Source organism: Priestia megaterium (genome assembly GCF_009497655.1).
GTDB lineage: Bacteria > Bacillota > Bacilli > Bacillales > Bacillaceae_H > Priestia > Priestia zanthoxyli.
This window is the reverse complement of sequence record NZ_CP023317.1, coordinates 817,847-933,189: the sequence shown is the minus strand read 5'-3', so window position 1 is coordinate 933,189 and position 115,343 is coordinate 817,847. Positions and strand designations below refer to the sequence as shown.

The following is a 115,343-nucleotide window of genomic DNA, read 5'->3' as shown; positions in this document are numbered from 1 at the left end:
CCTTCACTTCTTGGAGAGACTATCCTCCCTTTGTGAAATCGTTTCTAGAGCTTCACTCCTTTCACTAACGAACTTTCTTGAGCAGTTTGTTAACGAGCTGAAATTCAATAAACGATTCTGCATGAGGTTTTGTTATCTTATCTTACTATATTTATACAAAAAAGCCTCCTTACGCATGTAAGGAGGTGGAAAAAGGTAATTCTAAGGTCATCATGTTATGCCTACTTTCTATAAAACCACATTTTGATAGCGTTTTCAATGTTTTTTTATTACTTTACTAATTTTCTTTTCGTTTAATGAGACTCCGTACATATAACGAAGCCTCACCAAATTTCTACTCTTCTTTATCTGATGGAATCATAATTTCTCCTTCATGCTCTTGTTTTTTCAAAAGCAGCTGGAGAATCGTTTTAGATAGTTTACTAGGCTGATAGGGCTTAATCAGAAACTCACACACTCCAAGCTCTAATCCTTTGCTTCTTTCGTCTAAAGCAGATGAGATTAAGATAGGAATTTTTTCTGTCTCTGTATTTTCTTTGAGATGCCTTAAAACATCCCAGCCGTCTAACTTATTTTCTCCTAGCATGATATCTAGAACAACCACTTCAGGCTTTTGCTGATGAATAGAGTTTAATGCGTCTTCTCCGTTATTAAAATACCGAACGTGAAAGCCGCTTTCTTTTAATTCTACCTGTAAAAGCGTCGCTAAACTTTTATCATCTTCTACAATCACTACGCTTTTACGGTTATCATTCGCACTTATCATCATTTCTTCATCGTACTGAACTTCATGTAGAAGCGGGAGAACAACCGTGAATGTTGTTCCTTTTTTCCATTCTGATTGTACAGTAATGTCTCCACCATGAGCTTTTACAATTTCTTTTACAATTGCTAACCCTAGACCCGTTCCGCCAATTTTGCGCATATCGGAGTTATCTACTCTGTAGAATTTGGTAAACAAATGTCCTAGCGCTTCACTTGGTATACCAATTCCTTCATCTTGAATATCAATATAAACAGCGTGTTCCTTTTGATACACTTTAACTGTAACGTTCCCTCCATCGGGCGAATATTTTACTGCATTGCTAATTACGTTATTAAACAATTGCAGAAGCTTATCTTTATCTCCCATTACTGTAAAATGCTCTTGATCGGAAATCATATCAAATTCATGCTTACTTGTTTGTATGTTCTGGACCTCAATCACCTGCTTAATAAGCGGCAGAATGTCTTGATACTTTTTATCGTAGGTTTGTTTCCCCGCTTCCATTCTTTGGACATCCAAAAAATCGTTGATTAAAGAAGTTAACCGCTGTGCTTCCTGATAAATAGTAGTTAAATACTTCTTCTGTCTTTCTTCTTTTAATGTTTTGTTTAGCATAAGCTCAGTGAACCCTAATACACTTGCTAAAGGTGTGCGCAGCTCGTGACTCACAGTGCTTACAAATTCCGACTTCATCTGATCAACTTCAAATTCTTTCGTAATATCACGATGAACGAACAATACGCCAAACATCTGACGGTTTCGATATACGTATTCGCTATAAACTTTTATAACTTTTCGCTTACCTTCCGTGTGCAGATAATAAACAAAAGACTTTTCTACTTGCTCTCCCTTACAAATGGCTTTAACGTATTGTCTTAGCTCCTCTATATTTTCGACTTTTTGAGAGAGAGCATCTAGCCATTGATCGCGAGAAAGCTGAAGAAGCCCGCTTTGATGCTCATATTGAAACAATTCGCTAGTCTTCGTATTCACTTGTAGAATCGTACCGCTTGTATCTACAAGCTGCATTCCTTCTTGAATCGAATTTAAAATATCTTGAGATAGCAGTCTGTCATGCTCAGACTCTTCGTAAATATAAATTTTTTCAAGAGCAATCGTAATTTGTTTGGCCAATATTTCAAATGTCTGTAATTCATGTTCTGTGTATTCATCCGCGTAGCGGCTGTAAAACATATAGGCTAGCATATCTCCCTGTGAAGACAGCACCGGTACGATAACATCATACAAATAAAACGTTTGCCGATGATATAGGCGCTCATGTTCTATACACTCTCTTTTTACTACCATACATTTTTTCGTCTTTTGCACATGATCAATGTAATTATTATGAAGGTTTTTCATCATCTGTTGAACACTTGATGAAGATAGACCAAATGAAGCATGTGTCTTTTCATCGGTTAGCATAATAAAACCGTGATCAGCTTTCATTACTCGGCTCATGTTTGTGACAGCACTCGTGAGAACTTCTTGCTTTTGAAGAGAATTTGTTAGTCCATGCACAAATAAATTGCGCAATTCTAACTCGCCTTCTCGTTCCTTTGTCAATTCCAATGCGTGCTGAAGTTCATCTTGCTGACTGTGCAACTCATCTTGCTGTGCAATCAGCTCTTCATTTTGAGCCGTTAACTCCTGTTCGTTATTTTGCAAAGTCGATACCATTTTGTAAAAGGCCTGAGATAGCATACCGATTTCATCTCTTCTATGTTCATCAAATGTCATAGGCATTTCTTTTCCCGCAGCAATTTCGCTTGCCGTATATGCTAGCTGACTCAGCGGCTTTACAAACTTATTTAGCAATACCCGTGTAAGCAATAATAAAATGACCACTGTAAACGCTAAAAATAAAATAAAGAACGTTTGACTTTTCTGCATGTCACTCGACGTGTCATCGTACTGTGTATTTAAGTCTTTAGTTAATTCATTTTGGTAGTCATCAAGTTCTTTTTGCATTTGTTCTATTGATTTAGAAGCAGCCTTCCGCTCAGGACTAGAGCGGACTCCTTCAATGCCTTTTTTGTCGTAAATATCTTTAAAATAAGGAAGCGTTTGATTAAAATACGTGTTTAGCATCACCGTCGCTTCATTTACAAACGTACGTTCACGTCTATCTGCCGCTAGACCTGAAAGTCGATCAAGATTTTCTTCGATACTTTTTTGCTGACTTGCAGCCTCGTTATACATATCCTCTGAATCAAATGCAATAAACCCACGAGCCTGCAAAAAAGCTCTGTTCATTGATTTATCAATTGTAGATAGCAGCTGTGCCTTTTCCCGTACTTGTGCCCTGTACTGGGCATAATCAGCTGTAATTTCTTTTTGCCGTACAACAAGTACAGTTGAACCCGCCGCAAAAGCAAGTAAAAGGATACTTGCTAAGAAGATGAACTGGGTTGAGATACTTTTTCGTTTTAGTTTATTGTTCATCTAAAATTTCCTCAACACGTTCGGCTAGCAATAGGGGACTAAACGGTTTAGACATAAAATACGCAGCCCCTGCTTCTAACACCCGGCTTTGATCAGCAGATTGATTCTTAGCTGAAAGCATCAATACTTTTGTATGGCGCTTATCTTTCATTTCTTTCAGCTGCTGAATGACTTCAAGCCCGGTGAACACGGGCATCATATAATCCAAAATAATTAAGTCAAAATCACGTTCTTTAATAAATTCCAACGCTTCTTCGCCGTTTTCTGCTTCCGTCACTTCATGTCCTTCATCTTCAAGCGTATCTACCACTAACATACGAAGCACTTCTTCATCTTCCGCTAATAAAATTTTTGCCATTGTTATTCCTCCGCTTGTAGTCGTCCATACGTTTTTTGCAATATGAAGTAGGACGGCTTTATTCGTTCGTGAAAAGTTGGATACTCCCAATTTTTCCACTTGTATAAGTAAAAATCTTTTAATAAAAGTTCTCCTTTTTTCTGAGTCGGAAACGTATCTTCCACGTCATTGCTCTTCTTATTAACAGCTACGACTCCCACTTGAATTCCTTTCATTTTCTCGCTGGATTCTAATCCTTTTTTGGACCAAATATCTCCCATTATTTCTTTTTGACTCGGGTCTTTTACATTTAAAAGCGCCCAAGGAATGCGAAGTTCAGCAATTCCATTTGATTCATTCACTTTAAAATCTGCCAGCGAATCAAATGAAGAAGAGTTAGGATCGCTGTTTCCTTCTTGGAGCTTCCCAGTTTCATAGGCGTCAAAAGGAATGGTTCTCTTGTTTTTCCCCTCTCCAATCGCTAACTCTTTGTTAAGGGCGAGCCTGATTGGATTAAACATGCCGTTATCTTTTGTATCGGTTCCTTTTACAGATGGAATCATTTGAAGCTGATGGGCATACGAAAAATAATACGTATCGTAATAGCTGTCTATCCACAAGTGACTGTCTTCTTTCCCGTTTAATTCTGTTACAAAATCAATTCCTTTTGTTTTTAAAGAAGGAATTTGAGGAATCTTTGACTGTCCCTGATTGTTAATTGTGTTAAACAAGAAATAAAGCTTTTGATCTTCCAGCTCTTTTGCACTCACGTGTAGATATAGATAACCTTCATCACTTGTAATGTTCAATGCTTTTAACTTCTTAGACGGCTTATATACCGACTTGCTGTTCAGCTTTTCCCAATCATCTGATTTGCCGTCTACTTTGACTTTCAGCTTTGTTCCTGGATCAAAACTCAACAGGCCAAAATGCTGTTCTCCCGTTTGCAAATTCGTCCAAAATGGCCTGCGGTTCGGATTGTCGTACTCCATCGTATTCCACGTTCGCTTAAACCATTCATCTTGCCATGTAAAGACCATACCGCCAGCCATTTTTTCTTCAACAATATCTTCGTACAAGCGTGACAGAATCTTTCCTTGTTCTTGTTCCGTATGAAAGCCTTGATCCCATCCGTATACGTTTCTATGGGTGAGTCCTCGCGAAGCCGGAATGCCAAATTCAGCAACAAGCACGGGCATATGATGAACTTCTTTCATATTTTGCAAATAACCTGCGTAGTTATTTTTCTCTCCTCGATGATCGCGATAAGCGAGATAACGAGGTTCATAGTTTAAGAAATCAGGATAGTAAGGATAAATATGATAAGAAGCAAATAATCCCGGCTCAAATTTTTTAGTTGTGTGAATTAAATTAGGATTAACAGACACTTTATCTTCGTCTTCAGAAGGCTCATATGGATGAGTCAATAAATCCGTCGTCACCCAGTTCGTAAAGCTCATAGGCCGCTGCCAATCATATTTATCCTGCTCATAGGAAATTGTTTTTTCCATAAGCTGCGCAAGCCAAATTTCAAAGGGATTGCCTTTTTCCGTATAGATGTACTTCCCTTTAAAATCTTTCATTCCTTTATGTTTTTCATTTGTCGAAAGGGCTACCGTGGGATCCCATTCAACTCCTATAATCCAGCCTAAAACATAAGGAGACACGTCTGCTGTATACGTTCCGCTTGCATGTCCCGTCCGTTTTGGCAGTGTTGCATTTCCATGAATAACGTTTACAATCCTTTTCATTTCAGCTTCAAATTCTTTTGTATTTTCCTTTGCAAAAGCATCTTGTGAATCATAGAAAACTTCTTCATTCACCCATACTCCATGAAAAAGATAAATGGGTTCTTTGGCTTTTTGGTTATACTCAGCAAGCGCTTCATAAAAGCCGGGAGGGTGAATAGTGTATACGCGGATTGAGTTTGCATTCATCTTGCCAATTTCTTTAAACCAGCGTAAATATTCTTCTTTCGAAATAGCGGTCTCACCAGGGAAATGGCCTGGCTTACTAATGCCCATATTTACTCCTTTAATCAGCAAATCTTTCCACTTGCCGTTTTGATAAACTTGCAAATAATCTTTTCCTACTTTCCCTGCTACTTTACGGTCAGCATCTTCATAGATTTCCATATTTTCATTAAAAGTAACAGAAGCAGGCTGCGATGCATTTTGCTGTTGATCTATAATCTTATTCATAAGAGGCAGATAAACAGTCCAGTAAAAAGAAGACTCATCTTCTTTTCCGATTTTCTCTGTCCATTTCTTCCACACCGGGTAAAAAGAGGTTTGATAAATGGAAGGTACTTCTCCTTGATCTGCAAAATCTCCTGCAAAGTAATAAGTATCATATCGCTCTTTATTATGATGAACGACTGCTGGTATGGACAAAGGAATACCATTTTCCTTTAGCTTGTTTTTTCCTTCAGAATCCAAGTGAAAGACAAACTGAGCCTGCACATCACTTTTTTGCTGGGGTGTAATTACGTCAAACCAATATTGATAAGCAGATTCATCCTGTAAATTCAATGTTTTTTTTCCTTGTTTTGTATATTGAAACCATACTGGATTTTCTTTTAATTCTTTTTCCGTTATAATAACGAGCTTATTGGATTCATTAACAAACAGTAAGCCTTTGCCCGTAAGGTTCCACTCTTTGTTGTACTGCTTTTTGTAAGCACTTTTCACCCAAGCAGGAACTTCTTCACTGCCGAATTCATCAAAATAGCGACCAATCCAGCCGGACCACGTAACATTGTACAATTCATACAGTTCTTTGCGAACGTCTAGAGAAGTAGGACTTCCAAATGTATTAAACTCTCCAATCAGCGTTTTTGTACGTCCATTCAGTGCTTTCTTAACGTAGCTCACATCTTCAGAAGTCATGCCGCCATACACCAGCTGAGAACGATCTCCTCTTTTAGCTTTTACGCCTAAATCTTCTTTGTATACGCCATACGTGTCCGTGATATAAATCATATCTGCAGAGTTTGTTTTTGGCAGAGATTTAATGCTGTATGTTTTATCTCCATTCGGATAAAACCCTGCATAATCTTTTGAGATTTCATAAGGCTTCCCGTCTTTGCGTACTTTCGCTTGATTCAGCATCCACATTAAGCCCTGATGCTCTCGAAATGTTTGATCTGGCACTGTTTTATCAATGACAAGCATATTCAAATCAGTTGGTTTCTTTAGCTGCCAAATAAGAAATGGCGAAGCCGTTACTGCCATAACCAAAATAATGCCGCCGATTAATAACCATTTTTTCATTGTGAAACTCCTTTTCGCTGCATGTCTCCCCAGCCCTTTTTATTGCGAATAACGTCCAACAATCCATGACAGCGCCATATAACAGTTAGAGGGCGATACCAAAAGGATTCAGTCAGGGAAAAGACAAACAGCTTAGCGATATCAGATACTTTTGGATATTTGCGAAGGCTCCACTCTTCTAGCAAAACAGCCGCCATCGAATAAAGAGAACCATATACAACCATTAAGAGAAAAAGCAAATACGCAAATTCCACATAAATCCCGCCTACAACTAGAGAAATAACAATAAACAAATAGCCTAACATTTCCATGACCGGCCCGATTAGTTCAATAAACACAAAATAAGGCATAGAAATCATTCCGATACTTCCGTATTTCGGATTAAACAGCATCTCTTTATGCTTCCAAAGACTATCAAATAAACCGCGGTGCCAGCGGTTTCGCTGTCTTCGCAAATATTTGATTTCATCAGGTGCCTCTGTCCAGCATACAGGATCTGGAATATAAACAATTTGATTGTTGGCTTTTTTCTGTTTAATCAGTCGGTGGAGGCGAACAACAAGCTCCATGTCTTCGCCGACTGTATGAGAATAACCCCCAGCTTCAATCACCCAGCGTTTAGAAAATACGCCAAATGCTCCTGACACAATAAGTAATAAATTATGGCGACTGAGACCAATGCGCCCCATAAGAAAGGCACGTAAATATTCAATAATCTGCATCACAACAAGCGGCTGCGTATCAAGTCCAATCGATACGACCGCACCGTTTTCGATTTTACATCCGTTTGCAATTCGAATACTTCCTCCTGAAGCAATTACTTCTCCGTCTGAATCAATAATTGGCTTCATAACTTTTAAAAAAGCGTCTCTTTCCAACACTGAATCACCATCGATCGAACAAAAATAAGGATAGTTGGATAAATTAATTCCTGCATTTAATGCATCTGACTTTCCTCCATTTTGTTTATCGACTACATATAAATAATCGTATAATTTAGAACGATATACAGCTTTTACTTCTTTCGTCTCCACTTGCTTTCTCACAACTCGATTCATTTTCACAAGAGAAAACTCTTCGATGAGCTTTTCTAACGTATCATCTGAAGATCCGTCATTTACTACAATTACTTCATATTCCGGATATTCAATTCCAAGCAGCGAACGCACGCTTCCAATAATCCCGACAGATTCGTTATAAGCGGGAACTAATATAGATAACGGCGTTGTATAGCTAACCGCAAGCAAATCTTCATAAGGTTCTTCATCATTTAATTGATATTGCTTTCGCAGTTGAAAAGCAGAAATGATAAACATCATAAAATAAAAACAAAGCACAAAAATCATATAAGCAAATACAGCCCATCCGCAAACGGACAAAAAAAGATGCCAAACACTATTCCACAACCGTAATTCCTCCCTTTTCAAGCCATTCTGCTGCCATATCTTTCGAAAACTTGTCATCAGTCGTTTCATATACATGAACTAAGTATTCTGTACCCGTTGGGATTTTCATCATTGACTGAGCAGCATTCGAGCGCACAAGAAAATGAGAATCTTTCAGCGACTGCTCGAGAAGTGACAATCCCTTCTCATCTCTCGTTTTGCCTACTAGTTTGGTAGCCATCATTCTCTCTTGCCACATATCTGATTGAAGATGTTTCGTGAGCTCCTCTACTTTTAATGGAAAAGATAAAGCGTTAAGTGATTTCAACGAACGAATTCGCAGTTCTTCTGATGAACTTTTCATGTGCATTTTTAAGAAATCGATATACTCTAACTTATGATTGATACCGACCATATCGATAAGTGGTAGCTGAATTTCTTCTTGCAGGTCTTCAAATTTATTAATAAATTGCTGAAACTGCTCACTGTTCATAGTTCCAAACAAAGAGCGGTACATAAATTCAGACAGCGGTTTAGAGGCATTCGTCATGTATATAACAAACTCAGGACGGTTTAGCTTAACTAAAATCTTTAAAATTTGATTTTTTTCAGCCGCTGTACTATTTTTTTTCTCATACATTTCTACTAATTGGTCTGTTAGCGTAGTAAGACCAAAATCTTCAATAGCATAAAGGGCATTCATTCTGACACTCCACCTAGAATGATGCAGCTCTTTTTTATATTTGGGTGTAAAAACCTTCTCCGCATAGAGCGTGATGTTATTTCGAATGTCATCACCTTGCACAGCTGCAGAAAAACCGCTCAATAGTTCCTCTACACCCGCCAGCTCTATTTTATTTTTAGGCTCTATCCGATGTTCTTCATCTTTTCTGTATAAATAAATAAAAAGAGATTCTTTTATACTATCTTTATAGGATTCTACTTTTGCCCGGAAAGCGTTTAAACGCGCTTTTTGAATAAGTAAATAACTTAGAAAACAAACCAACAGCAATAGCAATCCGCCAAATAAGATATATACCACTTGAATTGACATCCCCATTTATTTCACCTTCTTCATTAAATGACGTACGCGCGCTTCAAGCTCCATTAACTTAAATGGCTTTGTCATGTAATCGTCTGCCCCAAGTTCTAATGCTCTTTGAATATCTTGTTCGCTGTTTCGTGATGTAAGCATAATAACCGTGTACTGATCGTGACGTTTCTGCTGCCTTAATTTTTGCAGCACTTCTAAGCCATCCATCTTAGGCATCATTCCATCTAAAATAACAAAGTAGTGATCGCTAGAGTGAATCCATTGGGACTCAAAAAACTCGATGCCGTCTTTAAACACTTCTATTTTCACTTCATAACGATCTCCTACATCAATCTTACTTAAAAGCTCTTTCAGCATCGTTCGAATGATAGAATCATCATCAATAATAGCCATACGAAGCGTTCGCTTTTTAACCAGCTTGCTTTGAGAAGAAGCTACAATTTTTTGACGTCCTGATTCCTTCGCTATATATAATGCTTCATCAGCTTGATGAAGCGCTTTTTCTAACGGCCATTCATTGTTATGAACTTCTACAACTCCGCCGGAAAAGCTGCAATAAAACGAATTGCTTTGATGTGTGAACACTTTTTTCACAAAGGAATCCAACAGTCTATTTAATACTGTTTCTGCCTCTTTTATATTGGTTTTTGGCAGTAAAAGAATAAATTCTTCGCCTCCATATCTAAAAATGTGATCTGTTGGACGAATTTCATGCTTCATATACTCTACAAATGCTTGCAGTACGCGGTCTCCCATAAGATGTCCATACTGATCATTTATTCTTTTAAAGAAATCTAAATCTAAAATCGCTAAACAAAAAGGATCTTTTAAGCGGTCGTAGCTCGACAGCTGCTGACTATAGATTTCTTTTAAATACGTTCGGTTATAGGCTCCTGTTAATTCATCAAACATTAAATAGGAGTTAAACATTTGCTTTCGTTCAATATGGTGACCAATTCGAAGTAGACTTTCTTCCAGATCGAAAGGTTTAACAAGGAAGTCATCAGCCCCTAATTTAAAAGCCTTCAAACGCGTCTCTCTTTGATTATCAACGCTCATCATGACAATCGGGACGAACAGTTGCTTTGTTTTATCACGTAAAAATGAAAGAATGTCAAAGCCTGTACAGTCTTTCATATGTACATCAACAACAAAACAATCCGGCTTTAATTCGTAAAAAGCCGTAATAGCTTTTTCTTTAGATGCAGTTGCTAATACGTACCATCCCTGCTTTTCAAACTGTTCTTTTAAATACATCAGCATTGAAAGATCGTCGTCCACAAGTAAAATGCTAGCTGTTTGTTCACTGATTTCTATCGGTTTATTTATATCTTCTGCGGATTGAATTTCATCTTGATAACAAATTTTAATAATATCTAATAAAAAAGTATTCAACTCCGCGTAATCCCAGATTTTTTTCTGTTTTTTTTCAACAGCTTCCATTAACGCGCGGGAACGATCTCCTAAATAATGCAGTCCAATAGTCGCAGACGTTCCAGAAATTGAATGCAAAAAGCGGTACACCTCTTCATGAGGTATTTCTTTATTTTGATCAGTCCACTCTTGCAGCTGCTTACGCACATTAGCTAATAATGCAATTTGATATTTATCCATCTTATACACCCTTTGTTCGATATAGTTAACACTTACCCCATATTACTCCATCCATTTTTCTATAATATTTTGTAAGTAAATGAAATATTTTCTTACTTTTATTTTAAGTATGTTTTTTTCAAATGAAAAGCAATTCCTTTTTAACCATACTTTTCCTCCAATGATTTTACTTTAAAATGATTCTTTTTTCACTCATTATTTTTCTTTCCAGATAAGTAAAATGTCCTGTTATCTTCTTTACAAATAGACCTGCAACCTTATTGACAAAATTAATGAGTCTTTGTTACCCTTATACACGTTGTGAAAAATTTAAAAGTGAATGTTAAGGAAAGCAGCCGTTTTGATGAACGATCAATCAAATCAGGTTCTTTCCTTTTTATATTTTTACTAAGGCAGATACTTTGCTAAATAAAGTTTCGCTTTATACACCGTGTTCTCTTTGTCATAGGCGCGTTTAGACCGAAAACAGACGGAAAGGAGTATAAAATGTTTACTCAGCTTACAGAAAAAAACCAGAATGCAGAAGAACTAAAAGAAACACTTGATGATTTAGAGTTTCAGCTATTTCGCATGCAGGATAATTTAAAAGAAATTGCTAAAAAGTACGAAGTTATCGGTGTCGATCAGCCTGAAGATAATCAGTTAGTTATTGTATCGGCACAAAATGACGGAAACGCATGTAAAATTATGCTAAATGAATGCACAAAAGCCTATAGAGGGGCTTGGGATTTTGCCATCGATGGCGTATATGAAGATAATCACACGATTTTTATTGGTGATATTAAAGGTCCCGCTAATAAGGGATATGGCTCTGTATGTATGAATTATTTAAAAGAAGTAGCGGTTGATCAAAATGTTCATGTCATTAAAGGAGATATCGCTGAGCGCGACTGGGATCATCTCGAAAGATTAATTCATTTTTATGAAAAACATAACTTTGAAGTAAATATTGATTATACGAATAAGTGCGGAGAAATTGAATGGACTCCAGCTTATCAATAAAAAACGAACAGACAGCGTCTGTTCGTTTTTTTTATTTGATATATGCTAAGCTTTTTTTAATACTGCTAAGAGGATTTTCTATGCACTGATCTTGTTCAACGATCCACCATTTTACGCCTGCTTTATTGCCTTCTTTCATGACAGCCTTTACATTTACCCCTCCGGTACCAAGAGGAGCAAAGAATTGCTCGCCGTCTGTTGTCATATCTTTTAAATGGATAAAAGGCGTACGATTTCGATAGTGCTTCATCCACTCAACTGGATCTTCGCCTGCTTTAGTGAGCCAATAAATGTCCAGCTCTACATTTACCCCAGTTTCTTCTAGAATCGTTTGGAGAGCTGACTTTCCGGTTGACAATTTTTTCAGCTCAAAATCATGATGATGATAGCTAAACGACATGCCTTCTTTTTTACAATACGTATCAATATCATTTAAAGAATCAATAAGTTCGTAATACCCTTTTTCCGTTTGACGTTCAGGCATTAAATAAGGACAAACAATATGTGAATTTCCGACTTGCTGCTCAAAGTGAATCACTTGCTCTAAATTAGATTCTAATTGTTCAAGTGGAATATGACTAGAAGCTGGCTTCAGCTGCAAATCCATTAACCACGCTCTTACTTCTTGCGCTGTATATCCTTCATACCCTGCAAATTCTACCCCTTGGTATCCTAAAGCAGCTACTTTTTGAAGCGTCCCTTTAAAATCTTTTTTCGTTTCTTCACGCAGCGTATAAAGCTGTACTCCTACAGGTATTTCTCCCATCTTCTCTCCCCCTGTTCATTAAGAAAGTGATTGAACTATGGCTAAATCAACCCAATCTAAAGACGAACAAATTGAACTAGTATGAATTACTTGTTACACAGCTGTTGATTTCCGTGCAAGACTTTGCTTTCCGCGGGCGGCCGGTGAGCCTCCTCGTCGCTTACGCTCCTGCGGGGTCTCACCTGTTCCGCTTTTCCCGCAGGAGTCTTCGTCTTGCCCTCCAATCAACACCTAGAAGCAATTAACTACAATTAAATCTACGTTCATCCTAGAAAGGAAAAAATCCGAACGAATTTGATTCTCGATCAACAATCAGATTCTTTCGGATCCTCCTTTAACTAACATACTTTTTTCTCAACATCTGCTGCTTTTTATTTTACTGCACTTCCAAGCATTCCTGAAATAAAATGACGCTGAAGTGCTAGGAAGAAGACAATGATTGGAATGGTGGCAATCGTTACCCCCATCATTACTTGACCGTAATCAATAATCGATAATCCAATTAAGCTTGAAAGAGCAACTGGCAATGTAGCCATTTCGTTTGATGTAGTCGCAACTAAAGGCCACATAAAGTTATTCCACTGTGTCATAAATAAGAAAATAGCTGCTGCAGCCATCGCAGGCTTCATAGAAGGAAGCACAATGGTTAAAAAGATTCTCATCTCTCCAGCACCGTCCAAACGTGCTGCTTCAATCAGTTCCGTTGGAAAAGCTAAAAAGTTCTGACGTAATAAAAAGATAGCGAACGGAAAGCACAGCTGCGGAACAATAAGAGCAAAATACGTATCAAGCAAATTAAAATTCGACATCAGCTGAAAAAGCGGAATGAGCGTTGCTTGATACGGAATCATCATGGACAATAAAAGCGTTGTAAAAATTGCGTTTCGTCCTTTAAATTCAAATTTAGATAGCGCATATGCAGCTGTAGAACAAACCATTAAAGCTACAATCACATACACTACTGAAACAAATACTGAGTTAAAAAAGACCCGCCCTAAATCAATTGAAGCATTTAAATTTTGTAGATTTGTCATAAATTGATCGCCAGGCTTCAGCGTTGGAGGGTTTGTAAACATTTTTCCCGATTCATTCGTAGCGCCGATAATCATCCAGTAAAACGGAAAAATAGAGATAATCGTGAACAGCCCAAGCATGCTGTATAATCCTATTTTGCGCATGATGTTACTTTTCTTTTTAACCTTAGGCACGGTAGCTACTGCGGTTGCTTCTACTCTCTCTAATACACTCATGATTTATCACCCGTAAATTTAAATTGGAAGAACGTTAAAATACCGACTAATAATACAACAACGTACGCAATGGCTGAAGCATATCCAAAATCAAAATATTTAAAGCCATTTTGATAAATATATAAGCCTAGCGTCATCGTGGAATCAGCAGGGCCGCCTTTTGTTAAGTTAAAAGGTTCGTCAAACAATTGAAGCGTGCCAATTGTTGATAAAATAGTAGCAAACAAGATAACGGGTTTTAATTGTGGAACCGTTACGTGGAAAAACTTTTGAATACGATTTGCCCCGTCTAAATCAGCTGCTTCGTAAACTTCATGAGATAAACTTTGAAGAGCTGCTAGAAAAATAACCATATTATAACCTGTCCATCTCCAAGTCATCGCAACGATGATTGAGACTTTAGCCCAGAAAGGATCTCCCAGCCACTGAATGGCATTGATACCGAAAAACCCTAAAATAGTATTCATAATTCCTTCATCTTGAAGAATGATTGAAAACAAAATAGAATAGGCAACTAGCGACGTTACTGCGGGCAAGAAAAATGAAACTCGGAAAAAACCTTTTAGTCTTAAAAGCTGACTGTTTAACGCGTTAGCTAGTAAAAGCGCTAATAAAATCATGACGGGTACTTGAACGATTAAAATAATCCCCGTATTTCCAAGCGCTTTCCAGAAAATATCATCTCCGAGCAAACGTGTATAGTTTGATAAACCGGTAAATACATACTTTCCGCCTTCCATACTCTGAAAGCTTAGAATAAACGATGAAAAAATAGGATAGATGGTAAACAGCGCGAACAGCAAAAGTGCTGGAGCAATAAATAAGTAAGGCAATGATTTATTTGTCTTCATGATGACCTCCTAGTACCGCAAGAAGAAGAGATAGAAGGCAATTTTCTAGAAATCACCTTCTATGCTTCTTGATTATTTTTGAATTCGGTTTTCTAAGCGTTTTTGAGCTGCTTCAAGCGAGTCTGTAACGCCCTTACCATTTGTTACCTCTGACACAGCTTTGACTGCTTCACTGTTTGCAACTGAGTAATTGCCTGTAAAATTAACCGGCTTAATATCTTTCATTTCATCTGCGAATGTTTTCCAAATCGTCTGATTGTTAAAGTACTCATCTTGTGCAGTGAATAATTTTGAAGAATATACGGTATTTAATGATGGGAATAATCCGCCCTTCATCGCTTCTTCTTGAACTTTATCTGTTGTTGAGAAATATTCCATAAATTTGTACGCTTCATCTGCTTTTTGGCTATTTGCTGAAATCACATAGTTGCTTCCGCCTAAGTTAGAAGCACGGTTGCCTCCTTCTTCAAACGAAGGTAATAAAAATACTCCCCATTTTCCTTTTAAATCTGGAGCCTGCTGCGTAATAGAACCAGATAGCCAAGCACCAGATGGTGAACTTGCTACTTTACCTTCTGCTAAAGCACTGATTGAAGCATCCCAGCCCACTGTATTTTTAACAATGCCTGCTTCTTTTAACTTCTTATTTAACTCCATCGCTTTTTTCGCTTCTTTAGAAGTTAAATTGAGCTTACCTTTGTTATTAAAATAGAATGTACCTTGCTGCGTTAGTGCCATTCGGAATAAGCCATCGTCATTATTAAAATCTAAACCTAGTAAATCAACGCCAACTTTTTCTTTAATTTTTTTACCAGCCGCAATATAATCATCCCATGTTTTGATGCTGTTTGGATCTACGCCTGCTTTTTCAAAGTAATCTGTGCGGTAGAAAACGCCTGTCGGACCTGCATCAAACGGGAAGCCGTACATGTCCCCATCCTTTGATAAAAGAGCTTTCTTAAACTCTGGAAATTTATCTTCTTGCTTATCGAACCCTTTTTTAGATAGGTTTAAAAATGCTTTTGGAAATGCATCCAAATATCCTTGGAAACGATCGTCTTCTACTAATACAATATCAGGAAGACCTTTTCCGCCAGCCTGCAATCCTGTTGTTAGTTTTGAATAAACGTCTTCACGTCCCATATCCACTACTTTTAATTTAAATCCTGGATTCTCTTTTTGATATTCTGCTGCTGCTTTCTTTAATACCGGTACGTTAATATTCCAAGCCCATGCAACAACTTCTTTTCCACCGCTACCACTTGTTTCATTAGCGGACTTTCCTCCGCATCCTGCAAGTACTAGGGTTAAAATGAGTGCAAAACTGATTAAACTAAACCAACGTTTCAATGAATACCCCTCCTATGATCTCGTCTCCTAGTGTGGCAAGTTTTTTTGCAAACGCTCACGTCTCTTTCTAGATAGAATTATTGAAAAATAATTCTGTATATTGAAAGCGTATACAATTTACTTAATCTAAATTATATGAATGAATACCCTTTTCCTCAATGGTAAATATAAAAGGCAAAAACCTTACATTTTTGCCTTTTTGTAAATTGATTTTGTTATTATGGTTTCTATTAACTTTTTCGTTCATAAAAAAAAGCGAATGTACTGTTATTGTTGAAACAGAACACAATCGCTTATTTTAAAAAATCCAATGTATACTATTTTTTTGCTACATAAGTAACACTTTCTTGCTTATTTGGGACGTTCTAAGGAAAATAATTGCCCCAATTTACTATAGTTAGAACCCGCAAGCCGGCTGACTGGCTTCACACGTTCTGCAGAAACGCGATCGTTTTCTATTACTTTTTCACTAATATGAAACATCACAACTTCACCGATAAACAAATCTGAGCTGTATGCCTCATCCGTTCCTAATGGAACAATTTGGTGAAGTTTACATTCCATTCGAATGCTGGCTTCTTGAATTCCGGGAACCTGCACTTTTTTGCTCGGTGCTAGTGTTAACCCTGTTTCCTCGACTTCACTCACGGAAGAAGGGTAAGAAGATGCCGCTTGATTCACCTGTTCCACTAAGTTTTCGTCTACAAGATGAACTACAAATTCTTTAGATGCACTAATATTTTTGGCCGTATCTTTCGTCATTTGACCTTCACTTCTCGAAACCGAAACGGCAATCAGCGGAGGCTCTGCCGCAACTACATTAAAAAAACTAAACGGCGCGGCATTCACTACACCGTCATCATTTTGACTTGTAATAAACGCAATTGGCCGGGGAATGACGACACCTGTTAGCAAATGATAATTATCTTTTGCATTTTGTACTGCTGGATCAACTACCTTCATTTTACCCACTCCTTTTCTTCCATTTACTTTATTGTATGGTAACGAAAAGAGCATAGATTAGCTAGCAACTTGCTCACCAAACATGCAAAGAAGAGGCTGAGACATAGCTGCATCCATCTCATCTGAAAACCAACTAAAGAGAAGATCCGAACGATAAATCGTTCGGATCTTCTCTTTAGTTTAGCACCGTTACTTTCACTGTACGACGTCCGAATGCTTTTGCAGCTGACTCAGAAGGTACTAATACGTCAATTCGATATCCTTTAATCGCACCGCCCGTATCACCTGCTGTTGCCACTCCGTATCCTTCTACATATACTTTTGAACCTAATGGAATAACGGATGGATCTACCGCAATAATTTTATGAGTGCCTGAACTTACATTTTGTCCAGTGGCTGTTACGCCGCTGCAGCCTGCACAATTAGCTGTATAAGCTGTTGCTTCTACATACATTTCTTTTCCAGAATGCTTTTGTGTGCTTTCTTCTTTTTTCGTTTCTTTTGCTTCTGAAGAAACGGCTGCTTTCTTCTCTGTAGCCGCAGCTGTTTTTACTTCTTGTTTCGGCTCTGTTTTTACTTCTTTTTTAGCTGTTGCTAATTCAGCTTGACGCTTTGCTTCTGCATCAGCCTCAGCCTTTTCAGCCGCCTGCTGTTTTGCCACTTGCTCAGCTTGCTTTTGAGCTGCTTCTTTTTCTTTTGCAATCTTATCTTGAATGCCTGTTAGTTCAGACTGAAGATTTGCTTTTTCTGAAGAAGCTGCATCAATTTCATTTACGACCGTACTGTATTTTTCTTGCATAGTTGTTAACGTTGCTGTTTGTTTCGCAACGTTTTTATCTAATTCAGCTTGTTTAGCCGCTAGGCTACTTTTTGCTGCTTCTAATACTTTTTCTTGCTTATCAATTTCTTTTTTATCTTTTTCAATTTGATCTAAGTCATTTTGATGCTGCTTTAAAATATCATTATCTGCTGACAATAAAGTTGTGACCGCACCCATACGTGCAACAAAATCTCCAAAGTTATCAGCATTCATTAATGTATCAATAACAACGCTTGTTTTATCGTCCTGCTGTAAAGCAACTAATCGATTTTCAATAATATCTTTACGACTTAACACTTTTTCCTGAAGCAAAACGATCTCTTTTTTCTTTTTCTCAATCATTTTGTTCGCTTCTGAAATCTGCTTTTCAGTCGATGCTAACTCTTTTTTATTGCTAGAGATTACTGTATGTAATGAATTTAATTGTGACTGTATGTTTTGAACATCTGAATTGATAGACTGTTTCTCTTTCTCTTTTTGTTGAACAGCCTTTTCTGTTTCTTTAATTTTATTTTCAGTAGTCTGGAGCGCTTCTTCATTCGATTGGGCGTGAGTCTCTGTAATGCCGGTCATGAAGAAAATTCCTGTGACTGCTGCAAGAGTCATACGCTTAAAAATTTTCATAAAGTAATAGTCCCCTTTCCTCATAGACATAGTTATACCATAAAAAACTAGCTGTTTATGTTACAATACAGTTAAAAGTTTCCCATAATCTGTATAACCAAGAATCTCTTTCTGGGAATTTACCACCAAAATCCCTTGATAGAGAGGTTTACTGTTTATTAAAAAAGATATATTTTTGTCACAAAGGGGGCAAAATTACTCTTTAAAAATCAAAATAAACGCTTATTATTACAGCTATATTACAAATTTTTCACAGAAAATTATGTGTTTTACCGTCTTTTTTCTGTGTTTTTTACTTTTTATTACATAAATTCCACCTACATAATTCCTACACTATTTATAAAGTTGTGACTTTTTCACTTCTTTTTTACACTATATATATATAAAAAGACGCCCATAAATCAAATGAGCGTCTTTTTTCTTCACACGTATAGAACCATTATTTTTCAGAGGTTACTAGTTTTAAAGGCACTGGAATTTGCTTATCTACTTTTTTGCCTTGAAGAACATTTTTAGCAGACTTTACGGCAAGTTTACCAATTAAAACAGGCTGCTGGGCTACAGTTGCGCCTAGTTTCCCTTCTTTTACTGCTTTAATTGCATCGTCGTTTCCATCAAACCCTACTACTAATACATCTTTTCCTGAGCTGTTAATCGCTTGAATAGCTCCTAATGCCATTTCATCATTGTGAGCAAATACGGCTTTGATACCAGGGTTTCCTTGAAGAACATTCTCCATAACGTTTAAGCCTTTTGTACGGTCAAAATCAGCTGACTGTTTAGCCGTAATATCTAGCTTTTGATCTGCAACGTTGTGGAACCCTTTTCCTCGTTCACGAGTTGCTGAAGCTCCGGGCACGCCTTCAAGTTCTGCTACCTGAGCTTTTTTACCTACTTTTTTTACAATGTAATCAGCAGCCATTTGACCACCTTTTACATTATCTGAAGCTACCAGTGTTTCCACTTTTCCTTTTTCTGCTGAACGATCTAGCGTAATAACTGGGATGCCTACATTATTAGCCGATTGTACAGCTGTTGAAATAGCGGCTGAATCCGTTGGGTTAATAAGCAGAATGTTAACACCTTGCTGCATTAAATCTTCTACATCGTTAATTTGTTTTGCTGAATCATTTTGAGCATCTACTACAACTACTTCCATGCCCAGTTTTTTTGCTTCTTTTTGTACTCCTTCTTTTAGGGAAACAAAGAACGGATTGTTTAATGTAGACACGGATAAACCAATTTTAATATCTTTTAAATTTTTACTTTCAGATGGTTTCGCCCACTCAGGAGGCTGAAGTGAACAAGCCCCTAACAGTAATAATGAAAATGATAATAGCACGAGCCAAATTTTCTTCATGTTTTTCCCTCCTAAGCTGACTTTTTGCGATCAATTAATACCGCAATTAAAATAACAATTCCTTTTACGACCATTTGGTAAAACGACGAAACGCCGAGTAAGTTCAAACCGTTGTTTAATGTTCCGATAATCAGCGCACCAATTAACGTTCCAACAATGCGTCCACGTCCTCCGGAAAGGCTTGTGCCACCCAGTACTACTGCGGCGATAGCATCTAACTCGTAAGACGTACCTGCCGTTGGCTGAGCAGAATTCAGGCGAGAAGTCAAAATCGCTCCTGATAGCGCTGCCAATAATCCTGCTAGTGAGTAAATCATAACCTTAACTTTCGGAACTTTGATTCCTGAAATAAATGCTGCTTTTTCATTTCCACCGATTGCATATGTTCTACGGCCAAACGGTGTTTTATGCAAAATCACCCATAGGACAGCAAACGCTAGTACCATCGTAATCGCTGGAACAGGAATACCTAGGAAATAGCCTCGGCCAAATAACTGGAAGTAATAGTTTTCGCCTAAGCCCGTAATCGGATTTCCATCTGTATAAACAAGCGTTAATCCTCTAAAAATTGTCATCGTCGCTAGCGTCGCAATAAACGGCGCCATTTTTCCTTTTGTAATAAGTAAGCCGTTAACCATACCCATTACAGCTCCTAACACACATCCTATTAAAATAGCTAAAATAGGATCTACACCTGACACAATCATACCTGCCATTAACGCACTTGATAGAGCAAGTATAGAGCCCACGGATAAATCAATTCCCCCTGTTAAAATAACAAATGTCATACCGAATGCAATTAAAGCATTAATAGCCACTTGACGCAGCAAGTTTAAAATATTTAAAGGTTCTAAAAAGCTTGGATTTAAAATCGATACAATGACAATAAGAATAAATAAACCTAGTAACGGACCTAGCTTTTGCATCACGTTATCAACGCGATTTTCTTTTATCGCTGTTTTTGCTTTCATTTTACTGACCTCCTGTTGCAAATGTCATAATTTTTTCTTGAGTTGCTTCTTCACTTGTCAGTTCACCTGTTATCTTTCCTTCATGCACAACCAAAATGCGATCACTCATGCCGAGTACTTCCGGAAGCTCTGAAGACACCATGATAATAGCCACGCCTCTGTCTGTCAGTTCATTCATAAGCTGATAAATTTCACGCTTCGCCCCCACGTCAACTCCTCGAGTTGGTTCATCTAAAATTAGCACTTTTGGTCCAATGCCAATCCACTTGGCAATAACTACTTTTTGCTGATTTCCTCCCGATAAATTAGCCGCACTCGTCTCAGACGACTCGGTTTTGATCGTTAAACGTTTAATAAGCAAATCTACAAATTGCTGCTCGCTTTTTTGTTCAATAAAGCCTTTTGGCGAAAAGCTGAATAGACTTGGAAGTGCAATATTTTCTCGAATAGAAAAATCCAGAACGAGCCCTTCTGTTTTACGATCTTCTGTAATGAACCCGAGACCTAATTTAATGGCTTGGTCTGGCTTTGTGATACTGACCCGTTTGCCATTTAAGATAATTTCGCCTTTTTCTAACGGATCAAGCCCGAAGATAGCGCGCATAATCTCGGTTCTTCCAGCTCCCATTAGCCCCGCAACGCCGACAATTTCTCCTGATCGCACTGAAAAATGAACGTCTTGAAACACACCTTTTCTCTCCAAGCCTTTTGCTTCAAAAACAACGTCTCCCTTAGGAGATGTCCTAGCAGGAAATCGATCCGTTAGCTCTCTTCCTACCATTTTGCGAACAACATCATCGAAGCTGGTTTCTGGAATCGGCTTTTTGTCTACCGTCTGTCCGTCACGCATGACCGTAATGGAATCACAAATAGCGAAAATCTCTTCCATACGATGTGAAATATAGACAATCGATACACCTTGTTTTCGCAACGCATTAATTACGTCAAATAACTTTTGAATTTCTCTTTCAGTAAGCGCTGCGGTCGGCTCATCCATGATAATCACTTTTGCATTCGTCATCAGCGCTTTGGCTATCTCAATCATTTGCTGCTGTCCGACAGAACAAAGTCCTGCTTCTTGATCAAGAGGAATGGTGACAGCTAATTTTTCAAACTGCTTCTTTGCTAACGCTTTCATTTCTTTTGTTTTTAAAAAACCTAAAGGTGTTTTTAATTCTTTGCCGATAAATAAGTTTTCAAGCACCGTCATTTCAGGCCAAACGTTCAGCTCTTGATGAATAAAGGTAATTCCGTTTTGTTCTGCTTCTTTTGGGTTTTGAAAATACGTCTCTTTGCCATCAATCAGAATCTGTCCTTCATCTTTTTTATGAAGGCCGGTTAAAATATTCATCAGCGTAGATTTCCCCGCTCCATTTTCCCCCATTAGTGCGTGAACTTCACCTTCATGTAATTCAAAATCCACGCCTCTTAGTACACGGTTTGCTCCAAAGGCTTTATGAATCCCTCTCATTGCAATATGCATGCTGTTCACCTCTTTTAAAAAATAACTCCCGCTTGTAAAATACAGTTTGCATAAGGAGTTGCTTCTCCTGTACGAATCACAACTTTCGCTTTGCTTGTCAACATTTTCAATTGTTCATGCGATACTTCTTCTACTAAGATGTTTTGCTTTTCTATCAACTCGTAAGCCTTTTGATTTCTTTCTTTCATTTCAGAAGCAATCACTATTTTTTCTGTAGCCATATCTTCTAACACAGCTACTACTACATCTTCAAAGCTAGGCACTCCTAGCTTTAAAGATAAATCAATTTTAGGCACGTCACTCGGAACAGGTAACCCTGCATCTGCAATGACAATAGTGTCTGTATGACCTAGATCTGTTAGTATTTTCGTAATATGACTGTTAATCATTCCGTGACGTTTCATTTACAGACTCTCCTCCACTTCTTTTCGAGTCGGCATACCGCCTTGCGCACCAAATTTAGTGACGGATAGCGAAGCTGCGCGATTAGCAAACTGAATTCCTTTTTCAAAACCCATTCCTTCGGCAAGTGCCACAGCAAGCGCTGCGTTAAACGTATCTCCTGCTCCTGTTGTATCAATCGTTTCTACTTGATAAGAAGGAACCAATACTTCTTTCTCGCCGTTAAAATAGCGTACACCTTGTTTTCCTTCTGTAATAAACAATTTATTTGGATACTGTTTTAATACTTCTTCTTTTTCTTTTCCTTCAAATAAAAGCGCTGCTTCATGTTCATTTGGAGTGATGTAAGAAACTTGTTCAATCACTTCTGCTTTTAATGGTCTTGCAGGCGCTGGATTTAATAAAAGCGGTACTTTAAGTTCCTGACAAAGCTGAGCAACATATTCAACCGTTTCTTCTGGAATTTCTTGCTGAATAAGTACGATATCAGCTTCTTTAATTTTTTCTTTGGCTTTTTCTACGTAGTCTGGAGTAATATAATCGTTTGCTCCTTTAACAACTACAATGCTGTTGTCTCCTTCAGCGAGTATAATGTGAGCTGTTCCGCTATCTGAATCTGTAACCGGTTTCACATTTTCCACAGATACACCGTTTGATTTGAAATTCTCCAGGATTGCTTTTCCGTAATGATCTTCACCCACACATCCAATCATACTCACATCCGCTCCAAGCCGGGCTGCTGCAACAGCTTGGTTCGCTCCTTTTCCTCCCGGAACGGTTTTAAATGATTCTCCTAACACTGTTTCTCCAGCTCCAGGACGAATATTTGATGTTACTACTAAATCCATTGATGAACTTCCAATCACAGTTACTTTAGCCATGTTCCTCAACCTTTCGTGTCGTATTTCGTTCAATAAACGTAACGGGTAGTTGTACTTGCTTTTGAATTAAAGGTTCTTTCTTAATGCATTTCATTAACAGACCTGCTGCTTGCTTGCCCATTTCGTAAGCAGGCTGACGAATTGTAGACAGGGCTGGAAACGAAAAGCGGCTTTGCGGAATATCATCAAAACCAATCACTTGAAGATCATCAGGCACGCTTTTCTCTAATCGAAACGCCTCATGTAAAACAGCTGTGGCTACAATGTCATTACTTGCGATAATCCCGTCTGTTTCAGGGTACTTTTGAAAGATTTCCTTTGCCCATTTCTGCGCATCGTCAAATGCTAGAGAATTTGTATTTAATACGTAAAAGTCTGCATCAGACTGACTCAAGACAGAAAGAGAGCCTTGAAAACGTTCCTGAGCAGGCTTTACATTTACTGGACCTTTGATAAGAGTAATTCTTTTACTTCCTCTTTTGATTATTTCTTCTGCAGCGATTTTCCCGCCTTCAAAACCATCAGCATAAACGGATGGATACTGATCAGAACTTCTATCTAAAAACACGACGGGAAATGTAAGACCTTCATATAGTTTCTGAGCTAAACTTGTTGTTGCCGTAATCATTCCTACTACATGATTTTGCGTAAACGTTTGGAGATATGTCAATTCTTTCTCTAACTGCTCATCACTATTGCCAAGAATTAAACGAAATCCATGGCTATGTACTTCATCTTCTATTCCTCGTGCGAGCTGAGGGAAAAAAGGGTTTGTGATGTCTGGAAGCAATAGACCAATCAAACGTGATTCACGTGTATAAAGCGAACGGGCTACTTCGTTAGGGCTGTAGTTTAATTTTTGAATTGTATTCATTACTCGCACACGCGTGTCTTCTTTTACATACCCTGTACTGTTTAAAACACGCGAAACGGTCGCAACGGACACACCTGCTTCTTTTGCTACATCACGAATTGTTACCACTTTATTTCCCTCCCTCCATATATGTAACCGTTTACACAAATGATATCATGGAAAAGTGAAGTTGACAATCTTTTTATCAAAAAAAAATCACTCCATTAAGAAGTGATGTTTCTTTCATTAGATATTAGCGTCTAGTTTCTTAAATAATTTCAAAAATTGCTCTTGATCTTTCGGCTCATAGCAAGAAAAGAAATGAGCAATCATCTTTTGCACAATTTCATTTGCTTCTTCAATCACTTGTTCACCTTTAGCAGTTAACTCAATGTTTACCTTACGGCGATCCTCTTTAGAGTGATAGCGTGAAACTAACTCTAAGTCTATTAAACGAGTAATAACAGGAGTGATCGCACTAGGCTTTACACGCATCTCCTCTGCCAGCTTGGTTACTCCAATATGACTGCATTTACCGATAATTAATAAGATATGATATTGAAAAGGCGTAATCCCTTGTGAAAGTAACCTTTCTTTTATCTCTGTCATTACCTTTTTGTTAAGGGATATCGAAATTCTCTGGACCTCTTCAATAAATGTGAGCTGTTCCATGTTTTGACGTCCCCTTTCTTATAATCAGGGAGTCGATTCTAACATGTCAGCCCCCTGCTGCACTCCAAGCGAAACCTAACCTGGGGAGAGCGGCTAGTTTCGCGGAATGCTTATGACCTATTTTCTATCTGTTTTATTCCGTACTATTATAATAGAAGAAACTCATTCATTATCGTTTTTCTTAAACGATCTTAAAGCTTTACGAAAAGCGTCATCATTCATAACGTCACGTTCTTCTTTTGTAAAAACCGTGTCGTCTTTTTCGCCTTCTCTAAACTTTTGCAGCACTTGACGATACATATCATCGTTCATGACATCTTTTTCTCTCTTATGTCTAGATGTTCTTGTTTCCGTCTTCGCCTGCGGCTCTTTTGGCTCTTCTTTTGGTGTTTCTTTTGATGCTGCAGGTTTTTCTTCTGCTACTTTTTTCTCTTCTACTTTTGGCTCTTTAGGAGCATTTGAAGCAGCCGCTTCTTTTTTAGGTGGAACTGTACGCTGGCGCTTAGAAGATGATGCTTTAGCATTCATTGTAATAATTAGGACAACCAGAATCACAGCTACAACGATCAGTAAAATACCTAACATACTGTCACCTACTGTCCTTGTGTCATTCGTTTAGTCACTTGAACAACACGTTCTCCTAACGCTTTACCTAGCGCTTGGTCGTTCTCTGTTAATAATTCGTCACCTTCGATTGGACAAGTAATTCCCACACCGTAATAAGTACCGTACAGCGCATTTTCTGGAATGTTACCTGGTAAGCCAGCGATCACCATTCCTTGGTGAAGCATTGGTGTAATTAAATTTAAAAGCGTTGCTTCTAAGCCACCGTGCGTTGTAGCTGTTGTACAGAACACCGCACCTACTTTATCAATTAATTTACCTTCTGCCCATAAATAACCTAATTTATCAATCCACGTTTTTAACCCTGAACTGATTGTTCCAAAATGCCCTGGGCAGCCCCAAATAATAGCATCCATTTCAGGCAGTTCACGTACATCTGCTTCTTCGACATGCTTTACATATACAGTTGCTTCTCCAGACAGCTCAGCGCCAGAAGCAATCGCTTTTGCTAATGCCTCTGTATGTCCGCCTTCACTATCATATACGATACAAATTTTCATCCTTTATCCCTCCGTTGCTTATGAGTTCATATCTTTTGGTGCCGGTAACATACGAATATCGTCTGTTGTTTCTTTTTCTGTCTCTTCTACTTCTACCACTGGATCTTTACGAACATCACGTAGGAAGAAACTTAAAATCAATCCAATAATGGCAATGATAACTGTCCAGTAAAACGCGTCGTTAATTCCTTGTACAGTTGCTTGCGCTTGAACTTTTCCAGCTAATGTTGTTAAAGCTTGTTTTTGCGCTTCTGTTTGAGAAAGGTGAAGCGTTTGAGCAATCTTTTGCACAAATACCTGGAAGTTATTCATAAAGAATGGATCAGATGTAGTCATTGAACTGCTCATTTCATTCACATGATATGTTGTGCGATTTGTAAAGATTGTAGTCATTAAACTGATACCGATTGAACCACTCACCTGACGAAGCGTGTTCGACATAGATGTACCGTGGCTGCTTAATTTTGCCGGCAGCTGATTTAAACCAGCTGTCATAATTGGCATCATTAATAATGACATACCGAATGCACGAATCATATAAATAATAACAATATGACTAAACGGTGTTTCAAGCGTTAATTTTGTAAATTCAAATGTTGTCACAACCGTAATCAACATCCCGACAATCCCTAGTGGACGCGGTCCTAATTTATCAAACAGCGTACCAGAAATCGGTGACATGACTAACATAACAAGTGCACCAGGCAAGATTAATAAGCCTGAGTCAAACGCTGAATAGCCACGGATGTTTTGCAAATAAATCGGTAATAAGAACATACCAGCATACATGCTGATTGTAATGGCAATACTGATGATATTAGATAATGAGAAAATATTGTATTTAAATACTCTCACATCAAGTAATGGACTTTTAAGTCGAAGCTGCTGTACAACAAAGATGATTAATAAGACAATACCGCCGATCATCGTTGATAACACAACTGAATCCGTCCAGCCATCGTTTCCAGCTTCACTGAAGCCGTATAGAAGTAAAGCCATACCTGCAAGAGATGTAAACACAGAAATTAGGTCTACTTTTACATTTTGAGGCGGTTTAATATCTTTTAATTTAAAAGCTGCAATAATAAGTACGAGTGCACCTAGTGGCACCATTCCCGTAAATAAAATGTGCCAGTCATAGTTTTGAATAACCCATCCTGAAAGCGTCGGTCCAATTGCCGGAGCGAACATCATGGCTAAACCAAAGATACCCATTCCTTTTCCGCGCATATGAGGAGGGAAAATAAATACGATAATGGTCATAACTAGAGGTGCTAGCACTCCGCCCCCGACTGCTTGAACCAGACGTCCAATTAGCATAATTGAGAAAGTCGGCGCGATTCCGCAGACAAGCGCTCCAATTGTAAAGCAGGCCATCGCAAATAAGAATAAGCGACGAACGCCAAAACGTTCAATTAAATAGGCTGATAATGGAATAAGTGCACCATTTACAAGCATATATCCTGTAAGCAACCACTGTGCGGTATTAGCCGTAACGCCAAACTCTGTAATCAGATGCGGAATCGCAACATTTAGCAGCGTTTGGTTTAAAATTGCTAAGAACAATCCAAGCATAAGTACGACTAGTAGCGGGATATGCTTTTTAACTGAGCTTTCCTCTGGTTGTATCGTGTTTGCTGACATCAGTTCCTTCCTCCTTTCTTCTCTTCTTAATCATGTACGTTCTTAGTTTTTAGAGATTTTAACTTCTGCGTTCATACCTGGTAGTACGTTTTCAGAGTAGTTAGAAATAGAGATTTTAACAGGAACTGTTTGTGATACTTTCGTATAGTTGCCGTCTGAATTAGAGCTTGGCATTAATGAGAAAATTGAGTTTGTTGCATAACCGATTTCTTCTACTTTTCCATCGATTGTTGTTTTAGTATCTCCGTCAACTGTTACATCAACGTCATCGCCAGCTTCAATATCTTTTAATTTGTCTTCTTTAATGTTTGCAATGATGAATAAGTTATTCATATCTACTTCGCTAGCAATTTGTTGACCAGCTTGAACCATTTGATTTTCTTTTACCTGTGTTTTGATGATTTTACCATCCTCTGGTACTGTAACTGTTTTTTCTCCATCTTCTGATTGGATTTTAGCTACCTCATCGTCTTTTGAAACATCCTTACCTTCTTCAATATTCCAGCTTGCTACTTTACCTGCCGCTGGCGCTACTACTGTATAAAGATCGCCCGACACTTTTGCATTGTCTGTGGATACATAATTAGATTTTTGAATATAATAGTATCCCCCACCAATAATTAAAGCTAATACTACAATAATTCCGATAAAGTTCATTAAAATTAAACGCCCTCTTGACATTTATTTTACCTCCTTAATATTTCATTCAGTTAAGTATTACGCTAGATAACTTTATCACAAAGATATTTAGTTGTAAATAACTTTGATTTTAATTTATTTTTAAAACTAAACATTTATGTTTCATAAAGTTTTCCCGACTGAATACTTTACTACATCTTTAACTGAAATACAACTTAAAAGTTTTGGTTTCTTTACAAGTACTTTACTTTACTTTAAAGTTAGATATATAAGCATAGGGTTATACATAAAAACAGCTCCTTTTTTTGGAACAAACTCCCTATATACATAAACCACAATAGGTAACTAGCAGCAATTGTTTAACACCTATAATGATAAAGAAAAGGTGATTATGATGGATCAGCAGTTAATAGATAAACTAGAAAAACTTGACCAAGTTAAAACCTCATTATTTGAACTCAAGCGAAAGCTCTTGGAAGATAAAATCAGTGAGCAGCCCTATAATTTGACCATTACAAAATTTTTAATTCTAAAATTCATTGGAATCAGCTCTAAACGTATGGTAGCCGAAATTTCTTCAAATCTAAAGCTAACCTCCGGGGCTACTACCATTTTATTAAATCAATTAGAAGATGATGCACTCATTAAGCGCGTACGTGACCAAAAAGACCGCCGAATTGTATGGATATCCTTAACAGAGGCTGGCGAAACATTAGTGAACTATGTAATTGAGCAGCGAAATTTATTTTGGCAAGACATGCTTTTTGCTCTAACTCCTGAAGAACAGGATGAGTACCTCCGCATGCTTGAAAAAATGGAAAAACGAATTAGACAAACTGTAGATCGTTAATGCTAAAAAACGTGTGTTCATTTATTTTATGGACACACGCTTTTTATATCTTTTTACAAAAAAGAAGCTTACCCTTTCTTTTCTATTATATACATGCACTTATAACCATTCATTGTATAACGTAACAATTCCCTAACAATTTTCACACACAAATATCATCTCTAATCTTCTCTTAATCATTACTTCCGCTCTTCTCTGCTTCAATAATCTGCTATAATAACTATACTCATTAATAAAGGAAAAGCTGAGGTGAGCATCTACTGTGCTATTCGAAGACCGTGTTCACAAATTTGAATACAAATTAAATGATACCGATGATCAAATCGTCGAATATATAAGAGAACATACACAAGATATTGTTCACATGTCTATTCAATACCTAGCATCTCAATTATTTACCGTACCAAATACCATTACTCGTTTTTGTAAAAAACTTGATTATGATGGATATTCACATTTTAAAAACAACTTAAAAAGCGAGCTTAGTTCGCCTATTATAAAGGAAGACTCCCTCGCTTATAATATTCAAAAAACATTGAATATTATAGATGTTGAAAGATTACATACCGTAACTAGGCTTCTTCATCATGCAAAGCGTATTCTTTTTTTTGGCGTAGGAGATACCGTCCCTTTTTGTGAAATGATGGTCAAAAATTTAAAAATTACAGGGAAGCAAAGTGAGTTCCATATGCATAGACATGATATGATTCATGAACTTGAATATCTCCAAAAAGATGATGTCCTTTTTCTTATCAGCTTGACTGGTGAAACCTCTCAGGTATTAGAAATAGCTTGTCTAGGTCATGAAAAACAAATACCTATTGTATCTATGACCAACTTTACACGCAATCCTTTACAGCAAATAGCAGAGTATAATTTATATTGCTACGCACCTCAAAAAGTAATACACGGCTACAATGCAACAGATCGTACCCCGCTGATGATTGTGTTACGAAAACTTTCTGAATGTTTTTGGAATCATGAGTAATGTGTATTTATACACAAAAAAAACCTTTTTATATTTCCGAATGTGTAAAAATAAGAAGAAAATCTCTTCTTATTTTTTTTGTGCTACGATAGAACTATCAAAGGAAATCATTCAAACAAAGGGGGTTCAAACATGTTATTGCAAAACCTTACATCACCAGCGTTAATTGATACAAAACAACCGTTTGAATCTAAAGATGAAATTATTCGCTACTTAATTAAACAATTGAGTAAAGCTGGTAAACTTCATTCTGAAGATGAGTTTTATAAAGCAGTTATCGCTCGTGAAGAGCTTTCTCCGACAGGATTTGAAGGAGGATTAGCCATTCCCCACGGTAAATCAACAGCTGTAAAAGAAGCTGCCTTTGCTGTTGCAACGTTAAGAAAACCGATTCACACATGGGAAAGTATAGATCCCGCCAACCAAGTTGAACTTATTATCCTATTAGCTATACCAGAAAATGAATCCGGTTCCACACATTTAACTTTGCTATCAGAACTAGTCACTCGTTTATCAAATGAAGACTATAAAAAGAGTTTATTACAAGCCACAACAAATGAGGATTTATTTCAACGTTTAGATGCTGAACAAACTACTGAAGCTATAGCAGCTGTACCCAAACTTAATAAAACAGTACTTGCAGTTACGGCTTGCCCAGCTGGTATTGCTCATACATATATGGCAGCGGAAGCTCTTGTAAAGGCTGGTAAAGAACTCGGTATTGATGTTTTCGTTGAGAAACAAGGAGCTAATGGAATTGAAGACCGCCACACACACTCTCTTTTACAAAAAGCAGATGCAGTAATTTTCGCAACAGATGTGGCTGTAAAAAATGAAGAGCGCTACCGACATTTGCCTAAAGTCAAAACCTCGGTGGCATCACCATTAAGGCAAGCAAAAAAATTATTAAACGATGCTTTACAAAAATCTGAAAGCGCCACCAAAAAGGAATATGTGAGCACTGCTTCAGACGAAGAAGATAAACAATCCATAAAAAAAGAAATTAAAGATTCCATTCTAACAGGGATTTCATACATCATTCCAATTATCGTAGCAGGTGGAATGACATTGGCAGCAGCTGTTCTCATTTCTCAAGCATTTAATCTTCAAGAGGTGTACAATGCTGAAGGTTCTTGGCTCTGGATGCTTCGTCAACTTGGAGGTACTCTTTTAGGCACATTAATGGTTCCAATTTTGGCCGCTTACATGGCTTATTCCATTGCTGATAAACCCGCTCTTGGACCGGGATTTGCTGCTGGTGTAGCTGCCAACTTAATCGGAAGCGGTTTCCTAGGTGGAATGCTAGGTGGGATTTTAGCTGGTTATTTCTTGAAGTTATTGAAAAATAAAATTAAACCTAAAGGCACCTTTGCAGGATTCATTAGCTTTTGGCTTTACCCTGTTGTCGGTACCTTAGTTGTTGGTTCTATTATGCTGTTTGTCATCGGCAAACCTCTTGCTTTCCTTAACGAGGGACTTATTAGTTGGCTGCAAGGAATGTCTGGCACTAACGCTATTATCTTAGGCGCTTTAATTGGCGCTATGGTGTCATTTGATTTAGGAGGGCCTATCAATAAAGCTGCATATACATTTTGTATCGGAGCGATGGCAAGCGGAAACTTTGTACCCTACGCTACATTTGCATCTGTCAAAATGGTTTCAGCATTCTCCATTACAGGAGCTACTATTATTGGAAAGAAACATTTTTCAAAACAAGAGCAAGAGGTGGGAAAACAAACGTGGCTGCTTGGGTTAGCCGGTATTACAGAAGGGGCCATTCCTTTTATGATGAACGATCCCCTTCGTGTTATTCCTTCACTCATTGCTGGTTCTGCTGTAACAGGAGCCATTGTTTCTTATTTTCAAATAGGATTAAATGTTCCTGGTGCAGGCATTTTCTCATTAGCACTTTTAAAAGGGCAGCCTGTGCTACTAGGTGTGGGAATTTGGTTAGGTGCAGCCGTTGTAGGAGCAGCTATTTCAACGATTTTGCTCCTTGTAACACGCAAAACAAAGCTAAAAAAGCAAAAAAAAATCAGCCCTGAAGCAAATTTAGCATCAGAAAGTAACAGCAAAGCTATTTAATAGAAGCAGTGCCGGCAGCTTTCCACCCGTCGGCACTATCAAACTACATATAATTGGAGGAATATACTCATGAAGAATGTTCACATTGTACCTCATATGCACTGGGATCGAGAATGGTACTTTTCAACAGAAGAATCACGCATCCTTCTTGTTAATAATATGGAAGAAATTTTGCATATGCTTGAAACCAACCCTGACTACCCTTATTACGTATTAGATGGACAAACCTCTATTTTAGAAGATTACTTCGCGGTGAAGCCAGAAAACAAAGAACGAGTAAAAGCTCTTGTTACAAAGGGAAAGCTTATTATCGGTCCTTGGTATACCCAGACCGATGAAATGGTGGTTGGTGGTGAATCAATCGTCCGCAACCTTTTATATGGGTTGAAAGATTGCGAAGAATTCGGAAGCTCAATGAAAATTGGCTATTTGCCTGATTCATTTGGACAATCCGCACAAATGCCGCAAATTTTAAATGGATTTGATATCCATTACTCTATTTTTTGGAGAGGAACTTCAGAACGTCATGGTACAGACAAAACAGAGTTTTACTGGCGAACAGAGGACGGTTCTAAGGTGCTTGTTCAACTTTTCCCATTAGGTTATGCAATCGGTAAATATTTACCTGAAGATGAAAGTGAATTGCAAAAACGAATCGATAAATATTTTGCTGTGCTTGATCGTGGCGCTACAACTAAAAATATTATTTTGCCAAATGGACATGATCAAATGCCAATTCAGCAAAATATATTTACAATCATGGATAAGCTAAAAACCCTTTATCCTGAACGCGAGTTTTTCTTGAGCAAATACGAAAATGTATTTGAAGAGCTAGAAAAAAATGAAGATCTCCCACTTTTACAAGGTGAATTTTTAGATGGGAAATACATGCGCGTCCATCGCAGTATTTACTCAACGCGTACCGACATTAAAGCCGCCAATACACGAATTGAAAATAAAATTACAAACGTACTAGAACCTTTAGCTTCAATGGCTTATAAATTAGGTTTTGAGTATCACCATGGACTTATTGAACTAATATGGAAAGAAATTATGAAAAATCATGCCCATGATAGCATCGGCTGCTGCTGTTCTGATAAAGTGCATCGTGAAATTATGAATCGTTTCTTTTTAGCCGAGGAAAAAACAGATCAGCTGATTGAATTTTACAAAAGAAAAATTGTAGACTCTGTTCAGGCAGACAATGATTTTGATCGCTTGGCAGCATTTAACTTCCTTCCTTATAAGCGTGAAGAAGTTTTAACAACTACTATTATTACCAAATTAAAAACCTTCACATTAACTGACAAAGATGACAATCAAGTTCCTTTTGATGTATTAAATAGTGAAGTTATGGATCCAGGCCTTATCGATCGTCAAATTGTACACTATGGTAACTATGATCCGTTTATCAAATATACCGTTCAATTTAAAGACACTCTTCCATCTATGGGCTATAAAACATATTTTGTTGTTCCAAGTGAACAAGATTCTATACAAAATCAATGTCAACAAGTAAAAGAAATAGAAACAGAATTTTACCATATTACTGCCAACAAAAACGGAACAATCAATTTATTCGATAAGCAGCTAAATCAGCTGTTCAATAACGTACTGCTTCTAGAAAATGGCGGAGACGATGGTGACGAGTATGACTTCTCTCCTCTTGAAAATGAACAATTACTGTATAGCAACAACGTAAATGCAACTGTTTTAATGACAGAAAATAAATACGAAGCCACCGTTGAGATTCATTATACATTCGACGTTCCTAAAAATTTAGAAGCACGAAAATATAGAAATATCAATAGCTCAATTGATATCAGTATGAAGCTAATAATTCCTATGCATAAACAAATTATTTCAATAGAAATGGAAATAAACAATCAAGCTGAAGACCATCGATTAAGAGCATTGATTCCAACAGAAATTGCTTCATCATTCTCTGTATCTGATAACCAATTTGGCACGATCAAACGAGATGTGTACGACAGTGCGATGGACCTTTGGCAACAAGAAGGCTGGGATGAACGCCCTGATTCAATTTATCCAATGCTAAGTTTTGTAAGCCTTGCTGATCATAATAAGGGTGTAAGTGTTCTGACTAATAGTATTCGTGAATACGAAATTATAGGCGAAAACTATGAAACTATCGCTCTTACGTTATTCCGCAGCGTAGGCACATTAGGTAAAGAAGAATTAATTAGAAGACCAGGTCGACCATCTGGAATCAAACTTCCAACGCCTGATTCCCAAATGATTGGTAAGCTGCGTCTTGAATTTGCACTTGTCACTCATTCTAACTCTGCTAATATTGCTCGAATTGCTAAACATTACACAACACCTGTTCATTTTTATAATAAAATACCGTTCAACGCCATGAAGCTAAATAAAGAAAATATTTCTACTCCAATGAGCTTTAGTCTTTTGACAGAAGAAAACAGCGATATGGTTATTAGTACCTTAAAAAAAGCTGAGAAAGATTCCGCACTTATTTTACGATTCTACAATGCAGCAAGTAAAGAAAAAATAGCCCTGTTTAAACTTAAAGCAGAGGAAGTATACGAAATCAATTTAAATGAAAAGCCTATTCAAACTTTACAAGTAAACGACTCTTCAATTTCTTTACCTGTCAAGAGCAATCAAGTCAAATCAATTCTTTTTGCATAATTGTTAGTTCCTTAGATGAGTATGCCGGCACTCATGTTACTTACTTATAGAGGTGAATAATAATGATAGAACCACTTTTTTTCACTCCCGTATTTCAGGATCGCGTTTGGGGCGGTCAAAAACTAAGAACAGATTTCCACTATAATATTGAATCGAATTCAGTTGGTGAATGCTGGGCAATTTCTGCACATCCTAATGGTCAGTCAGTGGTGTCAAATGGCGTCCATAAGGGAAAAGCTCTAGGGGAACTTTGGAAAGCAAATCGTGAATTATTCGGAGATATAGAAGGAGAAAAATTCCCTCTTCTTGTTAAAATTTTGGATGCGAATCATGATTTATCTGTTCAAGTACATCCCAATGATGCCTATGCTTCCAACCATGCAAACGGAGAGTTGGGGAAAACAGAGTGCTGGTATATTATCGACTGCGATGAGAAAGCAGAACTAGTCTTCGGGCATCACGCTCAATCAAAAGAAGAGCTAGTTTCCATGATTGATCAAGGAAACTGGAACCAATTTCTTCAGCGCATTCCTATAAAAAAAGGTGATTTTTTCTATGTACCAAGCGGAACTGTTCACGCTTTATGTAAGGGAACCTTAGTACTAGAAACACAGCAAAACTCGGATACAACGTATCGCTTGTATGACTACAATAGAATCAGCAATGATGGAAAGAAACGTGAACTTCATTTAAAGCAATCAAAAGATGTCATTACAATTCCGCATCAAAACTATCAAGTAGAGGCAGAAATCACAGAAGGTAAAAATTATATGGTTACGACCTTCGTGAGAAGCCCTTATTTTACAGTCGAAAAATGGGAAATTTCAGGACACGCTTCCTTTGAACACATCTATCCGTTTCTATTATGCAGTGTAATTGAAGGAAATGGCTTGCTTAAATTTAACAACCAATCTTTTCATCTGCAAAAAGGTGACCATTTTTTATTACCTGCTGCTAACGATATATTTCAATTAGAAGGAGGGCTTGATCTTATGGTCTCTTACCTTTAAAACCCAAGGCGTTTCACGCCTTGGGTTTTAAAAATTCAGGATTATTTTTCAAAAATCCCCTCCAAGCCTGTGCTGTAGCTTTCTCAATTTCTTCTTTAGAAGCATGAAGCCTTTTAGCGCTGTCTCCATAGCCAATTTCGATTTTGCCTTTTTTCAGTTCTTCAAATATTGAATCAGCAAAGTCATCAAGCGGTGCTCCAAATGTATGAAGTCCCGGTCCTCCTAAATCCGTGTTCACGGCTGGAGGAAGAATTTCTATCACTTCGGTATTTGTTTCTTCTACTTGATGTCTTAAACTAATCGTAAACGACCTTAACGCCGCTTTTGTTGCGCTGTAAACTGGCACCCATGCTCCAGGTGTTAAAGACAGCCCCGACGTTACGTTAATAACCGCAGCACGTTCTTGTTGAACGAAATGAGGAATCAATAGCGAAGTTAAATGAATAGGAGCACTTACATTACTCATTAGTTCTTTTTCGTAATACTGCCACTCTTCGTGCATGTGTAAAAGATTTACGCGCTGCTGAATGCCTGCATTATTCACAATAACATTTAATTTTGGGAACCTTTCAGTCGCCCACTTTACCAGCTCTACTCTGCTTTCTTCTATTGATACGTCGCACACTTTTGTATGTAACGAAGGGAATCTTTCTTTTGCTTCTTGCAGCTTTGATTCCCTTCTTCCACAAATAATAACTTCATTTCCTTCCTTTAAAAAACGTTCTGCAAGCGCCAATCCAATTCCAGACGCTCCGCCCGTAATTAAAATAGTGTTTCCTGACATTTTCATTACTTTTCCTCCTCGTTCAACCATCACATTTCCTAATTAATAAACAAAGCGCTACTGCATGAATGACAATAGCGCTTTGTTTATTATTTATCTTACAAGACGTTTTAGTCTTAATTTAACATTAAAAGTCAAAGTTATCTGGATCTGGACCTACGCGATGATTTTGATTTAATGCGTTAATTTTTTCAACTTCTTCTGCATTTAATTCAAAATCAAATACGTCTGCATTTTGGATAATACGATGTTCTTTTGTTGACTTAGGAATCGTTACTACTTCGTTTTGCAAGTCCCAACGTAAGATAACTTGAGCAGTTGATTTTCCGTGCTTTTCAGCAATTTGAGTTAACACTTCGTTATCAAGCAGCTCACCTTGTGCAAGCGGTGACCATGCTTCCACTTGGATTCCTTGTTTTTTGCAGTATTCACGCACTTCTGTTTGTGTTAAAAGTGGATGAAATTCGATTTGGTTTACCATCGGCTTAACTTCTGCATCTGCAATTAAGTCTTCTAGATGATGCACTTGGAAATTCGATACGCCGATTGCACGAATCTTCCCGTCTTTATAAAGCTTTTCAAGTGCTTTCCACGTATCTTTATACTTACCTTCAACCGGCCAGTGAATTAAGTATAAATCTAAATATTCAAGACCTAGCTTGTTTAAGCTTGTTTCAAACGCTTGAAGAGTTGTGTCATATCCTTGATCTGCATTCCACACTTTTGATGTAACAAATAGTTCTTCGCGAGAAACACCTGATTCTTTGATCGCTTGTCCCACGCCTTCTTCATTTTCATAAATTTTAGCCGTATCAATGCTTTTGTATCCAGCTTTGATTGCATATTTAACTGAATCTACAACTTCTTGACCATCTTCTACTTTATAAACACCTAAACCTAACCAAGGCATTTTCACGCCGTTTGCTAAGGTCGTCGTTGACTGTAAGTTTTCCATGTTGCTGTTCATCCCCTTTTTTACTGTTGAATTATTCGTAAAGAGTAATTGCTTGTGAAATTTGTTCTGCGCACTGTTTAACAAGTGCAGCATGTTCTTCGTCTTTCTCTTCTGAAATACGAACGGATGGACCTGATAAAGCAATAGCTGCCATTATTTTTCCTTTTCTGAAAATAGGGGCTGCAATACAGCGAACGCCAGGCTCCCGTTCTTCATCATCGACAGCATATCCTCTTTCCTTACTTAAAGCTAAGTCAGCTTCCAGCTCGTCCAGCTCGGTGATCGTTCGATCTGTATAAGCTTCAAGCGAAAGTTCGTGAAGAATAGATTTTTGCACGCTGTCCTCTTGATAAGCAAGAATACACTTTCCAATAGCATTTGCATGAAGCGGCTTTTTATTTCCTACTTCGGAATGCGTACGAGTGCTATATTGCCCGTTCACCACCTGAGTTGTAACCATCTGTTTATGATGGAGAATTCCCGCGTAAATGGTCTCATTGGTCTCTTCACTCAGCTTCTGCATAGCAGGAACTGAGAGCCAATTCATTTCATAGTTCGTATGCATCGTATTTTGTACGAGTGCCAGCACCAGTTGTGGTGAAACCGTATAGCGGTTAGACGGGTTTCTTACAATAAATCCGTTTTGTTCAAGCGTGCTCACAAGACGATACATCGTACTCTTATTAAAACCGAGCGCTTCCATCATTTCCGGAATAGTCATATTCGGACGGTTTAAAAGCAAAGAGAAGATATCTAATCCTTTTTTTAAAGTTCCAACCTCGGACATGCCCTTCTTCCTCCTTTTATCCGAACAACAATTTTATTATAAAACAAAGCTCTTTATCGTATCAAATAAGGAAACTAAATCAACTTATTTTCCCTATATGAGAGAATACATAACGTAATTGTTCTTCTTAATCTATTCCACTGTTTTTTCTATTTAAACATAAAAAAAGCCGTAACAATAGAATTTTTTTACAGTTTTTTAAAATTAACTTTGCTTTTCATTCGTTAACTTCTTCAAATCGCTTCAGCTGCTCCAGCTGATTTTCCTTTTTCATAATTTCTTTCTGACGCTCGCCTAGTAAATCGAAATGAGGATAGCCGGATCGATTATCAATATACTTAGCGGGAATACCATACTTTTCTCCCCACTTAATCAGCTTATTTAAGTCACTGCAACCTACTTTTGTTACGGTAGTTGCGTGTGGAAAACGCTCATCGAGCCAGTAATGAGTTAAAAATGCGATCTCTCCTCGCTTAACAGCTGCTTTCCATGCGTTTAGTTCCGGGCGTTTGATTCCAAATGCCATTATTTCACCTTTTCTCTTTTATATAAGTAGTCACATTGTTTGTTAACTATAAAGAAAAAATATCATTCATATAGAAATCTTTCATAATATCTTGTCTATTTATAACCATCTCTAAATAATAGCGTACTTTCTTCACCTGTTTCCTATCTAACATTATTGTGTGCTTATGATTTTATCATCATCTTCTTTTATTTTTCAAAAGATCAAACAAAAAAATAACGTTTAGATAATAAAGAAAAGCCTTATATGTAAAAGAAACTAAGGGTTAATTTCAACATTTCTATTGTGAACGATTTCTCCTTTATATTGAATGTTGTTCGTTTTTTATTATGGCAGTATGCATTTAGTTTGAAGCTTTAGTATATTAAAAAACTTCCAAAGTTACCATTCTCACAAAAAGACAGAATTTACTTTTTATTCCGAAAATAATATAATTCAAGTGATATGGAGCTTTTTGCTTCATCTATTTATTATCAAAGGGGGAATTCCGCTTGGCGATGAATGAAAATTCTTTAAAGAAGGTAAACAATGCTTCTTCCTCTCCTGATTACACAGAAATTGTACAGTCTGCTTCATTTCAAAAACTTTTGAAACAAAAACGCAATTTTATTTTACCGCTCTCTCTGTTTTTTCTTGCTTTTTATTTTACCTTGCCCATCTTAACGGCTTACACAACCGTCTTAAACAAACCAGCTTTTGCTTCTATGACTTGGGCGTGGGTATTTGCTTTTGCACAGTTTGTTATGACTTGGGCCCTATGCATTTTATACACAAAAAGAGCCTCGAAATTTGATGAACTTGTTGACACGATAAAAAAAGAAGCTGCAAATTGAATAGGGGGTTAAATGAATGAACGTACTAGCTTTCTCACTTTTTTTAGCTATTGTAGGTCTTACGCTAATCATTACGTATGCGGCATCCAAGCGAACAAAAACGACCAGTGACTTTTATACAGCAGATGGAAGTTTAACCGGCTGGCAAAACGGCATGGCGATTGCCGGAGATTATATGTCTGCTGCGTCATTTTTAGGCATAGCTGGAATGGTAGCGCTTTCTGGATTTGACGGTTTTTTTTACAGCATCGGCTTTTTAGTTGCCTATCTCGTCGTGTTATACATTGTAGCTGAACCACTTCGCAACTTAGGAAAGTACACGATGGCAGATATGATAGCAGCTCGTTTTAACGAAAAGAAAGTGCGGGGAGTTGCCGCATTAAACACGATCACCATTTCCATTTTTTATATGATTGCTCAGCTTGTTGGAGCAGGAGCATTAATTCATTTATTACTTGGTCTAGATTACGTGTATTCTGTCTTGATTGTCGGCGTGTTGATGACGGTTTACGTTGTATTTGGAGGCATGACGGCGACCAGCTGGGTGCAGATTGTCAAAGCCTTGCTTCTCATGATTGGTACGTTCATTATTTCCATTATTGTATTTTCAAAATTTGATTTTAGCTTTGCTAAAATGTTTTCTGAGATGAAAACCGCAACTCCTCTTGGCGACGGATTTTTAAATCCAGGAAATAAATTCAAAAATCCGCTGGACATGATTTCGTTGAATTTAGCTCTTGTTCTTGGTACAGCAGGCCTTCCTCATATCCTTATTCGTTTCTTTACAGTAAAAGATGCCATCACCGCACGAAAGTCTGTTATTTATGCAACGTGGATCATTGGCGTTTTTTACATTATGACAATCTTTTTAGGGTTCGGTGCTGCTGCATTCGTAGGGTACGATGATATTATCAAAGCAAATGCAGCAGGAAACATGGCAGCTCCCCTGCTCGCTCAAGTTCTTGGCGGAGACTTTCTCTTTGCGTTTGTCTCAGCTGTAGCTTTTGCTACGATTTTAGCTGTTGTAGCTGGGCTGGTGCTCTCAGCAGCTTCAGCATTCGCTCACGACTTTTATAGTCATATTCTCCGTAAAGGGGCTGCAACTGAAAAAGAACAGGTAGTGGCTGCACGATGGGCTTCTATTGGGGTATCCATTCTATCTATTATTCTTGCATTATTTGCTCAAAACATGAACGTAGCATTTTTAGTTGCACTTGCATTTGCCGTAGCAGCGAGTGCTAACTTGCCAATTATTCTTCTTACTATTTTTTGGAAACGTTTTAATACAGCAGGAGCAGTCACTGGCATGCTGGTTGGACTATTCAGCTCACTGTTTTTAGTTGCCATTAGTCCAAACGTGTGGGCACCTGAGCCTGGAGCTGCTATCTTTGTAGGTGAGCCGCTCATCACATTAACAAACCCTGGTATTATCTCCATTCCTCTAGGCTTCTTAGCTGCTTTTATAGGAACACTTCTTTCGTCTAAAAAAGCAGACGAAAAGAAATTTGATGAGATTTTAGTAAAAGCAAATACAGGTATGGGAATCGAAGAGCCTGTCAAACATTAATGCCAAAAAGCCTTGAAGCAGGTTGCTTCAAGGCTTTTTACTAGAATAAATCTTCTTGTAAGCCAATAGCGGCAATTTGTTCATTTCTAAACTTTACAGCTAACATATGCTCTTCTTCCCACGTACATTCAAAAAACAAACCAACTTCTCTTGTATCATGGGGTGCTTCAGGAACAAAGATTTGAATACACTCAACTAAAAAACCGATGTCTTTTCGCTTTTTTACATTCGGAACTAATAAGTCTACCACGTCTTTTTCAACTTGAGTTCTGTATTCATCTCGCACCTGTTGATAATAATCAAAAAGAGCTTTTTCCGTCCTCTTTAACAATAATTCGCTTTGAAGCCAAAATGCTTGAAAAGCCTCTTCTTGCCGTTTTTGAAATGGCTTCTCTTTATCTCCATCAATTGTCAGCAACACATGTTGTTGTTGTCCAAAGAAAGTGACCTGTTTTTCTCCAACCCAGGCCGAGTCATATAACAAAGATCCAAAAAGTGGATGATGTACTCGTAATGTTTGATTCATTGCATACCTGACCCTCTCAAAAAGTGGATTTCTGCTTGCATTGGCGTATAATAAATGGTGCTTGAAACAAACTTCTAAACTTATTCTATGTTACCATATTTTTTACAGAAAGGAGTGCCACAATGTGTGAATACAATTAAATCTTTATACCCTTACTTAAAACCTTACAAATGGCTCGCGCTGTTTGCCCCGCTATTGATGGTCATTGAAGTGTTAGCTGACCTTCTTCAGCCTACTATTATGCAGCATATCATTGATTATGGCATTGCAAACAACAATCAAACATATGTTATCACCCGAAGTATCCTTATGCTTATGTTAGCAATCATTGGCTTAGCTGCTGGTATCGTCTGCGCCATCCTTAGCACAAAAGCAGCAGTAAATTTTTCTACCGATATTCGAAAATCGCTTTTTGAAAAGATTGAAAACCTCTCAAACAGCAACAGAGATAAACTAGGGACTGGTCACTTAATCACTGTCATGACAAATGATGTAACGAGTGTTCAAAACGCATTGAATATGACGCTAAAAGTATTAGTTAGAGGACCTTTACTTTTTGCAGGAAGTATTGTGATCGTGTTATTAACCGCTCGTTCTTTGTTTCCTATTATCGTCGTGGTCGTCCCTATTTTATTTTTATGCATTTGGTTTGTGATCACGAAAGCCGGAAAACTTTTCAAAAAAGTTCAGCGAAGCGTTGATCGTGTAAACACAAAAGTCCAAGAAAATTTATCAGGGATGCGCGTAGTAAAAGCGTATGTAAGAGAATCATATGAAATCAATCAGTTTAAAGAAGCAAACAGCTCCTTGACGCAAGCTAATATGAGTGCTGTTCAGCTTATTTCGCTTTTAATGCCCGTTATTTTATTTGTAGTAAATATCGGCATGGTAGCTACTCTATGGCTGGGTGGACTTCAAGTTGAAGCAGGAAAAATTGAAGCAGGTGTGATTTTAGCTTTTATTAATTACTTAACGATTATTTTAAACGGACTTATGTCAAGCAGCATGGTGCTGATGCAAATTACACGTGCATTCCCTTCAGCTGAACGAATCGATTCTGTTTTAAAAACAAAAATAGACATTCCTCCAGCAAACTCTGCTGCTCAAATCAACAGACTTAAAGGTGATCTATCGTTTCAAAACGTTACATACAGCTACAGTAAAAATGGCGAAAACGTATTAAAAGATATTTCATTTACTGCTAAACACGGGGAAACTATTGGCATTATCGGCTCTACTGGAAGCGGAAAATCGACGCTTGCAAAACTTATTTCGCGCTTATATGATCCTGATGGCGGCGGAATTTTTGTAGATGGAAAAAATCTGACAAACTATGACGTAAAAGAGCTTCGCTCATCCATTGGGTTTATTCCTCAAAAAGCTACACTGTTTACCGGAACGATTGATATGAATATTCGAATGGGAAACAATCATGCTTCTTCCTCAGAAATTGAAGATGCTGCAGCTTTCGCATGCGCAACGGAGTTTATTGAAAAACTCCCAGAAAAATATGAGTATCCTTTAACGCGAGGAGCAACCAACTTATCAGGAGGGCAAAAGCAGCGTCTTTCAATCGCGCGTGCATTTGTTAGAAAGCCTGCTATATTGGTCATTGATGATGCAACTTCCGCGTTGGATGCTGTCTCAGAAGCGCAGGTACTAACACATTTAAAAGAAGAGTTTTCCGATGCGACCGTCATTATTATTGCGTCTAAAATTTCGTCTCTTCTTCACGCTGATCATATTATCGTCATGGATGAAGGCAAAATTGCTGAACAAGGGACTCATGAAGAATTGCTTCGTCACCACTCTCTTTATTACGACATTTATCTAGCACAAGGCGGAAAAGAGGTGTTGCCTAGTGAATAATCAAGGTAAAAATCAAATGAGCTCTATTCGCGGCCCTAGAGGCATGATGAAGGGTCCTGTAGTGAAGCCAAAGAATGCGAAAAAAACACTATATAGAATCTGGTCATATATGGGGAAACGAAAGCCTCCGCTTGTGGCTGCGATCATCTTAGTTATTGTGACTTCCCTGCTTAATTTATTAGGCCCTTATTTAATTGGGGTTATTATTGACGAGCATATTATTCCCAAAGATATCAGCGGAACGATACGAATGTCACTCACTCTTGCAGGAATTTACATTACGACATCTTTGTTAACATGGCTGCAAACCTATTTAATGGTAAACGTTTCGTTTACGACCATCGGAATGCTCCGCCAAGATTTATTTGCAAAGCTTCAAACTCTCTCTCTTCGCTTTTTTGATAAGCGAGCTCACGGAGAGTTAATGAGCCGGGTTACGAATGATATTGATAACCTGAATAACGCTCTGAGTCAAAGCGTTATTCAGGCTCTGTCCTCTATTTTATCTCTAGTCGGTATTACCATTGCGATGTTCTCGCTCAACTGGATTCTTGCCATTATCACACTGATTGTTATTCCATTAATGGTTATAATCGTTCGACAAATATTAAAACGAAGCAGTGAAAATTTTGTCAAACGCCAAAAAGACTTAGGTGAGCTAAACGGCTTTGTAGAAGAAGCAATCTCTGGAGGAGAAGTTGTTACGCTTTTTAGTAAGGAAAAAGATTTTTTAACTGTTTTTAATGAACGAAATGAACAGCTGAGAAGTTCAGCAACAAAAGCAGAAACATTTTCAGGCTTTTTAGGTCCTGTCACAAACTTTATTAACAACTTAGGCTTAGCACTAGTGATTGGAGCAGGAGCATTTATGGCTGTTCAAGGTAGCGTTACAGTTGGGATGATCGCTTCATTTGTTAACTACTCACGTCAGTTCTCTCGCCCAATCAGTCAAATGGCAAACTTAGTAAACACTATTCTTTCGGCTATTGCCGGCGCAGAGCGCGTGTTTGCGATTATGGATGAGCAGCCGGACGTCACAAACAAGCCAAACGCTCTTTCTGTTACAAAATTTGCAGGAGACGTTGCTTTTGAGAACGTATCATTTGGCTATACTGACGAAAAAATGATTTTAAAAAATGTTACACTTACAGCAAAAAAAGGTGAAATGGTTGCTTTGGTCGGTCCTACAGGTTCTGGTAAAACAACAATCATTAACTTGCTCACACGATTTTATGACATCGCAAACGGAGACATTAAAATTGACGGCCGTTCCATCAGTGACTATAACATCCATGATTTACGAAATCGAATTGGCATTGTTCTTCAGGATACCTATTTATTTTCCGGTACGATTGCGGATAACATTCGATTCGGCCGGTTAGATGCCAGCGATGAAGAAGTGAAAAGCGCAGCAAAAATGGCAAATGCTCATTCTTTTATCAAGCACCTGCCGCAGCAATACGATACCGTGATTTCAGCCGGTGGAGGAAATTTAAGTGAAGGTCAAAAGCAGCTCTTATCGATTGCCCGAGCCATGCTCTCTGACTGTGATATTTTAATTTTAGACGAAGCTACTTCCAATATTGATACAAAAACAGAAATTGATATTCAAAAAGGAATGAGTAATCTATTAAAAGGAAAAACAAGCTTTGTAATTGCCCACCGTCTCAAAACGATTGAAAATGCAAATCAAATTCTTGTCTTAAAAGACGGACAGATTATTGAAAAAGGAAATCATCACGAGCTATTAGAGAAACAAGGTTTTTACCACAAGCTCTATACGCAGCAGTTTACGATTTAAAAGAGGCTGGAACATAACTTAACCCAATCCAATCTAAAGACGAGAAAACGAACTATTGATCAATAGTTCGTTTTTTACTTCAACTAAAATACTTTTGTCTCAAGCTCTTTTTCGCTCTATCATTTATCTATCACAGCTACAATTTTCCCTTTTACTCGACGAGTCGCCAGTTCATCTAAAGCTGCCGGCACTTCGTCTAGTGAAATGACTTTTTCCACAAGAGCATTCAGCTTATTTTCTTGTAAAAGCAAAAGCATTTTATTTCCCATCTCCGCAAGTTTTTGCTGTTCTTTTACGTTATTAGACTGATGTACGCTTCCTAATGCAACTTGATGAAACGATAGTGGATGCGCAAACGAAATCGCATCATTTACATTAGGAGGTCCTGCGATAAATGCAATTTGACCATTAAAAGCAAGAGCCTTTACCGACTCGTCTGCATTGTCACGCCCAACTGTATCCAAGACTAAATCTACACCGAGTCCATCGGTAAGCTCCAGCACTTTTTTCACAAAATCTTCTTTACGGTAGTCGATTGCATAGTCAGCACCTAAACTTTTTACAAACTCATGATTGGCAGAAGATGCGGTTGTAAGCACTGTAAGACCTGCATTTTTAGCAAGCTGAATGGCAAACCCTCCAACCCCTCCAGCACCTGCGTGAATTAAAATCGTTTGTCCTTTTGAAGCGTTCATTTTGTGAAACAATGCTTGATATGCTGTATACCCCGCACATGGAATAGCTGCAGCGTCTTCAAATGAAACTCCTTGTGGAATAAGGGAAACCGTATGAGCTGTTGTCACTCCGTACTGTGCAAACCCGCCTTTTTTTGATAAATCGCTATGATATACAACGCGGTCTCCGATTTTGACAGTTGTGACTTCTTCTCCCACTTCCTCGACAACGCCAGCTGAATCAAGTCCTAATACGTGAGGGTATGTCCAACTGGGATTACCGCCGTTTCCTGTTTTATAATCTACAGGGTTCAAGGCAGTAGCTTTAATTTTAACTAAAATTTCACCTTTAGCTGGATGCGGCTTTTGGATATTTCCGACTTTCATCTCACTTACTTTCCCTTTGCCTTCTAGCAGTAAAGCTTTCATCAAGATCTCCCCTTCTACATTTCTTCCTTCAATTAAAAGTTCTTTTTCAGTATAATAAATACATGTTGTTTACAAAAGACGGCACTTTCATGTAACCAGGTACCTTCCCGGTAACCTAGGTCTATGGATATTAAATTATTATATCCATATTTCATATCTGTTTATGAATGGAGGATTAGCGGTGAAAGCACCCCACTATAATGTACCTGTTGAAGCAACACTTGAAGTAATCGGCGGGAAATGGAAAGTCGTTATTTTATGCCTCTTAAAAGAAGGCGAAAAACGTTTTAGCGAACTTCAGCGAGCTATGCCTGCTATTACTAAAAAAATGCTGTCTCAACAGCTAAAAGAATTAGAAAAAGACGGTGTAGTTAATAGAAAAGTATACAATGAAGTTCCTCCTAAAGTAGAGTACTCACTCAGTGAAGAAGGCGAAACCTTACGAGAAATTTTAAATATGATGTGCGCATGGGGAGATAGAAGAATGGGAAACACCCCAAATTGCAGCTAAGTTCTCCTAGCAGCTTTGTTAAAATAACCGAATAGCTGCTGGGAAGAGCTATTCGGTTGTTTTATCTATTTCCCTACTCTTTCTTATGAGTCGCCCTTGTGTAAGAACATCTGACAACACTATAGAATTCTTTCGCATTTTCATATATGATGATGTCGAACGATGCAGCCAGAATTGTCGAAATAAAACTCAAGAATGATAGGTGATTCAATGATGCAATTAGGTTTAGATTTATCTCAAAAACAACTATTAAAATTGGCCATGACACCTGAATTACGTCAGTCTATCAACATTTTAAATTATTCTACGGCCGATTTAGTTCATTATCTTCATGAGCAAGTCAATGAAAATCCTGTAATTAAACTGTCTGCTGGCGATTCTCAGCAAAAAAATTCATTTAACACTCGAGAACAGCGTTCATATTCAAAAGGTCACACCGATGACGAGTATAATCCGTTTAATTATATATCCGATCAAACTGTGACATTAGAGAGCCATTTATTAGAGCAGCTTTCTATGCTAAATCATTTACACTCACACCAAAAACACATCGTTCAATTTCTAATTGGAAACTTAAATAAAAACGGCTTTTTAGCAATTGAACCAAAATTGGCAGCCGAACTGCTTAACGTTTCAATTGACGAAGTCAACGATATGATTCACGTTTTACAAAGCTTTGATCCAATCGGAGTGGGCGCTCAAAACTTTGTCGATTCACTGCTTATTCAAATTAAGGCCAAAAAGTCAAAGCCTCCTCTTTTATACGAGGTGGTGAAACACGATATTGAAGATATTGCTAACAAAAAATATCGGAACATTTCAAAAAAATACTCTATTTCGATGCGCGAAGTACAAGAAATTGTTGACTGCTTGCGGACATTGAATCCTCGTCCAGCAGGAGATTTCCACGTCCCGCTTACGAAGTACATTTCGCCTGATGTAACGGTACAAAAAATTGACGGCCGCTATCATGTTATTCTTCATAGCGAGCTGCTTCCGCCCATCGAAATTAACAGCACCTACCAAAAACTGGTTCATCACTCTGCATGCGTAACAACCGATCGATACGTACAGGAAAAAATCCATGAAGCTACTTGGCTAATCAATAGTATTGAGCAGCGTAATGCGACGATTTACAACGTGTCTAAAGCCATTGTGGAACATCAGCAAGCTTTTTTTGAAATGGGTATTTCGGGGCTAAAGCCGCTTACCTTAAAAGATATTGCTCAAAAAGTAGACTGTCATGAATCAACGGTAAGCCGTGCGACTAACGGAAAGTATATTCAAACGCCGCGCGGACTGTTTGAACTAAAATACTTTTTCACTAATTCTTTAGAGAGAACCGATGGAGAACAAAGCAATTCTACCGCCTTTATAAAAGAGAAAATTAAAACATTAATTGCCGAAGAAAATAAATTAAAGCCTCTTTCAGATCAAAAGCTCATGTCTCTTCTTTCCAGCGAAGGAATTCAAATTTCAAGAAGAACAGTAGCTAAATACCGTGAAGAAGCAGGAATTGAAAGTTCTTCTAAGCGGCGACGATTTTAATATTACTTATCCTAAACCACAGCTTTATCACTACTAAAAAGAACCCGTTGAATAAAAATCAACGGGTTCTTTTTATCGGTTTCCAATAAATAAAAGCCATATGATATTGATACGTATATTCATATGTGTCATTTATTTTCTTTACATGCTGTAAAATAATCTTCTCAGTTTCTAACTTGTCAATATCTTTAGAAAGTACCTTGGTCGAGTTCTTCTTGATGAGATCTTCGTACGTCTCATAGGTTATCGTTTTGGTTATAGGAACCAGCTTACAATCTGCGTAAATACCCAGTTCATATAAAATATTTAGTAAGTCAATATATTCCTTACGACGCCATTTAATCTCGTACCCAAGTTTTCTATGTAACTCTACGTAATGAGGCTTTTCTGGACCCGTTGACATGCCAATAACCGCCAAACGATTAGCCGAATCATTCATATTTAAGAGACCATCGACAATGTTATGCATACGGTAAAAACAGTTTATTCCTACTACCACGTCATAGTTATCTGTTAGACGCTCATACTCCCATTTACCTCCTATAAACTTTAGATTAGAGCGGGCATTTGATTGTTTTTGTAAGTAGCCGATGATGCTTGGCGAACAATCCATACACGTAAGTTCTTTTACATAATCCGCAATTGAAAACGTATAATTTCCCCACCCAGGGCCAATTTCCATGACAGAGTCACTTGGATTCAAAAAAGCAAGAAGTTCTTGCTGAAGCTGTTTCACTACAGGATCATTTTCTGAATCAAAAGACATTTTTTCTAGATATTGCTGCCAAAATTCATCTTCAGCTTTGTCATTTATCATCCGTTCCGATATTGAACCGTCCCATTCTTTCAGCCCTTCCTGCCACTTTTTCACACGATCACTTTCATACACCGCAAATTTTGTAAGCTGCATGCATTCACATTCCCCTCTTTTATACGTAAACCTATACTAACATAAAGAAAAAGAGAGTTCCTTTTTAAACTGGAACTCTCTTTTTCTATTAGTTAAATTAGGCTGCTGCCTCTTCCTCTGTGTGATGCTTCTCTTTTCTGGCATTGATATAAAACATTATCAATGAAAGAGTGATGAAGATTGCTGCAAAAATTCCAAGTACGCCAGCCTGATGCCATACATAGCCGAAATCATCACCAATTGAAATAATTTCACGGAAACCGCGAATTGCATAGGTCATAGGCAAGTATGGATTGATTGCCTGGAAGAATTCCGGCACAAGTGCTTTAGGGAATGTACCTGCACTGCCGCCAATTTGAAGCAGCAGAATAATAAAGGCTAAATACTGCCCTACTTTTCCTAACCCTGTTGTTAAGAACAAGATCAGTGTAAAGAACGTTACACCTGTAATCATGGTAAAGATATAGAAGTGCCAAATGCTTGTTACGTTTAAATGCAAGCCCCAAAGAAGAGCTGTAACAGCAATCGCTGCTTGCAGCATACCTACAATAGTGATGACACTAAACTTACTTAAGAACCACGAAATACCTGATGTCGGTCGAATTGATGGCTCTTTCATTGGGTACACCGCTGAAAACATTAATGTTCCCGCAAACAAGCCAATACATAAGATGTATGGAGCTAATCCGACACCGTACTTATCTACGTTGTTTTGTTTATCTGATTTTAAATCCGTTGGATTTGAAAACATGCTGTATGTTTTATCATCTGCTTTAACATCTTTTGCATCTTTTGCACCGTCCGCTAAAGATGAATGAAGCTCGCTTGTTCCATCTGATAATTTAGATGAACCGTCATATAGTTTGGATGAACCATTTGTTAACTCTTTAGAACCATTTGCTAATTTGGTTGCCCCGTTTTCTAGCTGCGTTAAACCATTTGCTAGCGCTGCACTTCCTTGTTCAGACTTCTTAAGCCCATCCACAAGTTGCTGCTGCCCGTCAGCAAGCTTTCCAGCCCCTGTATGAGCGTCAGCTATACCGCTGTTTAGCTCTGCAAATTTACTGTTGAACTGCTTTTCTCCGTCTGCTAGTTTAACAGCACCGTTATATACTTTCGTTTGTCCATCGTACAGCTGACTTTGTCCGTCAGCAATTTTATTAATTGCGCTTTGGATATCTTCTCCGCCTTTAGAAAGCTTTTGCAGCGCCGCAGATAACTCTTGCACTTTATCTACTTTTGCTTTTAGCTGCTCTGCTTTTTGCTGCTGTTCATCCATAAACTGCTGAGACGTCAGCTTTTTAATTCCTGCAATCAGCGTTTGTTTTTGCTCATCGGGAATGGATTCGTTGCTGTTAATGCTGTCAATGAGAGCTTGCTGCTGCTGTTCAAACTCCGCTTTTTTTGAATCTACCTGCTGTTTAATCTGCGTAATTTCCTGTTCCGCTTGATTAATTTGCTGCGTAACGCTGCTCACTTCAGCATCCACTTGGTTTAAGCCGCTCGTGAACTGCGGAAGCTTTCCTTGAAGTGTCTGTGTTCCATCATTAAGTTGTTTGGTTGCACTTTGTAGCTTTGACAACCCATCTCGAACACCAACAGCTCCAGTTTCTAATTGACTAGAAGCACTATATAATTGACTGCTTCCATTCTCTAGCTTCCCTAAACCGCTGTTTAGACTGCCTAAGTTTTCATTAATTGTGTCCGCACCGTTTAGTAGCTTAGCTGCACCAGCATTTAAATCTGTTGCTCCTTTTCGTGCATCCGTTAACCCGCTTGCTAATTTAGCTGTACCGTCTTCAAACGTAACCGTGCTGTCTGCTAGTTTCTTCATGTTATCTCGCAGCGTTTTCGAGCCATCTTCTAGCTCTCCTGCACCGTCACTTGCTTTTTGAAGACCGTCCGCTACTTGCTTAAAGCTGTCAAATACCGTTTCAGCATACTGCTTTGTGACTGCTTCTTTAATCTGATCATTGATTTTAGCTACTGCATTTGAGCTAATTTGAGCGCCTGAATAGTTCTTTCCGGCATTTGTATGGTAGATAAATTTCATTTTTTTAGGATTCTCATCCATTAATGTTGTTGCATTTTTGGAGAAATTCTTTGGAATTTCCAAAACTAAGTAGTAGTCCTCATTTTTTAAGCCTTCTAACGCTTTTTCTTTGTTCGTAAATTTCCAGTCAAATTTATCGTTTTTCTTTAAATCATCAACAAAATCACGACCAACATTCAATTTCTTTCCATCTAATGTAGCACCTTTATCTTCATTTACCACTGCAACTGGAATTTGATCTGTTTTTCCATATGGATCCCAGTAAGCAGATAAAAAGATGACATTATAAAGTAATGGAACAAATAACAATCCGCAAATCACAACAATAGTCATTGGTTTGGAAAAGATTTTTTTCCATTCTCCTTTAATCATATTCATGTTTTTTAGCCTCCAATAATCCTTACTTCCGCCTGACTGTTTGACCGAAAAACATTTTCGGTCATGAAGTTCTGATTAATGTTACCATATTCACAAGAATAAGGTCAATCGTTATTCTGTAATTAAAAGCTGATTTTAGCAGAAAGTTTAAAATCAGCTTTTTAAGATAACGTTCACACTAAATATCAGGCTTAAATCATGAGTTTCATTCGCATCGTTCTTAATAAATGCCCGTCAAATTCATCATCAAATTCATCCACAAGCTGGAAACCTTTTGATTGATAAAATGCACGGCCTATTCCGTTTTCCCTTTCTACGTTAATGTAAACGATTTTTAATTCCTTCGAGCGCTTCATTCCTTTTTCTAACAATTGCGAACCGATTCCTTTTCCTTGATAAGCAGGCAGTATATAGATAGATCCTAGTTCTATTTCCCCTCTGTTTTGTAGTCGGAAAAAGTTAGCGTATCCTACGATTTTCTCATCAATCGTTGCTACATAAATGAACGAATTACGCAAGCGCCACAGCAGCCTTTTATTGGAGTATGCTTCTGAAAGAAACCGATTCTGAACGCTTCTAGGAATAATTCCTTCATATGTATCATACCAACTCATCTTTGCGACGTATTGAACAGACGTAATATCTTCTTTTCTCATTTTGCGAATGATTACCTCCACTCACATCCCTCCTGACAATTTACTGCTAAAATCGTACATAATTTCACCTGAAAAATATAGTTATAAATATATATTTTTAATTGTAACGCTCTAGAAGCATTGATTGATTTTAGAACCTTATGTATAATCGAGATAGATACAAATTGAAAATGATTATCATTAACAGGAGTGCTGAATGATGAATTTAACTACCGTGAGTATTGGCGACAAAGTAAAAGTTAAAAACATTGAATTTTTAGATAGATCATTAGAACGCCGCCTTCTTTCTTTTGGAGTAAAAAAAGGCTGCGAACTATGCATGAAGCAAAAAACCATCTTAGGAGGACCTTGTATTATTGAATGTCAAGGTCAAATGATTAGCATCCGAAAACGCGATGCGGCCAAAATTGAGGTTGAGACAGCATGAGTACAATTGCACTTTTAGGAAATCCAAACACAGGAAAAACTTCTTTATTCAATATATTAACAGATTCCTATGAATACGTAGGAAACTGGAGCGGTGTAACCGTTGAAAAGAAAGTTGGATCTATTAAAAAGCAAAACAGCCAGCTGGTTGATTTGCCGGGTGTGTATGACTTTACTCCTCTTTCTTCAGATGAAGCAGTGGTAACTAACTTTTTGTTAACCGGAGAATTTAACAGTATGCTGAATATTGTAGACGCTTCTCAGTTTGAAAGAAGCATGCATCTCACTATTCAAGCATTGGAATATGGAAAGCCATTAGTAATCGGCTTAAATATGATTGATGTAGCGGAAAAACGCGGATTGACTTTTAATTTGGAGAAGCTTAGCAAATCATTACATATTCCGGTTTCAGCGATTATTGCCCGTAATGGAAAAGGAATTAATGAGCTGCTCTCTACTTTGAAGCAAGATTTAAAAGCCCCTTCATTTCAATTAAATTATGGGGAAACCGCTGAACAAGCAATTCATATGATTCAAACAAAAGCGGACGTCAGCAGATGGATTGCCATTCAATTCTTAGCGGAAAATAGCGTAATCGAATCAACATTAAAAGAAAAAACGAGTTACTCAGAGCTGCTTGAGCTTCGAAAAGCCGCTGCACAAAAAATAAACAAGCCGCTTAGTGAGCATTTCTTCGACGTGCGTACAGCATTTATTGAACGCATTTCGAGCGAGTGTATCATAAAGGGCAGCGAAACACCTTTAACTTTCACGGATCGAATCGATCGAATTGTGACGCATAAGTGGCTTGGTCTCCCTATTTTTCTTGGCTTAATGTATTTGATTTTTAATATTACGTTTACGTGGATTGGCGTTCCGCTTTCTGATAAACTGGACGGCTTCTTTGGCGGAACGCTTAGTGAAGGCGCTGATTCTCTTTTAAATGCAGCTGGTGCTGCTCCATTTATTCACGATTTAATTGTGGATGGCATTATTGCAGGAGTAGGCGGCGTACTAGTATTTGTACCACAAATTTTTGTCCTGTTCTTTTTCATTTCACTGCTTGAAGATTCAGGATACATGGCTAGAATCGCTGTAGTAATGGATCGTATAATGGAATTTTTCGGTTTGAACGGAAAAGCATTTATTCCGATGATTATTAGCTTTGGATGTAACGTACCGGGGATTATGGCCGCGCGTACAATTGAACAGCGAAAAGAGCGCCTTATGACCATTTTAGTCAATCCATTTATGAGCTGCTCAGCACGTCTTCCTGTATACGCTTTGTTTGTAGGTGCTTTTTTTGTGCAAAACGGAGCAGCTGTGGTGTTTTCTATGTACTTGCTTGGCATTATTTTAGCACTTGTTGTAACGAAAATTTTATCAGTAACGCTTCTTAAAGACGAACAATCAACTTTTATTGTTGAACTTCCTCCTTACCGCGTACCTCAAGCCAAGACTCTTTGGAGAAGCACGTGGGAAAAAGGCCGAAATTTCGTCCGAAAAGCAGGTACGGTTATTTTAGCTGGCTCTGTATTTATCTGGCTATCATCTTACGCTGGCCCTGGCGGTTTTGGAGTAGATATGGAAAATAGCTTTATGGCTATTATTGGAGGTGCTATCGCTCCTCTATTTATCCCTTTAGGTTTTGCGACATGGCAAGCTGTAGCATCACTGATTACAGGCTTCCTAGCGAAAGAAGTGGTTGTTTCAACTATGAGCATCATTTATAAAGTACAAGAAGGACAGCTTGGCGACACAATGAAGACATTCTTTACACCGCTAACAGCCTATACGTTTATGGTGTTTGTTCTTCTTTATGTTCCGTGTCTAGCAACCGTCGCTGTTATTCGACGAGAAACCGGCTCATTAAAATGGACAGCATTTGCTGTGGCCTACCCTTTGGTTGTCGCTTATCTCGTAGCTTTGCTTGTACACACTATTGGAAAAGTACTTGGTTTTTCTTAAAAGGAGTGAATAACATTGATTATTAACATTTTAATTGGGGTTTTGATTTTTGGGTATGCCCTTTATCATATGACAAAATTCTTCCGCAAGAGTACTCAGGGAAAATGTGCAAGCTGCGCACAGCAATCTTCTTGTGCAACGGATGATTGCGGTATTGACTGGGATAAAACGATTCAAGAGGCTCAAAATCAATCATCTTAATACATTAAAAAAGCATCCTGATAGACGGGATGCTTTTTTAATGTTACGCAACTAGTTTTAAAATGAGATGAGAAAGGACTTCCTTTTCCTCTTCACTGCTGACTTTCCATAACTCATGAAGGACTTTTTCTTCTCGGTTTCGAGGCTCCTCATTTTTGGCTAAATAGCTAGCCACTTTTTTTGTAGCAGCTGCTAATTGTTCCTCATTTAACCCGAGCTTTTTACCGACATGAACTTTTTGAGTTAAATAATCAGTAAACGTATCAAAATTCTGCAAAATTGCTTCTTTTTTCTCCGTCCCTAAATTATCTACCGTTTCTTCAATTTTATTCATGTCTTTTGTAGTTCCTTCATTCATTTGACTCACAGTTAACATCTCCTTCTTAGTGAATAGACTGATATGTTCTTTCACGCTCAAATTCTGGTTTTTCGTCCGGCGTCATCTTTTCCTTACTTATTTCAGAAGTTGCATCTTTCACTTTTTCACCAATTTGCTGTAAATCACTTTTAGCATCTTCTACCGTTGATTTTGCATCATGCGTAACGCTTTTCACATCTTCTGCTTGCTTAAAGAAATCTTCATTTACACGCTCGTACAAATGTTTGGCATCATTAATTGCATCTTTTAAAAGATTCGATGCATTTTTCATTTGCTGCACCATTTTTTCTTTTGTTTCTTGAGGGTTCTCTTTTACTTGATTAATCATGTTTGCAGAAGAGTCCTTTAATGTAACGGCTCTTCTTTTAACAGATGAGCGAGTTTTATTATCAAGTAATGTTATACATCCACCTACAACTGCCCCGACAACAACACCTTTTACTAGCTTGCTGCTGTAGCTTTTCCCCGTGGTGCTAACAGCAGCAGTGCTATTAGCTGTCTGTGGATTGTTATTAATTCCTACATCGTTGTTGATGCCTGCGCTGTTGCTTAAAGCAGGGTTTTGTAATTCAGATCGGTTTCTTTCCATTTTTACTGCCTCCTTTAGCATCGTTATTGAGTGATTTCCCATCTTTTTTTATATTTAAACAATTGAATTCGTTAAAAATAAAAAACATGACTAAAGGCCACCTTTTATATCTCACTAGTCAAGAATAACTATATAGTAAAAAAAGCTAAATTTTTTAATGGAAAGATACAAGCCGGATTTTTGTAAAAGGATTGTCAGCACCGGTATAATAAGAAGTACTGTAAAAGAAATTTTATACTATTGGTCATAGGGGTGAAACAATTGAGCCAGCTTAATAAGGAATTTAACTGTGAAAAAGAATTAACGCTTGCTATTATCGGCGGAAAATGGAAGATGCTGATACTATGGCACTTAGGACGTGAAGGAACAAAACGGTTCGGGGAACTAAAATCGCTTATTCCTGATATTACGCCGCGCATGCTGGTTAACCAGCTGCGGGAACTGGAAGAAGATCTAATTGTTAACCGTAAAGTTTATCCTGTCGTACCACCTAAAGTCGAATACTCACTTACAAAAGAAGGAGAAAGTTTAATGCCTATTTTAACAGCCATGTACGATTGGGGTAAAAATTACCGTGATACAGTGCTGGTCAATCAAGAACAAAAGGCAGAAACGTTAATTAAATGATGGAAACGAATCCTTCTATTCCATAGTTTTTATTTTTTTATGCGGATGATATTACTCAATATCATCCGCATTTTTAATGAAAATTAAGCGGTTACAAGACTGATATGTCCATTAGTATACTTCTGTATACTATCATTCCCCACACTATTTGTGGGAAAAGTGCGTACTTTTAAGAACCTCAAACTGCGGGTACAATAACTACACCAGCTGCTTTTTATGTAAAAAGGCACAAAAGGTATCTATAGATTTCTGTAAGGAGTGGAGTAGAATGGAATTACAATTAGCATTAGATCTTGTTAATATTTCTCAAGCAAAAGAGGTAGTAAAAGAAGTTGAAGAACATATTGATATCGTGGAAATCGGTACACCTGTTGTAATCAATGAAGGGCTTCGCGCCGTTAAAGAAATTAAAGAAGCATTTCCTAATTTAAAAGTATTAGCTGACCTAAAAATCATGGATGCAGCTGGTTATGAAGTACAGCAAGCTTCTCAAGCTGGAGCAGACATCATTACCATCTTAGGTGTGGCTGAAGATATGTCAATTAAAGGTGCAGTTGAAGAAGCGAAAAAACAAGGTAAAAAAATTCTAGTCGATATGATTGGTGTAAAAGATATTAAAGGACGCGCAAAAGAGCTAGACGAATTTGGCGTTGACTATATCTGCGTACACACAGGATACGATCTTCAAGCAGTTGGTCAAAACTCTTTTGAAGATTTAGTAACAATCAAAAGCGTTGTAAAAAATGCAAAAACAGCCGTTGCTGGCGGCATTAAATTAGAATCTTTACCTGAAGTAGTAAAAGCACAGCCTGATCTTGTTATCGTTGGCGGAGGCATCACGAGCCAAGATGATAAAAAATCAGTTGCTTCTCAAATGAAAGAGCTTATTACAAATTAAGGAGCTTTCTATGCAGACGAGCGAACATTTAAAAACGGTTATGAATGAGCTTTTACAAACAACAGCTCTAATCGCTGACGATGAAGCTGAACAGCTTGTAAATGGCATCATCTCATCTAAAAAAGTGTTTGTCACAGGAGCAGGCCGTTCAGGTCTTATGGGCAAGTCGTTTGCTATGCGTATGATGCATATGGGCATTGATGCTTATGTCATTGGAGAAACCGTGACGTCCACTTTCACGCAGGATGATTTATTAATCATCGGATCAGGTTCTGGCGAAACGAAGAGCTTGATTCCTATTGCTCAAAAAGCAAAAGAACTTGGAGGAAAAGTTGGAGTAGTCACGATTTCCCCCGATTCCACGCTTGGCAAGCTGGCTGACTTCATCGTGAAGCTGCCCGGCGCTCCGAAGGACCAAGAACAAAGCAGTTATCAAACCGTACAGCCTATGGCGTCACTGTTTGAACAAACGCTTCTTCTTTTTTACGATGCGCTGATTCTTCGCTTCATGGAGAAGAAAGAACTTGATACTCATACGATGTACGGAAAGCATGCAAATTTAGAGTAGAAAAAGGTCTTGCCTAGGCAAGACCTTTTTTGTTTTGGAACTTTCTATATAACCAAATATTCACTTATCAGATAACTAAATGTACTTTATCATTATTTATTTTTTCAAAAGCCCTATTCGAATTTTGCTGCATCTCCATAAAACGGCTGCTCTGCAACTTTAATCGAGTCTGTTGGACACCCTTCGTACGCTTCCATCATATCATCTTGCTGATGTTCAGGAACTTCTTTTGTTCCTTCGTTGTTATCTAATACGGCATAAGCAAGACCTTCTGAATCATAATCATAAAGATCTGGCGCACTCCCTCCACATGCTCCGCAAGCAATACATGTTTCCTTCTCTACTATCGTAAAAGCCATAAAAAAACCTCCTTGACCTTTTCACTTTCTCTTTCAGAAAGTTACGTTCAGTATAAGGAGGTTTTTTTAAATTCGTCTTAAATTATTTACTGAGATTCCCCAATATTCTCAAACATCTCATCTACATTTGGCTTTTTCTTAATTAACCCTGACTCTTTTAACCAGTTAACATTTGATTGCCATGATTCTTTCGTTTGACTGCCGAATCCTTGTTCAGACTTCATTTTTGGAAGTAAGATATTCAAACTTTTTGTTTCCACATCTTTTTCAAGCGGGAAGTTTGATTTATCTTGATTATCTAACAAAATTTGAAGTGATTCTTTTGGATGTTTCTCCGTGTATTCATACCCTTTTGTCGCGGCACGCCAAAACGCTTTAATCGTATCAGAATCTTTTGCCCACGTTTGATCCCCTGTAACGGCCACTAGCTCGTAATAAGATGGCACGCCGTAATCTGACGGATCAATGTCAACCGTTTTGTATCCTTTTTTGTGAAGCAATGGTACTTCGTGGTTAATATACGCACCTATTACAGCATCTACTTTTTTGCTAATCAGTGATGAATTTAACTCAAACCCTACGTCTACTAGTTTTACTTTATTCGGATCTCCTCCATCGCTTTTCACCATTTTCTTTAGAACAGATTCACTTAATGGTGTTCCGCTGTATCCTACTACTTTTCCTTCTAAATCTTTAGGACGCTTAATACCGCTATCTTTCAATGCCACAACCCGGTTTAGCGGAGATCTTACAATCGCTCCTACCGACTTTACCGGCACATCTTCATTTGCTCGTGCCATTGCTACATCAGGCTGATAGTAAAGGCCAAGCGTGACTTTCCCTGCAGCTGCTAAATTAAGCGAGTCTGTTGGATTAGCAGGAAATTGTACTTTTACATTCAGCCCTTCTTTTTTGAAATATCCTTTTTCTTGTGCAGCGTAAATGAAGCTGTGCACTGCATTTGGATACCAATCAAGCATAATTGTAACGTCTTTTAATTTTTTACTGTCACCAGCTTTATTTTCCTTGTCCTGACCGCAAGCAGCGAGCATCAAAACAAGCAGCAGGCTTAAGCTAATCGCAAACCATTTTTTCATTCTGTTTTCCTCCACTTTAATGAACGTTTTTCGAAACCTACTACAATAATAAAAAATAAAATACCAAGCGCGGATAAAATCACAATTGGTGCAAATACACCAGCTGCATCAAACTGTGTCATCATGCGACGACTGAAATATCCTAAGCCTGCTTGCGCACCCAACCATTCCCCAATGGCAGCACCTATTATACTAAAGGTAACCGCTACTTTGAGTCCCGAATAAAAATGAGGCAGTGCAGAAGGAATGTTCAACTTAAAGAAAATATCTTTTTTTGTTGCTCCCATCGTTAACATGAGTTCTTTTAACTCTTTGTTTGTAGAACGAAGACCGTCAAATGTGCTAACGGTAATGGGAAAAAACGTAATTAATACGGTCACAATCACTTTGCTCCAAATGGAGTAGCCAAACCACAGCACAAATACAGGAGCAATGGCAATGGTCGGAATCATTTGTGACGCAATAATAAGCGGATAAAAAGCACGCTCAATAAGCGGACTCCAATTCATCCACACAGCCAGCAGAACCCCTAGCACAACGGATATTACAAGCCCAATTACGACAATAGATAACGTAGCTGGTAAATGCTTAAACAATAAATCCATTCGCAGCTCCCAAAGCTTCGTTAAAATACCGCTGGGCGTTGGTAAAATAAACGGATAGTTTACAATGCGTGCTCCAATTTCCCAAGCAGCCAGCAAAATGACTACTAAAATCACTGAAGCCCCGTACTTTTTCATGTGTTCACCTTCGATCTTAGCTGTTCAATTAAATAATCTTTCACATCAAGCACTCGCTGTTGATTCAGATCTTTTTGCGTTCGAGGTCTGCTAAGCGGCACTTGAATTTCTTCAAGACAACTTACTGGCTTGTCTGAAAAGATAAAAATGCGATCTGATAAAAAAAGCGCTTCATTGACGTCATGAGTGATAAATAAGATGCTATGCTTACGCTTTTGCCATTGGTCAAGCAGCCATTCCTGCATCGATAAACGTGTGATTGCATCAAGTGCACTAAAAGGCTCATCTAAAAGCAGTACGTTAGAACCGCTTAATACCGTCCGAAGAAAAGAAACGCGCTGCTTCATCCCTCCGGATAAATCACTTGGAAAACGGTTTTCATACCCTTTTAGGCCAAACTCTTCAAGCAGCTGAGACACTTGCTTATGAGCACTTGCTTTTGATACATTGTGAAGCTCAAGAGGCAGTGCTGCATTGTCTAGAATCGTACGCCACGGAAGCAGCAAATCTTGCTGCGGCATATAGCCTACTTTTCCTAGTCGCTTTTCATAAGACTTTCCGTTAATCACGATATCGCCTTCACTCTGCTGTTCAAGACCTGTAATGAGACGAAACAACGTACTTTTCCCAGAGCCGCTCGCTCCAACGATACTGACAAACTCGCCTTCTTTCACGTCTAAGTTTAATGATTTTAAAATCGCTTGATCACCGTTCTTGTACGTAAAACTGACGTTTTGAAAAGATAACACAGACCTATTCATGAATTGGCCACATCGCTTCGTTATAAGCCATATCCCAGAACATATACTCAAAACGCGTCGTATTCAAGAAAATTTCTTCAAGCTTTTCTAATTCCACTTCTGATTTATCTTCAGTAAGTGAGTCAAATAAATTGATACACCATGTCGCCAGTTCTCCAAATTCTTCTGAGCTGTACATTTCAATCCACTCACGGTAAAACTCATTGTTAGCTCCAGGCTTTTCACTAAGTTCTTTTCCTATTTCCCAGTAGCTCCACATACAAGGCAAAAGAGCGGCTACTAATTCAGCTAATGTTCCACTTTGACCAACGTGCAGCATATAGTGCGTGTATGCAAGCGTTGTAGGAGATGGCTGCGCTTTTTCTAATTCTTTTTCGCTGATTTCAAATTTCTTGGCATACTCACGGTGCAGACTCATTTCTTCGTTTAATGTAGAATCTAAAAGAGCTGCAAATTTCCCCATCGTTTGAAGATCGGTAGCTTTCATGGCTCCAATCGCAAATAATTTGGCATAATCAATTAGGTAAAGGTAATCTTGAATCATGTAGAAGCGAAACTTCTCCTTTTCAAGCGTTCCATCTCCCATCCCCTGTACGAAGGGATGATTATGATTTTGACGCCAAATAGGCTGCAGCTTTTCGTATAATCGTTCACTAAATTTCATGATGATCACTCCTTATGCGTATGCAGCCACGTATAAATGAACTGCACTATCACTTTTGTATATTGAACAAGCTGATTAATATCTAATTGTTCGTTCACAGCATGTGCATTTGCTAAATTTCCCGGACCGTAAATAGCGGCGGGAATTCCCGCATCAGCTAGCCATCCCCCGTCTGTTACGCTAGTTGACACATCAATTGGAGGCTTTTTCCCTTCCATTTGTTCATGAGTATTTGCAAGCAGCTGCACTCCTGCATGATTTTCATCAATTTCTAATGACGGAAAGATTTCTCCTCTGTCTTCAATCATTGATGTGCCTCCCCATTCAAAGGTTGGCAGATTATCTTTTAACCATGGATCTGCTTTTGCAATAGCTATAATATATTCTTCCACTTCTTTTGATACTTGGTCGTACGATTCATTAGGATAATAGTGAACGGTGATCCACAGCCTGCATTCATCTGCAATAAAAGCAGCATGTCTTCCGCCTTCGATTACTGCTGGATTAATCGTATTTGTCCCTGGCAAAAATCCTGGATAGCTCTTTGTAACAGCCCAGTGACGCTCCAATTCTTGTAGCCCTCCGATCACTTTTGCCATCTTTTCAATAGCGCTTGCGGCTAACAGCCCTCCTCCAGCATGAATCATACTTCGGCGTGTACCGTCATGATAGGTTTTACTGCTTTTTATCGTAATCCATCCCGTGATCACTCCGCCTTGACCTTGAATATGTAAATCACTTGTATCGACTACAAGCGCAAAATCAGCTGTATACCCTTTCTGACAGCATTGCAGCGTACCTGCCTCTCCTACTTCTTCTCCTACAACGGATTCAAAAATCAAGTCTCCTGGCAGCTCGATTCCTGCTTCTGTTAAAAGCTGCACAGCAAATAATGCTCCCGCCAAACCGCCTTTCATATCAGCAACTCCGCGTCCAATTATCATATTGTCTTTCACAACAGCTTCAAACGGATTGGTTTCCCAATTTTCATTTTCTTGTACCTCAGCAACATCCATATGGCCGTTAATAATCAAGCTTTGATAGTCAGCCGATTTTTGTCCTTTTAACGTTCCCACTACGATAGGGTCGTTAGAATATAAGTCCCACATATCAATGGAAAAACCGCAGTTTTTAAGAAAATCCGCTACGTACAGCTGCGCTTCATGAGAATTTCGTGCAGGAGGCGCTGGCGTTTTATACGAAACAAGCGTTGTTAATAACTGGATTAACTCTCCTTTGCGCTCCTCTACCTGTTTGACAAGCAAATCAATTGTTTCTTTCATGTATGACACCTTCCTTTACGCATAAAAAAAACACTTCTTTCGCAGGAAAGAAGTGTTTTTGTTTATGTACACAAAATTATTATAACGAGTTCGTAAGGAAATCCCATACAAAACATCCATTACAATACCTCTTTCCTACGCTAGTATTACCTAGTTCAGGTTATAAGGGTTAAGACTTATCGTCTCTCTCAGCTTCGAAAGCACCCCTAGTGGTGTTGTATCTCTATGAAATTAATCTATTATCATATGTTTACCTGTAATAGTTTTATCATAGTAAAGCGTTTTATTCAATAGAAAGGTTCATGATATGGTAATGAAAATAGTTTCCTTTTTAGTAGTAAAAGAAAAAGCACACACCTTTTTCATGCAGTGTGTGCTCTTTGTTTTTGTGACATTACTAGTTAGCTATTGGCTTCTTTAAAAATACGCCATAACTAATAGCACCAATTAAAAGCAGTCCTGCTCCTAACAGGAAAACCGCCGTAAAAGTTCCCGTTGCATCTAATATAAACCCTGTTACGATAGGAGCCATTGCCGCTCCTAGAAATCCACCGAAGTTCTGAATAGCGCCGAGTGAAGCAACTTGTTCCTTTGGTGCAATATCCGCCGCTAGAGTCCAAATGACGCCTGATGGCAGCTGTGACGCGAAGTAGCCAATCGACAATAAGACAATACTTAAGGCTGCATTATCAATAAAAGGAACGGGTGCTACCGATGCTGCGGCTAAGATTGCCCCGCCTACAATTGGTATTTTTCTTGCCGTTACTGCATTAATTCCTTTTCGAATAAATCTATCTGAAATTACACCACCAAGCAACACTCCTATGATTCCTGCTAGAAACGGAATAGCAGCAATCCAGCCCGTTTGTTTTAGGCTAAAACCGCGCTCTGTTTCTAAGTAGCTAGGAAGCCAAGTTAAATAAACCCATATCGTAAACATAATTCCGAAATTCCCGATAATCATAAACCATGTGCTTTTATATTTAAACAGCTGTGACCATTTTGCTTGTGAGGTATGACTGATTTTTATTTCTTCTTTAGGGACAGCTTTCACTTTATTGGCAACATAATCCGGATCTCGGTATATCTTTAGCCAAACAAACATCACAATAAAGCCTGCTGCTCCTATAACAACAAACATTCCTCTCCAACTCATTGTTAAAAGCAGTACCGTTAGAAGTGGCGGAGCAATCGCATTAGCAATTTGAGACCCTGTATTAATAATCGAAGTAGGAAGGCCGCGCTCTTCTTTTTTAAACCATCTTTCCGTCACTTTAATTCCTGAAGTAAAAAAAGGAGACTCCGATACACCAAGAAGCATTCTCATGGCATAAAGAGCAGAATACGTGTTAGTAAATGCACTTGCTACCGTTGCCACAGACCATAGGCCTGATGCCCATGCAAACATTTTTTTCGGCCCGTATTTGTCAACCAGCCAGCCTGCTGGTAGATTTGCTAAGGCATATGGCCAGAGAAAAGCTGAAAGCAAAAGACCCATTTGTGTAGAAGACAGCCCAAACTCTTTGGCAATCGTGGTATTAGCGATGCTTAAATTAGAGCGGTCTAAATAGTTAACAACTGCTCCAATTAGCAATACAATAATAAGCCACCAGCGTATATTCGTCTTTTTTACATCTTGCTTTACAGGACCTAAATCTTTGTTAACGCTTTCATTTAATTTAGATGTAACCGCCATAGAATATCCCTCCATAACCTTAATCGTTATAGTGAATGAGCTGTTTGCTTATTATCAAACAGCCCTGTTCACTAGAAATGCATGAGTTTATTCAGAACATGAACCAATTATTAAACACTGCTCTTTGGACGAATGCTATTTAGTTTATCATCTAATTCTTTGACTTCTTCTTCTGTTAAATCTATTTGAGGAGATCTCATGCCACCAACATCAATGCCTCTCAATTTTAATGCTTCTTTAAAATAAGACATGTTGCTTCCGTTTAAAAGAGCTTCACAATATTGAATAGCAACTTTTTGCATCTTTCTCGCTTTTTCTAAATCATTCGCTTTAAAGGCATTATAAGTCTCTACAAAAGGCTCGGGATAAACGCCCGATACACCGGAGACAACTCCTTCACATCCCATAGCCAGAGCTGCTAAAAATAAACGATCGGTTCCGGGAAGAACAGAAAAGTTTCCATCGTTAATATTTAAATAATCATTTACGCGTAAATAGTCAGGGTAGCTATATTTAATACCAATTACATTCTTGCATGAATCTGCCACTTTTTGAGCTACCTCTGCCGTTAAATCATTGCTTGAACACTGAGGAATATTATATAAATATACGGGAAAATCATTCGGGACACTGTTTGCTACTTTTATAAAATACGTTTCTAGTTCGTTATCGTTTGCTCCAAAGAACATAGGCGTAACTACTCCGATACCGTCGGCGCCAATTTCATAGGCATGTTTTGCAAGCTCAATTGTATCTTCTTCATTCATAGCTCCTACATGTATGAATACGGTTACACGATTAGCCGCTTGTTTCACTACTGTTTCTGCAACTTGCTTTCTTTCTTTGACAGATAGACGAAGCATCTCGCCCGTTGTACCAAGCGGATACAAGCAGTGCACTCCTTTTGAAATTAAAAACTCTGTTAAATTTACTACTTTCTCTAAATCTACTTCACCCGTTTTAGTAAACGGTGTAACCATTGCTGTTGTAACTCCGTATAAATGTTTCATTTCCTTCTCCCCTTTGTTAGTAGTGAATTACTCTATATTTAGTAAAACGTTTTAGTACAACGTTTTACTAATAAAAAAATAAAAAGCTTGCTCTTATATTTTTCTAAATCGGTCTCTTTTTAAAGAGACCTCATGAATGGCATTGCTTTTTATTTGATTCTCGTTGTATTACGATGAATAATTTCCAAATCAAATATCTGTTGGTCCACATCCCCATATGGATCAGAAATTGTTTTAACTAAAAGCTCTCCTGCACAATAGGCCATTTTTTCTACCGGCAAATTGACAGTCGAAAGTTTTGGGTTAGTAAATTTAGAGAACTCTTGGTTATCAAATCCCATCACTTCACAATCAGCTGGCACAGAGATGCCGTAGTCATTAAGAGCAGAAAGAGCTCCTAATGCAACATGATCACTCAAACAAATCACAGCGGTTGGAACTTTTCCTTGTTCAATAAGCTGTTTGATGCTGTCATACCCACCTTGTTCTGTATATGAACAGTAATGGTGACAATACGTAACATCAGTCTGTTCAATTCTATCTGTTACGCCTTTTACTCCTGCTTCTAAAGCCTGTGAAGACACGTCTGGAACTAAAATACTGATATGTTGATGATTATTACGAATAAAATGATCTGCTACCGCTTGGCCCGCTTCATAATTTTTGGATTGTATAACAGAGTATATAGATGATACACGATTAAATAAAACAATCGGAACACCAGGTTTAGATCGGTGAATATAAGCCTCATCAGCTGCCGTTGTATTCGCAATAATCGCTCCGTTAAAATATGAAGATGTTTGAAGACCTTTTACAGAGGAAATACCTTCTTCATTTTGAAACGTTTCGACTAATAATTTAATAGTAGGGCCGCTTTTTAATGAAGCTATGTAGTTTTGAATACCTGTAAGAATGCGTCCCACTAACGATACGCGCGTATCAATTGGCCAAATAAGAGCAATTGTTAGCTGCGCTGATTTGTCTTGTCCCCGCAAGTTACGCGCAGACATATTGGGGATATAGCCTAATTTTTTTGAAGCTGCAATTACACGCAGTTTAGTAGCTTCAGAAATTCTGCTTGCTCCCGGTTTGTTGTTTAAAATGAGGGAGGCAGTCGTAATTGAAACATCTGCTGCTTTTGCAATATCTTTAATTGTAACCAGATGACCATCTCCATTTTTAGTTTAACGTTTTACTAAACTCAGTATAACGCTTTCATTTTAGTTTGACAATTCTTTTTTCTTCCGCTTAAATAAAAAAATGGATTCGATGATGAATTCATTTTTCCTTTTAGACATTGATAAGCTTAAGCTTTTGTCCCGGTCTCACTAATGAAAGCAGCTCATGATCTTCTTCTATTACATACCCAATCACATTCACATTAGCATTTGCAGGCAAATTCCTTTTAGCTATTTGAACCTCTCCTCTGTAACGTCCGTAGCCATCATTGTCCATTGTAATTGCTCCGATTCCGCGCTCGACTGTATGATATGGCGGCACTGGTTCTACAGATCGTGTATCCACCAAACGCAGAACGTCTCTTGATATATCCGGACGCACGCTGTACGTTCCCTGTATATGAGGTGAACGAATGCGTAGCGGAATAATGCGGTTTTCTTGATATTGAACTAAACGTTTTAATAAACTTGAACTGGCGTATGGATCTCCAATATAAACCTCCGTTACTCCGCATCCGTATAAATCTACTGCAGAGGTAAAAGGACATTTATTACGGTCTTTTTCTCTAGTAGGAAGACCTTGATAAATAGGACCTCTTTTTTCGCCTTCTCCAGGAATATAAGCACACACTGGAACACGAAGTTTATTGAATAAATCTGTCTGCTGTTGAAAAAACGTTTCTTCAAGCCCTGTTTCAGGCCGCGGATAAAAATTATGCCAAGCAAGCAGCTGATGATGATGAAGGCCTGCAGATAACAGCGCTTCTATTTCTAGTTTTGACACTGTACTTGCATTAAGGGCAATATAAAACTCATCCGCAAGTAAAATCGTTTCTTCTACGCTAAAGCCATCGTCTAGTCTAATACCAGATACGCCAAGTGAAGATAGAGTCATAAGGCTTTCGATACCTAAATGAACCGGTGTATGCTTAGATACATCTGCATACACGCTTATTCCACAATCTCTAGCCACATGAAGCAATTCTTTTGCCCGTTCAGCCAAATCTCCTTTTTCCTCTGGAATGTGAAGTGAAGTGAATGCGCGTGTAACGCCGCATTCACTCGCTTCTACTAATCTTTGTTTGGCATCTCTATCGTTCAAATAAAACGAAATGCCAATCATTCAAACTCCCTCGCCATTTCATCGTTAAATCCAAAGAAATAGGTACAAATAAAGCCTGCTGCGTAAGCAATAACTAATCCAAGTAAATAAAGAAGAATTTGATGCGCATGAACTAAAAACGTAAGCGGCAAACCCGATACTCCCACTGCTACAGTTGCAATATGGAAGTGCGCCTGAAACGCTCCGCCGATTCCAGCTCCAAGACAAGCGGTTAAAAATGGACGCCCTAAAGGAAGTGTGACTCCAAAAATAAGCGGCTCTCCGATTCCCAGCAGCCCTGAAGGAAGTGCGCCTCCAATTGCTCGCTTTAAGCGTTTTTTCTTTGTTTTGATATAAATAGCAAAAGCTGCACCAACCTGACCGGCTCCGCCCATTGCTAGTATAGGAAGAAGCGGATCATCTCCAATCGAATTAATAAGCTCTAAATGGACCGGAGTAAGACCTTGATGCAGTCCTGTAATAACGAGCGGCAAAAACGTTGCCCCTAAAACAAAGCCTGCTACAACTCCTCCAACCTCTAAAACTCCTAAAAGACCTTTTGTGATTCCATCTGAAATGAAGCCGCCGATTGGCATGAATACCACATACGTAATAATTCCTGTAATTAACACCGTAACGGTTGGTGTAATAATAATATCCAGTGACTGTGGGACAAATTTACGTACTCGTTTTTCTAACACGGCCATAAAGATTGCTGCAAGCAGCACTCCTATTAAGCCCCCACGCCCCGGCAAAAGTGCTTCACCAAAAAGTTTAATATCAGCTACGGCAGGATTAATGACTAAAATGCCCGCTAAGCCTCCTAGAGCTGGCGAACCACCAAATTCTTTTGCTGCATTAATACCTACTAAAATACCCAGATAGGCAAATAAACCGCTTCCGATAACGGTTAAAAGAATAGCAATCTGTGAATCTGCCGGAAGCCACTTCGCCTGCACAGCTGCTTTTGTCACTCCGGTAATAAGTCCAGATGCTACAAGAGCAGGTATCAACGGAATAAAAATACTTGCAATTCGGCGAAGCAACAGCTTAAACGGAGTTGCATTTTTTTCTTTCAGCTCCGATTTCCGCTGTGCTGCACGATTTTCTAAGTTAATACCGCCGGATTCATCAATTAACTTTCCAAATTCTTCTGTTACTTTGTTCACTTTGCCCGGCCCAATAATGATTTGCAGCGTTTCTTCTTCCACTAATCCGAGCACGCCTTCAAGTTTTCGTATATCTGCCTTTTTAACAATTGAATCATCTTTTATAGTCACACGCAGCCGCGTCATACAATGCGTATACGCTTCAATATTGGATGCTCCCCCAAGCATCTCCAAAACAGCCTTTGCTAATTGATGATTATCTAAAGACATGTTAATCCCCCTTTGTATTTTCCTCTTAGATGGATACGCCACTGAGGAAACAGACCACAAAATCCCCTTTTTGTAATCGTTTTCTTTTTTTATTTCTTATCTTTCAAAAACTGAATGGCATCTCTTGTTTTGTCAATATACTCAATCGTCTGGTCGTACTGCTGCGCTGCAATACTTAAAAATAAAACATCAATCACATAAAGCTGGGCTAAACGAGACGATGTTGCTGCGCTTCGAAACGGCGCTTCTTGAGAATAAGACGTATACAAACAAATATCTGCTAAAGACGAAACGGTAGACTGTCCGTACTTAGTTAAGCTAATCGTCTTTACTCCGCGATTTTTAGCTAAAGATAAGACGTTGCTTACTTCAGGAGTCTCTCCTGAAAAAGAAATACCCACAACTACATCGTCTTTACTTGCATTTGCGATGAGTGTAGCTGCTAAATGGCTATCCGCAAAAGCCGTCGCATTTTTATTAATTCGAAGAAATTTTTGCTGCGCATCTATAGCAATAATATGTGAAGCACCAATTCCGAAAAAATGAATGTTTTTTGCTCCAATCAGCGCCAAAACAGCCCGCTCTACTTCTTTATAATTCACAAGCTCAGCCGTATCACTTAGACTTTGAATGCTGTTGCTTGCCGTTTTTTTGACAATAGATTGAATTGTTTCATTTGTTTCAATATCACGGTATCCTTGTTCTGTATCTTTAGCTAAATCACCGGCTACTCTTACCTTTAATTCTTGAAAGCCGCTAACCCCGATAGATTTACACAAACGAATAACAGCGGCACTGCTCGCATTCGCTAGTCTTCCTAGTTCCCCAGCCGTACTGTTTACCACAGTATGCGGGTTGTTTAAAATATATTCAGCAATTTTCCGCTCCGAATCTGGAAGCTTAGCCACCGTGTTTTTAATCATTGTTAATCCGCCTGTTGACATCGTTTCTCTCCTTTATACGTAATGTTCAATCGCTTTTCTCACATACCCCCCCGCATTATTCAGTAACATCTTTGCGGTGTCGTAATTTTCATTTGTTTTGATCATAACCACTGCTGTTTTTACCTCATTATTTGCTTCTTCAAGCGTTTGACTTGCTCGCTCGTAAGAAACACCTGTAATTTTACAAATAATACCTATCGCTCGTTCCTTAAGCTTTTCATTACTCACATGAACATCTATCATTAAATTTTCATATGCTTTTCCTACTTTAATCATGGCCGCGGTAGAAATCATGTTGAGAATCATTTTATGAGCGCTTGCTGCTTTTAACCTTGTGGAACCTGTTAGCACTTCTGGACCTACTACTACCTCGATGCTATGATCTGCTTCTTTTCCAATAAGTGAATTACCATTGCAAGACAGCGCCACTGTTTTAGCTTTTACAGATTTTGCACATTTCAATGCACCAATCACATAAGGCGTACGTCCGCTTGCAGCAATTCCAATGACTGTGTCTCGTTCATTTAAATGTATTTTTTGTAAATCTGCTGCTCCCAATTCTTCTTTATCTTCTGCACCTTCAACTGCTTTCACAAATGCTTTTTCTCCTCCAGCCATCAGTCCCTGTACCTGATTGGGATTGGTACTGAAAGTAGGCGGGCATTCAACAGCATCCAATACTCCCAGCCGTCCGCTTGTTCCTGCTCCGACATAAATAAGCCGCCCTTCCTTTTGAAACGATTCGCTTACAAACTCAACTGCTACCTCTACGTCTGGAAGTACCTCTTGCACAGCCAGCGCCACTTTTTGATCTTCTTTATTCATTACGTTTAAAATTTCTTTTGTACTAGCCGTATCTATCTTCATGGTCTGCTCGTTTTGAGACTCTGTTGTTAATAACGTAAGCTGTTCATTCATCTTTTCGGCTCCTTTTTCATCATGTAGTGAAGTTATGGTTATTATAATTCGTTTAAAATATAATTTCAATTATTTATTTTATTTTTTAAAATTATATTTTAAAACAACATAAAAAAAGATTTCAGGCATATAGCTGAAATCCTTTTTTATGTCTATTTATGATTGTTGAGCAAATGTTAACAGATACTCATCTTGCATTAAAACTTCGTAATCTTTTTCACCATTTCTTACGACGTGTACAGGGACTGTTTTTGCCGGAAGTAATTCAACTGGCTCACGATAGCGTTTTGCTACTCCGTCAATAAGTTCGTTTACTAACTGCTCGTTACTCAGCTCACCCGCCTGATATTTTTCTGCAAGTGGTGTCATGACTTCCGCTAATACACTTGCATCGTTAAATCCTTGAATTTCGACTTGTACGACATACGCATCATCTTCAGCACTATACGCTGCATCTTTAATGTTATATTTTGTAGATGAAAGAGCTTTTAGAAAAGCGCTGCTTACTTCGTTTAACTGCTCATCGGTTATATTTGAGCTCAATGATGATAAAGCCCCTTTAAAATTCGTTTCAAAAAACTCTACAAACGAACTCTTTTGGAACTCCCCTTTTTCTTTTACCTGTTTCTTATCTTGCTGATTCGGATGTTTGGCAACAAATTGATCTGTATTTTGATAAACAGTTGCTTGAATTAAAGCATCCACGTATTGTCCCGCTTCCTTGGCATAGGCAGCCTGCTTTTCTTTACTTGGCGTTTCCGTGCTGCTACCATTAGAAGCAGCAGCGGCTTTTGCTTCCACTTTTGGTTTTGTTACATTGTCTAATTGGTTATATGTATACGTATACGTTTGCTTAGACTTTGAGTTTTCTGTTTTTCCGTCTACTTTAACTGAATACGACTGATTTTTTACTACTTTCTTTATTTGCTTCGTTTCTTTATCAATTGTCACAATAAGCGAAAAATCTTTTCCTTTAATTTGGTCAAGGTCTACAGCAGTATCGCTGCCTTGATTTGTTATTTTATAATAAGCTTTAGCATCACCTGCTACAATTTTTTGCTTTTTGTCTTTGTCTCCGTTAAATGTTAATACATACTCTTTGCCTTTTTCGGTGACGTCAAATTCATTTGGAAGATTTTTATCATATTTTTGGTAGTAGCGTATTGGATTTTGTTGAAGCTCCCTAGCGTTATTAATTAAAGCCTTAACGTACTTTTTTTCTTCTCCCTGTACTTTTGTGCTTTCTTCTCCAGCCACAGCTAACGTTTCATCACCGTCATGATACATCTTCAATTCTTCGCCGTTCATTTTTGTGTTAATGTAACCTGCTTTACTTTTAAAATCAAACTCTTGTACTCCGTTGACTTTGTAATCAGACGATCCTTCTTCTTTCCCATTGACTTTCACTTGAACATTTTTCACCTTTTCTTGTGCTTCTTTCACGTCACCCGTTAATTCCTCTGAAGACGGCATCCCACATGCCGAAAGCAATAGAGCGAGTGATAGTGCTAAGCCGGTATTCATTATTTTTTTCATCTAAGAAACTCCTTTTTAAATATTTTTCCAAAAATAAGAATCTATGTACTTAGTAAATACACATTTTTACCATTTGCGAAACTCAACTTTACTAAATTACCATATTTACATTTAAATGGTAACCAACAAAAGAAGGAAATTGAACAATAAAAAAGTCACGAATCCGTGACTTTTTTAACAACCTTCAAAACTTATTTTTTGTTAGCGCTTTTATTTCAATCTCTTATAATTCCATTACTTGTCCCTATCAGTACTTCTTTACCTTGTTGATTTCGATACACTGATTTGATTTTCACTTTTTGAAAACCATCTGCTTTTTCTACTTCAGTTAATATGCATTCACAGGTAACTGTATCTCCTGCAAAAACTGGACGAAGAAATTCGCTCACCATTTCTCTTGCAATGTAGTTTAAGTCTCCCCCTATCTTTGTCCCAATACTAGCAGTCATAAGCCCATGTACCATTAGCCGCCCTTTTTCGTCACGTTCTATATGATGTTTGCCCCGGTCTCCAGTCATCTCCGCAAACTGCATGATTTCTTCCTCTTGAAACGTTCTTTGCCACGTAAATGTATCTCCAGCTTTACATTCCATCTTATCCCTCCCCTTAAGATTATGACTTTACTTTTTAACTATATCACAAAAATGAACAGTCATTCATTTTCACATCAAAAAAAATAGCAGAATAAATATATCCTGCTATTTCTGACAAGTAGGACAGTAATAAAGCCTTCTAGAAGCAGCTTGGACTTTTAGAATAGGCGTGCCGTCAATTCGACAAGCTTCTCCTTCACGGTTAAAAACCCAGTGGCGGTATGCAGAGCGCTTTTGCCCTTTCTTTTTTAACGATTCAGCAAGCTTTACATCATTTGTAATGCCACCTGTTTTATAGGACTGTTTTACAAGAGAAATGGTTGCTTCAGCTGCCTTTTTAAGCTGTTCTTCCGTGCAGTCTATGGGACGAGCTGCAGGGTTAATTCCCGCTACAAATAGGATTTCACTGCGCAAGTAATTGCCAATCCCAGCTATAAAGCTTTGGTCTAGCAGCAGCGATGCCCACTTTCTACGATAAAATGGTTTAGAATAAAAACGGTCTAAAAGCTCACCTGCCGTTACTTCTTCACTTAAGATATCAGGACCAACCCTTGATACAAAAGGATGAGCTGGAACTTCTTCATCACGCAATACTTCAATATCAGAAGCGCTATAAAGCAGCGCTGATTTTTTTTCATTATGAATTGCAAGGCGCAGCTGTCTGTTTGTAGATGGATAATTGTAAGATGAACGAACATACCATTTTCCATAAAGCTGATTATGTGAGTAAATGGTATAGCCGTTGTCAAAACGAATAAGCATAGCTTTTCCTTTTGTATCTACTCTCTCAATACGAGCTCCTGTTAATACTTCTTCATAATGTTGCAAAGATGGAAAAGCAAACCATATCTCGCGAACAGGAAGACCGATAATCGCTTTTTCCACTTCGTCGGCTGCTCGTCTAATTTCTGGACCTTCTGGCATATAATGAAACTCCTTTCTTGCCTAACTTTCTTCATTTATTATTTCGGTTTTATTTCTGCTTTGCAAGAAAGAAGCGGCTGCGCCCTTCTTTTGCTAAAAGAACCTTTAAATTATGCATGACGTTTACTCTTATAGTAAAATGTTGATACCTTTTTTACTTTCTATAGTGTTTATCTTACTTCCTTTGACTTATACTAGTTGGTAACCTTTTAGAAACTTGTTAATTACTTAGCATGAGGAGTTTATTATGAATAATCAATTATTTTCTCCACTATCAGCCGCTGAGATGGCTGTTATTTGGAAGCAATATATGAACGATAAAGCGATTTCTTGTATGCTCAAACAATTTCTTTGTCATGTAGACGATTTAGAGATTCAAAAAGCGATTCAAGGTACACTGCATATCACAACAAAAAACAGTGATGCGCTCACTGCTATCTTTTTAAAAGAAAATATGCCAATCCCGCTTGGTTTCGGAGAAGAAGACCTTGACGCTGAAGCTCCAAAATTATTTTCGGATTCTTTTTATTTGCTTTATTTAAAGCATATTTCAAATGTCCTTCTGCTGTCAGCAACTACGGGCGTCGATGTTGCCGCAAGAAATGATGTACGATCTTTTTTTCGCAGCTTGCTGTTAAAAGCAGAAAAGCTTAACCAAACGATTACAGATTTGTTGTTAGAAAAACAAATTTTTATAGAACTGCCTCCCATTCCTATTGCAGATGCGTCTGATATGAACGATAAAGAACTCTTCTTAGGAAGCTATTTTGATGAAAAGCGGCCGTTAACCGTCATTGAAATTTCTCATATCGTGTCAAGCATACAGACGAACTTAATTGCAAAGGATTTAATTTTAGGGTTTGCTCAAACAGCTCCTTCTCAGGACATTCAGGCTTTTTTATTAAAGGGTAGAGAGCTTGTGCAGCAGCATATTGAATCCCTGTCACAACCGCTAATGGTAGAAAACATACCGGTCACAATGAAGTGGGATTACGGAGTAGAAAAGTCTTCTGTTCCTCCATTTTCAGAAAAACTCATGATGTTTCACCTAGCTGCGATGATTACTGAAAATGTACGTGGCTACGGGCTTGCGATGTCAACAAGCCCCCGTTTAGATCTCGCTTTAAACTATACAAACTTCACGACTGAAATTTTGGAGTATGCCAAAGAAGTATCAAGAATAAGTATTGAACAAGGATGGCTAGAAGAGCCTCCGCATATTCCATTTCCCAAAATTCACTTGGAATAAAAATAAGCTCGCGCTAAAGCGCGAGCTTATTTTTTAGATTCTCTCCACAGTAAATAAAGAAAATACGGAGCGCCGATAATGCCAATGATTAATCCGGCCGGAATTTCAATCGGAGGAGCAATTCCTCTCCCAATCAAATCTGCTGCTAGTACAAACAAAGCTCCAAGTAAAGCGGCTGTAGGAATCAGTTGTTTATGTCTCGGTCCCACTAACCGTTTGGCCACATGAGGAATAATAAGCCCTACAAAGCCAATGGTGCCAACAACCGATACAACAGCAGCCGTCATTGCCACTGCGCTTGCTAGTAATACTAGACGAATTAACTCTACTCTAGCCCCTAGCCCCCTAGCCACTTCATCGCCTAAATGAATTAAATCTAACCGAGCAGCTAACAGCCAAATCAGCGGTACTAGTATAACGACCCATGGAAGTAAACCAATCAATTGATCCCATGTTCTTCCCCATAAGCTGCCGCTCAGCCAAATGAGTGCTGCGTTTACGTTTGGATTTGCTTTTGAAATTAACAAGTGAATACCGGATGAACAAAAAGCGCTGACCGCTACACCTATTAACGCAAATCGAATAGGTTCTACTCCTTTTTTATAAGCAAGCAAATAGACGATTACGAAGACAAAGGAGCCTCCTGCAAACGCAGCGACTGATAAAACAGACGGACTTGCTAAAGGCAGTAAAATAGTGACTGCAACAGCAGCTAACCCTGATCCGCTTGAAAGACCTAATGTATCGGGACTAGCGAGCGGATTTCTCATAATAGACTGTACGACGACTCCGGACACAGCTAGGCCGATCCCGGTTAAAATAGCCAGCAAAATACGAGGCAGGCGAAATTCTACCAAAATAGACGTCAAGTCAGGATCGCCAATGCCAATAAAAGACGTAATAATATCTAAAGGAGGTATGTTAATGTCTCCTAAGCTAAGGCTTATCACGCTCAGCGCTATAATTAAGACAGAAAGAATGATAAACAGGCCGACAGACTTGAATCGAGATGGCTGCTTTTTTGTTTTATTGACAGTCTGCATATATACTCATGCCTTCCTTTCTGTTTTTTTGCGTCTCGCTAAGTAAATAAAGTACGGTGTTCCAAGAAGTGCTGTCACTGCACCTACAGGGGTCTCATACGGGTATGTAATAAATCGCGACAATACGTCTGCTAATAGCAGTAAAGATGCTCCAAGCAGCGCGCTCATTGGCAAAACAACTCGGTAATCTACACCTATTAAATAGCGCACCATATGAGGAACAACAAGCCCTACAAATCCAATAGGACCCGCAATCGCCACTGAAACACCAGCTAATACAATCACAACAACTGCAGTGAACGCTCTAATGGCAAAGACTCGCTGCCCGAGTCCTCTAGCTACATCATCTCCTAAAGATAGCAAAGAAGACGCTCTTCCCAGACTAAACGCAACAAGCAGACCTACAATGCTAAAAGGAAGCAACACGTGAACATGTCCCCAGTCCCGCCCAATAACTGAGCCGGTGAGCCAGAACATAACGCCTTCTGTTTTGCTTTCATTAAAAATTAGCAGCGTTTGTGTAAGAGACATAAGCATACCTTGTATAGCGACACCCGTTAAAGCAAGCTTTACATCGCTGTCTCCTCCTTTAATCAACGAACTCATGACGTAGACAATAACAGCAGCAAAGGCGCCTCCTAAAAATGCTCCAAACACCCCGCCAATCATGCTTACACCTGGCACTAAAACCGTTAAAAATACCATTGCCGCTGATGCCCCGGCATTAATACCAAAAATACCAGGAGAAGCTAATGGGTTTCTAGTTAATGCTTGCATCAACGCTCCGGCTACAGCCAAATTAGCACCAACAAATGCCGTGACCAATAAGCGAGGCAGACGGACAGTTTGAATAATCGATTGTTCTTTTGATCCGTCAAAATCTAGTAAAGCTTGCTTAATCGTCCCAAAAGAAATATGTATAGAACCGATGGAAATAGATAAAAACATAGAAATCAGTAAAAGAATGATAACAGCAAGAAAAATAGCTATTATGCGAAGTGGAGATTTGTTTCTTTTGGATAAACCGTGAACAGCTTTCATAGTAGACTGCGCCTCCTTCCATTTGAAAGTTCAATAAAAAGAAAAAAACAACCCCGCTGGATTGTTCTTTTCTTCGTTATTATTTGCCTTCAAATAATAACTTTTCTGCTTCATCTGCAATACCATTTGCACCTTGTACACTTCGGCGAAGAGACCATTTAAATACATCAACTTCATACACTTGATTATTTTTAACCGCTTTTAGCTCTTTCCATAATGGCTGTTTTGCTAAAGGCGTATGACCTTTTTCATTTCGCATAACAATGAGTTTGTCTGGATCTGCTTTTACGAGCTGTTCCATTGTCATTTTTACACTGTACTCTTTTGTAGGATCTGTTAATGCATTTTTGAAGCCTAATTGCTCAAGAACACCCGTTGTAAAGAAATTTGAAGTTCTAGCATTAATATTACCATTTGCATCAGCGATAACAAGTACATTGCCCGGATTTTTTGGCGCTTTTGCTTTTAAATCTTTCATTTTTTGCTTATGCTCTTCTACAACTTTTTCAACTTTTGCCTTCTTGCCAACCGCTTCTCCTACTTTTAACTCCGTATTTAGTAAATCATCGTAATTAGCATTTAAATTTTTTAATTCAATTGTTGGCGCAATTTTCGATAATTCTTTATATACATTTTTATGACGTTCTGAATCAGCGATAATCAAATCTGGCTTCAACAGTTTAATCGACTCCAAGCTAGGCTGTGCTCGCGTGCCAACTGATTTGTATCCTTTGATTTCTTTTAGTACATCTTTATCAATAAGCTGTTCTGCTTTATCATCATCAGCTACTCCTACAGGTTTAATACCAGCATCTAACAATGCATCAATAAAACCTAACTCTAATACAACTACTCGCTTTGGATTTTCTTTTACTTTTGTCTCTCCAAGCTCATGTTTAACCACTCTTGTTTTTTCATTTTTTTCATCGGCTGAATTTTCCTTGTTCGTACTGCTGCAGCCGATAAGCATTCCGATTGCCAGCATTGTAATAAAAGCCAGCAGTCCTATTTTTTTCTTATTCAAATGTCATTCCTCCTGCTTGTATCTTTATGTAGATAATTGACTCTTGAAACTGATAATCGTTATCATTATATCAGTTTTATCTATTTAAACAAGCTGATTCGTTATTTTTTAATTAAAAAAGTTATACCCATTCTATTAAAAAAGAAATTGCTACATAATGAAACCCATCCAATCAACAGCTAGAAGCAACTCAACATATGAAACCTACGTTCACCTTAACCATAAAAAATCCGAACGATTCATCGTTCGGATTTTCCTACAATTAAAATACTTTTGTCCCAACCTCTTTTTTTAGTAGACTTCTATGAATATGGGGTAATCGGCGGCAGTTCACTGCTAAGATACCATTTACCTATGTCACGAAGCTTGTAAGCAACAGGATCGTGTAAGCTAATTGTTCGTGCGTTGCGCCAGTAGCGATCAAATTTGTACTGATCAGACGTGGCCCTAGCACCCATCCCATCAAATATAGTGGAAGTAATATGTAAGGCCGTTTTGGCAGTAAACGTTTTAGCCATCGCAATGGCGACTCCACACTCGCCACGCTGCTGTTCCGTTAGCGCATCTTCTTTTGCCCATGCACGATCAAATTCTGTAACAGCTTTTTCTATAAGTGCTGAACAAGCATGAAGGTTTAAACTCATTTCACCGTATTGCTGAATAATATAAGGATCTTGCTCCGCTGCTTCAACACCTGAACTTAGCCACGGTTTTGTATGAGCCTTCAGATAAGCTTTTGATTCTTCCAAAGCGCCTTGAGCAATACCGTACAATAAGTGAGTGAGCATAAGCTGAGCTAAATGTGTTCGTACCGTAGGAAAAACCTTTTGCTCTCCATCTGCTTTATGCAATATTTCTTCTTCATAAACGATAACACCTTCAAACTTTACACTTCCGCTGTCCGTTTGACGCTGCCCAAATCCGTCCCAATTATCTTCAGTAACGATTCCTGCTCTATGAGTAGGAAGTACACATAGCAATACCTCACCGTTTTCTTCTTGAGCCGATACTAACAAACGATCGGAATCCGTTGCCCCCGAACAAAAACTCTTGCTTCCGCTGAGCATTAATCGTCCATTTTCTCGAACTGCTTTCAACCCTGAATCTCTAGGATTAAAGGCATTGCCCCAAAAAAGCTGCTGAGCTGCTGTTTCTTCGTAAAAAGTTTTGTACTGCTGATTACTTCCGAACAGAAACGTCGAACAAACCGTCAAATAATGATACCCCAACAAGTGTGCAAGTGAACTATCTGCTTTCGCAATGATATTCACGACTTTAAAAACAATCGGCCAGCCGGCTCCATAACCTCCGTATTCTTTAGGAATGGGGAGTGCTAAAAGACCGCTTTTTCTAAGTAGATTACGCTCATATAGAGGCGTTCCACCTTCTCTATCTCTTTTTGCGGCTGTTTTGAAAAACTCTTTAGCCAACTGATTAGCCAATTCAAGGATTTTCTCTTGAGAAGCTGCAACCGTTTGTGTGTTGTTCATGATCCCCCTCCTTTCTCACCTTTTAGCGGGTGCTTTATCATTCACTTTCACTTCACCAAATGGACTGATAAATGTGCGCTCGTTCTCATCTTGCTTACGCTGAACTGGAAGTCTTGGAAACAAAAGCTCTGCTGTTCGATATGCTTCTTCTAAATGAGGATATCCAGATAAAATAAATGTTTCGATACCTAACTCAGCATATTCTTTGATTCGCTGTGCCACCGTATCAGCATCCCCTACTAAAGCAGTCCCTGCGCCTCCTCGAACTAACCCTACACCAGCCCATAGATTAGGGCTTACCTCTAAATTTGAACGGTCGCCTTGATGCAAGGCGCTCATACGTTTTTGACCTTCTGAATCCATTCGAGAAAATACTTTTTGGGCTGATTTAACGGCTTCTTCATCTACATGTTGAATCAGTTCATCTGCCGCTTTCCAGGCTTGTTCTTCAGTTTCACGAACAATGACATGAAGCCTGATGCCAAATCGAATTTCTCTTCCTGTCTGCCTAGCTTTTTCTTTCATTCGTTCAATTTTTTCTTTTACTTGCGCAGGTGGCTCTCCCCAAGTTAAATAGACGTCTATATGCCTTGAGGCAACGTCCATCGCTACAGGAGAAGAACCTCCAAAATAAAGCGGAGGATACGGTTTTTGGATCGGCGGATAAAGCACGTCTCCACCTTTAACACTCAAGTAGTCTCCGTCGAAGTGAACATCGGATTCATTTAATACCCTTCTCCATATCGTTAAAAATTCATCTGTCAGCTCATAGCGGTCGTGATGGTTCAAAAACACCCCGTCTCCTTCTAGCTCCACAGGATCTCCTCCTGCTACGACATTAATAAGAAGCCTTCCTTTAGAAAAGCGGTCAAATGTTGCCGCCATTCTTGCGGCTTGTGTAGGGGACATTAAACCGGGGCGTACCGCCACTAAAAACTTCAGATTTTCAGTGACTGGCACTAAAGTAGATGCAGCAATCCACGCATCCTCGCATGACTTTCCCGTCGGAAGCAAAACCCCGCTATATCCTAGCTCATCCGCAGCTTGTGCAACTTGTTTGCAATAAGAATAGCTTGCAGCCCTGGCTCCTTCATGGCTTCCTAAATAACGTCCATCTCCGTACGTTGGAATAAACCAAAATAACTCCACTTCTATTCGCCCCTTTTGAAAGCTACAAAAAAAACTCCGTTATTACAAATAAACTGCAATAAGGAGCCTCAGTTGTCTGATAGCTTCATTTTTTACTATTTTTAAATCAAGCATACGGATTAGGTGTAGGGTACTGATGATTCAACACCCAGTTCCCAACCGTTCGAAGCTTGTATTCAGCTGGATTATGAAGAGTATGAGTTCTTACATTACGCCAGAATCGGTCGTATCCGTATTCAGCATGAACCGAACGCGCTCCCATAACTTCGAATATCTTACTTGTGATATCCAGTGCAGCATTACCAGCGAAAACATTGGCAGCCGCTACGTGAACTGCTAGATTTCCACGTTCTTCTTCCGTTAATTTTCTGCCTTTTTCCCACGCTTCATCCAATATGAGAGCTGCTTCATCTGCAAGTGCACTGGCTGCTTTCGCTTGAATCCAAAGTTCACCGTATTTTCGCAGTATACCTGGATCATCCGAAGCTTTTTCTACCCCTGATGTTAACCAAGGCCGTGTTTTAGAAGCCGTGTAGTTTTGTGCTTCTTCAATTGCTCCAAAAGCGCTTCCTATAAAGACATTCGTTAAAATAATTTGCGACAGCGAGGCTCCAATAGTTGAAAAAGGAGTAGGATTTTCAACAAAATCTTGAACCACTTCATATTCTTCTATTCGTACATTTTTAAAATCTACATTTCCACTTCCCGTCTGTCTTTGTCCCATCGCATTCCAGTTATCCTTGACGGTAATGCCTGTTCTCGCAGTAGGCACGACTCCGTTTAAATATTGCCCCGTTTCTCTATCATTAAACGATAGCCATAAGTACTGAGAATCAGGTGAACCAGAACCGAAAGCTTTTGTTCCATTTAATAGATAACCTTGTGATTGCTTATCGCCTTTTAGACTTTCTACTAAAGGATTAGAGGCATTTCCCCAAAAAGCTTGCTGCTGAACAGATAAAGGATAAAAATAAGCCTGCTGTTCTTCTGTACCTTTGATTCGAATATCTGAGACAAACAAGGAGTGATAGCCGTATAAGTGGCCTAATGCTGCATCGCCTTTGGCCAACTCTCGAACAATAGCCAAAGCTGTTGACCATCTCCCGCCTTCTCCGCCATATTTTTGAGGAATTAATAAATTTAACAGCCCGCTTTGGCGAATAGCATCTTTTTGCTGCTTGGGTGTTCCGCCTTCTTTATCTCTTTGCGCTGCATCCTTTGCAAAAGAAACGGACAGCTTTTTTGCTTGATCAAGATAAATTTCTTCCTTTACAGTGGTCGCGGTCATGTTAAACTCTCCTTTTGGCTCGTCTTTCGATATCGAGCGCCATAGTGTTCATCAGGCAAGAAATGTGATTTTTTAAATAGCTTTTCTCTATAAGTTCCTTCACTGTAATCCATTTTGAATAAATCTCTTTCCTGCAAAACAGGAATCACTAAATCAATAAAATCAGCAAACGTTCCCGGTGTGGTCACATAAGCCATATTAAACCCATCCATGCCCGTATCGTTTACCCATTCTTCCATAAAATCAGCTACTTGTTCTGGACTACCCACAGTAACTGGGCCCATCCCTCCGATACTGACAAATTTCACTACTTCTTCTATCGTCCACTTTCTATCGGGATCACTTATTGTAAATTTCTCTAAAGCAGAACGAACCGAATTCTTTGCAATAAATTCAATGAGCTGTTCTGGCTCATAGGCAGAAACATCAATTCCCGTCCAGCCGCTAAACAGCGTGGCTGCTCCTTCGAAATTGACATAGCTCTCAAACTGGGCAAGCTTTTCCTCCGCCTCTTTTTCAGTTCGTCCAACAATTGGTGTAAATAAATTGAAAATTAATACGCTCTGTGGGTCTCTGCCTTCTGCAGCAATTTGAGCGCGCATTTTTTTCACGTAATCTGCGGCTACTTTTTTAGTAGGAAAACTTGTAAAGATACATTCAGCGTGTTTGGCAGCAAATTCTCTTCCTGGTGCAGAAGCTCCTGCTTGGAATAAAACTGGAGTCCGCTGCGGTGAAGGTTCTGATAAATGTACGCCTGGAACACTAAACCACTTCCCTTTATGATTAATCGGATGAACCCGGTCTGGAAGTGTAAAAATTCCTTTTTCTTTATCTTTTACAACAGCTCCTTCCTCCCAACTTCCTTCCCACAACTTATAGCAGACTTCTAAAAATTCATCGGCAATATCATAGCGGGTTTCATGCGTAAAGTGTTCTTCTAATCCTAGATTGATTGATCCACTTTCAAGGTATGAAGTCACAATATTCCATGCAATACGGCCATTTGTTAAATGATCCAATGTCGAAAATTTCCGGGCAAACGCATAAGGCTTCTCATAAGTAGTAGATACCGTTACTCCAAACCCTAAATGCTTTGTAGCATACGCCATAGCGGAAATAAGTGCAGTTGGTTCATTCACCGGAAGCTGAGCAGCTTGTTTAAGAGCTCCTTCGTTACTTTGCCTATAAACGTCATAAATGCCTAATACATCAGCTAAAAACAAACCGTCAAACTTTCCTTTTTCCAATAGCTTAGCTAACTCTACCCAGTAATCTAACGTTTTATATTCGGACGCTTGATCACTTGGGTACGTCCATAAACCAGGTGTCTGATGTACAACACAATTCATATCAAACGCATTTAAATAAATATGTTTACCCATAGAAACCTCCAAAACTAATTAAATACATAAATTAACTAAGAATTAAGACTGTTTGGAAGTAATCTTAAAACATATTCTTCCAGAGTGTCAATGAAACTTCTTCCCTTATAACGAAACATAAATGAAGGTATTACTAATACTGAATTAGGATTTCTTTAAAGGTTATTGACTTATTATTCTAATAACTAAAAAACATTACGACGGCGTCTATAACCCTGTAGATAATCCTTTTGATTTGACTGAAGAAGCAGTAAAACAATAAAAAAAGCGGCACATTTTCTTTTGGAAAATGTGCCGCTTTTCGCTTTAGTCTTCAATACAAAGATACTGAATCACTTCTTTTAAACTTTTCTCTTTCATCGATTCGATATGTAAGTGATATCTTTCGAATGACAGATGTTTAGTTAACGGATTTGGTACAATCACACAGCGCAAGCCTGCTGCCATGGCAGCTTTTGCTCCATTAGAAGAATCTTCAAATGCTAAAGCTTCAGAGGGTTCTACTCCTAGCTTTTCAATTGCATTTCGGTAAAGAGCCGGATCTGGCTTCACTTTTTCTACATCATCGCGCGTTTGAATGACTTCAAAATAGTGCAGCAAATCTAGCTCTTTTAAAAATGCTGTTACCCAGTCGCGATATGAGCTGCTTGCTAAACCAATTTTTAATCCAAGTTCTTTTGCTTCTGCCAAGTACTCTGCTACACCTTCTCGTGCTACTAACGATTTCATTTTTTCTTGATGACGTCTTAACGATTCTTGAGCCAGTTCCTCTTTCGTGAACTCATTGTTAAACTGCTCAAGCAAATAATCGTAAAGTGCCGTAGCATCCGTTCCCACATAAGAAGCAAACGTTGCAATCGGTAGATCTACTCCCCTGTCTTCTAACATTTCGCGGTAAACCTCGTACCACACTGATTCTGTATCAATAATTAATCCATCAAAATCAAACACAACTGCTTTAATCATAATTTACCTACCTTTTTCTATCTTATCGTTCTTACATAGTAACACGTTCAAAATACGTAATCCATAAATGTGGCTTCCTTAATAAGATAGGCTTAAACAGGTAGTTTCTATCCTTACTTTTCTCCGACTTTCATCAAAGGTGACATTTCTTCTGTTTCCTTAAACTCAATGGAAGACAGCTGCCTTCTAAAACCTTTCGTTGCATACACCAAATAAACTAAACCAGCAATCGCCCAGCCAATCCCAAGTAAAAATGAATTGCGCTCCAAGTTGAGCCATAAAACGCCAATCGCTGCTGCTCCTAATAGTGGCATAATAATGTATGACCAAAAACCCTTAGCCGACCGGTGCTGCTTTTGATGAACAGCATAGTGCGCAATAACCGAAATATTAACAAAAGAAAACGCAATGAGTGCTCCAAAATTAATAAATGACGTAGCCGTTGCCAGACTAAAGAAAATGGCAGTTGCTGATACCACTCCGACTAATACAATATTTCGCGAAGGTGTACGCAGCTTAGGATGAACATAACCAAAAAATGACTGAGGTAAAATTCGGTCGCGTCCCATTACGTATAATAAACGCGAAACGCTTGCATGCGATGACATGCCTGATGATAATGTTCCTGCAATTCCTCCAGCTAAAAAGACAATTTGAAACAGCGTACCGCTCACATACATAGCAATCTCAGGAGCCGCAGCGTCTGGATGCTTGAATCCTTCTAACGTCGGAAAAACCGCTTGAATAAAATAAGATGTCACGGTAAACATGACTCCTCCGATTAACGCAACTAAAAAAATAGCTCGCGGAATCGTTTTTTTAGGATTGGGCGTTTCTTCTGATAACATAGCCACTGCATCAAACCCTAAATAGGAAAAACACATAAGTGTAGCTCCTGCTATTAGCCCTGATGACGTCATGTTCTGATTAAAGAAGGGCTTCATAGAAAAAAGTGTTCCTTCCCCCATTCCGCCTAGCAAGGCTTTGATTGAAACAGCAACAAACAATACTAAAATCGTCATTTGAAATACAACAAGAAACGTATTGAAATTGGCGGTGAAATTAACGCTTCGTAAATTTAGCAGCGTAACGATAATGACGAAACTGACAACCCAAATCCACGATGGTACCGAAGGAAAAATAGATGATAAATAAATTTGAAAAATAAGTGCGTTAACCATCGGTAAAAAGAGATAATCCATTAGTGCAGACCAGCCAACTAGGAACCCTAAATGTGGATTGATTGTCTTTTGCGTATATGTATAGGCTGAGCCTGCATTTGGAAACACTTGAATCATCTTTTTGTAGCTTACTGCCGTGAGAAGCATCCCGACAAGGGCTATGATATAAGATGTGGGAACGTGTCCATTCGTCATATCAGACGCAATCCCAAACGTATCAAACACTACCATCGGAGTCATATATCCGATCCCCATTAATACAATCTGCCATAATTTCAACGACCTTTTTAATGTTACTGTTTCATGTTTCATTTATCTTCCCCCTTCACTTTATTAAGAACATTCTGACAATTTAATCCATAAATGCATATGGTTTAATTTCTTTATATAAAAATGAATGACTTTCATTCATTTTTATATAAAGAGTTGTTACATTTACTATAAGCAAATATATGATTTATTTCTTTAAGTTGGTAAGGGTTGCTAACAAACTATCTTTTTCTTTTATCATATTATGAAAGCGCTTTATTTTAAATAGCTATATGTTCCTAATCTCCTGCTATATCAACGCAGAAATACCCTCTGAATGAGAGGGATTTCTGCTTACAAGCCATTATTCAATCGTCGTATCCAATGACTTTCTTTTCGTTTTCACTGCAACTAAACTAGCAAAATCATGAATGATTGTAGCTGCAAGCAAAGAGGTTATCTGCGTTGGATCATAAGAAGGCAGCACTTCTACCAAGTCGAATCCAACATAGTTAAATCCCGTTAGAGAACGGATCATTTGCAGCGTTTCTCTGCTGCTGAATCCGCCTACTTCAAGCGTTCCCGTTCCCGGTGCACACGAAGGGTCAACAAAATCAATATCAAATGTTAAAAAGCACGGGGTATCTCCAATCGCTGTCTTCATTTGCTCCAAAATCAATGAAAACCCTTGATGTTCAAGCTCTCCTGCCGTTACTACATGGTAACCGAGATCTTTGCTTTCTTGAACATCTCCCGGATGATTTAATGTTCCGCGAATACCAATTTGAAAAACTTTGTTCGGATCTACTAGCCCTTCTTCATATGCGCGTATAAAAGGAGATCCGTGCCAATATTTTTCATCATAATACGTATCCCACGTATCTGTATGAGAATCAAAATGAATCATAGCCACTGGGCCATATCTTTTAGCAGCAGCACGAAGGCTTGCTAAAGTAACGGAATGATCTCCTCCGATTCCAATAGGAACGATTCCTCTATCCATAAGAGCTCCTACCGCTTCTTCCATCAATTCATAGCTTCTGTGAATATTGTGCGGAATAACCGGCACATCACCAATATCAATGGCATTTGTATCATCAAATGGGTATACGTCGTGTACCGGGTGATAAGGAAACAGCGTCATGGAAGCTTGCCGAATGGCTTGAGGTGCAAAACGCGCACCTACTCTGAAAGATGCCGCCGTATCAAACGGCATCCCTACTAGCCCTACTTTTGCATTTCCTCTTTCCGCTGGAAGCCTCATAAATGAGCCTGTTGTACAAAATTCTGGTTTGACATCTGGGGACAATGGATATTTCATGATTTACTCCTCCGTTTCGATAATTTCAGTTAGTCGCTAGGCATTTGTACTACTAAAATCATCGAAAGCAATACGGGAATAAGAAACGTTTGACGATTCATATTCATTGCTCCTTGTTACATTTATTGGTTACTTAGCTCATTTAATACTTTTTCAAATGTAGAAATGACTTGATCTACTTCTTCCGCTGAAATAGTCAACGGTGGCTCAATACGAATTGTTTTAGAGTTTACAAGCGTCCCAGCTACTAGAATTCCTTCATCAAACATACCTTTAGAAAGCGCGTAGCCAATTTCATCTTGGTGAAATTCAATTCCAATCATTAAACCTTGCCCTCTGATTTCAAGTACTTTATCTCCATGTTTTTCAGCAGCTTTCTTTAAACCAGCAAGGAAGTATTCCCCTAGCTCTTTCGCGCGGTTTGGCAGCTGTTCTTCAATCAACACGTTAATAGTTGCAATAGCCGCTGCGCAGGCAAGCGGGTTGCCTCCAAACGTTGTTGTGTGCATAAACGGATTATCAAAGAAGCTTGAAAACACTTTTTCTTTTGCTACGACTGCCCCAGCAGGCATAACTCCTCCTCCAAACGCTTTAGCAAGACATAAAATATCGGGTACAACATCATATAGTTCTGATGCAAACATTTCACCGGTACGTCCCATACCTGTTTGAACTTCATCAAAAATTAAGATAGCGTCGTACTCATCACACAGTGCACGCACTTCTTTTAAATAATTTTCAGGAGGAAGAATAATGCCGCCCTCTCCTTGAATTGGTTCTAATAAAACAGCTGCCACATCTTCCCCTACAAGCGCGCACGTTTCAAATGTTTTGCGCATCATGTCAATATCACCAAACGGCACGTGACGGAAACCTGGAATTAACGGCAGAAATGGTTTACGGAACATTCCTTTTGCCGTACCTGATAAAGAACCTAGACTTTTTCCATGAAAAGAACGTGTTGTGGAAATAAACGTTGTTCGATCACTATACATTTTCGCTAGTTTTAAAGCGGCTTCTACGCTTTCTGTTCCGCTGTTTGTGAAAAAGGAATACTTCAAATCCCCCGGTGTAATATCTGCTAAAATTTTCGCAAGCATCGCACGAAGTGGATCTAATAAGTCTTGGCTATGGAGCGCTTGACGCTGAAGCTGATCTTGAACAGCTTTGACTACTTTAGGATGACGGTGCCCCACGTTATAAATTCCAAATCCGCCCAAACAATCAATGTATTTTTTACCGTTTACATCAGTAAAACAAGAACCTTCATCTGACCATTCAACAGCTGCAAACTGCGTATCCACCGTTACCGTTTTACGATATTCTAAAAAGCCTGGGTTGACATGCTCGCGAAATCCGTCTACTGTTTCTTTCGTAATCCACTGTGCTTCTTCAGCTGATACTTCACTTTTTTCAATAAGTCCCAGCACTTTGTTGATATATTCGTTTACTTCACCGTATGCTTTGTTTACCTCTTGATTTTTCGTCACTGTATTCATTTTAATATCGCTCCTTCTCTACTTTTTAATTTTTAAACCAGCCGATTGGCTCTACTTGTAAATTAATATTAATTTGTTTTACTTCTTGAAATTCTTCCAAACCAAACGTTCCTAGCCCTCGGCCAATTCCGCTCTGCTTATATCCGCCCCAAGGCGCTTCATTAAACGTAAAATGATACGTGTTTACCCAAGTGATACCCGCACGCAGCTTTTTAATCACTCGAAGAGCTTTTGCACCGTCGTTTGTAAACACGCTGCCTGCTAAACCATATTCCGTATCATTTGCAAGCTTAATAGCTTCTTTTTCATCTTTAAACGTTTGAATAACGACAACAGGCCCAAAGATTTCATCTTGCACAATTTTCATATTTGACGTAACGTTACTAAAAACCGTAGGTTCTACAAAAAAACCTTTTTCCAACCCACTGCTGGTGATTCGATTGCCTCCGCATACAAGGCGAGCGCCTTCTTGCTTTCCAATTTCGATGTACTTTAATACTTTTTTCATATGTTCTTCACTTACAAGAGGGCCCATTTCAATCTCTTGATCCATTCCATTTCCTACTTTAATTTTTTGAGCACGCTCTGCAAAACGTTCGATAAATCGCTCAGCAATGCTTTCTTCTACTAAAATACGAGAACCTGCAGCGCAAATTTGGCCGCTCCCTGCAAAAATTCCAAACAAGGCATAATCTACAGCTGTTTCAAAATCAGCGTCAGCAAATATAATGTTCGGTGACTTTCCTCCAAGTTCTAAAGAGACTTTCGTTACATTTTCTGCTGCTTGACGCATAATGTGTTTTCCAGTTACCGTTCCGCCTGTAAAAGAAATCTTATCAACACGCTTATCTTGAATAAGCGTATTTCCCACAGTATCTCCGGCTCCCATAACAAGGTTTGCTACTCCTTTTGGCAATCCTACGCTTTCTAAAATCTCAAAAAGTTTTGTAGGAGTAACTGGTGTCACTTCAGAAGGTTTAAATACAATCGTATTTCCTGCAGCTAAAGCAGGTGCAATTTTCCACACGCTCATCAAGAGCGGATAATTCCAAGGTACAATCAGTCCGCACACCCCCATTGGTTCTTTTATAACCATTGCTTGCATAGGTGCAGGAACACTGTACGTTTGACCGTCTGGCTTTGTAATTAATCCAGCGTAATATCTAAAACAAGCAGCTGCATCTTCCACATCAGCCTCAGCTTCGCGATAGGGCTTTCCATTATCTATTGTTTCTAGCGCTGCTAATTCCTCTTTCGCTTCTTCAAGCTTATCGGCAATTTTAAATAAGATAGCTGCTCTTTCAGATGCAGAAGTCTCAGACCAAATTCCGCTGTCAAAGGCTTCCCGTGCAGCTTCAATTGCTGCTTTCATATCTTCTGCGCTGCCTTCTGCAGCATATCCAATTACTTCACCTGTCGCTGGGTTAACAGTTGGACGCTGCTTCTCTGCTTTTCTCCACTCTCCGTTTATGTACATATTCAAAGCTAAAGTTTTAACGGCTGTACGATCCATACAATACCTCCTTGTCGAATAACGACTGATTGTCAGTCATTTTAAACCTTTAAAAACTTATAATTCTGATAACTAATTGTATATTTTGAATGAATGTCAGTCATTTTAATGGATGTAATATTAGCATCGCTAATATTACAATGGCACAAGAGAACGCTTTAAGAATTGAAAAAGTTCTTCCTTCGATTGTTCAAGTGTGACATCTTGCTCTCGCCCGATATAAAAAAGTTCAGCAGCGTTTTCAATCAAATTGATCATCGTTTTAGCTGTCCATTTAACGTTAAGATGCTTGATGACTTCTTCTTTTTTCACTGCCTCATTTAATACCTCTTCAAACCAGTTGTAATAAGGTAAATAAATAGCTTCCCATGTTTCTAATGAATAGTCAAAAGCGAGCCCCGAATAGCATAAAACAAGAACATCTCTATATTCATCCGTTGTTTTATACGTTTCGTCAATCATCACCTCTAATGTACTTAAAAAATTTGTTGCTGTTTTAGCTCTTTCTTTAATTTTTTCAAGCGACAAAGAAAGTAAGTTTTCTGCAATAGCAGGAACAAGGGCATTTTTGGATCTGAAATAAAGATAAAAAGTTCCTTGAGCTACGCCTGCACGCTTTACAATGTCTGAAATTGATGTTTTATCAAGTCCTTTTTCAGATATAACTTCAATCGCTGCCTGTAAAATCTTATCGTATTTTTCACTTGTGCTTGTAACCAACTTTTTCCCTCCACCTATAAAATGAATGACTTTCATTCATTTTACTATAAGAAGTTGAAATTATGCAAGATAAAATTTTCTGAATCTTTAAATTCAATCAAAAATTTATCCGTATGCTGGCTTCAAAAATATTTTTTTATTTTATCAATTTCCTCTCACGTTTCTTATATGTCTCACTGTTATCTTTCTTCCTTTTACAATTCAAGGTAAAAGCTGATGCAAAGCTCTTTAATCACCTATTCTTCCTAAAAAATAACTTTATTAAAAAGATATTTTTTCGTATCGGTTTATACGGCTCAATTGCCGAATTACTCTTGACTTGAAGTTGACGGAGTAAAAAAAAGAGTGATAACATGTAAGACTGATTCTACAGTCACTTATTTTATCCATTTATTTCCCATATTTTCTCTTAACTACGATGTACATTTTTAGCTAAAAATAACTTTATAACGCCGAAAAATCACCCACTCTATTTCACATTTTATATTTTTTATGTTTACCACCTAAAAAAACCGGGTATACACTTCGTTGTGTTTAGCATCCGTTCTACATATCAGTCATATTGATTTAAAACTTTATAAAGGAGTTACATTGCATGAAGAAACTATTTTTAATCAGCATGATTTGTTTTCTTCTAGTTATTACTTCAGCTTGCGGCAACGGTAATGGCGCCTTTAAAGATAAAAAAACCATTACCATCGGCATGAATAACTATACTGAAAACATTGCCTACACGTACGTATGGAAACAGATTTTAGAAGATCGAGGTTATAAGGTTAGAACTGTTTTCTTAGAGAAAGCCGGTGTTTGGGTAGGAACAGCTAATAACGACATTGATATTTCGTTTGCACCATGGCTTCCTACAACAGATGCGCCTTTTTACAAAAAGTATAAAGATCAAGTAAACATTGAAGACCCTTGGCTTAAAAATGCGCGCTTAGGATTTGCGGTTCCCGCCTATATGAAAGACGTGAACACAACAGAAGACCTTGCTAAGGTTGCTTCTGATGTCGATAACAAAGTTATTGGAATTGACCCAGGCTCCAGCATTAACGGATTAGCCGAACAAGCGTTAAAAGATTATAACCTTAAAAGCTATACGCTTGTAAAATCGTCTGAGGCAGCTATGCTAAGTGAACTGCGCAAAGCCTATGAGGCAAAAAAACCAATTGTTGTTACTATGTGGAATCCTCACTGGGCTTTTGCAGACTTTGACATCAAATATTTAGAAGATCCTAAAAACTCGTTTGGAGACCCTGACAACATTTACACAATGACAAGCAAGGAATTTAAAAAGACAAATCCTCAAGTCATAAAATGGATGAATAATGCACAGATGAACGATAAATTAATCAGTCCTCTTCTGTCACAAGTTGAAAAATCTTCAAACCCTGAAGAAGCAGCACAGAAATGGGTAAAAAAACATAAAAAGTTAATCGATAGTTGGACGAAAAAGTAATGAACGTAAAAGAAAACAACAATTGAGGTGGACATATGGAACACGTAAAATTAAAAGTACAAAATATAACCAAAGTGTTTGGTAAGAATCCGTCAAAAGCGATTGATTTACTTCAAAAAGGAAAAACAAAAAAAGAAATTCTAGAAGAAACAGGAATGACAATTGGAGTTAATCAAGCAAACTTCGAAATCAAATCCGGTGAAATCTTCGTCATTATGGGCCTGTCTGGAAGCGGTAAATCCACTTTAGTTCGCATGTTTAACCGCCTTGTTGAACCAACATCTGGATCTCTTATTTTAGACGGTGACGATGTAGTAAAAATGAACAAAGAGGAACTTCGCGACATGCGCCGAAAAAAAATGAGCATGGTTTTCCAAAACTTTGCTTTATTCCCTCACCGTACGGTTCTTGATAACACAGAATACGGATTAGAAGTTCAAGGTACACCAAAAGCCGAACGCGAAAAGAAAGCAAAAGAAGCGCTTGAATTAGTAGGTTTAAAAGGATACGAAAATCAATATCCCGGTGAACTGAGCGGCGGTATGCAGCAGCGCGTCGGACTAGCTCGAGCACTTGCCAATGACCCTGACATTTTATTAATGGATGAGGCATTCAGTGCACTAGATCCGCTTATTCGTAAAGACATGCAAGATTTTTTGCTGGAGCTTCAAGAAAAAATGGAGCGAACAATCATTTTTATTACCCATGATCTTGATGAAGCTCTTCGAATCGGAGATCGCATCGTTTTAATGAAAGACGGCAGTGTTGTTCAAGTAGGAACACCTGAAGAAATTATGACAAACCCTGCCAATGATTATGTAGAGCGCTTTGTCGAAGACGTTAATGTAGCTAAAGTATACACAGCTGAAAGCGTGATGAATCGTGCCGAATCCATTACCGTAGACCGTGGTCCGCGCGTGGCTCTTAAAATTATGCAAGAAGCTGGTTATTCAAGCATCTACGTCGTAGACAAGAAAAAAACTCTTCTAGGAGTTGTAACGGCAGATGATATCAGCCGCGCCATTAAACAAGATAAACTGACAGCAGACGTATTAGATACGGATATTCCGACTGTTACGACAGATACGCTACTAGAAAACTTGTACGACAAAATGGTTATCAGCCGTTTCCCGCTACCGGTTGTAGATGAAAACCATCGTCTGCGCGGCATCATTAAAAAAGAGCGAGTGATTGAAGCACTTGCCGGTACTGATAGTAATGAGGTGAACGTAAATGAATAGTATTCCTAAAATTCCCGTTGGCAATTGGATTGACCATTTTGTCACGTTTTTAAATGATAATATCAAAGGGTTTTTTGATGTTATTTCAGCTATTGTCGATGGTATTGTAAGTTTTATTGTACTAGTGCTAACCTTTCCACCAGCATTAATTTTAATCTTAATTGTCGGAATCATTGCTTGGTTTTCAAGTAAAAAATGGTCATTTACTATTTTATCGATGATTGGTCTATTATTTATTCTTAATCTTGGCTACTGGCAAGAAACAATGGACACACTAGCCCTCGTTTTAACAAGCGTATTAATTTCAATTATAGTAGGAATCCCGCTAGGCATTTGGGCATCTCAAAGCGAAAAGACAGCTCGGATTATTACGCCAATCTTAGACTTTATGCAAACGATGCCGGCATTTGTGTATTTGATTCCAGCACTTTTCTTCTTTGGAATTGGTGTGGTGCCAGGTGTTATCTCATCTGTTATCTTTGCAATGCCTCCAACGATTCGCTTAACGAACCTAGGTATTCGTGAAGTACCCGCTGACTTAGTAGAAGCAGCAAATGCCTACGGTTCAACAACAAAACAAAAATTATTTAAAGTACAGCTTCCATTAGCTACAAAAACAATTATGGCAGGAATTAACCAAAGCATCATGCTATCTCTTTCAATGGTCGTTATTGCCTCTCTTGTAGGTGCTCCGGGACTTGGTGCAGAAGTATATCGTGCAGTTTCTCGACTTGAAGTCGGCACGGGCTTTGAAGCTGGAATTTCAATCGTTATTTTAGCAATTATTTTAGACCGTATTACGCAATATTTTGGAAATCGTTCAAACCAACGAGCATAAGTAAAAAAAGAAGCCAACTCACCGGAGTTGGCTTCTTTTTATTTATGTTTGTAGCACGCTACAAAGATTGCTTCTCCTTGAAACGATTCAATTCCCTGTTGATTCGTTTTGATTTCGAAAAACTGTTTAAATCCGCTTGGTACATTCAGCATATATTGAGTAAGCTCACGCTTTGTCTCTTGGGGAACATTCATCATCGCACACCAGTCATCAAATAAAAAGCGCTTTGGAAAAGTTGTCAGCACTTCTGTACGGAATCCTTGCATTTCAAGCATAGAAAGCCACTCTGTTTTTTTATAAGCACGATAATGGCTTGGATCTCTTGTCTTTTCAACTCGATTATAAAACTCGTCATAAGCATTCACTTCCGGTGCTACATTATCAATGAGCAAGAACTGTCCTCCTGGCTTTAACACTCGGTATACCTCTTTGATGAACTGTTTAATATTAGGAAAATGGTGCGGTGCAATTCTGCACGTTACCGTATCAAACTCGTCATCTTGAAATGGCATATCCTCAGCATCTCCTTGAACAAACGATACATTTTCATGACCATTTTCTTTAATGAAGCCTTCAGCACTTTGCAACATTTGAGGAGTTAAGTCAAAAGCCGTTACTTCTTGAAAGACAGGTGCTAGCTTATTTGCCACGTGTCCTCCTCCTGTCGCTACATCAAGCAGCTTTCCTCCTCTATTTTCTTCAGCAATTTCCGCTAAAACCGCTAAATCTTTGCCTTTTGCATGACCTTTACTTTTGACATACTTTCCGGCATTCCCCCCGAACTGACTGACCACCATTTCTTTATTACTCATCTATTCTCCCCCCATTTCCCTCTTTAAAACTCTCTCTTACTCTACCTAGTGCATTCACATATTTATTATGAAACGTGTGAATGTATTCTTTTTCTTTCTCCCCACTGATGAAACATGCGAAACAGCGGAGGCAGAAGCAGCCAAATTGTTAAAATACGAAGCACTTGGACCGCTACTACTAACGTCGAATCAGCCTGCAGTACAATGGATGTAGTCGCCATTTCTGCAATGCCTCCAGGAGCAAACGCTAAAATAGACGTGATAAGCTCAATTCCAGTTATTTTGGAAACGAATAGTGCACATACAAACATGGCGGCGATTAAACCAATTGTATTAATAAGCGCCACAACCATAATTTTTTTTACTCCAATGAACATTTCCTTATGAAAGCGAGAACCAATGCTTGAAGCAATAAAAATTTGCGATAAAATCATCACAGAATGAGGCCAGTATGATTGAAGATTATACCCCACGTACGATGAAGCAGCTGTTTGAACAATTGCAACAGTAAGCATTCCTCCTACTAACCAAGGAGCAGGAAATTTTAGTTTTTTCCCTATATAATAGCCGACTACTGCTGTAACAATTAAAACGCCTGTCCACAACAGTGATCCCCACTCAAAAACACTCGGGGTAACGGACACTGCATGCCGTCCTGTATTACTTCCCCAATAGACTACAAATAAAGGAACAGCAAGCACAACTAAAAACACGCGCATCGTTTGAATGATGCTTACAACTGCCGTATTGGCTCCTACTTCTTCAGCCATGCCTGGCATGGCGCTCATTCCACCCGGAGTCGTACCGAAAAAGCTTGTTAATAAGTCTGTGGAACTGAACTTCCATAGCAAATAACCGGATAAAAGAGAAAAAACAACGGACAGCAAAAGCATAATCGTAATGGTGGACCAGTGAGATTGAAACGTAGTCACCACAGATAAGTTAATCTTTTGACCTAATTCAATCCCTAAAATGCACTGTCCAGCGTACAGCCAATATTTTGGAATGCCTTTTTTGCTTGTTTGAGATAAAAAACGCGGCTTTCGAAAAGCTAGAATAGCAGCTAAAATGAGAGTCCCAAGCATCCAGCCAATGGATAAGCCTGTTAACGATAAAAGAAATCCTCCCACGCTTGTTAATAGAATAAAAAATATAGATTGTAAAAAAACAACTCTTGCGTTCATACCTACTTCCTTCCTTCTACAAGGCTTTTCTTTCTTACACCGAACATTTCTCTTCTTAACTATAGTATAATTTTAGAAATAATTAAAATATCGAAATTTTATTATAAACCATTCATTTTTTTTATTCCTGGAGGGGTAGTATGGACGATCGAGATTGGCTTATTCTACAAGTATTGTACCGTGAGAAAAACATTACAAAAGCAGCCAAGGAGCTATTTATATCTCAGCCTGCGCTTACGCATAGACTGCAGCAGATGGAGAAGGAATTTCATGTTCAGATTGTAAATAGAGGGCGCCGCGGAGTTCAGTTTACACCGCAGGGAGAATATTTAGTGAAGTGCGCAGAAGAAATGCTGCTTACGGTTCAAAAAATAAAAGAAAATGTGTTAAACATGGATGATCAATTAACCGGAACTTTACGTCTAGGCGTGTCTAACTTTTTCACTGACTACAAGCTCCCTGGGCTATTGCGTTTATTTAAAGAGCGATTTCCTGATGTTGAATTCAAAGTCACAACCGGATGGAGCAGCGACATGGCTCATCTGCTTTATAAGCACGATGTTCATATTGCGTTTGTAAAAGGTGATTATAACTGGCAAGATCAAAAAGAGCTGCTTTTTAAAGAAACAATTTGCATTGCGTCTGCACAGCCTGTCGACATAAACAATCTTCCCAATTTACCTCGAATTGATTATCATCAAGATCGTTTTTTAAAAACATCCGTTGATAACTGGTGGGCTGAAAATTACTCTCAGCCTCCCCTTGTCAGCATTGAAGTAGATAAAGCAGAAACATGTAAAAAGATGGTTGTAAACGGACTGGGCTATGCGATTTTGCCGAGTATGCTGCTTGACGATGCTGCAGAGATTTACAGATACACGTTAAAAACTAAAGATCAAGTACCTTTAACGCGCAGCACATGGATGTTTTATCATGAGGACTCCTTAAAAATTAACATTGTAAAAGCTTTTATTGAGTTCATTCAAAACTTGGATTTAAAAGATGTACACTGACAGAAAAAGGTTGAGACATACCGAAATGAATCTAATTCTAAAGACGAACAAATGGGATATATGAGCGGAACTGCTTAAGACACCGCAGTTGATTTCCGTGCAAGACTTCGCTTTCCGCGGGCGGCCGGTGAGCCTCCTCGTCGCTCACGCTCCTGTGGGGTCTCGCCTGTTCCGCTTTTCCCGCAGGAGTCTTCGTCTTGCTCTCCAATCAACTGCTAGAAGGAACGAAACAGATGAAACTACACTTACCACAACAAAAAAACGAACCAAGAATTAAAAACTTTAATCAATGGTTCGTTTTTCACTCCATCTAAAATCCTTTTGTCCCAACCTTTTTCTATTGTATTTATTCATCATTTGCTCCGCCCATTAAGTCAGAATACAGCTTGCTTTGCTGCTCAAGAAAGACTTTAGCACCGCTGCTATTTTTATAAAAAGAGGTTAAATCATTATCTTTAAGAAGCTGTTCCCATTCTTTTGTATGAACCATTTCATACACGGCCTTATTCCAATATGCTACCTGTTCTTTGGTCATATTAGGCGGTCCCATTAGACCTCTCCAATGGCTAAACGTTACGTCAATTCCCGCTTCTTTCCACGTCGGTATCTCTTTTAGCTCTTCTAGCCTTTTAGGAGAAGAAACGGCGAGTATCCTTACCTGCCCTTGTTCATACTGCTTTTTTACTTCTGATAATGACATGGGTGCTACATCTAGCTGATGATGAACGAGCGCATCAATTACTTTATGACTGCTGTTATAAACGAAGAACTCAAGCTTGGAAGAGTCTACGCCTGCTTTTTTATTTAGCTGCATGAACGATAAATGATCGTCGTTTCCTAATCGAGGTGATATTCCCACTTTCATACTGGATTCACTTTGATTTAACGTGCGTATGAGCTGTTTTAAATTGTATATAGGAGAGTTAACAGGAACTACGATGACCTCCCATTCAGATGTTAAAATAGCGAGCGGAGTAAAGTCTTTATAGGTTAATTGACTTTGCCCTAGCAAATTATTTGTAATCAGCAAACTGGAATTCCCGGAAACAATATTTCCTTCTTTTCTCTGTTTAATATATTTCCATCCTTCTTCACCTTGCCCACCTATTTTATTACTAACAGAAACGGGTACCTTCACAATCTTCTTTTCCGTTAGCACTTGTTGAATGGCTCTTACTGTTGCATCTGCTCCTCCGCCTTTTGCACCGGCTGCCACAATTTCAATTTTTTCCATACTAATGCGGTCTTTTTTAGAGGGAGTAGAACAGCTAACAAGCAATGCACTTATAAACACTATCATGAGCTTTTTGATCATATATACCATCCTTCAAGGCTAATGCTACGCTAAATAGTACTTGCGCTCCGGTCTTCCAATAATCCCATAATCATATTCAACGTGACATTCACCGGCTGATACTAGATACTCTAAATATCGTCTAGCTGTCGTTCTAGATACTCCCATGTGTTGGCCCATCTCTTCGATCGTAATTCCTTTGATGCTTTTCAAAATGTCTTTTGACTTTTGTAATGTGATACCATCAATACCTGAAGGAAGAGATTTATCCGCTTTTGGCTTTGTTCTGACATGTCCAAAGTACGCATCAATAAATGATTGATCAACTTCTTCATGCGTACTAAACAGTTCCTTTTTCTCTTGATACTGTTTAATAGCATTAATGAAGGATTCCATCATAACCGGCTTAATCAAATAATTAACGACGCCGTTTCTCAAACAGATTTCTACAATGTTTTTTTCTGTTGCAGCCGTTACCACGATAACGTCAACTTGTGGAAACTGGGCTCTGATTTTTGGGAGTAAATCTGTTCCCATTTCATCTGGCATATAGATGTCTAAAAGAAGTAAATCAACTTTCTTCTCCTTTAGCATTTCAAGCGTCTCTTTTGCATTCAACGCTTTGCCTACGACTTCTACACCATCTACTTCTAATAAAAATCGCTCTTGAACTTGAGCAATTCGAAAATCGTCTTCTGCAATTGCGACTCGTAACATTTCGACTCTCCCCTTACTTCTCATGATTCAGTTTTTTGGAAGGTAAACTGAAAAAATGGCTCCTCCTTCTGGCTGATTATACACTTCAATAGATCCTCCAAGTTCATCTACCATTTTCTTTATATTTGCCAGTCCGTACCCTCTGTCTGTACCTTTGGTTGAAAACCCTTTTGTGAAAATTTGATTTAGTACTTCTTCTGATATACCGGGTCCGTTATCCATCACTTCAATAATTAAATCATGACCAATATCGGTAATAAAAAACGACACTTCTTTTTTAGAACGCTGACTCACGGCTTCAAATGCATTATCAATTAAGTTCCCAATAATGATAATGAGATGAGAAATTTCAATATGTTCTGGGAGCGTATCGAGTGTACTCTCCGAATCAACCGAAAAATGAATTTTCTTTTCAGATGCTTTTCCAATCTTCCCAAGCAATATTGCTTGAACTTTGGAATCTAATATCTGATCAAATAGAATACGATTTTGCGTTTGGTGTACGGCTGATTCTTTTTGAATAAACTCCAATGCATCTTTGTACTGCCCTAACTGCAGCAAACCCGACAAAACATACAGCTTATTCGTAAACTCATGCGTTTGAGCTCGTAAATCCTCTGAATACTTTCGTACTTCTGAAATCGTATTGATTAAGCTTTTTAATTCTGTCTTATCACGAAAACTAGCGACCACTCCTACAATTCGCTGATGTTCAATAATGGGTGTTAAGTTTAAGATAAACGTTTTTTCATTCAAAAAAATTTCTTGGTCGCTTCGGGCTATTCCCGTATCTAGCACTTTAATCATATTCGTATAAGGAAATACTTCAATGATATGATGATGTAAATATTCCGTCTGTAACCCCAGCATATTTTTAGCTGATGTATTCATCATCGTAATAAAGCCTTGATGATCAATAGCAATAATTCCTTCTTTTATCGAAAGTAAAATCGCATTTCGTTCACGGTACAAAGAAGCGATTTCATGGGGTTCAAGACCAAGAGTATCTTTTTTAATACTTTTAGCTAAAAAAATACCCCCGATCATACCAAGCAATAAAACAGCTAGTGAAAATAGGATAATTTGCTGAATACGCGTAATGAGCTGAGCATGAACATGAGATTTTAAAAACTCAACCGTCACCACTCCCACGACTTCCGTATACTTTCCGTGACTGATGACAATAGGCGCTTTCCCCATAATAGCAGGACCTGTGGTTCCCTCTCCGTCCAGCGTATAATATCCGCCGAATAATAGTGCTCTATCGTTAACCGCCTCTTTGTTTTTCTTTCCTATCCATTTTTGATTAGAATGAGAATAGATGATTTGCTCACGGTTTTGAACCACAATACTTGCTGCTCCGATTTGTTCCCTCACTTGCTCGGCAAGCGGCTGAATATATCGACTCGGCTGTTTTTTTTGAAAAGCAGTTTTGACTTCCGGCATAAATGATATTGATTTGGCTGCTTGAAGAGCCAGCTGCTCGGCTTGCCTTTTAGATTCTACAAACTGCATGTAAGAGAAAATACTCGCTAAAAGAACAATAACAGTTATGATTAATGCTGCGGATAAACCTACGATTTTTGTTTGCAGCGATACTTGAAACCATTTTTTCATTTCATCGCACCTTTAGCCTTTACCTTATAGTTCTATTCTTCTTTTATTTTATCAAAATTTTTTGTATATCCGCTCCTTATTCCAAAAGCTTTTTAGACAAAAAAACTTATCAATCCCAAAAGCGGAATTGATAAGTTTTTAGTTTCCTGATCTTTACAGCGTAATAACTCCTGTAATAATAGCTACTAAAAGCATCACCATAGCTGTTCCAATCGTCCACTTTAAAGTAAAGCGCTGAAATTCACCAAGCTCGACTTTTGCCATACCGACCAATAGATACGTAGAAGCAACTAAAGGACTTAGTAAGTGAACAGGTTGACCAATCAATGAAGCACGGCCAATTTCTGCAGCATCAATACCGTATGCTGAAGCTGCTTGAGCAATAATTGGTAAAATCCCATAGTAGTAAGCATCATTTGACATAAAGAATGTAAATGGCATACTTGTGATGGCAGTAATCACAGACATGTAAGGCCCTAACGCATCTGGAATTAATCCTACTAAGCTATTACCCATTGCATCTACCATTTTGGTACCTGATAAAATACCCGTGAATACGCCTGCTGCGAATACAAGAGACACAACAGCAAGTACATTACCAGCATGTGCTGTGATACGCTCTTTTTGAACTTCTAGATTTGGATAGTTAATCATGATAGCGATTGCAAATCCAATCATAAATAGAATTTGAAGCGGCATAACTGCTGTGATGAGTCCTACTAATAATAAAGCTGTTAAAGCAAAGTTTACCCATAAAAGCTTCGGACGCTTGTACTCGATTCCTTCAGCGGCTGCTGCTTCTGCAAAAGCTACTTGAGCATTTGTAACATCTTGAATATCAATAACACCTAGGCGCTGGCGCTCTTTTTTCCCAAAGTAGTAAGCCGTGAATAATAACCAAACAGCTCCACCAATCATGGCTGGAATCAGTGGTGTAAACACCTGTGAAGCATCTAACTTCAATGCACTCATCACACGAGCAGTTGGTCCTCCCCAAGGTGTTAAGTTCATAACCCCACTACCCATAATCGCGATACAAGCTAAAATCATCGGCTTCATATTTAGCTTTTTATAAAGCGGAAGCATCGCTGAGAGCGTGATCATATATGTTGTTGTTCCGTCTCCGTCTAATGAAATAATAAGAACTAAAATAGCTGTACCAATTGTGATCTTTAGTGGATCACCTTTTACAATTTTCAAAATTCTTCCTACAACTGGATCAAACAAACCAGCATCAATCATAATTCCAAAATATAAAATAGCAAACATTAACATAACGCCTGTAGGCGCTAATTCTTTTACACCATTTAAAGCCATTTCTCCAATATCACTTGTGAATCCCCCTATGATTGCAAACAATACTGGAATAACCATTAAAGCAATAAGCGGCGTTAATCGTTTTGTCATAATCAGAAACATAAATGTACAAACCATCAAAAACCCAAGAATAGCTAACATTATTACCCCTCCTATTTTTGAATCCGCTTTCATAACAGTGGAAGCGATTCGTTTGTATGTATGACTCGCATATGTATGCCAGTTTGTCTATACGATTACAACATCGCTTGTTCACTATTAAGTTGTACCTTAAAACTTTAAAATTTTCTGTTTTTTCTTAAAATAATCATAATTTACAGGAGGGTATAGTGTAAATAATTCGTACTATAAAAACTTTTAAAACTTTATGAGTAATTAAATCCTTTTTGTTCATTGAAAGGATAAAAGAGAGAAAGAGGAAAAAGACAGGAAAGTAAAAAACGGAGAGAAAGGAACTATTCTCATGAATTATTCAATTTGAACTCTAAGAGAATACGCTCCAGGGTGAGGAGTTTTATTCCATTGAGTAAGAGATTCCTCTAAAAATGGAATGTTTTTCAACTTCTTTGTTTGGAACTTTTCTATTTTTGAATATTTCTCCAAAGCATACGTATTAGCAAACATTTCTTGCGTTCTATTTCCTTCTTTTAAAAGCGTTCCATTTGTCATACGATCCACATGATGGCCTAATTCATGCAAAATGATAAAAGCAAATTGATGAGGCTTTTTATTTTTTGTTGTATCGATAAAGATAATCGGGCATTCCGTTACTGTATATTTAATATAGTCAATTTCAAACTGAAGTTTGCGCTTCTCTTTTGGAAGGTTATCATTAAATTGGCCATAGTACACGCCTAGCACATCTTTTCCTTGCACCTTTACACTGCCTAAGCAATACACACCTTTTAGCCCATCCCAGTCTTTTTCGTCTGTTACATTAGCAATTTCCTGCAGGGCGGCTTTTTGCTTCGCACTCATGACTCCATGAAACGTTACGCCATGAATTTGGATTTTTTCACTACGCTTAAACATCTTCTTGCCTCCTTTACTAAATTCCTTCTACAACATATTATTTATTAATAAGTATATTCATTCACAATACATGGTTAAAAACATGAAGTTAATGTCAAGATTCCCGTTTTGATGTTTTTTAACCCTGCTTATATGCTGCTTCATTTATTTTCTATTTTTACTATATTACATATGTAGCCATTAATAAAATATCATTTTTTTATGATTTATCATTACTTTTTTTTATTTCTATTTTTGCTTATCGATAACCTGGAGCCTGCGTATCATTTTTAAATTTAAGACCATTGCTATATAAAGAAACGGATAGCAAAAAAACGAGTATAGAATCTTCCATCCATTATAATAAAACACTTCCGTTTGGGTAGAAATGTACTCAAACAATGTCGTAAGAATTACCCACACTGTAATATATAAAGCTTTTCTAAACAGACTCTTGCCTTGTGGATAAAAATTCAAAAATACACTATTTGTCGCAGGATAAATAAAAATAAAAATAAAAAGATATTCAAAATCTACTCCTTTTGTAAAAAATCCATAAAGATCATATTTAACATCAAGATATATATCTGCTACCGATCCTAAAAACATAACAAACAAAGAAGTTGTGTACATTTCTATCCAGCTGATACGTTTTGGCATGACTAGTACACTCAAAATAGAAATCACCGTTGTAAAGATTAAGAGCACCATGCTGAGGACCTCGTTTTCTAAAGGAGATAGAAACAGCTTTCCCATTGGATATTAAATTCATTCTGAAGGCTAAAAAATTAAGACTTCATAAAAAAAGAGATGGAGACATAACGAAGTCAAGCCAATCTAAATACGAACAAATGAGATAAATAAGGTGAACCGCCTGTTACACCTGTGTTGATTTCCGTGCAAGACTTCGCTTTCCGCGGGCGGCCGGTGAGCCTCCTCGTCGCTTCCGCTCCTGCGGGGTCTCACCTGTTCCGCTTTTCCCGCAGGAGTCTTCGTCTCGCCCTCCAATCAACCTCTAGAAACAACGAAATACGTGAATCCTACATTCACCATCGCAATAAAAAATCCGAACAGGTTGGATTCTCTATCAAGAATCTCGATTCACCGTTCGGATTTTCCTTCAATTAAAACTACAAACTACTTTTTCTCAGCCTCTTTTTTTAACGAAAGGAAATGATGCAAGAACCAAGCTCTTGCTCTCCCCATTTAAGTGAAAGATGATCCTGATGTGAAAGCGGACCTACTCCTTCAGGTGTACCTGTAAAAATAAGATCTCCTTTATCAAGACCAAAATGTTTTCCTGTAAAATCAATAATCGTTTGTAAATCAAAAATCAAATCTTTGATATTTCCCAGCTGCACGCGTTTATTGTTTTTCACTAACGAAAAGTCTTTCTCCTTAGATGCTTCTACTCCTTCAAACGGCAGAAAATTTCCCACGACCGCTGAATGTTTAAATCCTTTTGCAAGCAGCCAAGGGTGCTTTTTTTGTTTTAATTTGCTCTGTACATCTCGAAGCGTCAAGTCTAATCCAATCGTCATCTCGTCAACAAGTTCATCCACTGCTATGCCTTCTTTATAAGATTGTCCAATATGAAGAATCAGTTCGGTTTCAAAGTGCACCTCTCCTTGGTCGCTAGGAAGAGTGATTGATTGTCCAGCTGCTTCAACGAGAGCGTGAGTAGGTTTGGAAAATAAAAAAGGTGATGTTGGAATATCATTATGTAATTCTTTTGCATGCAGTGCGTAGTTTCGGCCTACACAATAAATATTTTTAATATCTTTCACTTTCATCATCCCTTCTTTCGTTCAAATAAAGATTTTTCAACTTGTATTCTTTTATTTTACAAGAAAAAAGAAATTGAGACATAACAAAATGAATTCAATCCAAAGATGGAAAAAGGGAATAAATGAGCTGGACTGCTTATGACACCTCTGTGGATTTCCGTGCAAGGCTCCGCTTTCCGCGAGAGTCTTCGCCTTGCCCTCCAGCCAACAGCTAGAAGGAACTGCGCACACGAAACCTACGTTCACCATGACCATAAAAAAAACACGAACTATCTATTTTTGATAGATCGTTCGTGTTTAAGGTTAGCGAAACAGCTTTTCTCACATTCTCTTTTTTTCAATCCGTTATTTTCTAGCCCATTTTGTAATGCCTTTGATATCATCTGGAGTTGTGCGACAGCACCCTCCGATTAACTGAGCACCTGCTTCATACCAGCTGTGAGCGCTGCAGCCATACGTTTCGCCTGCAGATGTCCCGTTCCATGTTTTAGATTCAGCATCATAATGCTCTCCTGAATTTGGATACACAATGACTGGCTTATCCGTTTGAGATTTAATTTCTTTAATAAGTGAAGAAATATATTGAGGCGGCGTACAGTTAACTCCAATAGCTGCTACTTGCTTATAGGAATCCAGATAGCGTGCACACTCCGAGATTAATGTTCCGCTGCTAATGTGCAGGTCATCTTTTGCGCTGAACGTAATCCATGCGTACGCTCCTTCAAATTCTTCTAGCAGCCTCGCAATGGCTCTTGCTTCCATTAGATTAGGAATGGTTTCACAAGCTAACACATCTGCTCCTGCTTCAATTAATGCTTTCATACGAGGACGATGAAATTCCATTAACTCTTCTTCTGTTACGTCATACTGTCCAGTATATTCCGACCCGTTTGCTAAAAATGCTCCGTAAGGACCTACCGAAGCGGCGACAATTGGTTTTGGGCGATTAAGACAATTCTCTTCTTTCTGCCAAAATTCATCTCTTGCTTCAGCCGCAATTTTTACAGATGCTTGAATTAACTCGCGCGCCTCTGCTTCACTTAAACCACGTTTTGCAAAACCTTCAAACGTGCTTTGATAGCTTGCAGTAATTGCACAGTCAGCTCCTGCTGCAAAGTAATCTTGATGCACTCTCTTAATCAATTCCGGCTGCTCCATAAGCACTTTTGCAGACCATAAGCTGTCGTTCAAATCACAGCCATATCTCTCCAGTTCAGTTGCCATTGCACCATCTAGTACAATCACAGGAAATGTATGTAAAATTTGTTGGATAGGATTCATTGTTTGATCTAGGGTTGTCCACTAGCAGTTAGCTTCGATTACCCTATCCTCCTTTCAGATAATTTAAAATATATGCAAAAAAGTCTAAAGGACTAGGCAGCTTTTGTCAAGAAATCAAAGAAATGAGGAGAGGCTTATAACCAAGCATTTTTCAACCTCCTTATTCCTTCTTCTATTTCTTCTCTCTCCAAACTTCCAAAACCTAATAATAGATGAGTCTTTTGTTGAGGTGATTCCGTAAGCCAATAACGAGAAGTGCCGTAGACAGAGACATCTTGCTTTTGAGCTGCGTTAATTAACTGCTGTTCGTTCATATCGTTGTGCACGCGGACAAGGATATGCAAACCTGCATATTCTCCTGACACCGTGATGTTTTTGTTAAACTCCTTCTGTAAAGCTGCTAAAAGAGTACCGTGTTTGAGTTGATAAGCAGTTCTCACTCTTCTTAAATGCTTACTCCACTCTCCGTTTTTCATCATCAGTCCGAGCGTCCACTGATGAAGGGCTGGAACAGCTTGCTCGTATAAAGAGAAACGTTCATGATATTCCTTTAGAAGCACTTCCGGTAATACAAGGTAGCTGATTCTTAAAGAAGGCATAAAAGATTTTGAAAATGTCCCTGTATAAATGACGCGCCCTTTAGTATCCAAGCTTTGCAATGAAGGAATGGGACTTCCTTTATAACGAAATTCTCCGTCATAATCATCTTCAATAACAAATCCACTGCAGTCATTCGCCCATGTAAGAAGCTCTATTCTTCTTGAAACAGGCATGATCATTCCGTATGGAAACTGATGAGATGGTGTGACATAAACAGCGCGTGCTTGGCTATCATAAAGCTCTTGGATGTTTATGCCTCTGTTATTAAGTGACACAGGTTTTAAGGAGAATCCATGCTGTTTAAATACAAAGCTAGCCCCGTCATAGCAAGGATTTTCAAAGGCAATATCTCTGATGCTTGGCTTTAACATCTGCGCTAGCAAACTGAGCGATTGCTGAGTACCTGTTCCGATAATAATTTGATGTTTCGAACAAACCACTCCTCTTGACTGATAAAGGTACGTCGCAATTTCTTCTCGCAGTGATTCTTCTCCTTGAGTTTCTTGGTACGTGAACAGCGCTTCTTTATAAGTTTGAAGACTTTCATTGTATCGTTTTTTCCACTCATTCAAGGGAAACAAACGGCTATCAACTTTTCCATACCGAAAATCATAGGTACACGACTTTGTTTCTGAGTGAGGTTGTAAAAATACAGTCGGCTTTCTATCTGTTTGCAGTAAATCAAACTGTGTATTCGTTACGTACAGTCCACTTTTGGGCTTGCTTTCTACATATCCTTCAGCTAAAAGCTGCTGATAGGCCATATCTACAGTATTTCGACTTACGTTTAAGTAATCAGCAAGAGACCGGATAGAAGGCAGTTTGTCATTTACTTTCACCCTGCCGGATACAATTTCTTTTTTTATATATTCATATAGCTGGTGATATAAAGGCATATCATTCCTTCGGTTTAATAAAGGTGTGAACTTCACGCTAGCTCCTTTCATCTGTCCCTATCTTATTTTTTAAATCTGGCTCTTTTAGAGGGGATACATTTCTTTTACTATAAGTGTAGATCATCTAATTAAAAAGGAGAAGATTTAATGACTACTATTACAATTCGTCAAGCTAATGCTGCTGACATGGAAGCACTTATTTCATTAATGAACGAATACATTGTTGATTTTTACAAGCGCCCTCAGCCTGCCAAAAAACAGCTGAGAAATTTAATTGATCACTTGTTTCAACGTCCCGATACTGGCGTTCAGTTTATCGCGACTCAAAATGACGAGGCAGTAGGTTTTTCAACGCTTTATTTTACATTTAGCACCACGCGTGTAAAGCCTGTAGCGATTTTAAATGACTTGTACGTTACTGAAAAAGCAAGAGGTCAAAAAATTGGGGAAAAGTTATTTTCGATTAGTCACCAGTATACAAAAGAACATCAGTATGCAGCCATGTCTTGGGAAACGGCTTATGATAATATAAGAGCTCAAACGCTTTACAGAAAAATGGGAGGAAATGTAACGAACGGTGAATGGATTCACTACGACATTTCAAACGACATCTTATAATATTTTTCCATCCATAAAGTTTTAACACGTTCTTAACACTCCTTTCATAAATGTGTTTTATGATGAATACGACAAATAAATCAGTTTCTGTATGTATTTGTCACATTCTCTGTTAAAGTTTTCACAAAGTGTTCAAACTTTTAGTGAAAACGCTTTCTATTTTTGTGTATAATAAAAATATGCAAATGAAAATGAATGTTACAGCTCGTTAATCATACACATTTTAAATATGGAAGGAGTTTTGAAAATGATTTTAAAAGCATTAAGAAAAAACGGGGCCGTTACAATTAACTATTATAAAAACGGTTTGCTTCAAACGTTTAAAGGAAAAGTACAGCGCCTAGATTTAACAGACCAAACGCTTTCATTAAAAGATGAACAGCAAAATACTTTCTCTATTCGCTTATCGGGAATTAAAGAAATTTATTGATGAATAGTTTACAGTAAAAAAGAACATGATGCTCATTCTGCTTTGCAGAAGTCATCATGTTCTTTTGATTTTAGCTTTATTTAGCTGATGTTTCTGTTTCTTCTTTCCCGTACATATATTTCGAAGGGTCGACTGTTTGGAAATCCTTCAGCTTGTGGAAACGAAGTAAGTCTCCATAAAGCACTTGATCAGATAACTCCAGTTCTTTCGCTACCTTCTGTTTATAAGCTTTCATTTGATTATTTTCTTTAAGCGCTTGGCCTGTCTTAGAATCATAATACGTTCCATCCACTAGTGTATATTTCGGAGATACGTAGTTGCCATTGCGGAACGCTACTACATCATCATGACCTTTAGAAAATAAATCTGTACCAAATTGGATAAACTCTTTGCTGTCAATCCCTACTAAATGAAGAAGAGTTGGCACAACATCAATTTCTCCACCGTACGTATGATTAACTCCGCCTTTTACTCCAGGAACGTGAATGAATAGAGGTACACGCTGCAGCTGAGCATTTTCATAAGGTGTAATTTCTTTTCCCATTACTTTTTCCATTGCCGCATTATGATTTTCAGAAATACCGTAGTGATCTCCATAAATCATAATCACAGAATTATCATAAAGCCCAGAAGCTTTCAGTTCTTGGAAGAAAGATTGCAATGATTCGTCTAAATAACGAGCCGTTTGGAAATAGCGGTCAACTGTCGCATCGCCCGTGTTAGCTGGCTGTATGCTTGCCTCATTGTTTCCAAGTAAAAATGGAAAATGGTTTGTTAACGTAATTAAATGCGCATAAAACGGCTGTGGTAAAGACTGCAGCATTGGAACAGATTCTTTAAAGAACGGTTTGTCTTTTAAGCCATAATTAATTTTATTTTCACCCGTCATATTGTAATAACTTGCATCAAAAAACTTATCCACACCGAACTGCTTGTAAATTTCGTTACGGTTCCAAAAAGTCTTATAGTCTCCGTGCAGTACAGCGCTCGTATAGCCAGCTTTTTGATCTAAAATAGCTGGTGCTGCCTGATACGTATTGCTTCCTTTTAGTACAAAGGCAGAACCTTGAGGAAGGCCGTATAGAGAGTTGTCCATCATCAGCTCAGCATCTGATGTTTTTCCTTGTCCTGTTTGATGAAAGAAGTTATCAAAATACGTAAAGTCATTTCCATGGGCCAACGAATTTAAAAACGGTGTCACTTCCTGGCCATTTAATTTGTAATCAATTAAAAAAGACTGAAATGATTCCAAATGAATTTTAATAATATTTTTCCCTTTAGCTTTTCCGAAGTAAACGGAATTAGGCTCCGCATAGTGACTGTTTTTAAAATTAACGACGTTCGTTAAGTCATTGCTGCTTGCAAAAGCTCGCTGTTTAGAGTTTTGAGCAGTCTGAACACCGTCATACATCGTATAATTATAGGCGCCTAAATACTTTACTAGATAATTGCGGTCAAAAGTTCGAGATAGAAGCTGCGGGCGATCAATTTCTGCTAATGTTAAGTTGACAGAAAAAACCATGAATCCTAAAGAAAGAATGGTTACAGCATTCTTAACCGATACTTTTTCATTATGCCAGTCAATTTTTTTACTAAAAAAGAAGAAAAGATAAATAATAAAATCAACAAAATAAAAAACATCATGTGCTTTTAATAAATCCATAATGCTTCCACCCATACTTCCTGCATTACTTGTCTGCAACAGTGTGGGAAGAGTTACAAAATCGTTAAAAAAACGATAATAGAGAATGTTGCTGTACAACAGCAGCGTCATAATGAAACTGCCTGCAAGAATCCAAGCTCCTGATTTCTTTCCTTTAAAAAATAAGCCGATTCCTAAAAAGATCAGCACTGAACTTACAGGGTTTATAAACAGCAGCATTTGCTGCATTACGCCACTTACGCCTAAGTTAAATTCAGTTTTATAAGCCACATACGACTTTATCCACATTAAAACAGCGGCTAATATGAAATAGTGCAGCGGCTTAGAAACGATTCGCTTCATTTTGATTTTCCTTTCTCGATTAGTTTATGAGTAGATTCACAAAGAACATATAGAAAACCTTTATCATTATACTCATAGAAAATGAAAATTAAATGAAATCCTAGCCTTCACAACTATAGATAGATTCTTTAAATTCATCTACTAGTTTACCTAATACCCACAAATAAATAAACTAAAATCACCTTTTTTATCATAAAACCCCTCCTCTCCTCATATACTGTATTCTGTTGCAACACCCGCACTGCAAACTTGTGCATTTTTTCACAATTTATCTACAAACTATTCTCATCTTGCTGTATAATAATAATTCTGCCTTGAGCATTCTCCAAATTCTTATGCTTAAGCCACAGCTTTCTTTTCATAACAGATGCACACATGAAAGGAGATGAATAAATGATTTTAAAAGCGTTAAAGAAAAACAAACATGTAACCGTGAATTATTACGAAAATGGCCTGCTTCAAACCTTCAAAGGAAAAATCCAAAATTTAAACCTAACCGACCAAACCCTCTCCCTACGAGATGAAAAACAAAACATTTTTTCCATTCGTTTGTCTGGCATTAAAGAAATTTATTAACAAAAAAGATCCTGAAGAATTCTTCTAGGATCTTTTTTGTATTTTTTATCCATTATATATTGAAAAATCATCCAATTGATGTTAAATTAACTTTACATAATGTTAAATCAACTTAACAAATTTATTAAAAAGGCAGCGGGTGATCATATTGACTCTTATTAATCACGTAAAAGAGCTTAGAGCTAAACATGGATATACGCAAGGAGATTTAGCTGAAAAAGTTGGAGCCACTCGCCAAACCATTGCAGCTATTGAAAAGGGAAATTACGTTCCTTCCCTACTACTTGGTTTAACAATTTGTGATGTCTTTCAATTAAAAATGGAAGATGTTTTTACACTTCAAAAGGAGGAGAAAAATGTTGAGTAATGTTATTAAATCTTATTTGTTGAATGTAGTGTCTCTGCTATGCGTAGGTTGGTTTTTATATGATTTTTTAAGCCTAAATATTCAATTTAGTGAAGTTATGAACCACCCTGAACCCCCGTGGGAAATTACCATGTCTATAGGCTCTTTCGCTTCTTTAATTGTGCTTTTAATCGTGTCCTTTTTTTACTACCGAGCGCGTAAAAAGACGAAGAACGTTTCGCCTTTATTATTTCCTTTTGAATTTGCAGAGGAAGATGAACGTGAAAAGATGATAACAGCAGAAGCTTGTAAAAAAGCCTTTGTTTTTCTCCTATTTTCTATTCCTATAGGCGCTATCTTAATCGCTTTTTATCCGCTGTTACCTAATTCTTTTAGCTTCTATCCCATTGCCGTTCTTTTGCTTCTTTCTCTTGTACAGTTAACGGTTTATTACGTATCGATTAGTAAGATTTATCGCTGATTAAAAAAGGGTTGTTCTAAAAAGAACAACCTTTTTTTAATCTAATAATTCGCTGAATTCCCTACGAGAATAATCCAACCTACATCTATTTCACTATTTTTTCATTTTTTCTGTCTATATTGAACTATAACAATTGAACGATGTATGTTACCTTCCACTTCAGTTTTTCTTCAGTGTTCAGTTGCAAAATAGGAAAGATAAAAGGAGCATATCAATGGCAGCTAATAAATGGACAAAATGGATGGTTGGTTTATCGAGCGTTGCTGCATTTACAACATTTGTAGGGCTTTCTCAAAAATATGATCAAACAAATTCAACATCTACAGCACTAAATAACGATACATCCGCCAATAATTCATCGCAAACTCAAACGGAAGATGAGACGGATCTATTTCCAGATTCAGGATCTGACTCCAATACGGACAATGGAACTAACGGGCAAGATCAATGGTCAAATGACAGTTCTAGCAAACAAAGTGATCAATGGTCAGACGATAATTCAAGCAGTGAAGATGATCAGTGGTCAAATGATGATTCCACAAATGGTCAGGATAATTGGGGCAACAATAATGATTCTTCTATGCAAACAAGACCTTCTTAAGGATGTGATGAAATGAGCTATTCATTTAAAGCGATGAATACCACATTTAATGTATATCAGCTTGAAACACCTGTCAGCCAAAAAGTAGAGAGCTGGTGTTATCTTGTAGAAGAAACCCTAAGCCGCTTTCTTCCAACAAGCGAGCTTTCACAGCTTAATTCGCTGAACGGAAGATTATTTCTACCGTCAAAAATGCTGTATGAAGCTGTAAAAGCAGCCTATTACTATTACAATGAGACAAACGGAATTTTCAACCCATTTCTGTATCATTCTATTCAAACTCTAGGATATGACCAAAGCTTTGAACAACTGCCTAACAATCAGCTACCTCAAGAAGTAGCAGCTTTTGATGCTGTTAACCCTATTATGATTCATAAAGGAATGAGAAGTATTCAGCTTGCTTCTAATATCGGTCTGGATTTAGGAGGAATCGCAAAAGGTTGGAGCATTCAGCAAATGGCGAATCAATTAAAGAAAAAAGGAACTTCACTTGGAGCAATCGATGGAGGCGGAGATATTGTAACGTGGGGGCCCGCTAGCAAGCACTGGTCCATTTCTCTCTCTCATCCATTTGATGCATCAAAAAATCTCACGACCATTAAAGTAAAAAGCAACAGCGGTATTGCCACAAGCAGTGTAGGCAAGCGTTCGTGGAAAGTGAACGGACACACTCACCATCATATTATTGACGGCAGAAATAGCAAGCCTAGTTCATCAGAGCTTCTGCAAGTAACGGTCGTTTCAGAAGACTTGACCATTTCTGAAGTCTATGCAAAGTGCATACTTATTCTCGGCTGGGACGCTGGATTAAGGTTAGCTAAAATGCATCACCCTTCTTTAGAAGTAATTGCGGTTACAAAAGAAGGCAACGTACTAATCGAAAAACATGTGAAAGGTCAGGTATACCATTATGGCTACTCTCCTCGCGCAATTTAGTGCTCATTTTCCCGTATGGAACACCATTCGGGCAGCCGGCTTAACTTCTTATTTACTAATGTTTGTATCGGTTGCCGCTGGCATTTCTCACAGCTTTTCGTTTTTTAAACCAAAACGAAAAAAACAGCTTTTGCTGGTTCATCAATCATCAGGGTGGTTCGGGTTATTATTTGGAATGATTCACGGACTTGTTTTATCATTTGATCAATCTATTCATTTTTCACTTTCTGACATTTTAATTCCGTTCACTTCCGATTACAAACCAATTAGCACAGGTCTTGGTACTATTTCACTCTACATTTTATTCGTACTAATTAGTACATCCGACTTTATAAAACAGCTTGGGAGAAAAACATGGAAAGCCATTCATTTTCTTGCTTTTCCAGGCTA

At 38.3% G+C, this 115,343-nt stretch carries 109 protein-coding genes, 1 pseudogene and 1 riboswitch (1 of these 111 cut by a window edge); of the genes and pseudogenes, 31 read left to right on the top strand and 79 right to left on the bottom strand.

What is annotated here, in order from left to right:
* Positions 1 to 334: 334 nt before the first annotated feature.
* The 6 genes from CEQ83_RS04760 to CEQ83_RS04735 are packed head-to-tail and all read right to left on the bottom strand — an operon-like array spanning position 335 to position 10,873.
* Positions 335 to 3,211 (bottom strand): ATP-binding protein, encoded by a 2,877-nt coding sequence (locus CEQ83_RS04760; RefSeq protein ID WP_155017017.1) that lies wholly within the window; start codon positions 3,209 to 3,211, stop codon positions 335 to 337.
* Positions 3,201 to 3,569, bottom strand: a complete 369-nt coding sequence (locus tag CEQ83_RS04755; RefSeq protein ID WP_155017016.1) for a response regulator transcription factor — start codon at positions 3,567 to 3,569, stop codon at positions 3,201 to 3,203. Before CEQ83_RS04755 ends, CEQ83_RS04760 begins: the two co-directional genes overlap by 11 nt.
* 2 nt (positions 3,570 to 3,571) lie before the next feature.
* Positions 3,572 to 6,820: a hypothetical protein gene (locus CEQ83_RS04750; protein WP_155017015.1), complete on the bottom strand. Its 3,249-nt coding sequence runs from the start codon at positions 6,818 to 6,820 to the stop codon at positions 3,572 to 3,574.
* Complete coding sequence (locus tag CEQ83_RS04745; protein ID WP_033578173.1) at positions 6,817 to 8,226, bottom strand: glycosyltransferase family 2 protein; 1,410 nt, start codon at positions 8,224 to 8,226, stop codon at positions 6,817 to 6,819. Before CEQ83_RS04745 ends, CEQ83_RS04750 begins: the two co-directional genes overlap by 4 nt.
* Entirely contained in the window at positions 8,216 to 9,265 is a 1,050-nt protein-coding gene (locus CEQ83_RS04740; protein ID WP_098999780.1) for a HEAT repeat domain-containing protein, read from the bottom strand. The genes CEQ83_RS04745 and CEQ83_RS04740 overlap by 11 nt, the downstream gene beginning before the upstream one ends.
* Positions 9,266 to 10,873 carry a GGDEF domain-containing response regulator gene (locus CEQ83_RS04735; RefSeq protein WP_028412191.1) on the bottom strand — a complete coding sequence of 536 codons (1,608 nt, stop codon included), beginning with the start codon at positions 10,871 to 10,873 and terminating at the stop codon, positions 9,266 to 9,268.
* Positions 10,874 to 11,359: 486 nt separating this feature from the next.
* On the opposite strand from CEQ83_RS04735, the gene CEQ83_RS04730 reads away from it, so the two are divergent.
* On the top strand, positions 11,360 to 11,875 hold the full coding sequence (locus CEQ83_RS04730; RefSeq protein WP_013055642.1) for a GNAT family protein: 516 nt from the start codon (positions 11,360 to 11,362) through the stop codon (positions 11,873 to 11,875).
* A gap of 31 nt (positions 11,876 to 11,906) precedes the next feature.
* Here CEQ83_RS04730 and CEQ83_RS04725 read toward each other — a convergent pair whose 3' ends face one another.
* From CEQ83_RS04725 to CEQ83_RS04645, 18 genes are all read right to left on the bottom strand, one after another.
* Positions 11,907 to 12,641 carry a sugar phosphate isomerase/epimerase family protein gene (locus tag CEQ83_RS04725; RefSeq protein ID WP_108674412.1) on the bottom strand — a complete coding sequence of 245 codons (735 nt, stop codon included), beginning with the start codon at positions 12,639 to 12,641 and terminating at the stop codon, positions 11,907 to 11,909.
* Between the two features lie 93 nt (positions 12,642 to 12,734).
* Positions 12,735 to 12,869, bottom strand: a complete 135-nt coding sequence (locus CEQ83_RS27555) for a hypothetical protein (RefSeq protein ID WP_261763707.1) — start codon at positions 12,867 to 12,869, stop codon at positions 12,735 to 12,737.
* A 143-nt stretch (positions 12,870 to 13,012) separates the two neighbouring features.
* Positions 13,013 to 13,819, bottom strand: coding sequence for a carbohydrate ABC transporter permease (locus tag CEQ83_RS04720; protein WP_013055640.1), 807 nt, complete (start codon positions 13,817 to 13,819; stop codon positions 13,013 to 13,015).
* A 68-nt stretch (positions 13,820 to 13,887) separates the two neighbouring features.
* Positions 13,888 to 14,742, bottom strand: coding sequence for a carbohydrate ABC transporter permease (locus CEQ83_RS04715; RefSeq protein ID WP_155017014.1), 855 nt, complete (start codon positions 14,740 to 14,742; stop codon positions 13,888 to 13,890).
* Between the two features lie 72 nt (positions 14,743 to 14,814).
* Complete coding sequence (locus CEQ83_RS04710) at positions 14,815 to 16,092, bottom strand: ABC transporter substrate-binding protein (RefSeq protein WP_028412189.1); 1,278 nt, start codon at positions 16,090 to 16,092, stop codon at positions 14,815 to 14,817.
* Between the two features lie 351 nt (positions 16,093 to 16,443).
* Positions 16,444 to 17,055 carry a flavin reductase family protein gene (locus CEQ83_RS04705; protein WP_028412188.1) on the bottom strand — a complete coding sequence of 204 codons (612 nt, stop codon included), beginning with the start codon at positions 17,053 to 17,055 and terminating at the stop codon, positions 16,444 to 16,446.
* Between the two features lie 175 nt (positions 17,056 to 17,230).
* Complete coding sequence (locus tag CEQ83_RS04700) at positions 17,231 to 18,499, bottom strand: 3D domain-containing protein (RefSeq protein ID WP_034269680.1); 1,269 nt, start codon at positions 18,497 to 18,499, stop codon at positions 17,231 to 17,233.
* A gap of 439 nt (positions 18,500 to 18,938) precedes the next feature.
* Positions 18,939 to 19,859 carry a ribose ABC transporter substrate-binding protein RbsB gene (rbsB, locus tag CEQ83_RS04695; protein ID WP_108674411.1) on the bottom strand — a complete coding sequence of 307 codons (921 nt, stop codon included), beginning with the start codon at positions 19,857 to 19,859 and terminating at the stop codon, positions 18,939 to 18,941.
* 11 nt (positions 19,860 to 19,870) lie between these two features.
* Complete coding sequence (gene rbsC, locus CEQ83_RS04690) at positions 19,871 to 20,830, bottom strand: ribose ABC transporter permease RbsC (protein ID WP_108674410.1); 960 nt, start codon at positions 20,828 to 20,830, stop codon at positions 19,871 to 19,873.
* Between the two features lies 1 nt (position 20,831).
* On the bottom strand, positions 20,832 to 22,313 hold the full coding sequence (locus tag CEQ83_RS04685; RefSeq protein WP_028412185.1) for a sugar ABC transporter ATP-binding protein: 1,482 nt from the start codon (positions 22,311 to 22,313) through the stop codon (positions 20,832 to 20,834).
* A gap of 14 nt (positions 22,314 to 22,327) precedes the next feature.
* A complete protein-coding gene (gene rbsD, locus CEQ83_RS04680; protein WP_108674409.1) occupies positions 22,328 to 22,717 on the bottom strand; it encodes a D-ribose pyranase in 390 nt (129 codons plus the stop codon).
* Entirely contained in the window at positions 22,718 to 23,596 is an 879-nt protein-coding gene (gene rbsK / locus CEQ83_RS04675; protein ID WP_028412184.1) for a ribokinase, read from the bottom strand.
* Complete coding sequence (locus CEQ83_RS04670; protein ID WP_049163042.1) at positions 23,589 to 24,578, bottom strand: LacI family DNA-binding transcriptional regulator; 990 nt, start codon at positions 24,576 to 24,578, stop codon at positions 23,589 to 23,591. Before CEQ83_RS04670 ends, rbsK begins: the two co-directional genes overlap by 8 nt.
* 117 nt (positions 24,579 to 24,695) lie before the next feature.
* Complete coding sequence (locus tag CEQ83_RS04665; protein WP_028412182.1) at positions 24,696 to 25,121, bottom strand: MarR family winged helix-turn-helix transcriptional regulator; 426 nt, start codon at positions 25,119 to 25,121, stop codon at positions 24,696 to 24,698.
* 162 nt (positions 25,122 to 25,283) lie between these two features.
* Complete coding sequence (locus CEQ83_RS04660; RefSeq protein WP_108674408.1) at positions 25,284 to 25,706, bottom strand: hypothetical protein; 423 nt, start codon at positions 25,704 to 25,706, stop codon at positions 25,284 to 25,286.
* An 8-nt stretch (positions 25,707 to 25,714) separates the two neighbouring features.
* On the bottom strand, positions 25,715 to 26,245 hold the full coding sequence (locus tag CEQ83_RS04655; RefSeq protein ID WP_014461382.1) for an NAD(P)H-dependent oxidoreductase: 531 nt from the start codon (positions 26,243 to 26,245) through the stop codon (positions 25,715 to 25,717).
* 18 nt (positions 26,246 to 26,263) lie between these two features.
* Positions 26,264 to 27,889, bottom strand: a complete 1,626-nt coding sequence (locus CEQ83_RS04650; RefSeq protein WP_028412180.1) for a DHA2 family efflux MFS transporter permease subunit — start codon at positions 27,887 to 27,889, stop codon at positions 26,264 to 26,266.
* A 42-nt stretch (positions 27,890 to 27,931) separates the two neighbouring features.
* A complete protein-coding gene (locus CEQ83_RS04645; protein WP_028412179.1) occupies positions 27,932 to 28,570 on the bottom strand; it encodes a biotin/lipoyl-containing protein in 639 nt (212 codons plus the stop codon).
* Between the two features lie 352 nt (positions 28,571 to 28,922).
* Between CEQ83_RS04645 and CEQ83_RS04640 the strand changes: the two genes are divergently transcribed.
* The 5 genes from CEQ83_RS04640 (at position 28,923) to manA (ending at position 36,131) form a co-directional block, all read left to right on the top strand.
* Positions 28,923 to 29,378, top strand: a complete 456-nt coding sequence (locus CEQ83_RS04640) for a MarR family winged helix-turn-helix transcriptional regulator (protein WP_025749716.1) — start codon at positions 28,923 to 28,925, stop codon at positions 29,376 to 29,378.
* 262 nt (positions 29,379 to 29,640) lie between these two features.
* Positions 29,641 to 30,366, top strand: a complete 726-nt coding sequence (locus CEQ83_RS04635) for a MurR/RpiR family transcriptional regulator (RefSeq protein ID WP_108674407.1) — start codon at positions 29,641 to 29,643, stop codon at positions 30,364 to 30,366.
* 132 nt (positions 30,367 to 30,498) lie between these two features.
* Entirely contained in the window at positions 30,499 to 32,451 is a 1,953-nt protein-coding gene (gene mngA, locus CEQ83_RS04630) for a PTS 2-O-a-mannosyl-D-glycerate transporter subunit IIABC (protein ID WP_108674406.1), read from the top strand.
* 69 nt (positions 32,452 to 32,520) lie between these two features.
* Positions 32,521 to 35,121, top strand: a complete 2,601-nt coding sequence (gene mngB, locus CEQ83_RS04625; RefSeq protein ID WP_108674405.1) for a mannosylglycerate hydrolase — start codon at positions 32,521 to 32,523, stop codon at positions 35,119 to 35,121.
* 62 nt (positions 35,122 to 35,183) lie between these two features.
* Complete coding sequence (gene manA / locus CEQ83_RS04620) at positions 35,184 to 36,131, top strand: mannose-6-phosphate isomerase, class I (RefSeq protein WP_189643488.1); 948 nt, start codon at positions 35,184 to 35,186, stop codon at positions 36,129 to 36,131.
* A gap of 13 nt (positions 36,132 to 36,144) precedes the next feature.
* Here the strand turns inward: manA and CEQ83_RS04615 are convergent, their stop codons facing one another.
* The 4 genes from CEQ83_RS04615 to CEQ83_RS04600 form a co-directional block, all read right to left on the bottom strand.
* Complete coding sequence (locus CEQ83_RS04615) at positions 36,145 to 36,921, bottom strand: SDR family oxidoreductase (protein WP_108674403.1); 777 nt, start codon at positions 36,919 to 36,921, stop codon at positions 36,145 to 36,147.
* A gap of 121 nt (positions 36,922 to 37,042) precedes the next feature.
* Positions 37,043 to 37,870 (bottom strand): aldo/keto reductase, encoded by an 828-nt coding sequence (locus CEQ83_RS04610; RefSeq protein ID WP_028412173.1) that lies wholly within the window; start codon positions 37,868 to 37,870, stop codon positions 37,043 to 37,045.
* Positions 37,871 to 37,901: 31 nt separating this feature from the next.
* On the bottom strand, positions 37,902 to 38,657 hold the full coding sequence (locus CEQ83_RS04605) for an IclR family transcriptional regulator (protein WP_028412172.1): 756 nt from the start codon (positions 38,655 to 38,657) through the stop codon (positions 37,902 to 37,904).
* 217 nt (positions 38,658 to 38,874) lie between these two features.
* The gene (locus CEQ83_RS04600) at positions 38,875 to 39,183 is read right to left on the bottom strand and encodes a hypothetical protein (RefSeq protein WP_034269656.1); all 309 of its coding nucleotides are present in this window, start codon (positions 39,181 to 39,183) and stop codon (positions 38,875 to 38,877) included.
* Positions 39,184 to 39,680: 497 nt separating this feature from the next.
* On the opposite strand from CEQ83_RS04600, the gene CEQ83_RS04595 reads away from it, so the two are divergent.
* Both CEQ83_RS04595 and CEQ83_RS04590 read left to right on the top strand, forming a co-directional pair.
* On the top strand, positions 39,681 to 40,016 hold the full coding sequence (locus CEQ83_RS04595) for a DUF485 domain-containing protein (RefSeq protein WP_033579473.1): 336 nt from the start codon (positions 39,681 to 39,683) through the stop codon (positions 40,014 to 40,016).
* A gap of 16 nt (positions 40,017 to 40,032) precedes the next feature.
* Entirely contained in the window at positions 40,033 to 41,583 is a 1,551-nt protein-coding gene (locus CEQ83_RS04590) for a solute symporter family protein (RefSeq protein WP_028412169.1), read from the top strand.
* A gap of 40 nt (positions 41,584 to 41,623) precedes the next feature.
* On the opposite strand, the gene CEQ83_RS04585 is transcribed toward CEQ83_RS04590, so the two are convergent.
* A complete protein-coding gene (locus CEQ83_RS04585) occupies positions 41,624 to 42,109 on the bottom strand; it encodes a DUF6985 domain-containing protein (protein ID WP_028412168.1) in 486 nt (161 codons plus the stop codon).
* Positions 42,110 to 42,235: 126 nt separating this feature from the next.
* Between CEQ83_RS04585 and CEQ83_RS04580 the strand changes: the two genes are divergently transcribed.
* Positions 42,236 to 43,978: an ABC transporter ATP-binding protein gene (locus tag CEQ83_RS04580; RefSeq protein ID WP_098999783.1), complete on the top strand. Its 1,743-nt coding sequence runs from the start codon at positions 42,236 to 42,238 to the stop codon at positions 43,976 to 43,978.
* Positions 43,979 to 43,994: 16 nt separating this feature from the next.
* Complete coding sequence (locus CEQ83_RS04575; RefSeq protein ID WP_028412166.1) at positions 43,995 to 45,779, top strand: ABC transporter ATP-binding protein; 1,785 nt, start codon at positions 43,995 to 43,997, stop codon at positions 45,777 to 45,779.
* A gap of 119 nt (positions 45,780 to 45,898) precedes the next feature.
* Here the strand turns inward: CEQ83_RS04575 and CEQ83_RS04570 are convergent, their stop codons facing one another.
* The gene (locus CEQ83_RS04570) at positions 45,899 to 46,882 is read right to left on the bottom strand and encodes a zinc-binding dehydrogenase (protein ID WP_108674402.1); all 984 of its coding nucleotides are present in this window, start codon (positions 46,880 to 46,882) and stop codon (positions 45,899 to 45,901) included.
* Between the two features lie 163 nt (positions 46,883 to 47,045).
* Here CEQ83_RS04570 and CEQ83_RS04565 point away from each other — a divergent pair, with 163 nt between their 5' ends.
* Both CEQ83_RS04565 and rpoN read left to right on the top strand, forming a co-directional pair.
* Positions 47,046 to 47,393 carry a winged helix-turn-helix transcriptional regulator gene (locus tag CEQ83_RS04565; protein WP_014461394.1) on the top strand — a complete coding sequence of 116 codons (348 nt, stop codon included), beginning with the start codon at positions 47,046 to 47,048 and terminating at the stop codon, positions 47,391 to 47,393.
* Between the two features lie 213 nt (positions 47,394 to 47,606).
* Complete coding sequence (rpoN, locus tag CEQ83_RS04560) at positions 47,607 to 48,941, top strand: RNA polymerase factor sigma-54 (protein WP_108674401.1); 1,335 nt, start codon at positions 47,607 to 47,609, stop codon at positions 48,939 to 48,941.
* A 58-nt stretch (positions 48,942 to 48,999) separates the two neighbouring features.
* Here the strand turns inward: rpoN and CEQ83_RS04555 are convergent, their stop codons facing one another.
* The 3 genes from CEQ83_RS04555 to CEQ83_RS04545 form a co-directional block, all read right to left on the bottom strand.
* The gene (locus CEQ83_RS04555) at positions 49,000 to 49,851 is read right to left on the bottom strand and encodes a class I SAM-dependent methyltransferase (protein WP_108674400.1); all 852 of its coding nucleotides are present in this window, start codon (positions 49,849 to 49,851) and stop codon (positions 49,000 to 49,002) included.
* Positions 49,852 to 49,948: 97 nt separating this feature from the next.
* Positions 49,949 to 52,282 carry a YhgE/Pip domain-containing protein gene (locus CEQ83_RS04550; RefSeq protein ID WP_108674399.1) on the bottom strand — a complete coding sequence of 778 codons (2,334 nt, stop codon included), beginning with the start codon at positions 52,280 to 52,282 and terminating at the stop codon, positions 49,949 to 49,951.
* Between the two features lie 191 nt (positions 52,283 to 52,473).
* A complete protein-coding gene (locus tag CEQ83_RS04545; RefSeq protein ID WP_013081920.1) occupies positions 52,474 to 52,959 on the bottom strand; it encodes a GNAT family N-acetyltransferase in 486 nt (161 codons plus the stop codon).
* A gap of 175 nt (positions 52,960 to 53,134) precedes the next feature.
* Here CEQ83_RS04545 and CEQ83_RS04540 point away from each other — a divergent pair, with 175 nt between their 5' ends.
* Genes CEQ83_RS04540 through CEQ83_RS04530 form a run of 3 tightly spaced genes read left to right on the top strand, consistent with a single transcriptional unit; the run spans position 53,135 to position 55,533 of the window.
* The gene (locus CEQ83_RS04540) at positions 53,135 to 53,365 is read left to right on the top strand and encodes a FeoA family protein (protein WP_013055605.1); all 231 of its coding nucleotides are present in this window, start codon (positions 53,135 to 53,137) and stop codon (positions 53,363 to 53,365) included.
* Complete coding sequence (gene feoB / locus CEQ83_RS04535; protein ID WP_098113719.1) at positions 53,362 to 55,332, top strand: ferrous iron transport protein B; 1,971 nt, start codon at positions 53,362 to 53,364, stop codon at positions 55,330 to 55,332. Before CEQ83_RS04540 ends, feoB begins: the two co-directional genes overlap by 4 nt.
* Positions 55,333 to 55,347: 15 nt before the next feature.
* Positions 55,348 to 55,533: a FeoB-associated Cys-rich membrane protein gene (locus CEQ83_RS04530; protein ID WP_013081918.1), complete on the top strand. Its 186-nt coding sequence runs from the start codon at positions 55,348 to 55,350 to the stop codon at positions 55,531 to 55,533.
* 43 nt (positions 55,534 to 55,576) lie between these two features.
* Here the strand turns inward: CEQ83_RS04530 and CEQ83_RS04525 are convergent, their stop codons facing one another.
* The gene (locus CEQ83_RS04525; RefSeq protein ID WP_013081917.1) at positions 55,577 to 55,900 is read right to left on the bottom strand and encodes a DUF3243 domain-containing protein; all 324 of its coding nucleotides are present in this window, start codon (positions 55,898 to 55,900) and stop codon (positions 55,577 to 55,579) included.
* Positions 55,901 to 55,916: 16 nt separating this feature from the next.
* Positions 55,917 to 56,501: a hypothetical protein gene (locus CEQ83_RS04520; RefSeq protein ID WP_108674398.1), complete on the bottom strand. Its 585-nt coding sequence runs from the start codon at positions 56,499 to 56,501 to the stop codon at positions 55,917 to 55,919.
* Between the two features lie 261 nt (positions 56,502 to 56,762).
* Between CEQ83_RS04520 and CEQ83_RS04515 the strand changes: the two genes are divergently transcribed.
* The 3 genes from CEQ83_RS04515 to hxlB all read left to right on the top strand — a co-directional run bounded on the left by CEQ83_RS04515 (position 56,763) and on the right by hxlB (position 58,594).
* Positions 56,763 to 57,128 (top strand): transcriptional activator HxlR, encoded by a 366-nt coding sequence (locus CEQ83_RS04515; RefSeq protein ID WP_028412158.1) that lies wholly within the window; start codon positions 56,763 to 56,765, stop codon positions 57,126 to 57,128.
* Between the two features lie 268 nt (positions 57,129 to 57,396).
* Positions 57,397 to 58,026 (top strand): 3-hexulose-6-phosphate synthase, encoded by a 630-nt coding sequence (hxlA, locus tag CEQ83_RS04510; protein ID WP_013055599.1) that lies wholly within the window; start codon positions 57,397 to 57,399, stop codon positions 58,024 to 58,026.
* A 10-nt stretch (positions 58,027 to 58,036) separates the two neighbouring features.
* Positions 58,037 to 58,594 (top strand): 6-phospho-3-hexuloisomerase, encoded by a 558-nt coding sequence (gene hxlB, locus CEQ83_RS04505; protein ID WP_013055598.1) that lies wholly within the window; start codon positions 58,037 to 58,039, stop codon positions 58,592 to 58,594.
* Positions 58,595 to 58,707: 113 nt separating this feature from the next.
* Here the strand turns inward: hxlB and CEQ83_RS04500 are convergent, their stop codons facing one another.
* The 17 genes and pseudogenes from CEQ83_RS04500 to nei all read right to left on the bottom strand — a co-directional run bounded on the left by CEQ83_RS04500 (position 58,708) and on the right by nei (position 74,778).
* Positions 58,708 to 58,953, bottom strand: a complete 246-nt coding sequence (locus CEQ83_RS04500) for a ferredoxin (RefSeq protein ID WP_108674397.1) — start codon at positions 58,951 to 58,953, stop codon at positions 58,708 to 58,710.
* Positions 58,954 to 59,039: 86 nt separating this feature from the next.
* Positions 59,040 to 60,050 (bottom strand): ABC transporter substrate-binding protein, encoded by a 1,011-nt coding sequence (locus tag CEQ83_RS04495; RefSeq protein WP_033578153.1) that lies wholly within the window; start codon positions 60,048 to 60,050, stop codon positions 59,040 to 59,042.
* Positions 60,047 to 60,790, bottom strand: coding sequence for an ABC transporter permease (locus CEQ83_RS04490; RefSeq protein ID WP_028412155.1), 744 nt, complete (start codon positions 60,788 to 60,790; stop codon positions 60,047 to 60,049). The genes CEQ83_RS04495 and CEQ83_RS04490 overlap by 4 nt, the downstream gene beginning before the upstream one ends.
* A complete protein-coding gene (locus CEQ83_RS04485) occupies positions 60,787 to 61,551 on the bottom strand; it encodes an ABC transporter ATP-binding protein (protein WP_028412154.1) in 765 nt (254 codons plus the stop codon). Before CEQ83_RS04485 ends, CEQ83_RS04490 begins: the two co-directional genes overlap by 4 nt.
* Positions 61,544 to 62,215, bottom strand: a complete 672-nt coding sequence (gene tenA, locus CEQ83_RS04480; RefSeq protein WP_028412153.1) for a thiaminase II — start codon at positions 62,213 to 62,215, stop codon at positions 61,544 to 61,546. Before tenA ends, CEQ83_RS04485 begins: the two co-directional genes overlap by 8 nt.
* Positions 62,216 to 62,220: 5 nt before the next feature.
* A complete protein-coding gene (locus CEQ83_RS04475) occupies positions 62,221 to 63,498 on the bottom strand; it encodes an acetylornithine deacetylase (RefSeq protein ID WP_028412152.1) in 1,278 nt (425 codons plus the stop codon).
* 115 nt (positions 63,499 to 63,613) lie between these two features.
* Positions 63,614 to 63,716, bottom strand: a riboswitch (TPP riboswitch).
* A 179-nt stretch (positions 63,717 to 63,895) separates the two neighbouring features.
* The gene (locus tag CEQ83_RS04470) at positions 63,896 to 65,194 is read right to left on the bottom strand and encodes an MFS transporter (protein WP_028412151.1); all 1,299 of its coding nucleotides are present in this window, start codon (positions 65,192 to 65,194) and stop codon (positions 63,896 to 63,898) included.
* Positions 65,195 to 65,304: 110 nt separating this feature from the next.
* Positions 65,305 to 66,204: a dihydrodipicolinate synthase family protein gene (locus tag CEQ83_RS04465; protein WP_028412150.1), complete on the bottom strand. Its 900-nt coding sequence runs from the start codon at positions 66,202 to 66,204 to the stop codon at positions 65,305 to 65,307.
* Between the two features lie 149 nt (positions 66,205 to 66,353).
* Complete coding sequence (locus tag CEQ83_RS04460; RefSeq protein WP_028412149.1) at positions 66,354 to 67,214, bottom strand: LacI family DNA-binding transcriptional regulator; 861 nt, start codon at positions 67,212 to 67,214, stop codon at positions 66,354 to 66,356.
* A gap of 12 nt (positions 67,215 to 67,226) precedes the next feature.
* Positions 67,227 to 67,349, bottom strand: a pseudogene (locus CEQ83_RS27770) (LacI family DNA-binding transcriptional regulator); the annotation flags it as partial.
* A gap of 145 nt (positions 67,350 to 67,494) precedes the next feature.
* Positions 67,495 to 68,505 (bottom strand): MupG family TIM beta-alpha barrel fold protein, encoded by a 1,011-nt coding sequence (locus tag CEQ83_RS04450; protein WP_155017013.1) that lies wholly within the window; start codon positions 68,503 to 68,505, stop codon positions 67,495 to 67,497.
* Positions 68,502 to 69,863 carry a PTS transporter subunit EIIC gene (locus CEQ83_RS04445; protein WP_155017012.1) on the bottom strand — a complete coding sequence of 454 codons (1,362 nt, stop codon included), beginning with the start codon at positions 69,861 to 69,863 and terminating at the stop codon, positions 68,502 to 68,504. The genes CEQ83_RS04450 and CEQ83_RS04445 overlap by 4 nt, the downstream gene beginning before the upstream one ends.
* 89 nt (positions 69,864 to 69,952) lie before the next feature.
* Complete coding sequence (locus CEQ83_RS04440; protein WP_033578150.1) at positions 69,953 to 70,807, bottom strand: MurR/RpiR family transcriptional regulator; 855 nt, start codon at positions 70,805 to 70,807, stop codon at positions 69,953 to 69,955.
* A 12-nt stretch (positions 70,808 to 70,819) separates the two neighbouring features.
* A complete protein-coding gene (gene murQ, locus CEQ83_RS04435) occupies positions 70,820 to 71,725 on the bottom strand; it encodes an N-acetylmuramic acid 6-phosphate etherase (protein ID WP_155017011.1) in 906 nt (301 codons plus the stop codon).
* A 156-nt stretch (positions 71,726 to 71,881) separates the two neighbouring features.
* Positions 71,882 to 73,261: a DUF6612 family protein gene (locus CEQ83_RS04430; RefSeq protein WP_155017010.1), complete on the bottom strand. Its 1,380-nt coding sequence runs from the start codon at positions 73,259 to 73,261 to the stop codon at positions 71,882 to 71,884.
* Between the two features lie 215 nt (positions 73,262 to 73,476).
* A complete protein-coding gene (locus CEQ83_RS04425) occupies positions 73,477 to 73,854 on the bottom strand; it encodes an FAS1-like dehydratase domain-containing protein (protein ID WP_013055587.1) in 378 nt (125 codons plus the stop codon).
* Between the two features lie 105 nt (positions 73,855 to 73,959).
* Positions 73,960 to 74,778, bottom strand: a complete 819-nt coding sequence (gene nei / locus CEQ83_RS04420; RefSeq protein ID WP_028412142.1) for an endonuclease VIII — start codon at positions 74,776 to 74,778, stop codon at positions 73,960 to 73,962.
* Between the two features lie 247 nt (positions 74,779 to 75,025).
* On the opposite strand from nei, the gene CEQ83_RS04415 reads away from it, so the two are divergent.
* Positions 75,026 to 76,027 (top strand): DUF3231 family protein, encoded by a 1,002-nt coding sequence (locus CEQ83_RS04415; protein ID WP_155017009.1) that lies wholly within the window; start codon positions 75,026 to 75,028, stop codon positions 76,025 to 76,027.
* A gap of 26 nt (positions 76,028 to 76,053) precedes the next feature.
* On the opposite strand, the gene CEQ83_RS04410 is transcribed toward CEQ83_RS04415, so the two are convergent.
* The 13 genes from CEQ83_RS04410 to CEQ83_RS04350 form a co-directional block, all read right to left on the bottom strand.
* Positions 76,054 to 77,070 carry a FecCD family ABC transporter permease gene (locus CEQ83_RS04410; RefSeq protein ID WP_028412140.1) on the bottom strand — a complete coding sequence of 339 codons (1,017 nt, stop codon included), beginning with the start codon at positions 77,068 to 77,070 and terminating at the stop codon, positions 76,054 to 76,056.
* A gap of 6 nt (positions 77,071 to 77,076) precedes the next feature.
* Positions 77,077 to 78,111: a FecCD family ABC transporter permease gene (locus tag CEQ83_RS04405; RefSeq protein WP_155017008.1), complete on the bottom strand. Its 1,035-nt coding sequence runs from the start codon at positions 78,109 to 78,111 to the stop codon at positions 77,077 to 77,079.
* Positions 78,112 to 78,190: 79 nt separating this feature from the next.
* Positions 78,191 to 79,135: an ABC transporter substrate-binding protein gene (locus tag CEQ83_RS04400; protein ID WP_028412138.1), complete on the bottom strand. Its 945-nt coding sequence runs from the start codon at positions 79,133 to 79,135 to the stop codon at positions 78,191 to 78,193.
* A 302-nt stretch (positions 79,136 to 79,437) separates the two neighbouring features.
* On the bottom strand, positions 79,438 to 80,625 hold the full coding sequence (locus tag CEQ83_RS04395; protein ID WP_098999791.1) for an acyl-CoA dehydrogenase family protein: 1,188 nt from the start codon (positions 80,623 to 80,625) through the stop codon (positions 79,438 to 79,440).
* Positions 80,626 to 80,640: 15 nt separating this feature from the next.
* The gene (gene ssuD, locus CEQ83_RS04390; protein WP_033578143.1) at positions 80,641 to 81,774 is read right to left on the bottom strand and encodes an FMNH2-dependent alkanesulfonate monooxygenase; all 1,134 of its coding nucleotides are present in this window, start codon (positions 81,772 to 81,774) and stop codon (positions 80,641 to 80,643) included.
* Positions 81,775 to 81,880: 106 nt separating this feature from the next.
* Entirely contained in the window at positions 81,881 to 83,062 is a 1,182-nt protein-coding gene (locus CEQ83_RS04385) for an acyl-CoA dehydrogenase family protein (protein WP_098999792.1), read from the bottom strand.
* The gene (locus CEQ83_RS04380) at positions 83,059 to 84,444 is read right to left on the bottom strand and encodes an LLM class flavin-dependent oxidoreductase (protein ID WP_098999793.1); all 1,386 of its coding nucleotides are present in this window, start codon (positions 84,442 to 84,444) and stop codon (positions 83,059 to 83,061) included. The genes CEQ83_RS04385 and CEQ83_RS04380 overlap by 4 nt, the downstream gene beginning before the upstream one ends.
* A 306-nt stretch (positions 84,445 to 84,750) precedes the next feature.
* A complete protein-coding gene (locus CEQ83_RS04375; RefSeq protein WP_028412137.1) occupies positions 84,751 to 85,407 on the bottom strand; it encodes an HAD family hydrolase in 657 nt (218 codons plus the stop codon).
* 116 nt (positions 85,408 to 85,523) lie between these two features.
* The gene (locus CEQ83_RS04370; RefSeq protein ID WP_014461429.1) at positions 85,524 to 86,903 is read right to left on the bottom strand and encodes an APC family permease; all 1,380 of its coding nucleotides are present in this window, start codon (positions 86,901 to 86,903) and stop codon (positions 85,524 to 85,526) included.
* Between the two features lie 301 nt (positions 86,904 to 87,204).
* On the bottom strand, positions 87,205 to 88,161 hold the full coding sequence (gene speB / locus CEQ83_RS04365; RefSeq protein ID WP_028412135.1) for an agmatinase: 957 nt from the start codon (positions 88,159 to 88,161) through the stop codon (positions 87,205 to 87,207).
* 122 nt (positions 88,162 to 88,283) lie between these two features.
* Positions 88,284 to 89,660 (bottom strand): putrescine aminotransferase, encoded by a 1,377-nt coding sequence (locus CEQ83_RS04360; RefSeq protein ID WP_028412134.1) that lies wholly within the window; start codon positions 89,658 to 89,660, stop codon positions 88,284 to 88,286.
* A 25-nt stretch (positions 89,661 to 89,685) separates the two neighbouring features.
* A complete protein-coding gene (locus tag CEQ83_RS04355) occupies positions 89,686 to 91,173 on the bottom strand; it encodes an aldehyde dehydrogenase family protein (RefSeq protein ID WP_098113711.1) in 1,488 nt (495 codons plus the stop codon).
* A 135-nt stretch (positions 91,174 to 91,308) separates the two neighbouring features.
* On the bottom strand, positions 91,309 to 91,893 hold the full coding sequence (locus CEQ83_RS04350; protein WP_098113710.1) for a TetR/AcrR family transcriptional regulator: 585 nt from the start codon (positions 91,891 to 91,893) through the stop codon (positions 91,309 to 91,311).
* A 595-nt stretch (positions 91,894 to 92,488) separates the two neighbouring features.
* Here CEQ83_RS04350 and CEQ83_RS04345 point away from each other — a divergent pair.
* The 3 genes from CEQ83_RS04345 to CEQ83_RS04335 are packed head-to-tail and all read left to right on the top strand — an operon-like array spanning position 92,489 to position 95,431.
* A complete protein-coding gene (locus CEQ83_RS04345) occupies positions 92,489 to 93,352 on the top strand; it encodes a glycine betaine ABC transporter substrate-binding protein (protein WP_028412131.1) in 864 nt (287 codons plus the stop codon).
* Positions 93,353 to 93,387: 35 nt separating this feature from the next.
* Positions 93,388 to 94,593: a quaternary amine ABC transporter ATP-binding protein gene (locus tag CEQ83_RS04340; protein WP_013081886.1), complete on the top strand. Its 1,206-nt coding sequence runs from the start codon at positions 93,388 to 93,390 to the stop codon at positions 94,591 to 94,593.
* Entirely contained in the window at positions 94,586 to 95,431 is an 846-nt protein-coding gene (locus tag CEQ83_RS04335; RefSeq protein WP_013081885.1) for an ABC transporter permease, read from the top strand. The genes CEQ83_RS04340 and CEQ83_RS04335 overlap by 8 nt, the downstream gene beginning before the upstream one ends.
* Before the next feature lie 38 nt (positions 95,432 to 95,469).
* Here the strand turns inward: CEQ83_RS04335 and CEQ83_RS04330 are convergent, their stop codons facing one another.
* A complete protein-coding gene (locus tag CEQ83_RS04330; protein WP_028412130.1) occupies positions 95,470 to 96,243 on the bottom strand; it encodes a class I SAM-dependent methyltransferase in 774 nt (257 codons plus the stop codon).
* A gap of 65 nt (positions 96,244 to 96,308) precedes the next feature.
* Positions 96,309 to 97,427: an AbrB family transcriptional regulator gene (locus CEQ83_RS04325; RefSeq protein WP_099330629.1), complete on the bottom strand. Its 1,119-nt coding sequence runs from the start codon at positions 97,425 to 97,427 to the stop codon at positions 96,309 to 96,311.
* Between the two features lie 140 nt (positions 97,428 to 97,567).
* Here CEQ83_RS04325 and CEQ83_RS04320 point away from each other — a divergent pair, with 140 nt between their 5' ends.
* Positions 97,568 to 98,440, top strand: coding sequence for a LysR family transcriptional regulator (locus CEQ83_RS04320; RefSeq protein ID WP_028412128.1), 873 nt, complete (start codon positions 97,568 to 97,570; stop codon positions 98,438 to 98,440).
* Positions 98,441 to 98,514: 74 nt separating this feature from the next.
* Here the strand turns inward: CEQ83_RS04320 and CEQ83_RS26935 are convergent, their stop codons facing one another.
* The 11 genes from CEQ83_RS26935 to pdxR form a co-directional block, all read right to left on the bottom strand.
* Complete coding sequence (locus CEQ83_RS26935; RefSeq protein WP_165573233.1) at positions 98,515 to 98,652, bottom strand: hypothetical protein; 138 nt, start codon at positions 98,650 to 98,652, stop codon at positions 98,515 to 98,517.
* Between the two features lie 134 nt (positions 98,653 to 98,786).
* On the bottom strand, positions 98,787 to 99,755 hold the full coding sequence (locus CEQ83_RS04315) for a tripartite tricarboxylate transporter substrate binding protein (RefSeq protein WP_028412127.1): 969 nt from the start codon (positions 99,753 to 99,755) through the stop codon (positions 98,787 to 98,789).
* Between the two features lie 24 nt (positions 99,756 to 99,779).
* Positions 99,780 to 100,451, bottom strand: a complete 672-nt coding sequence (locus CEQ83_RS04310; RefSeq protein WP_047751596.1) for a response regulator — start codon at positions 100,449 to 100,451, stop codon at positions 99,780 to 99,782.
* Between the two features lie 27 nt (positions 100,452 to 100,478).
* On the bottom strand, positions 100,479 to 102,068 hold the full coding sequence (locus tag CEQ83_RS04305) for an ATP-binding protein (protein ID WP_098999797.1): 1,590 nt from the start codon (positions 102,066 to 102,068) through the stop codon (positions 100,479 to 100,481).
* A gap of 153 nt (positions 102,069 to 102,221) precedes the next feature.
* Positions 102,222 to 103,526, bottom strand: coding sequence for a CitMHS family transporter (locus tag CEQ83_RS04300; protein WP_028407583.1), 1,305 nt, complete (start codon positions 103,524 to 103,526; stop codon positions 102,222 to 102,224).
* A gap of 327 nt (positions 103,527 to 103,853) precedes the next feature.
* Positions 103,854 to 104,417, bottom strand: coding sequence for an ImmA/IrrE family metallo-endopeptidase (locus CEQ83_RS04295; protein WP_014461444.1), 564 nt, complete (start codon positions 104,415 to 104,417; stop codon positions 103,854 to 103,856).
* A gap of 228 nt (positions 104,418 to 104,645) precedes the next feature.
* Positions 104,646 to 105,107 (bottom strand): CBO0543 family protein, encoded by a 462-nt coding sequence (locus CEQ83_RS04290; RefSeq protein WP_098999798.1) that lies wholly within the window; start codon positions 105,105 to 105,107, stop codon positions 104,646 to 104,648.
* A 166-nt stretch (positions 105,108 to 105,273) separates the two neighbouring features.
* Complete coding sequence (locus CEQ83_RS27550) at positions 105,274 to 105,408, bottom strand: hypothetical protein (protein ID WP_257041451.1); 135 nt, start codon at positions 105,406 to 105,408, stop codon at positions 105,274 to 105,276.
* Between the two features lie 148 nt (positions 105,409 to 105,556).
* Positions 105,557 to 106,189: a fumarylacetoacetate hydrolase family protein gene (locus CEQ83_RS04285; RefSeq protein WP_098999799.1), complete on the bottom strand. Its 633-nt coding sequence runs from the start codon at positions 106,187 to 106,189 to the stop codon at positions 105,557 to 105,559.
* A 339-nt stretch (positions 106,190 to 106,528) separates the two neighbouring features.
* Positions 106,529 to 107,464 carry a homocysteine S-methyltransferase gene (gene mmuM / locus CEQ83_RS04280; RefSeq protein WP_098999800.1) on the bottom strand — a complete coding sequence of 312 codons (936 nt, stop codon included), beginning with the start codon at positions 107,462 to 107,464 and terminating at the stop codon, positions 106,529 to 106,531.
* 134 nt (positions 107,465 to 107,598) lie between these two features.
* Positions 107,599 to 108,996 carry a MocR-like pyridoxine biosynthesis transcription factor PdxR gene (pdxR, locus tag CEQ83_RS04275; RefSeq protein ID WP_228123027.1) on the bottom strand — a complete coding sequence of 466 codons (1,398 nt, stop codon included), beginning with the start codon at positions 108,994 to 108,996 and terminating at the stop codon, positions 107,599 to 107,601.
* Positions 108,997 to 109,107: 111 nt separating this feature from the next.
* On the opposite strand from pdxR, the gene CEQ83_RS04270 reads away from it, so the two are divergent.
* The gene (locus tag CEQ83_RS04270; RefSeq protein WP_034269568.1) at positions 109,108 to 109,578 is read left to right on the top strand and encodes a GNAT family N-acetyltransferase; all 471 of its coding nucleotides are present in this window, start codon (positions 109,108 to 109,110) and stop codon (positions 109,576 to 109,578) included.
* A 229-nt stretch (positions 109,579 to 109,807) separates the two neighbouring features.
* Entirely contained in the window at positions 109,808 to 110,008 is a 201-nt protein-coding gene (locus CEQ83_RS04265) for a YolD-like family protein (RefSeq protein ID WP_074893948.1), read from the top strand.
* A gap of 76 nt (positions 110,009 to 110,084) precedes the next feature.
* Here CEQ83_RS04265 and CEQ83_RS04260 read toward each other — a convergent pair whose 3' ends face one another.
* Complete coding sequence (locus tag CEQ83_RS04260; protein WP_028412117.1) at positions 110,085 to 112,013, bottom strand: lipoteichoic acid synthase; 1,929 nt, start codon at positions 112,011 to 112,013, stop codon at positions 110,085 to 110,087.
* Positions 112,014 to 112,406: 393 nt separating this feature from the next.
* Here CEQ83_RS04260 and CEQ83_RS04255 point away from each other — a divergent pair, with 393 nt between their 5' ends.
* The 6 genes from CEQ83_RS04255 to CEQ83_RS04230 all read left to right on the top strand — a co-directional run.
* On the top strand, positions 112,407 to 112,589 hold the full coding sequence (locus CEQ83_RS04255) for a YolD-like family protein (RefSeq protein ID WP_013081871.1): 183 nt from the start codon (positions 112,407 to 112,409) through the stop codon (positions 112,587 to 112,589).
* Positions 112,590 to 112,737: 148 nt separating this feature from the next.
* Positions 112,738 to 112,956, top strand: coding sequence for a helix-turn-helix transcriptional regulator (locus tag CEQ83_RS04250; protein WP_013081870.1), 219 nt, complete (start codon positions 112,738 to 112,740; stop codon positions 112,954 to 112,956).
* Positions 112,946 to 113,416 carry a DUF2178 domain-containing protein gene (locus tag CEQ83_RS04245; RefSeq protein ID WP_033578130.1) on the top strand — a complete coding sequence of 157 codons (471 nt, stop codon included), beginning with the start codon at positions 112,946 to 112,948 and terminating at the stop codon, positions 113,414 to 113,416. The genes CEQ83_RS04250 and CEQ83_RS04245 overlap by 11 nt, the downstream gene beginning before the upstream one ends.
* A 214-nt stretch (positions 113,417 to 113,630) precedes the next feature.
* Positions 113,631 to 114,017 (top strand): hypothetical protein, encoded by a 387-nt coding sequence (locus CEQ83_RS04240; protein WP_098113705.1) that lies wholly within the window; start codon positions 113,631 to 113,633, stop codon positions 114,015 to 114,017.
* Between the two features lie 12 nt (positions 114,018 to 114,029).
* Positions 114,030 to 114,953 (top strand): FAD:protein FMN transferase, encoded by a 924-nt coding sequence (locus tag CEQ83_RS04235; RefSeq protein ID WP_098113704.1) that lies wholly within the window; start codon positions 114,030 to 114,032, stop codon positions 114,951 to 114,953.
* Positions 114,928 to 115,343, top strand: partial view of a ferric reductase-like transmembrane domain-containing protein gene (locus CEQ83_RS04230; protein WP_098113703.1) — the 5' portion only. Its footprint extends 163 nt past the window's final position; only the first 416 of its 579 coding nucleotides appear in the window; its start codon is at positions 114,928 to 114,930; its stop codon lies beyond the right edge, outside the window. The genes CEQ83_RS04235 and CEQ83_RS04230 overlap by 26 nt, the downstream gene beginning before the upstream one ends.

Coding starts and splice junctions, on each gene's coding strand:
- CEQ83_RS04760 (WP_155017017.1), bottom strand. CDS start 3,211: ATGAACAATAAACTAAAACGAAAAAGTATCTCAACCCAGTTCATCTTC.
- CEQ83_RS04755 (WP_155017016.1), bottom strand. CDS start 3,569: ATGGCAAAAATTTTATTAGCGGAAGATGAAGAAGTGCTTCGTATGTTA.
- CEQ83_RS04750 (WP_155017015.1), bottom strand. CDS start 6,820: ATGAAAAAATGGTTATTAATCGGCGGCATTATTTTGGTTATGGCAGTA.
- CEQ83_RS04740 (WP_098999780.1), bottom strand. CDS start 9,265: ATGGGGATGTCAATTCAAGTGGTATATATCTTATTTGGCGGATTGCTA.
- CEQ83_RS04735 (WP_028412191.1), bottom strand. CDS start 10,873: ATGGATAAATATCAAATTGCATTATTAGCTAATGTGCGTAAGCAGCTG.
- CEQ83_RS04730 (WP_013055642.1), top strand. CDS start 11,360: ATGTTTACTCAGCTTACAGAAAAAAACCAGAATGCAGAAGAACTAAAA.
- CEQ83_RS04725 (WP_108674412.1), bottom strand. CDS start 12,641: ATGGGAGAAATACCTGTAGGAGTACAGCTTTATACGCTGCGTGAAGAA.
- CEQ83_RS04720 (WP_013055640.1), bottom strand. CDS start 13,819: ATGCGCAAAATAGGATTATACAGCATGCTTGGGCTGTTCACGATTATC.
- CEQ83_RS04715 (WP_155017014.1), bottom strand. CDS start 14,742: ATGAAGACAAATAAATCATTGCCTTACTTATTTATTGCTCCAGCACTT.
- CEQ83_RS04705 (WP_028412188.1), bottom strand. CDS start 17,055: ATGAAGGTAGTTGATCCAGCAGTACAAAATGCAAAAGATAATTATCAT.
- CEQ83_RS04700 (WP_034269680.1), bottom strand. CDS start 18,499: ATGAAAATTTTTAAGCGTATGACTCTTGCAGCAGTCACAGGAATTTTC.
- rbsB (WP_108674411.1), bottom strand. CDS start 19,859: ATGAAGAAAATTTGGCTCGTGCTATTATCATTTTCATTATTACTGTTA.
- rbsC (WP_108674410.1), bottom strand. CDS start 20,830: ATGAAAGCAAAAACAGCGATAAAAGAAAATCGCGTTGATAACGTGATG.
- CEQ83_RS04685 (WP_028412185.1), bottom strand. CDS start 22,313: ATGCATATTGCAATGAGAGGGATTCATAAAGCCTTTGGAGCAAACCGT.
- rbsD (WP_108674409.1), bottom strand. CDS start 22,717: ATGAAACGTCACGGAATGATTAACAGTCATATTACGAAAATACTAACA.
- rbsK (WP_028412184.1), bottom strand. CDS start 23,596: ATGGCTAAAGTAACTGTGATTGGAAGTTCATCAATGGATTTAGTAGTA.
- CEQ83_RS04665 (WP_028412182.1), bottom strand. CDS start 25,121: ATGGAACAGCTCACATTTATTGAAGAGGTCCAGAGAATTTCGATATCC.
- CEQ83_RS04660 (WP_108674408.1), bottom strand. CDS start 25,706: ATGTTAGGTATTTTACTGATCGTTGTAGCTGTGATTCTGGTTGTCCTA.
- CEQ83_RS04655 (WP_014461382.1), bottom strand. CDS start 26,245: ATGAAAATTTGTATCGTATATGATAGTGAAGGCGGACATACAGAGGCA.
- CEQ83_RS04650 (WP_028412180.1), bottom strand. CDS start 27,889: ATGTCAGCAAACACGATACAACCAGAGGAAAGCTCAGTTAAAAAGCAT.
- CEQ83_RS04645 (WP_028412179.1), bottom strand. CDS start 28,570: ATGTCAAGAGGGCGTTTAATTTTAATGAACTTTATCGGAATTATTGTA.
- CEQ83_RS04640 (WP_025749716.1), top strand. CDS start 28,923: ATGGATCAGCAGTTAATAGATAAACTAGAAAAACTTGACCAAGTTAAA.
- mngA (WP_108674406.1), top strand. CDS start 30,499: ATGTTATTGCAAAACCTTACATCACCAGCGTTAATTGATACAAAACAA.
- mngB (WP_108674405.1), top strand. CDS start 32,521: ATGAAGAATGTTCACATTGTACCTCATATGCACTGGGATCGAGAATGG.
- manA (WP_189643488.1), top strand. CDS start 35,184: ATGATAGAACCACTTTTTTTCACTCCCGTATTTCAGGATCGCGTTTGG.
- CEQ83_RS04615 (WP_108674403.1), bottom strand. CDS start 36,921: ATGAAAATGTCAGGAAACACTATTTTAATTACGGGCGGAGCGTCTGGA.
- CEQ83_RS04610 (WP_028412173.1), bottom strand. CDS start 37,870: ATGGAAAACTTACAGTCAACGACGACCTTAGCAAACGGCGTGAAAATG.
- CEQ83_RS04605 (WP_028412172.1), bottom strand. CDS start 38,657: ATGTCCGAGGTTGGAACTTTAAAAAAAGGATTAGATATCTTCTCTTTG.
- CEQ83_RS04600 (WP_034269656.1), bottom strand. CDS start 39,183: ATGGCATTTGGAATCAAACGCCCGGAACTAAACGCATGGAAAGCAGCT.
- CEQ83_RS04595 (WP_033579473.1), top strand. CDS start 39,681: ATGAATGAAAATTCTTTAAAGAAGGTAAACAATGCTTCTTCCTCTCCT.
- CEQ83_RS04590 (WP_028412169.1), top strand. CDS start 40,033: ATGAACGTACTAGCTTTCTCACTTTTTTTAGCTATTGTAGGTCTTACG.
- CEQ83_RS04585 (WP_028412168.1), bottom strand. CDS start 42,109: ATGAATCAAACATTACGAGTACATCATCCACTTTTTGGATCTTTGTTA.
- CEQ83_RS04575 (WP_028412166.1), top strand. CDS start 43,995: ATGAGCTCTATTCGCGGCCCTAGAGGCATGATGAAGGGTCCTGTAGTG.
- CEQ83_RS04570 (WP_108674402.1), bottom strand. CDS start 46,882: ATGAAAGCTTTACTGCTAGAAGGCAAAGGGAAAGTAAGTGAGATGAAA.
- CEQ83_RS04565 (WP_014461394.1), top strand. CDS start 47,046: ATGAATGGAGGATTAGCGGTGAAAGCACCCCACTATAATGTACCTGTT.
- rpoN (WP_108674401.1), top strand. CDS start 47,607: ATGCAATTAGGTTTAGATTTATCTCAAAAACAACTATTAAAATTGGCC.
- CEQ83_RS04555 (WP_108674400.1), bottom strand. CDS start 49,851: ATGCAGCTTACAAAATTTGCGGTGTATGAAAGTGATCGTGTGAAAAAG.
- CEQ83_RS04550 (WP_108674399.1), bottom strand. CDS start 52,282: ATGAATATGATTAAAGGAGAATGGAAAAAAATCTTTTCCAAACCAATG.
- CEQ83_RS04540 (WP_013055605.1), top strand. CDS start 53,135: ATGATGAATTTAACTACCGTGAGTATTGGCGACAAAGTAAAAGTTAAA.
- feoB (WP_098113719.1), top strand. CDS start 53,362: ATGAGTACAATTGCACTTTTAGGAAATCCAAACACAGGAAAAACTTCT.
- CEQ83_RS04520 (WP_108674398.1), bottom strand. CDS start 56,501: ATGGAAAGAAACCGATCTGAATTACAAAACCCTGCTTTAAGCAACAGC.
- hxlA (WP_013055599.1), top strand. CDS start 57,397: ATGGAATTACAATTAGCATTAGATCTTGTTAATATTTCTCAAGCAAAA.
- hxlB (WP_013055598.1), top strand. CDS start 58,037: ATGCAGACGAGCGAACATTTAAAAACGGTTATGAATGAGCTTTTACAA.
- CEQ83_RS04500 (WP_108674397.1), bottom strand. CDS start 58,953: ATGGCTTTTACGATAGTAGAGAAGGAAACATGTATTGCTTGCGGAGCA.
- CEQ83_RS04495 (WP_033578153.1), bottom strand. CDS start 60,050: ATGAAAAAATGGTTTGCGATTAGCTTAAGCCTGCTGCTTGTTTTGATG.
- CEQ83_RS04490 (WP_028412155.1), bottom strand. CDS start 60,790: ATGAAAAAGTACGGGGCTTCAGTGATTTTAGTAGTCATTTTGCTGGCT.
- CEQ83_RS04485 (WP_028412154.1), bottom strand. CDS start 61,551: ATGAATAGGTCTGTGTTATCTTTTCAAAACGTCAGTTTTACGTACAAG.
- tenA (WP_028412153.1), bottom strand. CDS start 62,215: ATGAAATTTAGTGAACGATTATACGAAAAGCTGCAGCCTATTTGGCGT.
- CEQ83_RS04475 (WP_028412152.1), bottom strand. CDS start 63,498: ATGAAAGAAACAATTGATTTGCTTGTCAAACAGGTAGAGGAGCGCAAA.
- CEQ83_RS04470 (WP_028412151.1), bottom strand. CDS start 65,194: ATGGCGGTTACATCTAAATTAAATGAAAGCGTTAACAAAGATTTAGGT.
- CEQ83_RS04465 (WP_028412150.1), bottom strand. CDS start 66,204: ATGAAACATTTATACGGAGTTACAACAGCAATGGTTACACCGTTTACT.
- CEQ83_RS04460 (WP_028412149.1), bottom strand. CDS start 67,214: ATGTCTGCGCGTAACTTGCGGGGACAAGACAAATCAGCGCAGCTAACA.
- CEQ83_RS04450 (WP_155017013.1), bottom strand. CDS start 68,505: ATGATTGGCATTTCGTTTTATTTGAACGATAGAGATGCCAAACAAAGA.
- CEQ83_RS04445 (WP_155017012.1), bottom strand. CDS start 69,863: ATGTCTTTAGATAATCATCAATTAGCAAAGGCTGTTTTGGAGATGCTT.
- CEQ83_RS04440 (WP_033578150.1), bottom strand. CDS start 70,807: ATGTCAACAGGCGGATTAACAATGATTAAAAACACGGTGGCTAAGCTT.
- murQ (WP_155017011.1), bottom strand. CDS start 71,725: ATGAATGAACAGCTTACGTTATTAACAACAGAGTCTCAAAACGAGCAG.
- CEQ83_RS04430 (WP_155017010.1), bottom strand. CDS start 73,261: ATGAAAAAAATAATGAATACCGGCTTAGCACTATCACTCGCTCTATTG.
- CEQ83_RS04425 (WP_013055587.1), bottom strand. CDS start 73,854: ATGGAATGTAAAGCTGGAGATACATTTACGTGGCAAAGAACGTTTCAA.
- nei (WP_028412142.1), bottom strand. CDS start 74,778: ATGCCAGAAGGTCCAGAAATTAGACGAGCAGCCGACGAAGTGGAAAAA.
- CEQ83_RS04415 (WP_155017009.1), top strand. CDS start 75,026: ATGAATAATCAATTATTTTCTCCACTATCAGCCGCTGAGATGGCTGTT.
- CEQ83_RS04410 (WP_028412140.1), bottom strand. CDS start 77,070: ATGCAGACTGTCAATAAAACAAAAAAGCAGCCATCTCGATTCAAGTCT.
- CEQ83_RS04405 (WP_155017008.1), bottom strand. CDS start 78,111: ATGAAAGCTGTTCACGGTTTATCCAAAAGAAACAAATCTCCACTTCGC.
- CEQ83_RS04395 (WP_098999791.1), bottom strand. CDS start 80,625: ATGAACAACACACAAACGGTTGCAGCTTCTCAAGAGAAAATCCTTGAA.
- CEQ83_RS04385 (WP_098999792.1), bottom strand. CDS start 83,062: ATGACCGCGACCACTGTAAAGGAAGAAATTTATCTTGATCAAGCAAAA.
- CEQ83_RS04380 (WP_098999793.1), bottom strand. CDS start 84,444: ATGGGTAAACATATTTATTTAAATGCGTTTGATATGAATTGTGTTGTA.
- CEQ83_RS04370 (WP_014461429.1), bottom strand. CDS start 86,903: ATGAAACATGAAACAGTAACATTAAAAAGGTCGTTGAAATTATGGCAG.
- speB (WP_028412135.1), bottom strand. CDS start 88,161: ATGAAATATCCATTGTCCCCAGATGTCAAACCAGAATTTTGTACAACA.
- CEQ83_RS04360 (WP_028412134.1), bottom strand. CDS start 89,660: ATGAATACAGTGACGAAAAATCAAGAGGTAAACAAAGCATACGGTGAA.
- CEQ83_RS04355 (WP_098113711.1), bottom strand. CDS start 91,173: ATGGATCGTACAGCCGTTAAAACTTTAGCTTTGAATATGTACATAAAC.
- CEQ83_RS04345 (WP_028412131.1), top strand. CDS start 92,489: ATGAAGAAACTATTTTTAATCAGCATGATTTGTTTTCTTCTAGTTATT.
- CEQ83_RS04340 (WP_013081886.1), top strand. CDS start 93,388: ATGGAACACGTAAAATTAAAAGTACAAAATATAACCAAAGTGTTTGGT.
- CEQ83_RS04335 (WP_013081885.1), top strand. CDS start 94,586: ATGAATAGTATTCCTAAAATTCCCGTTGGCAATTGGATTGACCATTTT.
- CEQ83_RS04330 (WP_028412130.1), bottom strand. CDS start 96,243: ATGAGTAATAAAGAAATGGTGGTCAGTCAGTTCGGGGGGAATGCCGGA.
- CEQ83_RS04325 (WP_099330629.1), bottom strand. CDS start 97,427: ATGAACGCAAGAGTTGTTTTTTTACAATCTATATTTTTTATTCTATTA.
- CEQ83_RS04320 (WP_028412128.1), top strand. CDS start 97,568: ATGGACGATCGAGATTGGCTTATTCTACAAGTATTGTACCGTGAGAAA.
- CEQ83_RS04315 (WP_028412127.1), bottom strand. CDS start 99,755: ATGATCAAAAAGCTCATGATAGTGTTTATAAGTGCATTGCTTGTTAGC.
- CEQ83_RS04310 (WP_047751596.1), bottom strand. CDS start 100,451: ATGTTACGAGTCGCAATTGCAGAAGACGATTTTCGAATTGCTCAAGTT.
- CEQ83_RS04305 (WP_098999797.1), bottom strand. CDS start 102,068: ATGAAAAAATGGTTTCAAGTATCGCTGCAAACAAAAATCGTAGGTTTA.
- CEQ83_RS04300 (WP_028407583.1), bottom strand. CDS start 103,526: ATGTTAGCTATTCTTGGGTTTTTGATGGTTTGTACATTTATGTTTCTG.
- CEQ83_RS04295 (WP_014461444.1), bottom strand. CDS start 104,417: ATGTTTAAGCGTAGTGAAAAAATCCAAATTCATGGCGTAACGTTTCAT.
- CEQ83_RS04290 (WP_098999798.1), bottom strand. CDS start 105,107: ATGGTGCTCTTAATCTTTACAACGGTGATTTCTATTTTGAGTGTACTA.
- CEQ83_RS04285 (WP_098999799.1), bottom strand. CDS start 106,189: ATGAAAGTGAAAGATATTAAAAATATTTATTGTGTAGGCCGAAACTAC.
- mmuM (WP_098999800.1), bottom strand. CDS start 107,464: ATGAATCCTATCCAACAAATTTTACATACATTTCCTGTGATTGTACTA.
- CEQ83_RS04270 (WP_034269568.1), top strand. CDS start 109,108: ATGACTACTATTACAATTCGTCAAGCTAATGCTGCTGACATGGAAGCA.
- CEQ83_RS04265 (WP_074893948.1), top strand. CDS start 109,808: ATGGAAGGAGTTTTGAAAATGATTTTAAAAGCATTAAGAAAAAACGGG.
- CEQ83_RS04260 (WP_028412117.1), bottom strand. CDS start 112,013: ATGAAGCGAATCGTTTCTAAGCCGCTGCACTATTTCATATTAGCCGCT.
- CEQ83_RS04255 (WP_013081871.1), top strand. CDS start 112,407: ATGATTTTAAAAGCGTTAAAGAAAAACAAACATGTAACCGTGAATTAT.
- CEQ83_RS04245 (WP_033578130.1), top strand. CDS start 112,946: ATGTTGAGTAATGTTATTAAATCTTATTTGTTGAATGTAGTGTCTCTG.
- CEQ83_RS04240 (WP_098113705.1), top strand. CDS start 113,631: ATGGCAGCTAATAAATGGACAAAATGGATGGTTGGTTTATCGAGCGTT.
- CEQ83_RS04235 (WP_098113704.1), top strand. CDS start 114,030: ATGAGCTATTCATTTAAAGCGATGAATACCACATTTAATGTATATCAG.